Raw genomic sequence first — 115,343 nt, 5'->3', positions numbered from 1 at the left:
ATGTTAAAGCATCATTAATAATCAATATTGTTCTCCGGTCAGGTGCCAAGGTCATCAACTTTGCAAAACGGTGAAATAAATGCTGGCTTGCAAATAACGCCACTATCACGTCATCTATACTGCATTATTCTAGGACAAGGCGTCTATGATTTTAAGTTTTAATTCTTCAGAATAATCATCTTCATTTATAATTGAATCGATTATTTCGTGAAGAAAATTTTTGTCAATCAGATTGTCAGCTACGGAAACTGCGATATTTTCCATTTCGATCATGAACCTTGAAGCCAAAACATCGAGTCCGTTTACTTCTAAAAAAAATGCCCCAAGTGCTATGGAAGTCCGTTTATTGCCATCCTCAAAACAATGCCCTTTGTTCACAGCGAATACCAGGTGAGTAAGCTTATCGATATAACTGGGATAGTAGTCGTCATTAGTTATATGATACAATATACTTTCAAGAGCCCCCCGATTTTTGACCCCTTCAAAACCGCCGGAGATTTTTAAAATTTGATCGTGGGTAGTGATAGCATGATTTACATCAAAATATATAAACCCCATGCTACCTGTCTTTTAACCGGATGAAAATTTCTTTGTTTTCTACAATTCTTTCTTCAAGTGCTTTGCTTTTTTCACCTAAGAATTTGTCAATATCATCCAAGCTGACGGTGTCAATATAGTCCTTGAGCTTTTCATGAAGGGCATCCCGGAAAGCCATGTCCCTGGTTGCCATCAGGACGCGCGCCTTTTCTTTGAGGGGTTCATATAGCTGTTCCGTCAACTGTTCGAACTCGTGAAAAAGTAGGTTTGCCTCTGATAGCCGTATAGGGTTACTTTCGTTTTGTTCGAACTTCTTCTTTAAAAAATCTGCGAAACCATTTTCATAACTGGCAATTAAATCAAGTACCTCCGAATACATGGTTGCGCGCACACTTTCTTTGGCATTGAGGCAGAGAATTTTTCGGTATTCTTTTGATTGTTCTCGGAAGATGCTCCGGTAGATCTTATCGGTAAGTTGAGCGTATTTAAATTTATTAGCCTGAATGTACTTATCCAGTGCATCTGTAAAGACTTTCCGGTAATTGAATTCGCGCAGTGCGCTGGGTAAAAATTCTTCCTCACGTTGGTTGATGTATTTTGTGGATCCGCCAAGTCGTTTATTCATCACATCAATTACGATGTTGAGGATGGCTGATCTTACCTGCTTTGCCCTTTGCGAGCCGGTCAGTAGCATACCAATGTTCAAGACGGATTTGAAGGTAAAGATGCCAAGACTGGGGGCCTTGTTTGCAACTAGTTCATTTTCATATATTTGCGATATGTCTCCGACATCGATGTCGGAGACATGGCTTTGTTCAAGGTGTTGGAGAAATGCCAGTCGAAGGCCCCGAAGGCGGGCGCCTTTAAAGAGTTCGTACCCATTGTTTTGCATTTCCTGGCTATGATTCTCTAGTAGACGTTCAATAGTTCTTACGTCCACCTCATAAAAGCGGGCCACTTGTCCCTTTGTGAACCTGAAACGTCCTTCAAATCGTACCCCCTCAAAACCTAAGTTATCATATACCGCTTTTATAGCGTCGTTATCTTCAAGTATTTTTTTTCGATCTACTGGTGATGTTGTTAAGTCTCTTGCCATGTTATAACCTATTTGTAGTGATTGTCATTACAAATGACTTTAACCTTGAAGGTACGACATTGATAGGAGATCTGTACTTTGCTAAGTCTCCGAAGTGAGGCTAGGAACACCATTTAACACTCTCCGGCCTTCGCTTTTTTAGGTTTGTTACCTGATCGGATGCTTTACCGAAAAATCACAGTACCCAAACCGTTGGTCAGTTCTTTTTCCAGTTTTTTCAAATGCTGATGCAGGGTCATGCAAGCTATCTGTGCCTCTACTTCGGTGGCGCTTTGCATTTCTTCCTGGTTCTCATCGATCATCTTTTTGATCTTACGGAGAATGAGGTAATTGGTGGTGGAGATTGTGTCGCGCAGGTAGGCGTTATCGCCAAACACGGTCTTGATCTCGAACTTGTCTACCCAGTTGTGGCTCAGCTCTGCCTCTTTATCTTCCAGGATGAGGGTTACCTGTTTGGAAATATCGGGATCCTGGTGGTAGAGGAACCATTTTTTATCGGGTAAATTTCCGTCGTCGTAAAAGGTTTTGTATTCACGCAGAATACGTTTTACCATTTCCCCGTTGGCCAGCGATTCAAAATCGTAGGGGAGGTGAAAAATATAGTCCGCCACGGTAGGATGGTTTTCATCGTTGAACGTTTTATCTCCAAAGCGCAGCAGTATTTTCACCAGTTCCTTTTCGTGTTTATCGTCAGTATTAAAAAAATCTTCCGTGGCCGTGTCCATCTCGGCCCCTTCCATGGCAGCCATGGCGGCCAGCGCTTCCGGCGATAAGTCGTCATTGGCGGCAGGCTGTGTTTGGGTAAACTGTTGCTCCCGTTTTTGCAAACGCTCGCGGATGTATTTGTTCACCAGGTTTACCATGCCCTGCTCGTCTATCTTAAGCAACTGGCTGCACTGGCGGATGTAGTCCTGCTGTTTGGTAAAATCTTCCAGCTTGTCAATGCGGGCAATAGTTTCTGCAATATCGTTCACCAGTTGCGACTTGCGAACGGAGTCTGTTCCCGCGTCCTGCATAGACACCTGGAGCTTAAAAAGAATAAAGTCCTGCTTATTATTGGCCACAAACTCCCGGAAAGCGGCGGCCCCGATTTTCTGTACGTAACTGTCGGGATCTTCCTTATCCGGAATGAGTACCACTTTTACATTTAACCCTTCCTCAATGGCCATATCCAGCCCGCGCAGGGCGGCCTTAATGCCGGCGGCATCGCCGTCGTACAGGATGGTAAGGTTTTTCGTGTATTTTTTGATGAGGCGAAGCTGGTCCTGGGTCAGTGAGGTGCCGCTGGACGCCACTACGTTTTCAATGCCCGCCTGGTGCAGCGATACCACATCCGTATATCCTTCCACCAGCAAGCATTCATTGAGCTTGTCGATAGAGTGGCGGGCAAAGTAAGTGCCATACAGCACCTTGTGCTTTACATAAATATCGTTCTCCGGCGAGTTAATATACTTAGGCGCCTTGTCCGACTTTACCAGAATACGGGCACCAAACCCCAGCACCTTGCCCGACTGGTTATGGATGGGAAAAATTACCCGTCCACGGTAATTGTCTACCGGCTGCTCGTAGCGGATGGAGACAAGTCCCGTTTTTTGAAGATATTCCAGGTTATACCCCTTGGCCAGCGCTGCCTTGGCAAAGGTGTCCTTTTCATTGGCACAATAACCCAGTTGAAATTTGCGGATGGTTTCTTCGCTAAAACCACGTTCCTCAAAATAGCTAAGCCCTACGTTGCGGCCTTCCTCGGTTTCGAAAAGGGCCTTGGTAAAATACTCCCGCGCAAAATTGTTGATGATAAAAAGGCTGTCCGCAAGCTGCAATTGGGCGCGCACTTCTGCGCTCACCTCTTTTTCCTCAATTTCTACATTGTATTTCTGAGCCAGCCATTTCAGGGCTTCCACATAGGAGTATTTTTCATGCTCCATGAGGAAGGTAATGGTATTGCCACTTACGCCGCAGCCAAAACATTTGTAAATTTCCTTGCTCGGTGATACGGTAAACGAAGGACTTTTTTCATTATGAAACGGACAATTGCCCAAATAGTTGGCCCCCCGCTTTTTTAATTTCACGAAAGAACCCACAATCTCCACGATGTCGATGCGGCTGAGTATCTGCTGTATAGTCTGTTGTGAGATCAAAGTTGGAATGATGTAAGTAGCAAATATCGGGAAAATTCAGGTAAGGTGAACCGCTTGGAGGGTTCAAAACATATATAATAATTATGTTATATATTAATTAACAGCTGCACCAGGCAAAAGCCACCACAGGTGGTGAAACCTGTTTTGATTTAGCTGCAAAAGCCGCTTCCGGCAGCGGGGGCAGCGTTCTAACAGGCTTTTTGGGGGCTGCTGTAACCTTTGCTGTTCCTTGGACGCTTTAACGGCAATATTCCCGTTTCCCATTTGGAGCAAGGCCATCTTCCACAAACGATGGAAATGCTGAAGTTTACAAATCGCTTGTTGACTTTAACAACCCAACACTTTGTGCCGCTTTTTAGCTGTTTACCTCATAAAAAAATACCATGAAACAATTTTACCTGCTCTTACTGTTATGTAACAATTGTTTAGACCCTACTGCCTGGGCGCAAGACAGCACCCTGCTAAAGCCAGTTCGCCACCACCGGCCATTTCCACCCAGGCCCCACCGCGCCCCGCCGTTCCAGGGCGATGGCGTTACGGTAAAACCTTTTCATAATCTCAAGGAAATATACCATTATCAGCGCCCAGATTATCATATAGGGCTACTGCTGGGTACCGATGTGCTGTCGCTGGTGGAGCCGGATGGAGGGCCCAGCGTTGCCGCGGAATACCGGCTATTTAAATTTTTGAGCGTGGGCCTTACCACTACTTTCCTGCTGTATAGTACGGGAGGGGACGATAAGGCCCCGACTACGATTTCCGGCATACGCTTAACGCCTGATATTAAATTTTTCCTGCCCGGGAAAAAAGATGCTTACCACCTATTCTTTGGTGTGCAAGGCTTGTACAAGCAGGCTAAATACTGGGGACATATTAACAACAAAGACGAAAAATATCCCGATGGTAGTTTTGTTCCGGAGGGCAACTACCGGCGTAGCAAATATATCTGGGGAATAAGTCCCACCTTTGGCATACAACATTATCTGGGCAAAGCACAGCGCCTCCAGTTAGAGTTTACGGTAGGCTTTGGCTTGCGCTACCGGTATGAGAATTGGTATGGCGTGGGTACGCCTACCGATGGCAATAATAGGGGCAAATGGTTGAATTTTTTCAATCCCGACATTGGCGGCAATATCCATATCCCACTGAGCCTGCGTTTTGTGTACCGGCTGTAATAGCCGGTGATTCCCTATATTTGGGACATCCAAAACTAATCTTATTTTCATCGCATGAAAGAAGTTTTTATAGTAGCTGCCGTACGTACGCCCATTGGATCTTTCAATGGCGCACTGGCCGCAGTTACTGCTCCACGTTTAGGCGCCATTGTCATAAAGGCCGCCATTGAAAAAGCAGGTATTGCACCCGGCCAGGTACAGGAAGTGTATATGGGTAATGTACTGAGCGCTAATCTGGGCCAGGCCCCTGCCAACCAGGCCAGTATTTATGCAGGACTGCCCAACACCGTGCCCTGCACCACGGTGAATAAAGTATGCGCCTCCGGCATGAAGGCGATCATGCTGGCCGCACAAAGCATTCTCCTGGGCGATAACGACATCGTAGTAGCCGGTGGCATGGAAAGCATGAGCAATGTGCCCTACTACCTGGATAAGGCCCGCAATGGATACAAATACGGTCATGGCAACATTACAGACGGCATTGTGCGCGACGGCCTATGGGATCCGTATAACGATTACGCCATGGGCAATGCCGGCGATCTATGCGCCTCTACCTATAAAATTTCCCGAGAAGAACAGGACGCCTACGCCATCCAATCTTACAAACGCGCGGCGGCGGCCTCCGAAAAGGGATATTTTAAAAAAGAGATCATTCCCGTAGCAGTACACGGCAAGCAAACCACGCTCGTGGCCGAAGATGAAGATTACAAAAAAGTGAACTTTGAAAAAATACCATCCCTGAAACCAGTCTTCACCAAAGACGGTACGGTTACCGCAGCCAATGCTTCTAACCTCAACGATGGCGCCGCCGCCGTAGTGCTGGTAAGCGGGGAAAAATTAAAAGCGCTGGGATTGCAGCCGCTAGCCCGCATCGTTAGTTTTGCCGATGCCTCCCAGGCACCGGAATGGTTTACCACCACGCCGGTAAAAGCCATCAACAAAGCGTTGGCCAAGGCCAATCTTACCATGGCTGATATGGATTTTACAGAGATCAACGAAGCCTTTTCCTGCGTACCCCTGGCCAACCAGCGCGAGCTGGGCCTGGAAAATGATAAGCTCAATGTTTGGGGCGGGGCGGTGTCCCTGGGCCATCCCATTGGCTGTAGCGGGGCCCGCATTGTGGTGACGCTCTCCAGTATTTTACAGCAGGAGGGCGGCCGCTATGGCGTGGCCGGTATTTGCAACGGTGGCGGCGGCGCCAGCGCCATCATCATCGAAAAAGTAGAAGGGTAGCAGCTATTTGGTTAAAAGATATTTTGAAATTACCAGCTATCAAAAAAGGTATCGGCTTCCAATTACGTTGGGAGCCGATGCTCTTTAAATAGCAAAATGCATACGCGGTAAATATTATTCCACCACAATCACCGTATCAAGCTGCTGCTGATCTGTGTAAATGTGCAGTTGTATGCTGTCAGCATTTATCCGCTTGGTTTTAATGTCGCTGGGCATTAAATAAGGGGCAATTACATCGTCCGTCACTTTTTCGAAGAGCCAATACTTGCCTTGCACCAGGCTGTAGGTAGGGTAGCGGGCGTTAATGACCGCCGTGCTGCATGTTTGTAGTGTATAATCATTATCTATGGGATACCGTTTAAATTCCCCGTCTACCAGTAACCAAATGCTGGCTACCACGGTAAATAACCGTAAGGGGGGCAGCAGCAATCCGCCCAGCAGGATAAAGGGGATGCTGTAAAACATGGCCAGGTAAGCTTTGCGGGCAGTACCCTTTTCCGTGCTCAGGCTGTACAAGATCATCCCAGAGCCGGCGTATAGCGAAAGAAATACCCTGCCTGTATAAATGCCCCTGAGTACATAACCGTTAAAAAACAGGATCACACACAAGGCGGAGATAATGCCCAGGAACAGGTGTATATACCACAGCACCTCCGTGAGCGATCGGTCCTGGTAGTGCTTAATCTTCATCGATACAGCAGCGAGGAAGCAAAAGGAAAGGATGGTAATCGTGATCATAGAACGGGATTTTCCAGGAAGGGAAAGGTTTAAGACGAATTTACATATAAAATAAATATAATGTAATAATTCCTTGGCTGCCAAAAGCTGCTGGGATAGCAAATGTTTCCCTGCCAGCGGGGCCTCATTTTGGAAATCCTTTGCATTTTCGTCAACAAACGATATTTTTGCCCTGCCTTTTTCAATAGGGCCATTTCAATATTTCAAACTTTATTAACAATAGCATGCGTCAGATAGCTTTCAGACAAGCGTTAAGAGAAGCCCTGCAGGAAGAAATGCGCCGCGACAGCCGCGTGTTTCTCATGGGGGAGGAAGTAGCAGAATACAATGGTGCTTATAAAGTTAGCCAGGGTATGCTGGAAGAGTTCGGAGATAAAAGAGTGATCGATACCCCGATTGCCGAACTGGGTTTCGCCGCTATTGGTGTGGGAGCAGCCCAGAACGGTCTGCGCCCTGTGGTGGAATTTATGACGTGGAACTTTGCTGTACTGGCACTGGATCAGATACTCAATACCGCCTCCAAAATGCTCGCTATGAGCGGTGGGCAGTTAGGTTGCCCCATCGTGTTCCGTGGACCAAATGGCTCTGCTGGCCAGTTGGGCGCGCAGCATTCTACTGCTTTTGAAAGTTATTATGCCAATATCCCGGGCCTGAAGGTAGTGTCCGTGTCCAACCCATACGATGCCAAAGGCCTGTTAAAAGCCGCCATCCAGGATAATGATCCGGTAATTTTTATGGAAAGTGAAGTAATGTATGGAGAACTGGGTGACGTGCCGGAAGAAGAATACATTATACCCATCGGCAAAGCCGACATCAAACGCGCTGGCCGCGATGTAACCATCGTATCTTTCAACAAAATGATGAAAGTAGCGCTGGGCGCTGCGGAAGAACTGGCCAAAGAAGGGATTGAGGCCGAAGTAATCGATCTGCGCACCATCCGCCCGCTGGATTGGTTCACCATACTGGAATCGGTTAAAAAGACCAACCGCCTGGTGATTGTAGAAGAACAATGGCCATTCTCCAGCATCTCTTCCGAAATCTCTTACCGCATTCAAAAAGAGGGTTTCGACTACCTGGATGCCCCCATCCGCCGCATCACTGCCGCGGATGCACCCATGCACTACGCGCCTAACCTGGTAAAACTTTACCTGCCAGATATTGAACGTACCGTGAAGCTGGTAAAAGAAGTGATGTACACGAAAAAATAAACGTTCTTAAACAGAAAATAGGAAAGTCCTGCCGCAAGGCGGGACTTTTTGTTTGCTGAAAATCATCCGCGCCGCCACGCCCCTTATAGGGTTGTTAACTGTTCCGACCATTGTAACGGCGCCGGTAGCTGCTGCGCACTGTATTCAATATGCACCACGCGCCTGGGCCGCCCGTTCGTAGTACGGCTGGAGGCGTGCAGGAGCAGGGGGCGCATCACCATCATGCCACCCTGGGGTACCCCGCAAACGGTTTCCACTTCTTCCTGCCAATCTATATTTTCCGGACGATAAATGCCCTTGCGATGCGAGCCGGGAATAACCCGTAAAGCACCATTCTGCGCATCCGTATCGTCGAGGTGGATGCGGACGGTAAAATTATTTTCCAGAATGGCTAGTGGAGGCTGCACCGCATAGTATCCCTGCTTCAGTGTCCAGGGGCCAAAACCAGGTACGTTCATCTTCTTGTTTACGGAGATCGTTAAATCCTGATGATAGGAAACAAACCAATTGGAAGTGCCGGACTTGTCGAAATAAATAGATTTTACTACGAAAAAACCTTCCCCAAAAAGCGCCCGCAGGGTGTTTTGCAGCACCGGGGTGAATACCAGCCCTTGCAAGCCCGGTATTTCCCGGAGCAACTGCCGGATGGCAAACAGATCGTTCGTTTGACGGAAAGCAGGGCTGGCATTGTTGGCAATATTAATCGCATGTGCCACCACTTCGCATTGCGTGGGGGTGAGCATATTTTCGATGACAGTAAAGCCTTGCGTTGCAATGGCCTGCTGGTGCTGATCAATTGAAATCATGCCCTAAAAATACGGGACCAATACATCATTTACAACATCCGGGGCAATGTCTGGCGTAGGATAGGCATCCTGTTTTCTTGCTTGCAAAATATTGTTGATAGCCTGTTCTACAATAAGGCATAAATCTTTAAATAAGATGTCTTCCCGCTGATGCCCGGCCATTTGTAGAATGCCCGGAAGATTGGCCTGGAACTCTTCAAAATCCCGCCATAACACGGCAATACCCGGAATGCCCTGTTTGTCGGAAGATGATTTTAACCAATGCCGGATCTTAGCAATTACATACAAGGGGCTGTTGTAATGCGCTTTTACATCTACTCCCCGCAAGTCTGTAATAAACTCCAGATAAGTATATTTATCGCGTTCAAAAATGAGGGCATTTTTCTGTCGGTGTACCCCTTTCCCAAAATGTTTGGCCCCGAAAAACAGGCCCAGTTCAAACGGCATATTCAGCCGTGGTAGGCCATGGCCATTAGCCTCCACCCGCGAAAGGTCATGAATGCTATACTGGCAATGGCGGATGTATCGGATAATTTTGTCCAGGCGGTAATCGGTAGCATTGTCCTCGCCTAAGGCACACTGCGGCACAAATCCGCAACGGTAAATGGTAAACACCATGGCCTGCAATAATGGCTCGTATTCGGTATCAAAAGGGCAGTTTATGAAAATAGAAAGAGGATATGGGTGTACCTGCATTGGTCAATGGATATTTTGGATAAAAAAAGCAGGATAGGACAAAAGATGGGGGTTGGCAAATAATACACTACATACAAACTTTTGCCAATAGCGGAAGTTAATGTAGCAAACGTTTTTTATTGATTTGCTGGGCTTTTTTCTGGGCTGCACGCTCCGCATATACTTTTTCTACGGCGGCCTTCACGCGTTCTACACTGAGTGTGGGTGGGGCATCCACCATCCTAATATGAATGTGTTTCATTTTGTAGTTTTTTTATTGATTTACCCGAATTTACGTTGCTTTTTTGTGTTTTTTGCTAATTTTTTTAGGATAACATTACATTAACTTTTCGGGATAATGGCCCGCTAAAAATGAAAAAGGATGTACCAAACCGATACATCCATATCTCAAAAAGTGCAGGCAAATATCACCCAAATAAATCACTCGATAAGTAACGGTCTCCCCGGTCGCAAATAATGCACACGATCACACCCGCTGAAAGTTCCGCTGCCAGCTTCACGGCCGCCGATACGGCGCCGCCGCTGCTCATACCGCAAAAGATGGCCTCTTCCCGGGCCAGCCTACGCGTCATCTGCACCGCCTCTTCCTCGGATACTTCCATGATCCGGTCTACCCGCTGGCGTTCAAATATCTTGGGCAGGTAAGCCTCGGGCCATTTGCGGATGCCCGGAATCCGGGAGCCGTCTGATGGCTGGCAGCCTACGATCTGCACACCGGCATTTTGCTCTTTCAGGTAGCGCGATACGCCCATGATGGTACCCGTAGTACCCATGGCGGAAACAAAGTGGGTGATGCTGCCTTCGGTATCCCGCCATATCTCCGGACCCGTGCCGCGGTAATGGGAGTTATAATTATCGGGGTTGGCAAATTGGTTCAGCATCAGATAACCACCCTTGGCCACCTGCGCATTGGCATAATCAATAGCACCTTCCATAGTAGGGGTAAGCGTTACTTTGGCCCCAAAAGCCTCCATGCTCAGTACGCGCTCGCGCGTAGCATCTTCAGGCATCACCAGTTCTATGGGAACGCCAAACAGGCTAGACATCATCGCTAGCGCAATACCGGTATTGCCACTGGTGGCCTCCACCAGTGTTACGCCCGGTTGCAGTTCCCCACGGTCTATTGCGCCTTTGATCATGCTATAGGCCGCACGGTCTTTTACACTACCGCCGGGATTGTTCCCTTCCAGTTTGGCGTAGATGGTTACGTTCGGATTAGTGGGAATGCGCTGCAAGGCTACCATGGGGGTATTGCCCACCAGGTCCAGCAGTTTTAAGTTTTTATTGACAATCATACTTTCATGCTTTTGTTAAAGGTCAGCGCGCCACCATGGTGCCATCGGCGCGGTAATAAATGCGGGTGAAAGGGGCTACGCTTTTTATCAGCCACACGTTGCCGCCAATTACGCTGTGATGCCCGATTACCGTGTCGCCGCCCAGGATGGTGGCACCAGCATAGATCACCACATGGTCTTCTATGGTAGGATGACGCTTATTTTGCGCCATCTCTTTTTCAATACTTAATGCACCCAGCGTTACGCCCTGGTATATCTTCACATGCGTGCCGATATGGGTGGTTTCACCAATTACTACACCGGTGCCGTGGTCTATGCAGCAATAAGACCCTATCACAGCTGCCGGATGTATATCTATGCCGGTGGCTGCGTGCGCTAGTTCGGTGATGATACGGGGCAGCAAAGGTACCTTCAACTGAAAGAGCCGGTGGGCGATGCGGTAAAAAGCGATGGCATAAAACCCGGGATAGGCACGGATCACCTCGTACAGACAAGTGGCAGCAGGGTCGCCCAGCAATATGGCTTCCGCATCTTTATTCAGGTCTCCATATATCTGCGGCACCGCATCCATAAACGCCTGCGCTACCGCCGCGGCGGGCTGGGGGAGGGAGGTTTGCATGGGTTGCAGCAGGTGCTGCAACTGGCGTTCCAATAAAGTAGCATAGTCTGCCAACACGTCGTAAGCAGTGAAAACCCGGCCGGTATGCTCCGGGAATAACCAGTTCACCAGGTTCTGCGTAAAATCTTTGACCGCCGGGGTAGCAGGAAAAGCAGTTGCTGCCGCCGATTGATGCCGCTGGTGCAGTTCATCCAAAAAATCGTTCATGTAAGCAAAATTACAGGTAATTAGGTAGGTAAAGTTAAGCTAATCTATGGGATAACAGGATGAAAAATGAGCGCATCCGGCCTGTCTTTCTACCCGTTGGTTGAAAAAATCCCCTATTTTTGACCACTGATTTTTACAAATCCGGCGGCATAAAACCATCGTTGCTAAAGAGGGGATGACCCTGCACAACCGACTGCCCACGGAATTAAACCAGCACAACATAATTATGGCCAATATATTAATCATCGACGACGAAAAAGCGATCCGCAAAACCCTCTCCGAAATACTCGGCTACGAAGGCTACAAAATAGACGAAGCCGCCGATGGCGCGGAAGGTTTCAAAATGTTCCAGGCCAAAACCTACGATGCCGTGTTGTGCGATATCAAGATGCCCAAGATGGATGGCCTCGAATTCCTGGAAAAAAGCAAAGAGATAAACCCGGATATACCCGTTATCATTATCTCTGGCCATGGCAATATCGATACGGCGGTGGAAGCGGTGAAAAAAGGCGCCTATGATTATATTTCCAAACCGCCCGACCTGAACCGCTTGCTGATTACCCTGCGCAACGCGCTGGACAAGACTTCTTTGGTAAAAGAAACCCGTACCCTTCGCAAAAAGATTACGAAAACACAGGAGATGATCGGCAATTCTGCCCCCATCCTCAAAATAAAAGAAACGGTAGAAAAAGTAGCCGCCACAGACGCCCGGGTATTAGTAACGGGCGAAAATGGGGTGGGCAAGGAGTTGGTGGCCCGCTGGCTACACCAGCAAAGCCATCGCGCCGCAGGCCCGCTGGTGGAGGTAAACTGCGCCGCTATTCCAGGTGAACTGATAGAAAGCGAATTGTTTGGCCACGAAAAAGGATCGTTTACTTCCGCCGTGAAACAACGGATTGGAAAGTTTGAACAGGCCAGCGGCGGTACCCTCTTCCTGGATGAAATAGGGGATATGAGCATGAGTGCCCAGGCCAAGGTGCTGCGCGCCCTGCAGGAAGGACGCATTACCCGTGTGGGCGGCGACAAAGAAATTGCGGTAGACGTACGCGTGGTGGCCGCCACCAATAAAGACCTGCTGCGGGAAGTGGAAGATAAAAATTTCCGGCTGGACCTTTATCACCGCCTCAGCGTAATCCTTATTCATGTACCTTCCCTCAACGAGCGCCGCGATGATATTCCCCTGCTGGTAGATCATTTCCTGGACAATGTTTGTAAGGAATACGGCATTGCCAAAAAAGCCATTGATCCCGCCGCGCTGAAAGCCCTGCAGGAATATAACTGGACCGGCAATATCCGTGAACTGCGGAATGTAGTAGAACGCCTGGTGATCTTATCAGGCAAGGTGATCATGCCGGAAGATGTGGACGATTACGTGCTGCCCGCCCGTGACAAGAAAAGAGTGAATACCTGATACAACGGACATTGTACAATCTTTTGCTATGCCACAACACATTTATCTCATTAGCGGCATGGGCGCCGATGGAAGGCTGTTTCAAAAATTGCGTTTCCCCGAAAATTACGTAGTGCATCATTTGCCCTGGCTTACACCGGTATCGCCAGATGAAAGCATTGCTGCCTATGCTGCCCGCTTTGTGGAGCAGATAGCTTATCCAAACCCCGTGCTGATGGGCGTTTCATTTGGCGGCATCCTAAGTATGGAAATAGCCAAGCAAATACCCGTAAAAAAAGTGGTGTTGGTATCCAGCATTAAAAGCTCGGCAGAAAAACCGGCCTACTTCAATTGGGTGCGCCGTCTGGGACTTCTTCACCTGCCAGATCAACTTATTTTACAATCGCGCTACCCGGTGGTGAAATTTTACAATAACATAGAAACGCAGGAAGACGAACAATTGCTGAAATCCTTTCTCTCCAGGCAGGACAACGTGTACCTGCGTTGGGCCATCCGCACCATTATTCACTGGCAAAGCAATACCATACCCGCCCCGCTCTATCACATTCATGGTACCAAAGACCGGCCCTTCCCTTTTCGCAATGTAAAACCTACCCATGTTATTCAGGGCGGTGGACACTTTATGGTGCTGAACCGGCATCAGCAAATGAATGCCATCTTACAGGTATTACTGGACTAGCAAGGATGTTAATGATGTTGCAGGTAAGTTTCCAGCTCGCTGGTAGAAGAGAGGATGGTGATGCCTTCAAAGTGGCGAAGCTGCGCTGCAACTGGTCCAAGCACCAGCACTTGGGCCCCGCCACTCCTATTTTTTACCAGTGCTATGTAAGCGCTCAGGTCGGGCTGGGCAAGCTGGGTGATCAGGTAAGTAAGCAGGTGGGTAGGTTGCTTCTGTTGTACAAAGTAGGCAATATCTTCCATGGGTACATCCGGGCCCAGGTTGGTTACCAGCTTCCCGTTTTTTTTCAGGAGATAATTGATGTAAAGCAGGGGTATTTCGTGCAACTCACCTTCCGGCAGGAAAGTGAGGTAATGATTTGCTGCATGTAGTGGTGTATTCAGTCCATCGGTAGCCACGATCAGTTTACTGCGGATGAGGGTAGAGGCAAAGTGTTCCTGGGCGGGAATTACATGGTCTGTTAGCCACAATAGCCCAATGCGGTGCAGGAAGGGATAAATCACTTGCGTTATGCAGGTGTCAAAATCCATATGCACGAGCATGTTTTGGAAAGTGCGCTCAAAACGCAGTTGGTCAAAATCCAAAGTAGCTTCAATGAGTTGGTGTAGGTAGGCTATAAAAAAAGGGGCGCTCCCCAGGCTGGCCAGGGTGGCTGCCTTGATCTCCTCTTCACTCATGGCTGCAATATGAGAGATTTTCTTACCCCTATGGTACAGTTGAGCTACCCGGAGCAAGGCTTTAAGATCGTCGTTGTTGTAAGTCCGGTGATTGGTGTCTTTGCGTTTAGGTAACAACAAATGGTACCGCCGCTCCCAAATGCGCAGGGTATGAGCTTTTATGCCCGTGAGGTGTTCAATATCTTTAATACTAAAATTGTTCAAATTTATGGCTCCACTTATAAAACGAATGTAGGGCTTCACAGATAAAATTTAAGAAACTTTTATGCCTGAATATTAGGTGGCAATGACCAGAATATTATATTTGTTCTTTTAAAATATCTAAATCCGACTGCATGAACCTTGCATTTTGGCGCAGGAACAAGGATGGACAGAAGAAAAAGAAGTCGGCGGTAAGGGAATGGCTGGATGCAGCTATTTTTGCCATTATCGCTGCTACACTGATCCGAACGTTTATATTTGAAGCCTATACGATCCCAACCCCTTCTATGGAAAAAACATTGCTGGTGAACGATTTTCTGTTCGTTAGCAAAGTAAGTTACGGTCCACGCATTCCGATGACCCCCCTGGCCGTGCCATTCACCCATCACACCTTGCCTTTTACTAAATACACGAAAGCTTATTCCGAATCGGTGCAATGGAAATACCACCGCCTACCAGGCTTCTCCGATATTCACCGCAATGAGGTGGTAGTATTTAATTTCCCCGAGGGCGATACGGTAGCCCTTGAAATGCAGGACCAGAGCTATTATGGCCTGGTGCGCAATGCAGGTGGGGGAGACGCCGGCCGACAGGCAGTATGGACACAATTTCATGTAACCAGCCGCCCGGTAGACAAACGGGAGAATTACATTAAGCGCTGCGTAGCCGAGGCGGGCGATACCCTGCAAATTAAAGACGCAGTGGTATTTATAAACGGCCAGCAAGCCCCCATTCCGCCCGGTAGCCAAAACTACTACCAGGTAAAGACCAATGGAGATGAAATAAACCAGGATAGGCTGCAAGAACTGGATGTTACAGACCCTCCCTCCAGCGAAGGCCAGGGCCTTTTCCAGTATAATATGACCCATACTGCTGCCAACGCAGTGAAGGCATTCCCGATCGTGTCAGATATTCACCTGGACTTGCAAAACGATTACCTCAGCGTGTGGCCGCAAGATCCCAACCATTACAAATGGACACAGGATAATTTCGGCCCGCTATATATTCCTAAAAAAGGGGTAACCGTACACCTCGACAGTTCCAATATTGCGTTGTACCGCCGCATTATTCATGTGTATGAAAATAATACCCTGGAAGAAAATAACGGTCACTTCGTGATCAATGGCAAGCCAACTGACAGCTATACGTTTAAAATGAACTATTACTGGATGATGGGCGATAACCGTAACAATTCGCTGGACAGCCGCTACTGGGGCTTTGTACCGGAAGATCATGTAGTAGGCAAGGCCTGGATGATCTGGATGAGTTATGGCAACGGAAGCATCCGCTGGAGGCGCCTCTTTAGCCTGATAAAATAAAACCCAACGATCGGTTGCATTGGAATCCCGCCCACGTGGCGGGATTTTTTGTCTGTATTTGTTATTAACTTTCCACTATGCACCTTCATCAGCAATATTTTGAATATCAGGTCTACGACGACGTTTCCGAACTGGCACCTGCAGATGCCCACCTGTTGCAACGGGCGCGCGCGATAACGCAGCATGCTTATGCGCCTTACTCTCACTTTCGTGTGGGTGCAGCTGCTCTATTGGCCAACGGGCAGGTGGTAACTGGTACCAACCAGGAAAATGCTTCCTACCCCGTAGGCATTTGCGCAGAGCGCACTACCTTATCGGCCGTATCGTCTTTATTCCCCAATATGGCTATACAAACCCTGGCTGTGAGCTATTTTAATGAACAAGGCCTAAGCAACCGGCCCATTTCACCCTGCGGCATCTGCCGGCAGTCGCTCAGCGAATACGAAAACCGCACCGCCACCCCCATACGCCTGTTGCTGAGCGGCCAAACAGGTAAAATATTCGTAATCGAAAAGGCCAGCCAGTTGCTCCCATTCTCCTTTTCTAATGAAGATATGTTGTGAAAGGAGGGAAATGTAAGCGCTAGGAAATGAGATGCATTGGTCAAAATAGATTTTAATTTTATGTATATTAATTTATTTATATAACAATTAAAATTATATTTGTTTTGTCACCAATCGCTTATTTTTAGCATGAATCCTTACCGTTTCCTATGCCTTTTGATGTTTGGGTTTGTTAGTATGACAGGGGCATTTGCCACAGCTGGAACCCCTTCAACAAAAGCAAGGCAATTGTACAAGGAGGGCCTGGCTCTTCGCAGTAATGGCCAGTTGCCGGCTGCTATTTCCCGCTTTAGCGCTGCTATTTATCTTTACCAGCCTTTCACAGATGCTTACCTCCAACTGGGGGATATTTACCGTATTCAGCAACAACCGGAGAAAGCTGTTACCCAATACCAGGCTGTGCTGGAATGCCAGCCAGGTCACATTTACGCGCTACGGGGACTGGCGGCTGTTTATTATGATCAGCATGCCTACGAGCAAGCGCTTACTTATGCCCTGCAAGTGCGCGCGCAGGGTGTTTCCGGCGAAAGTTTACGCATAGGCCAATGTTATGCCGCCCTGCACGACAGCATGTCCGCACAAGATGCTTTAAAGATGGCCTGTGCAGAAATGCCGGGCAATAGTGAGCCGCCCTGCCTGCTGGCCAGGCTATATGCCTCAGGAGGAAACTTTGCGGCCAGCATTTACTACTTCCAACAGGCCATCCGGATAGATAGCACCCAATCTCAATTATATTACGAAGCGGGCAAGATATATTTTAACATCAACGACTATACGAAGGCTATTCAGTATTATGAACATGCAGCAGCCCTGGGACTGCCGCTCCATACAGCCTACCATTATAACCTGGCCATGGCCTGCCTTAAACTGGAACAAACTGCCAAGGGTATTAAAATGCTGGAGGTGGCGCTGAGTCTGCATCCTGAGGATATTCCCGCTATTTATTTGCTGGCCCATACCTATTACACCCGGCAGGAATTTAAAGAAGCGATTGTTCAATGGAATTTACTGTTATCTTTGCAACCCGAAAACGCATTTGCCTTGTTTATGCTGGGCAAATCTTATATAGGGGCGGGAAACGTTGATAAAGGAATCGCGCTTTGTGATAGGGCACTGTCTGCAAACAGCAGTGTGCCCGCCAGCATGTAACCCTAACAATAGCATAATACACGGGAACATGTTATGCCCGCAAAGCATGATTAAACAAGATTTCTAGAATCGGGAATACTCCACAGCCAATATGCACACAGTGCAGCCGGGGCCGGCAAGCTCCCTTCATGCACTGTGTTTAGCTGTGGCAAAGTAAAGGACCGAAATTATATAATGGGCAAGGCCGGTAACATTGGGTTACCGGCCTTGCTATTGTTATACCTCTTTTACATTTTACATTCTCTCTGGTACGCGAATGCCCAGCAGGCGCATGCTTTGGGCAATTGTATTGGCCGTTAGGATTATGATCTGCAAGCGCAACTTTTTCTTTTCTTCCGATTCGGCATCGAGAATGGAATAGGTGTATTTGCCATTAACTTTTTCGCCATAGAAAGAGTTGAATTGCTGGGCCAACTGAAAAGCATAGGATGCTATAACAGAAGGGCTGTATTCTGCGGCGGCCTGGTCTAAGATCACTTCAAATTGTTCGTTCAGCAGGATGAGGGCTTTTTCCAAAGGTTGTAACTCACCGGCGTAGCGGAAATGCTCCAGCCCTTGCTGTGCTTCGGCGCCTACTTCGCGCAAAATGGATTTGATACGGGCATGCGCGTACTGTACAAAGGTGGCCGTGAAGCCATGCAGGTCGATGGACTCTTCGGGATTGAAGACCATCCTTTTTTTAGGATCTACCCGCAGGAGGAAGAATTTCATAGCGCCCAGGCCAATCATTTCGTAGAGGGGTTGCAATTCGTCCTCGCTGAAATTTTTCAGTTTGCCAGACTCCCGGGTCTGGTTGCCGGCAGTGGTCACCATTTCGGTGATCATGTCGTCTGCATCTACCACGGTGCCTTCCCTGCTCTTCATGCGGCCATTGGGTAGCTCTACCATGCCGTAAGATAGATGTACAATACCCGGTGCGCTGGGTTCTCCCAATTTTTGGAGGATGAGCTGCAACACCTTGAAATGATAGTTTTGTTCATCTGCCACCACATACAGGCTTTTGTCCATTTTGTACTCCTCGTACTTCAGGCGGGCAGTACCGAGATCCTGGGTCATGTATACGGAGGTGCCGTCGCCCCGCAGCAGCAGCTTCTGGTCCAGCCCATCGGCTGTCAGGTCTATCCACACCGAGTTATCTTCCTTGCGAAACAAAATGCCTTTATCCAGGCCATTGGCCACCAGGTCCTTGCCCAGCAGGTAGGTTTCGCTTTCGTAATACATTTTATCGAAGTCTATACCCAGTGCTTTATAGGTAGCATCAAAGCCTTCATATACCCAGCCGTTCATCATTGCCCAGAGGCTGTGTACGGCCGGATCACCGGCTTCCCATTGCTGTAGCATGGTTTTGGCCTGCTGCATAATGAGGGTTTGGTTACGCGCCAGTTCTTTGATCTCGTCTTCTATTTTGCCTAGTTTTTCCTGATCGGCCTGTACGGCTGGCTTTTGCAGGGCTGCGCCCAGGGTGGTGATCTTTTGGAGGGTTTCGCCCTGGAAGTCGCTGTAGTCGCCGCTTTGCACACGATTTATGATAGGACTGGCTTGGTCTTTAAGGAGCTGCTCAAACAATACATAATAATCTCCTACCAGGTGATCGCCTTTTTTCCCACTGCTGGCAGGCGTTTCACCATTGCCCAGCAGTTGCCAGGCCAGCATGGACTTACAGATATGTATGCCGCGATCGTTTACCAGGTTGGCCTTTACTACTTCATAGCCATTGGCTTTAAGTATTTCCGAAACTGAATAGCCAAGGAAGTTATTCCTGAGATGGCCCAGGTGCAGGGGCTTATTGGTATTAGGGGAAGAGTATTCCACCATCACCTTTTTGCCATTAGGGGCCTGTAAGCCGTGGCGGGGATTGTTATATTGTGTTTGCAGGAAGCCTGTCCAGTAATCTGTTGCGATAGTGATATTGAGGAATCCTTTGACTACATTAAAGCGGGCTACCAGGGCGGGGAAATTAGCCACGAGATAGTCGCCCAGCCGTTGCCCGGTTTCCTGCGGTTGCTGGCGGCTGAATTTGGTAAAGGCAAAAGTTACGATGGTGTATTCTCCTTCAAATTCGGGTTTGGTGGTGTTAATGGAAATGTCTGCCGCGGTCAGTGATTGCTGATAGAGGGCGTTAATGCCCTGGGCGGCAGCTATTTTGATGGCTTGTATTACTTGCATCTTTTCTATTTTGTCCTTACCGGCGTGGATCGCCGGTGTTTTTTAAGTATTTGGTGGCGATATTCGCCGGGTGGATGACCTGGGTAGAGCTGGCTATAAATCTATCATCATCCACCGGTCGCAGCCAAAATGACCCGTATTGCCCAAAGGGCCTGGCAGGTCTCGGAAGCCGAGGTGAGCGTATACCTTAACGGCCTTCTCCAGTTCGGGAGCAGTTTCCAGGTAACACTGTGTATATCCATTGGTTTTGGCAAAGTGCAGGCAGTGCAGGATGAGCTTTTTACCCAGTCCTTGCCCACGGCTTTGGGGTGAAAGATACATTTTCTGCAACTCGCACACATCTCCTTCCAGCGGCCCTATGCCGGCGCCACCCACTACTTGCCCGTTGCCTTCTGCTACGAAGTAGGCCGATCGTTGCGCCTGGTACAGTTGGTACAGGTGGTCGGTGGTGGGGTCTGTGAAGACGGTACCGGGTCTGGCCATGTTGTGTTCCCGCAGTGCCATGCGTATAATATTGGCCAGCACAGCGTTATCCCCGGGGGTAATGTTCCTGATCGTAATGTCCATGCACTCAATACCCCTGTTTTTATACCTCCCCAGATTGTTGCAGCAGTGCCGCATGTTGTATAGGAGGTGTTTCACAGGGACTGCAAAAATAACAGCAGCCAGTGATGTTACAAAACACAACTGGCTGCTGTTATAAAAAAAGGTGCATATTATTGGGTACAATGAGCGATGCCAGGCCCGTTTGCGAACCTTTTGCACCGCTCCTATACTTACTTGCTACTAGTAGATGGTAAACTCAACGCGACGGTTGGCTTGACGGCCTTGGGGCGTTTTGTTGCTGGCAATGGGCTGGGTTTCGCCATAACCTACCGCTTCAATGCGGGTAGGGTTAGCTCCACGGCCTACCAGGTAAGCTTTTACAGCTTCTGCACGGTCTTTAGAAAGTATCATGTTCTTGCTATCGCTGCCTACGTTATCAGTGTGGCCAGCCAATTTCAGGCTAAAACCACGGGTAGTGAGCAGTTCTGCCACCTTATTCAGGGTTTCGTAAGAATGGGGCAGGATATTGGACTTGCCGGTAGCAAATTCCAGGTTCCGTACCGCTTCGCGTACTACGCGGTTGTCTTCCTCGGTTACTGTTACTTTCTCAATTACCTTAGGTGCTTCCGGAACGGGCAGGGGACATCCGCTGCCATCTACCTTGGTGCCGGCTGGTGTACCTGGGCATTTATCGAAGAAGTCAGATACGCCGTCGCCATCCTGATCGGCAGTGAGGCGGGCTACATTGGCAGACAGGGAATCGTTGGTTACCTGTTCAGCATTCAGGCGAGCCTGCACCTGATCGGTAGCAGCTTTTTGAGCTTCCAGCTTGTCATACAAGATCGCAGCAGGATTGCTGAAAGCCAGCTGGGGTTTGGAATGTTTGCCAAATACAAATTCCAAACCGGCATAACCGTACGAAAATTTGTCTTTCTGGCTACCATGCACATATCCGTCCAGGTTGTCGCCATCTGTGAAGTAGGTGGTGTAACCCAGATCCAAGTTTATCCCTTCACTCAGTTTAAATTTAAGGCCTGCACCCACGGGGATTACTAGTTCCTGGATATTTTTGCCACCAGCTTTATAATCTACTTCAGCGCCGCCCACCGGGGTAATCCGGGGACTGTAACCAGCTATACCGCCACCAGCAGATACATAGATCTGTACGAAATTCTTGCGGTGCAACCAGTTAATATTGGCCACCGTAGCCACCGCACTCAAAGTAGCGGTCCATTTCAGTTTGGTTTCAAATTCACTGTAAGGACTATTGGAAGTGGTACCATTGCCTAGTTTGTCATCGTTATTGCCTGTAAGCTTCCCTCCCAGATAATCGGCACGCAAGGCCAGGCTATGCAACAATTGCCATTTTACATAGGCACCGTAGCCAAAATCGGCTTTCCATTTCGTAAAGTCATTTGAGCCACCGGTGGGAGACACTGCGCCCAGGCCGCCACCATTTATACCAATTGAAAATGTCCGGTAATCCGCAGTGCCATCAAATATTGCAGGGCTACTGGTGGAGGTTCCTGTGGAGGGAGCGGTAGATTGGGCATGTACTGCCAAGGGCACAAAGAGGGCACAAATAGCCGTCGCCCATAGGAACTTGTTGTTGTTCATAAGGAAACAAATTTAAAGGGTGATGTAAATAAAAAATACGAGGTATGGATAGATAAGGACTGGGGAAAAGGGTCTTACTGATACAATTCCACTATGTAATTAACGCTTAGTAATGACAAACCCGCAGGATAAATTTCGTATTTCAGACGTACAGTCAATATAGCGCTGCCAGCTATGTCACTTACAATGGAAAATTCTACGTCAAATATAGGCTGTTTTACAACGCAACTGACATAATTGCATAAATATTTTGCTTGGCATAATCATTGACAAACTCACCCTGAATCTAACACTAACACAAAGACTTACAACGCAAAGAATATAATCACTATGGGAAAAATAATAGGCATTGACTTAGGCACTACCAACTCATGTGTGGCCGTTATGGAAGGTAACGAGCCGGTAGTGATCGCAAACGATGAAGGCAGAAGGACTACGCCTTCCGTTGTAGCATTTTTGAAAAACGGCGAAAGAAAAGTAGGTGACCCGGCAAAACGCCAGGCTATCACGAATCCCGTAAACACCATTATGTCCGTAAAACGTTTCATGGGCCGCAACTTCGAAGAAGTAGGCAATGAAATTGGACATTGGAGCTACAAAGTAGCAAGAGGAGAAAATAATACTACCCGTATCGACATTGACGGGCGCTTGTATACGCCGCAGGAAATTTCCGCGATGATTCTCCAGAAAATGAAGAAAACCGCAGAAGACTACCTCGGACAAGAAGTAAATGAAGCGGTAATTACCGTTCCAGCTTACTTTAATGATGCACAACGTCAGGCTACCAAAGAGGCTGGCGAAATTGCAGGACTGAATGTTCGTCGTATTATCAACGAACCTACCGCCGCTGCACTGGCGTACGGTATGGATAAAAAACATGCTGATAGCAAAATCGCCGTGTTTGACCTTGGTGGCGGTACCTTCGACGTTTCTATCCTGGAACTGGGTGATGGTGTATTTGAAGTAAAATCAACCAATGGTGATACCCATCTGGGTGGTGACGACTTCGATAAAGTGATCATGGACTGGCTGGCCGACGAATTCAAAAAAGAAGAAGCGGTAGACCTGCATAAAGATCCCATGTCATGGCAGCGCTTGAAAGAGGCGGCAGAAAAAGCCAAGATAGAATTGTCTTCTTCTCAGGAAACTGAAATTAATCTTCCTTATATCACCGCAGTGGATGGCGTTCCCAAACACCTGGTGAAAAAACTCACCCGCGCTAAATTTGAACAATTGAGCGACAGCCTGGTGGAAAGAACACTGGAACCTTGCCGCAAAGCACTGAAAGACGCAGGTTTGGCTACTTCCGATATAGACGAAGTGATACTGGTAGGTGGTTCTACCCGTATTCCGAAAATCCAGGAAGTAGTAGAAAAATTCTTCGGCAAACGGCCGAGCAAGGGTGTAAACCCGGATGAAGTAGTGGCCATTGGCGCTGCCATTCAGGGTGGTGTACTCTCTGGTGATGTGAAAGACGTATTGCTGCTCGACGTTACCCCACTTTCATTGGGTATAGAAACCATGGGCGGCGTGTTCACCAAACTGATTGAGTCTAACACGACCATCCCTACCAAAAAATCCGAAACGTTCTCTACCGCGGCAGATAGCCAACCCAGCGTAGAAATTCATGTGCTGCAGGGCGAACGTCCTTTAGCCAGCCAGAACCGCACCCTGGGCCGTTTTATCCTTTCTGATATTCCGCCTGCTCCCCGTGGCATTCCTAAGATCGAAGTGATTTTCGATATCGATGCTAACGGTATCCTGCATGTTACTGCCAAAGACCAGGGTACTGGTAAAACGCAGAACATCCGCATCGAAGCTGGTTCCGGATTGAGCAAGGAAGAAGTGGAAAAAATGAAGGCAGAAGCCAAGGCCAACGAAGCCACGGATAAAGAAGCCAAAGATAAAATTGAAAAGGTGAACCAGGCCGATAGCCTGATATTCCAAACCGAAAAACAACTGAAGGAATATGGCGACAAGATCCCAGCCGATAAAAAAGCCCCGATCGATGCAGCCCTTACCAAGTTGAAGGCCGCACACGCCAGCCAGGACATCGCCCAGATCGATGTAGCAGTGAACGAAATGAACACTGCCTGGACCGCCGCCAGCGAAGAGTTGTACAAAGCATCTCAAGGCGCGCCACAGGGGGAACCCGGTGCACAGCCCGGCGGTGGTACTGAAGGCGCCAGCGCAGCCGGCGAAGGCGTAACCGACGCAGAGTTTGAAGAAGTAAAATAGTTCATCACACGATGAATTAAGTTAACAGGTAAATGCCCCGGACTGGTTCCGGGGCATTTTTATTTCCAGTAGTGGCGCCGCTGTGGTAAAAACGTAATTTTGATATTATGCAGTTGCAACTCTATCCATTCGCCTTAAAGTTTAAACATACGTTCACTATTTCCCGTAAATCCAAAGACGTGCAGCCGCTGCTGGTGGCCCAGCTTGGCCAGGACGGCCACTACGGGCTAGGAGAAACCGCCGACAACGCTTACTACCACATGACCGTACCCATGCTGATGGAGGCCATCCAAGCCCATCGCCCCCTCATTGAAAACTACACCCTGGACACGCCCGAAGCGTTTTGGCAAACCATGTACCCGCGGTTGCAGCACAACCCCTTTGCCCTCTGCGCCCTGGACATGGCCGCACACGATCTATACGCTAAAATGCAGGGCAAAAAACTATACGAATGCTGGGGGCTGAACATTTCCCGGAATCCTATGACAGACTTTACCATTGGCATAGATAGCCTGGAAAACATGGTGGCCAAACTTAAGGAAGTACCCTGGCCCATTTACAAAATTAAACTAGGCACCCCCCACGATATTGGGATCATAAAAACGCTGCGGCAGCATACAGATGCCGTTTTTCGCGTGGATGCCAACTGTGCCTGGACCGTGGAGGAAACGTTGCGGAATGCCGATGCACTGGCCAGGCTGGGAGTGGAGTTTATTGAGCAGCCCATGCCCGCGGATCAATGGGAGGGCATGCGGGAGGTGTACGAAAAAAGTGCCTTGCCGCTGGTGGCCGATGAAAGTTGTATTGCCGAAAGCGATGTGGCCAGGTGTGCCGGCTTCTTTCACGGCATCAATATCAAACTCACCAAATGCGGTGGTATTACACCTGCCCGGCGTATGATCTTTGAAGCCAGGCAACTAGGCATGAAGGTAATGACCGGCAGCATGAACGAAAGTACGGTAGGTACCTCTGCGGTGGCCCATTTGCTGCCCTATCTTGATTACACCGATATGGATGGCCCCTTGCTCCTGGCGGAAGATATCGCCACCGGCATAAGGATGGAAAATGGTAAGATTATTTATGCCGACCGGCCAGGCACCGGCGCGCTGTTAATACATCCGCTGCACTAAACCGCTAATATCTTATTCCACTACCTTCCAACGCTTGGCAAAAAATATATAGTCATGGATATGTCCCTCTGCCTCAATGGTCTTGCCACATAAGGGTTCCAGGGGATTATGCATGAAGGGATTGCTGTTCAAGGGGCGGATCAGGTAGGCGGCGGCGGGCGTTACAATATACACGCCCCAATGCTCGCTTTTTGTGGTGCGGCCAAACACGCGCGGTTCCAGTTTACCCCGTATGGTAATTAGCGTATAGCCGTTTCCGTTATTATCTGTTTGCTGGTCTGACATCATTTTTTATTTGAAAATTAGCGGCGCACATATTCGCGGAAGCCAAGTATCTCGTTGTCTTTTTCTTTCACTACCAGTACCCTGGAGTCTTTGATGGGGCCATTTTTTGTTTTGGACGTGGCATATACGTGAAAGCGTATGGTGGTCTTGTAGGCACCCAGGCCGGGTTGATTGCTGGCTATGCTGGTTTTGTTGATGTAGGTTTGTTTGTCCGTTGCTTTTTTATTGTATTTATGTTCTTTCAGTAAACTATTTAATCCCTCCGCCACGTTGGATTTCAGCGGAGTAGCCCTGGTTTTTTGGGGTGGTACAATGAACCCATTCAGGAGCCGGCCCTTGGCGACCATATTATCGCGACGGTTTTGAACGCTATTCACCATGCCTTTGGAGCGGGTTTTGTCCGGTGCCGTGGCTGCATCTTTAACTGGTACTACAGAAGGATCGCCGAGCAGGTAAAACTGGGCCAGTGTTTTCAGCTCATAGGGGTCCAGCGTGGGGCCCATTTCTGTGAGGAAACGCTGCCTGGCTTCCAGTAGCGCACGGCCAGTAGAAGCGCCGCCCTTCAGTACATTCATCATAAAGTACTGTGTGAGCAGGTCTGCCAGTCCCTGTCCATCTGCCGGCCCGTAGGCAATGGTAGTACTGCCCATGAAGGCAATAGCTTTATTTACCAGGTAAGTACTGGCCACGCTCAGGGCGGAGGGTTCCAGCAGGGTAGGATTATAAAGCTGTGCGCCATAGCAGCATTCTGCCGCCACGATGGTGCCGGCGCTGAGCTTCTTATGCAGGGTGGTCGCTTCGAGGGAAGTAGGATAATTGGCCCCCTGCTGCCCGTAATAGTTGGGGTCTAGCGGAGCACCATGGCAATTATAAAAATGCGATTTGGCCCTGAGTTGCTTACCGGTATATGCCGGACCAGCGGAAGGGCTGATAAGCAGGTGGGTACTATTGCCAAAAATATGTGTTACGCTTTGTCGGGTACTCTTTTGCCATTCCTGCACGCTCACGGCAAAATAGTTCTTATAAGAGGCTGCTGTGGCGGGTTTGGCGGCAACTGCCTGTTGGGCTATCGTGTGAAAATAAGCGGCATCGGCCTTTCCGGGTATATCCGGTAGCCGGCCTACCACCCGGGTAGGAGCCACAAATTTTGTGACGTTGGTATCGAAAGCCACATCGCAAGCGTAGGGCAGGTCGCTAGGAATGGTACGATCTTCATCCGCTTCCCCAAACAGTTGGTTTTGCAATAGTTGAAAAGGAATAATATCCTGCGCGCCGGCCAGCAGGATATAGGCTGGGTTAAAATGCTTGTAAAGCGCGTCCACCGCGTTTTTGTTCTGCTGCAGGTTGTCCGCGTTTTTTACGGCTTTGGCCTTGAAGGCTTTTAGTTGGGAAGCGTCGTCCAGGAATATTATGGAGGTGGCAATGCCTTTGTGCTTATCTGCAACGCGAATGGCTTGCAGATCGGCCAGGATGGCCTTGTATTGCTGGCCATACTTTTTAACCAGGGCAGATTTATTGGTAAGAATAAGCTTAATGGTTGCCATAACCTTTTCCGGGTTTCCTGCAAAGGTAAGCCAAAAGTGGCAGGGGCTTTTCCCTAAAGCAAACCGCCTTACGGCTTGTGGTCCGTAAGGCGGGCGTTATATGCAAAAGAGGGGATTCCTGTGCTTAGGCTACCCGCACGCGTTGTACCTGTTCGCGGGCGGTGTACACCGCGCTCAGCAGGTCGCGGGTATCGGGCTTTTGCTGGAAGTAAGGATCTACTGCGGCAAAGCTGATTTGCTGGGCTGGAGAGATCACGTAGGTGGCCGGAATGGGTACGTCTGCATTGATGCCGGACACGCGGTCCCATATAGGATCTGTTTTTTCGTATATCCCTGCCAGTGAGGCAATGCCATGGTTACGGTCATGCAGGATCGGGAAAGTAAGCTGGTACTTTTCCACGAGTGGACGCAGTACTTGCTCGCCTTCGGCGGCGATTAGCAACAGGCGGCCACCCATTACCTTAATATCGTTATGCAATTCCTGTAAGTGTTGCAGCAGATCCAGGCCATACTGGTTCCAATGCACGGAAAAAAATGCCACCACCAGTGGGCGGTCCAGCAAAAGGCTCAGTGGCATAGAAATATCATGTGGCCAAAAGCTGGCCGGTGTTACCAATGCGTCTTTACGCAACAGGGCATCCGGAAAGCGGTCATTTTTGCGGAGTGGGTTTATTTTAACGCGCTGTACCCCGCGTGATTCAAAGCGATCAGGAAACTGAATATCGAGAATATCGGCGTATCTATGGAGAGTAGACATGTTATTGGAAGATTTGAGGGTGATGCTAAGTGATGTTGCAAAAATAAAAGAGCGGGAATCCGCTATGATAGGGCGTTTTCGAGATCAACATCGTACAGATGGGCGGTAGGTGTAATTGTGATAACTGAAAGGCATAAAACATATCTTTTTGATCGGTAAAACAAAGATAGGGTAATTCTACTAATAACCTACAGGTTTAGTAGACTAATAAAAAAATATTTTTCAAGTTGTTTGTATTCAATTAGTTAGAATATTAATCCCCTGGCATTGCCTCTTTTTTATAGTATTTTATGCAGGTATTTGCCACCGCCGCGCAGTGTTTCCCTTAGATTGCTTGGGTTTGACTTCCTTGCGAAGATGAAAGCGAAGGGGGCTACATGGATGCTAGGAGATGTTCTGAAAGTATAATCCAGCCTGGAGGAAAGGGATGCTTATAACGGTAATGTATACACGTAGTTTATTGTTGGTAACGGCGGCTATTAATATCGTTCGTGAAGTGCAGGGGAAGATCTGGGCTTACAATGTATTTATATTTTTCAGTTTCGATCACTACCAGGGAGTCGCGATTAGTGGCCCACATCTGGTAACGGCCTATACGGCTGGATTTGTAGCTGCCCATGTACCCAAAGAGGCCCCCGATGCCGAAACGGCGGTAGTTCACGCCTAGTTCGCCTCCCACGATGGGCCGCACATGGATAACGGTGTGCAGCGGAATGCGGATATTACGAAAAGGTCGCTGTATGATGATGCTGCGATCGCTCACAAAGTAGTACTGCGGGTGCAGGCCCCAGCTCACAAAAATGGCCAGCACCAAAATGCCCAACGAAAGCCAGCCGCCAGCGCCGGCAAACCGCGCAAAGGTTTGCAGGCCCAGTAAGCCCAGGGCAAGCAGTATGATAATATTGGTAAGGATCTTTACAACGGGATCGAAACTCAAATTATAACGCATGGAATAAAGAAAATGACTACTTCTAAGTTAGGCAAAAGGCGTTAGATCTTTCGTAGCTGAACAGATTGTACAAAGTGATCTTTTCCTTTTTCCAGTATAAGGCTGGAGCGGTACCTGGTGGGGCGTATATTTTCCACTAAGTTGGGTTTGTTAATGGTATTCCAGATCTTAATAGCCATTTGAATGGTTTCCTCGTCATTAAGGTTGGCATAGCGGTGAAAGAAAGATGCTTCGTTCTGGAAAGCAGTATGGCGCAGGCGTTGGAAGCGTTCAATATACCACTGTCGCAGGTCGTGTTCCTTGGCGTCTACGTAAATAGAGAAGTCGAAAAAGTCGGATACGAATACGGCATTTTCTTTTTCGGGACGTTGCTTTACCTGTAATACATTAATGCCTTCCACGATTACGATATCGGGCGATTCCACCCACTGGTACTGCCCGGGCAGGATGTCGTATTCCAGGTGGGAGTACATGGGTGCGGCCACGCGTTCCCGCCCGCTTTTTACCTCTCCCAGAAAGTGCATGAGGCCACGGATATCATAACTTTCGGGAAATCCCTTTCGGTTCATCAGTTGCCGTTGTTCCAGCACCCGGTTGGGGTAAAGGAAACCATCGGTGGTCACCAGGTCTACCTTAGGATGGTTGGGCCAGGCGCTGAGCAGGCGCTGTAACACGCGTGCGGTGGTACTTTTGCCCACGGCTACACTGCCGGCTATCCCAATAATATAGGGCACTTTGTGCACCTTGCTGCCCAGGAAATGACTGGTACGGGAGTATAATTCCTGCGCCGCCGCTACATAAAAATTAATGAGCCGGGACAGGGGCACATATACTTCAGTAATCTCGCCAATCGTGAGTGGTTCGTTCATACCTCGCAGGGCATCCATGTCTTTTTCAAAAACGTGGAGCATGGCATCATCGCTTCTGCTGGCCCAGTCCTCCCTGGCAATGGTGAGGTAGGGAGAATACCGAGCTGTTTTCTCAAAAGTCATAGCCTGATCTTGTTGCGGGCGTAAAGGTAGGGTTAAAATGAGTACAATGTACTAGGTACAAAACACATTGTACAGGCGGTTTTATGCCATTATACCCGGTGCATGGCCACCCTTCCTGCTTACTCCATATATACCGTCTTAATATTCAGGAATTCGTGCATTCCTTCCACAGAAAGCTCCCGGCCATACCCCGATTCCTTGATGCCGCCGAAGGGCAGGCGGGCGTCGGAGCGCATGAGGCTATTTACGAATACACTGCCGCTTTGTACCTGGGCAGCCAGGAGGCGGGCCTTTTCCAAATCCTGAGTCCACAGGGAGGCACCCAGGCCAAAGGAGGAGTCGTTGGCCAGCGCAATAGCTGCTGCTGCGGAAGCGGCGGGTATGATGGCGGCCAGGGGACCAAATGTTTCTTCAGCATAGGCGGTCATGCCGGGCTGTACGCCGGAGAGCAGGGCAGGGGTAAAATTGCAGCCCTGCACGCCTCCGCCCATTTCCAGGCGGGCGCCGGCGGCTACGCTTTGGACTAGCTGTTTGCTAAGTGCTTGCGCCAGATCCGGACGGGCCATAGGACCTATATCGGTGGCATCCTTGAAAGGGTCGCCCTGTATTTTGCTGGCGAGAATATTTTTTACTTTCTCCGTAAAAGCCTCCACTACCGGCGCCTCCACGATCCAGCGCTTGGCGGCGATGCAGCTTTGCCCGGCATTCTGCATGCGGCTAAGTACCGCCGTAGTGGCGGCTTTGTCCAGGTCTGCATCCCGCAGTACGATAAAGGGATCGCTGCCTCCCAGTTCCAATACACTTTTCTTTAAATACTTGCCTGCCAGTGCGCCCACGCTGCGGCCTGCCGGGGTGCTGCCGGTGAGGGTTACGCCCTGGATGCGGGCATCTGCTATGACGGGTTCTATGTGATCGGAGGAAATAAGCAGGGCCTGAAAGGCATATTCAGGGAAGCCACCTTCTCTGAATATGGCTTCCAGGGCCAGGGCGCAGCCACTTACATTGCTGGCATGTTTTAACAGGCCGGTATTGCCAGCCAGCAGGTTGGGTATGGCAAAACGGAACACCTGCCAAAAGGGGAAGTTCCATGGCATAATGGCCAGCACCGTACCTAGGGGTTGATAACTCACATAGCTGGCGCGGGCTTCGGTTTTAATAAGGCGATCTTCCAGCATGGCAGGTGCCTGGTCTGCGTAATACAGCGCCGAGTCGGCGCACTTATTCACTTCGGCGGTAGCTTCTTTAAGGGTTTTGCCCATTTCCCGGGTAATCAGGGCGCCATATTCGGCAGCCTTGTCTTTGAGATGTTGCGCGGTGGCCCGCATCCAGTCGCAGCGTTGCTGCAGCGTGGTGGCTTGCAAGGTGGTAAATGCACGCGCAGCATTAGCGATGATGGCAGTAACCTGTTCCGGTGTATGGGGCTGGTACTCGGCTACCTGCTCGCCGGTAAAAGGATATATACTTTTGAACATGGTGAATGCTATTTGTTGGTAGAAAAAAGGTCAATGATCGTGCCTTATAAAAGTACAATAGCTTAAGTTAAATATCATTAAAGTTAATAACGGCTGCTTTTTTCGAATGTGTACCTTTGTGTTGGTAAAAATACGGGAACTAATAATGGCACTTAAGAAATCGACTATCCTGATCATGGCAGTTTGCACGGGACTTATCGTGGCAAACATTTACTACAGTCAGCCGCTGCTAAGCCTTATCCAACGTGATTTTCATATTACAGAAAGTGAAGCCGGGCAGGTAACGTTTTTCACGCAGATGGGGTATGCGATGGGCCTTCTATTTTGTGTGCCGCTGGGGGATATGCTGGAACGCAAAAAACAGATCATCATCATGGGCATCTTTTCCACGCTGGCGTTGGCCGCGTCTGCGGTAGCGCCTAATCCTGATCTGCTCAAAACGGCAGGTTTTTTCATTGGTTTCACGTCCATCATTCCCCAGCTAATTATACCTATGGCAGCCCACCTGGCCGATGCCAAAGAACGTGGCGGGGTGATCGGCACCATCATGAGCGGGCTGCTGGTAGGTATTTTGTTATCTCGTACGCTGAGTGGTTTCGTGGGAAAATACTGGGGCTGGCAGGTGATGTTTGCCATTGCCGCAGGGATCACCCTGGCCATGGTAATTCTGATGGCGGTAACCTTTCCCTCCAGTAAACCATCTTATAACGGCAGTTATGGACAATTGATGAAATCCTTGCTGCACCTCATTAAAACGGAGCCGCTACTGCGGGAGGCCACTGCCATTAGCATGTGTAGTTTTGCGATGTTCGGCCTGTTCTGGACTACGCTTACCTTCCTTTTGTCTGCCCCGCCCTTTTCCTATAAGAGTGATGTAATTGGTTCCATGGGTTTGGCAGCCGCTGCTGGTGCGTTGTGCGCCCCGCTGATCGGTAAAATTGCGGATAATAAAAACCCGCGCATTGCAGTGGGATACGGCATAGGTTTCGTGTTCCTGGGGTTCTTCCTGTTTTATTTTTTCCGTACCCATATCTTCGCTATCCTGTTGGGCATAGTAGCTATAGACCTGGGCCAGCAGGGGATACACGTATCCAATCAAACCCGCATATACGCCCTCAATCCCGCCGCCCGTAACCGGCTAAATACGGTGTACATGACCTTCAGCTTTATTGGTACGGCCACCGGTTCCGCCATTGGCCTTTGGGTGTGGCCCATTGGCCACTGGCCAGGGGTGTGCCTGGCGGCGGTGTTGCTCATGTGCATTGCGTTGAGCATTTACTTGCTTACTTATAAAAAAGACGCCGCAATAGAAGATGCCGGCTTTAAGCGTGCATAACAAGGGTGCCGCTTATATAAAAACGCCGGAAGGCTTGCAGGGCAAGTATTCCGGCGTTTTATTTACTGCGATCAGCTGCAACAAAAAAGCGCCGCAACTATCATGCTGCGGCGCTGCTAAAAACAGTTTCAAATATTATTCTACCCGCGTAATCTTCAGCACATTCGTTGGCAAATGCTGCTCTACTGGTGTGGAGCCTGTGTTCACGGCCACATCTCCATGTTGCAGGAAGCCGCGTTGCTTCAGAATATCGAGCTGGTCGATGATGATTTGATCCAGGGCGGGTTCTTCGGCGTAGTAGAACGCACGTACGCCCCAGCTCAGGCTCAATTGATTTACGAGTGTTTTTTCCTTGGTAAAGATATACAACGGCGACTTAGGGCGGTAGCTGCTCAGCATGAAACCGGTGTAGCCACTTTGGGTCATACCGATCAGGGCTTCTGCATCCAGGTCTTCTGCAATTTTAGCGGCGTTGTACACCAGTGCATCGCTCAGAAAGGTAGGGGAGTGACGGTGGGGGATCAGGTTACGGTTGTAGATAATTTCTTCTTTTTCTACTTCCTTGATGATCTTCACCATTGTTTCAATCACCAGCGTGGGGTGTTGTCCCGTGGCGGTTTCGCCACTCAGCATTACGGCGTCGGCGCCTTCCAGCACGGCATTGGCTACGTCGGTAATTTCGCTGCGATTTGGCCGGCTACGGTCTATCATGCTTTCCATCATCTGGGTAGCTACGATCACCGGTTTGGCGCGGTGTATACATTTGCGGATAATGTCTTTCTGGATCATCGGGATCTGCTCTACCGGCAATTCCACGCCAAGATCGCCGCGGGCAATCATCACGCCATCGCTTTCCCAGATAATTTCTTTCAGGTTGCGGATGGCTTCCGGTTTCTCAATTTTAGAGATCACCTTGATTTTGGAATTGCGGGCTTTCAGGCGGGAGCGCAGCAACAGCAGGTCTTCCACTTCCCGCACAAACGACAGGGCTACCCAGTCGCATTCTTGGTCAATGATGAACTGGAGATCTACTTCATCCTTTTCCGTGAGAGCGGGCAAAGATACCTTGGTGTCTGGCAGGTTGAAGCCTTTTTTAGACGACAGGATGCCTCCCAGGCTTACTTCGGCCTTAATCAAACCATCTTTCGTAATTTCTTTCACAACGGTTTCTATCTTACCGTCGTCGATCAATATTTTCTGGCCGGGTCGCAGGTCTTTGTCCAGGTCGGGATACGACACATAGATCAAGTCTTTGGTACCGACTACTTTTTCTTTGGAAGTGAAGGTGAGGATATCGCCTTTGTGCAGTGGGAGGGCGTTGTTTTCGATTTCGCCTACCCGCAATTTAGGACCTTGCAGGTCTGCCAGGATAGACACATTGTAAGGCTGTGTTTCATTGATCTGGCGAATGTAACCGATAATACGTTTTTTATCTTCATGGGCGCCGTGGCTGAAGTTGAGGCGGAAAACATTTACACCTGCTACCACCAGTTCCAGCAATTTTTCGTAAGTATCGCAGGCGGGGCCTACTGTAGCAACAATCTTGGTTTTGTGAAAAGCATGTTCTCGGGCTGCTTCATTGTTCATCTCCTTGTGATAGTATTTCGACAAGTCTTTAGTGCTCATAGTTCAGGTATTTTAACTCGCAAGTATTTTAACAATCTTAAACCATTCGGGATCGATCTCTTGTTTGGCTTTTACGGCCTTATCAAGCGGTGTGTAGGCTACTTTATCATTAACGATGCCGATCATTACGTTGTGAATGCCTTCCAGGAGCGCATCTACTGCGGCATAGCCCATACGGCTGGCCAGTATACGATCCATGGTAGAAGGGGAGCCTCCGCGTTGGATATGACCCAGTATGCACACTTTGGTGTCTAGCTGAGGGCATTTTTCCTTTACCCGTTTGGCCAGCCCATTGGCACCGCCGGCTTCATGACCTTCGGCTACTACAATGAGGTTCACCATTTTTTTACGGCGTTCGTTGGCCTGCAGGTCGTTAATGATATCGTCTACCGTAGTGGTATGCTCGGGGATGAGGATATTTTCCGCACCCGTGGCAATGCCGCTGTGCAGGGCCAGGTAGCCCGCGTCGCGGCCCATTACTTCGATGATAAAAAGGCGGTCGTGCGCATCGGCCGTGTCGCGTATCTTATCGATAGCTTCCACGGCGGTGTTTACAGCCGTATCAAATCCGATGGTGAAATCGGTACCGGCAATATCTTTGTCGATAGTACCCGGTAAGCCGATGCAAGGTATGTCAAATTCCTGGCTGAACTTCATGGCGCCGTTGAAACTTCCGTCGCCCCCTATTACTACCAGCCCTTCAATATTTCTCTTTTTTAAATTTTCATATGCTTTCTGGCGTCCTTCAAACTCGTAAAATTCCAGGCAACGCGCCGTTTTCAGCACGGTGCCGCCACGCTGGATGATATTGGCTACGGACTTAGACTCCATGGGGAAAATGTCGTCGGTAAGCAGGCCGCGGTAGCCATACATCACGCCGTACACATTGAGATCGTGATAAATGCCTGTCCTTACCACCGCTCGCACCGCCGCATTCATGCCAGGCGCGTCGCCACCAGAGGTAAGCACCGCAATGTTGTTCACTTTTTTCATAGTAAATTGCTAAAAGAATATCACAAGAGCGCACAAAAATAGCATTTTGCAATTGTTTTCGTAATGTTATCTTATGAATTAGGCCATTTTTTAAATTAATTTAAAGAACCACCGAAATTTTTAAAAAATGCTGGTATGCTAAAAAATATTAATCCCATTTTATTCTTTTGCTTAACGATCAGTGTAATTATGACAGAAAAAGTAACCGCAGAGCAGCAGCCTACGATCCACTATCCGGAAACCCGGCGCACCGATACCATTGATCATTACCACGGTACCGACATAGCAGATCCGTACCGCTGGCTGGAAGACGATCATAGCGCCGAAACCCACGACTGGGTAGTGGCCCAAAATGAGCTTACCCAATCTTACTTACAGCGCATTCCCTTCCGTAGCAACATTCACCAGCGGCTAGAACAATTATGGAACTACCCTCGTTTGAGCGCTCCTTTCCGCCGTGGCAAATTTTATTATTTCTATAAAAATGATGGCCTGCAAAACCAGGCGGTATTGTATCGCCAGGAAGGTTTGCAGGGAACACCGGAGGTATTCATAGATCCTAATACGTTGTCTGCCAATGGTACCGTAGCCCTGGGTAGCATTAGCTTTTCAAAAGACCGCAAATATGTAGCGCTGCTTACAGCCGGCGCTGGTTCCGACTGGCAGGAGGGGCGTGTGATGGATGTGGCCACCAGGCAGCCGCTGCCCGACAAGCTGGAATGGATAAAATTCAGTGGCATATCCTGGCGGGGCAATGGTTTTTATTACAGCCGCTACGATGCGCCCACCGAAAAAAGCAAACTGTCGGGTAAGAACGAATTTCATAAGGTGTATTACCACCACCTGGGCGATCCGCAAAGTAAAGATGAATTAATATACGTGGATAAAGAACACCCGCTGCGCAATGCACATGCGGGCGTTACGGAAGACGAACGCTTTCTCATTATTGAAACCAGTGAGGGCACCAGCGGCGCGGAACTGTGGTTCAAGGACCTGCAAGATCCCCACCAACAGGAACTGAAATTATTGATCAAAGGATTTGATTACGAGCCTACCGTGATCGATAATGATGGCGATCAGTTGCTGGTGCGCACTAACCATGATGCACCCAATTACAAGGTGGTGTTGGTAGATCCTAAACATCCCGCACAAAGTAACTGGAGAACGGTCATCCCTGAAAAACCGCAGATATTGGAACAGGTGGGTACCGCTGGGGGTAAACTGTTTGCCAATTATTTAAAAGATGCCGCTTCGCAGGTAGTGCAATATGATTATAAAGGCAAGCTGGAACATACGGTGGCACTGCCAGGCATCGGTACGGTGGATGGTTTTTATGCCAGCCGGGATGACGATCAGTTGTTTTACACCTTTACAGCTTTTGTAACTCCTGCCAGTACCTATGCTTATGATATAAAAACAGGATCCTCCACGTTGTACCGTAGTTCGGAATTAAAGTTTAACCCGGGTGATTTTGAAACCAAACAGGTGTTTTTTACGAGTAAAGACGGTACCCAGGTACCCATTTTCCTTTCCGGTAAAAAAGGCCTTCAACCCAATGGTGCTGCGCCAGTGCTGCTGTATGGATATGGCGGCTTTAATATTCCCATGACGCCGGCCTTTAGCGTGTCTAACCTCTTTTTTATGGAGCAGGGGGGTATCTACGCCGTGGTAAACCTGCGCGGCGGCAGCGAGTATGGCGAGGCCTGGCATAAGGGCGGCATGTTGGAGAAAAAGCAAAACGTGTTCGATGATTTCATAGGCGCGGCGGAATTCCTGATCCGGGAGCGGTACACCAATTCGTCCAAAATAGCCATTCGGGGCGGTTCTAATGGAGGACTCCTGGTAGGTGCCTGTATGACGCAGCGGCCGGAACTTTTTAAAGTGGCCCTGCCCGCAGTAGGCGTAATGGATATGCTGCGCTTCCAGAAATTTACTATTGGATGGGCCTGGGCCACCGAATATGGTAGCAGCGATAATGCCGAACAATTTAAATACCTGCTGCGATACTCCCCATTGCACAACCTGAAAAAAGGTAGTAGCTACCCGGCCACGCTGGTAACTACGGCGGATCATGATGATCGTGTGGTGCCAGCTCACTCGTTTAAATTTGCCGCCACCTTGCAGGCAGATCAGGGCGGCCCCAACCCGGTGTTAATTCGCATTGAAACGCAGGCTGGACACGGGGCCGGCAAACCCACTTCCAAACAGATAGACGAGGCCACCGATGTAATGGCCTTCACCATGTGGAACCTGGGCATGCCTTTCAAAGAGTGAAAAAAACAAAAGATCCATCATGAAGGTGTTTATCACCGGTAGCAATGGCTTGCTGGGTCAATACCTGGTTCAAGCATTCCTGCAAGATCCGCGTTACCAGATCGTTGCCACGGGCCGAGGGGAAAACCGCCTGCGCCAACAGGCTGGCTACGTCTACGAACCGCTGGAGCTTACCCAACAGGCGGCGGTGCAGGCATGCCTAGAAAAGCATGCGCCAGCCATTATCATTCATGCTGGCGCTATGAGCCAGGTAGACGATTGCGAACGCGATAAAGCCGCCTGCTGGGCAGCCAATGTAGATGCTACCAGCTACCTGCTGCAAGCGGCCCTGCCACTACATGCCTTTTTTCTGCAACTTTCTACCGATTTTATTTTCGACGGGCTTGCAGGGCCTTACCGGGAGAACGATTTGCCCCATCCCATCAATAATTACGGTGCCAGCAAGGTGGCCGCAGAACGGCTGGTGATGCAGTCGGGGCTAGCCTGGGCCATTGTGCGAACAGTGCTGGTTTATGGGGTGGCGGACGACCTTCGCCGCAGCAATTTTATTACCTGGGTAAAACAAAATCTGGAACAGGGCAATCCTATAAAAGTAGTGAACGACCAGTGGCGTACGCCCACGCTGGTGCAGGATCTTGCACGGGGGTGCAAGCTGGTGGCAGATCAGCGTGCAAATGGCGTTTATAATATTTCGGGCAGCGAATTGCTCACGCCTTACCAGATGGCCCTAAAGGTAGCTGCCTTTTTAAAGCTGGATGCAGGGCTGCTGCAAGAGGTAACGGCCCAAACCTTCACCCAGGTGGGGGCACGCCCGGCCAGAACGGGATTTATCATAGAAAAGGCTAGGAAGGTGCTGGGATATCAACCGAAAAGTTTTGCGGAAGGGTTGGAAATTGTGGCCGGGCAACTACAGGCTTCGTCGCAGGCATAGCCCTGTATGCATAAGAAAAGCCGGTCTTTTTATTGGAATAGCCTTTTTTTATTAGCCAATAATTTTTAATGTTCTATGAAGACCTTGCCCCGCTGGTATTGCCGCATTACTTCCATATTGCTGGCCGTGTCTACGGCTACAGAAGGTAATGCTATGCGGTAAAATGTAGTATCAGGCGTTGGATAAATGATCACGTTGTTGAAAGCCACTTTCAGTTGCCTGAACTTTGCATATGCCCTGGCACTGTCTTTCAAAGCGTAGGTTTGGAAAACGATGCGATACGTTACATCGGGCATTTCGGCCATTAGGGTGTCTGGGGTAGGCTTCACGGTGGTATCCTGCATGGCGGCTGGTTGCGTGAGGCTGGAATCCAGCGCTGGCTTGGCCGGTGGAGGTGTTATGACTGGGGGCTGGCTGGAATACCACCAGATGCCGGCGGCGGTAAGGCCTGCAATGATCACCAGGGGAATGGCTATCCACCACAGGTTTTTGCGGCGTTCTGGACTAGTGTCCCAAACGTCGCCGCCCGTGTTGTCGGATGCAGAAAGAAACTCGTTTGCTTCGGCTTCCTCCAGTTCGGCTTCTCCTTGTTCCGGTTCCGGGAGGCGGATTTCGGGTTCTACCGGCACATAGCGGTTGTGTGGTGGCATGGTCAAGGTATCCATGTGGCCCGGTAGCACGTCGGGCTGGAAACTGATAGATCCATGTTCATCCTGCAACAAGCTGCCAATACCCTGCAGGTGTACTTTTTCCCCCGCAGCCAAAGGGCCTAGTATTTCATCCAGCCCTTTATTGAGACGGATTTCGGCGGCATAATCCAGCAGGTTTTCCTTCTGGGCTATCCAATGCAAACAAATGCCGTCGTCGTCCCATAAGGGGGAGAAGGCAATCACTTGCTGGGGGGGCGAAAGCGTACGGTCGGTGGCATTATAGCGGGCGGGAATACGTTGCAAGGTGAAGGTACCGATACGCGGTACCACGCACACCTGCTGGCCAAACAGCACTTCCTGTAGGTATTGTTGTATTATCAAAACGGGTGAATTATTTGCACAAGTTTACATTAAAATTTAAACATCACACCACCTAACACATTGGTTCCATAACTCTGGTAGCCATACCAGCGCTGGTAATGTGTATTAAAAATGTTATTGGCCGTGATCCATACCTGGAAGTGTTTACCAATGTCGTAACTCGCACCGGCATTGAGGTCTAGCGCACTTTTTGTTTTTCCGAAGTTATTGTTGGCCACGAAGTAATTGCTGCCGCTCAGGGAAAACAGGTCTGCATGTACCCGCAGTTTTTTCACAAAGGTGTATTCTGCAAACAGGTCGGCCTGAAAAGGTACCATACCCCAGGGTTTCGCCTCAGTTTCCTGCTTGCCATAGTTGAACCAGTCTACGCTGGCGCGGGCCTGGAATTTTTCTTCCTGCACATAGCCTACCTCTGCGTGTAGTTCAAAAGCTTTGAGCTGAGATTCGTTGCGGGTGCTGAATTTATAGGAAGTGGTGGTATCGCTTACAAACAGGGGCAGGTTGCTCCAGGTTACGGCACCAAACTTGGTGTTGTAATTAAAATGACTGCCCAGGGTTCCTTTGATGCCAGTATATTTTTCCTCGATGCGCGTATTGAGCATTCCATTGGGAAGGCCCGCCAGGAATGGGTTCCGGTTGGCCAGGTTGCGGTAGCTGTTTTTATCAAAATAAGAAATCCAGCCGCTGCTCAGGATCAGTTTTTTACGGATCAGGTGCGATTCATTCACGATGTCTGGCAGGAGATAAAACTTGGAGTTGGTCCAGGTGGGGTTTACACCGGCATGTAGCACAAATCCTGGCTTATCAATATCCACCGCAGGATGAATAGCCACCAGGTTATTGTTAATGCGGTCGCGGTTGTCTTCATTAAAAGTAGACAGGTCTACGATGCCTTCTGCACGGATATAAATATCCTCAAATATCTGCTGGCTCAGGGGTACATTCAGGATCACGGTGCTTTCATTGCGTTTAAAGTGATCGCCGAAAAAATAGAACTGCACATGAGGGGCATAGGAAAATGCCCAATCGTTGTTGGGACGGTTTTTCAGGCCTATGCTGGCGCTACCCTGGTTAAAAATCTGTTTTACATCGTTTTTGCCAAGACCCGGCAGGGCGGCATGATCGTATCCATAATAATGCACTATGTTTTGATCAAAGCCAATACCCGCCTTGATCTCAAACAAAGGAGACAGGTAGGTACCGGCTGCCCCTACATTGAGGTTGGAATAATCCTGGTATTTAATATCCTTGCCTTTGGAAGACTGGTAGTTGCCAAAAATGCCGTAGTTGAATTTTTGGTTCCGGTTGCTGCCAAAGCCTACTTGCACCAGCGGAGAACTTAGATTACCATAGCCCACCTTGATAAAATTGTTCTGCAAGGGTGGCAGCGAATCTTTGCCCAGTGCCAGCGGTTGCAGGTGAATGGGCTGGTAAAGGAAGTTCAGGTTTAGCGATGGCACATTGTACGTGAGCCGTGGCCGGGTAGTATCGCGGTCGGGCAGTGAGGCGGTAAGATTTAGCTTGGTAGCCTCCCGTAGTTTGGGCTGATAAGAAGAAATAATATCGATAGTTTCCTGCTTCAGCTTACTGTCTTTCTGCTGTGCATGTGTCGTGTTGGCCAGGCCCAGCGCCAGTACGGCGGGCAGCATATATTTCAGATGATGTTGCGTAGTATTCATGCGTAACAGGGCTGCTAAGGTTTTTTAATTTTTGATTCGGCCTTTTCCGTGGCTTCTACTTTGTTCAATTTTTCCCGGGCTTCCTGTTTCAGTTCAGGAATGGGGCAGTTGTCGGCCATACTCTGGTAAGTAGCTTTGGCATTGAAATAGTCCTTTTCAGCGGTATATACATCGCCTAATAAAATATAAGCTTTGGCCACCCACCGGTCGTAGGAGGGGGTATTCTTGATCACATCAAAACCGGCCTTTTCTGCATCGTCCAGTTTTTGCTGGGCCAGCAGGCATACGCCCATGTTATAACGGGCCTCTGCGCCAATTTCATTTTTCGTTAGTCCCGCTACAGTCTTATAAGATGCGATGGCATCGTCGTATTGGTTGGCCTGCTGCCGGGCCTTGCCCAAATAAAAGTGGCCCGTTACCTGGTCGTCTGGCGTAATGCCGGCAGTGGCGAGTAATATTTCGGCATAATTGCCTACCTCATCCCAATGTTGCAGTTGATAATTGCTACGCAGCAGGCCCCGGGTAGCAGTAAGGGTATTTTCTTTGCTGGTACTCAGGTCTTGCAATTGCAGGTAGTAGCTGCGGGCTTTGCTGTAATCCTTATTCTGGTAGAACTGTATATTGCCGGCCTGCAGTGCGGCACGCTCGGCGTATTGCGGCGCATTTTTGCTCAGCACAAATTCATAGGCGGGCAGCGCTGTCGTATAGTCTTTACTGTTATAGGCGCCTTCTGCCTTATAAAAGTTTGCCGGCACAATAAACTGGCCATTGGGGAACTGCTGGATGTAGGTATTGAAAGCGGCGATGGCACCGGGATAATCACCGGAGCTGAAACGGTTTTCCGCCGTGGCGTAGGTGATGGAGTCTGCCGTGCCGGTACTCACCGTTTTGCCGGTGCTTTTCAGGAAGGCCATGTAATCATCGGCCTTGCCCTGGCTTACATAAATGCTGCGGATGCTTTGCAGGGCTTCATTGGCCTCCGGTGCATCGGGAAACTTGGTCACCACCTGCTGGTAGTAGCTGAGGGCCTTGGCATCATTGTCTTTGTTGAAATAGGAGAGGCCTAGTTTCAGCAAGGCTTTGGGCGTATTAGGCCCGTTGGGTTGTTTGGTCACCACGTTTTCGAGGTAAGGAATGGCTTCTGTATACTTTTCCTGCGAGAGATAGGTATTGGCAATTTCCATATCTACATCGTTGCCGTAATCCGAGGTGGGATATTTGCTGCCCAGTTGTTTCAGCAGGTTCAGTTTGTCATTTTGTTTGCCCTGCAAGCCCAAGATCACGCTTTTCTGATAGAGGGCATAATCGGCGCCAGGCTGGTTGCTGCTGATCACTTTATCGTAAAGGGCGGTGGCTTTCGGGAAATCGCGCAGCATGTAGTAACAATCTGCGGTGCGCAGCACGGCGTCATTGCCAATGCGGCCCGCATTGGGACCACTGGCGCGTTGTGCAGCTTCGAAGTAAGGCAAGGCCCCGCTGTAATTCTCTTTTTTCAATAAACCATACCCCATGTCGTAACTGGCAGTTTGTACATTGGCCTCCCCGGAAATGGGCGGGGTGCCAGCCAGGTAAGCCTGTAAATGGGTAATGGCTGCATCCTGCTGCTGCTGGCGCAGGGCTATTTCGCCTTTCCAGAATTGGGCCAGTTGTTTCGTCTTTGGATCGTAGTTATTATTAATGGCTATGTCCAGCAGATGGTCGGCATCGTCCAGCTGCCCGTCGTTAATCAGCTCTGTAGCGCGGCCATAGGCCACTGTTTGGTAAGCTTTGAGTACGTTAGGCGATTTGTCTTGAATGCCTTCAATGGTAGACAGGGCTTCCTTGAAGTTGTTGGTATGAAGAAAAAGATTGGCTAGAATTTCCCGTGCTTCTTTGTTATTGGTTGAATTTGGGTAAGCTTTTACGAAGTTATTCAACTCGCTGAGCGCTGCATCAGAATATCCCAGTTCGTAAGATAGTTTGCCATAATTGAAGCGGGAAATTTCCTGCTGTTGCGGGTTAGAACTGTTGCGGGCACAGAAGGCAAATGCATTGCGGGCATTGGCTTTCTGCCCGGTACGCAGGTAGCAGTCGCCAAGCAGGTACATAGAATTCTGACCCAGGGAGTCTTTTTCGTCGCTCAGTTGTTTAAAACCGGTAATGGCTTTTTGCAAGTTGCCGGTTTGATAGTAGGCGTAGGACAGCTGGTACACGTCTTCTTTGGATACGGTATCGGCATTATCCTGGTATTGTTGCAGGTAAGGCAGGGATTTGTGGTAATCGCCTTTCTCGAAATAAGACCGTCCCAGCAAGGCTTTCAGCTCGGCATCGTAATAATTGTCGCCCTTTTCCACAAGGGGTGTTACGTAGGAGATCACCTTATCGCGGTTACCCTGGTAATAATAAATTTCGGCGATGTAGTAGGGTACCACCTTATGGTACTTAGGATCGTCTACCACGCGGGAAAAACTTTGTAAAGCGTCGTCATACTGGCGGTTGCCGTAGGCGATGAAGCCATAGTAGTAATTGGCCGGAATGTAATATTTGCCTTTTATTTCCTTGATCTGAACAAAAAGGGGCAAGGCTTTTTTGAAGTCCTGGGTATAGAAGTAGCAGTAGGCCAGTTCAAACTTTGCATCCGCAATCTCGTTGTTAGAGAGGTTGTCAATGCCTGCCTTTTCATAAAAGGGAATGGCCGCTTTCAGCTCGTTGCGGTGAAAATAATACCGCGCCAGGTTGTAGCTAACTAGTTGCTCCCGGGCGTTATTATTAAAAGTAGCGAGGTAATCGAGGGCCAGTTTTTCGGCATTGTTATTCTGTAACTTCAATGCACATACGGTATAGTAGTAGTGTGCATCGGCGTTCACCAGGCTTCTGCCGGTTTCCTGAAAATACCCGATCTCGTGGATTACTTCGTTGAACAACTGCATGGCCACGCCGTATTTTTCCTGCTGGAAAAGTTCCTGCGCGGTCTTAAAAGTATGGTCTGGATCTGTGTAAATGCGTGACTGTTGAGCCTTTGCAACGGTAGGGGCCAGTGCGGCACCACCCAGGGCCAAGGTGCATAAGTACAAACTGGTAGAAAAAAAATTCTTGAACAAGTGCATGCGTAACCTGGTTAAAACCTTGAATATGCGTTTAAAACGAATCGCGGGAAGAAATATTTCCTTCCCGGGCTAAATTCGCCTATCCTACAAATATAGTCGTAATAATGAATTGTATAATAAGTAATGAACATCCCTCTCCTTGCCAAAACAGTGCCGCGCTGAAAAAAAGGGCAGTAGGCTTCGTTGACGGGACTGCCTCTAACTTGCCACTTTTCTATTATCTTGCAAATCAAAACAATTCAATTCCTATGAGTAAGTTTTTCTCCTCCAAGCTGGCACCCAACTCGGTAAACACCGGCCTGTTGATCATCCGCGTGGTTTTTGGCATTATGCTGTGCGTGCATGGCTGGCAGAAACTGGCTAACTTTTCAGACATGGCTCCCAAGTTTTATGATCCCCTGCACGTAAGCCCCACGGTGTCACTGGCATTAACGGTTTTTGCGGAATTTTTCTGCAGTGCACTGGTGGTAATTGGGCTATTCACCCGCCTGTCTGCCGTACCAGTGGTATTCTTGATGGCCGTGATAACCTATGTGGTAAACCGCCATGAAGCGCTTACCGCGCCAGGTCATGAAATGGGCATCTTGTTCCTGGCCGCATTCCTGGGCATCCTGTTTGCCGGAGGGGGCCGTTTTTCCGTTGATGGACTGATCCGCAGAAAGTAAGGGTATTGTACATTATTAAGTGACTTTGGGCACTTAATAATGTACAATCAATTTAATTCAATCGCACAATACTAAGCATATGTTCACAAGCATTACCCAGATCCGCGTGCGATATGGGGAAACAGACCAGATGGGATATTTGTATTACGGCAATTATGCGCTGTATTACGAAGTAGGCCGTACAGACGCCATTCGCAGCCTGGGGCTTACTTACCGCGAGGTAGAAGCGTTGGGGGTGATGATGCCAGTGGCAGAGATGAATGTAAAATACATTCGCCCTGCCTACTACGACGACCTGATTACGATCCGGACTATTCTTAAAACCATGCCCGAATCTCATAAAATTATATTCCACTCAGAACTGTATAATGAAAAGGAAGAACTGTTGAATGTAGGCACTACCACACTGGCATTCGTTGATGCCCTTACCAAAAAACGCGCTTCTATGCCCGCGTCTATGCGGCAAAAGCTGCTCCCATTTTTTGCAGAAGAAGGCCATCATTAAATCCCGCTCCGCCACTGTGCTTGCAGGGGAGAAGTCAATATTCATCCACATGGAAAAAATATTAGCCAGCATCATAACGATCGGCGATGAGCTGCTGATCGGACAAACGATCGATACCAATTCTGCCTGGATTGCGCAGCAGCTCAACGCCATTGGCATTTGGGTACACCGCCGGGTGGCCGTGGGGGATACCCGCGAGGCCATCCTGCATGCCCTGGACGAAGAAGGTGCCGCCGCCAGCCTGGTATTGATTACCGGTGGACTAGGGCCTACCGCCGACGATATCACTAAACCGGTACTGTGCGATTATTTTGGCGGAACGCTGGTGCAGGATGATGACGCCCTCCAAAATGTGTTGCGCATCTTCGAAGGCCGGGGCCTGCCCACCCTGCAACGCAATCTGGACCAGGCACTGGTGCCGGATGTATGCACTGTTATCCCGAACAAAAGGGGAACCGCGCCCGGCATGTGGTTCGAACAAAATGGTAGAATTTATATTGCTATGCCCGGTGTACCATACGAAATGGAAGGCATGATGCTCGATTACATCCTGCCCCGCCTGCCCGAAATTTTCGACGCTCCATCCGTGCTGCATCACACGTTGCTGACTTCCGGCATGGGAGAATCGTTTGTGGCAGAGCGCATCGCAGATTTTGAAAAAGCATTGCCACCCGCTATTAAACTGGCCTACCTGCCTGGTTTTGGCTTGCTGAAACTACGCCTCACGGCCCTGGGCAAAGACAAACTTACCACGGCAGTAACTCTCGCCCAGCAATTTACCTTACTCAAATCTTTGCTCACCGACATCACGGTAGCCGATGAAGATATCTCCATGGGCGAAGTGCTGGGAAGGTTGCTGACCGCCCGCGGCAAAACCGTAGGAACAGCGGAAAGTTGTACTGGTGGATATATTGCACATTTACTCACCCTCGTTCCCGGCAGCTCTTCCTATTACAAGGGAAGCCTGGTAACATATGCCAATGACATGAAGCAACGCCTGCTGCATGTTCCCCCCACCGCATTAAACACCCAGGGTGCGGTGAGTGAAGCCACCGTATTGGCCATGGCTAAAGGGGCGTTGGAACAACTGCAAACAGATTACGTGATCGCAGTATCCGGTATCATGGGCCCCGACGGTGGAACGCCAGATAAACCAGTGGGTACGGTGTGGGTAGCAGTGGGTGATGCACAGCAACAAACTGCTATCAGATACCAGCTGCGCTACGATCGCAAGCACAATATTGAACTAACGGCAGCGTATGCCATCAATGAGCTGCGGAAATTTATAGTAACCAGCGGCCAGTAACTATTCTTAATATTCTTAAATCTATACCAAAACAAAGAAACGACCCAGATAAGCGCAGGATGTATGCCCTAACCGGATTTGGCGGTTATGCAGCAAATTCCCTTATTTTTGTCGCCGTATCAGTTAAAATAATCTTATGGCCATAGTTGAATTGGTAATGCCCAAGCTGGGTGAAAGTATCATGGAAGCAACCATCTTGCGATGGCACAAGAAGGTGGGAGACGCGGTAAATGCCGATGAAACGGTATTGGAGATCGCAACCGATAAAGTAGACACTGAAGTTCCTTCTATTGCTACCGGCGAAATGACCGAGATACTTTTTAAAGAGAACGATGTGGTGCCTGTAGGTGCCATCATCGCCCGCCTGCGTACTGCCGACGCAGCAGCCACCGCGCCAGTGCTGCCGGTTACAATTGCCCCTGAAGCTTCTGCCACACCAGTAGCTGCACTTGTAGCCAAGCCGGAAACCACGCCCCTGGAAAAACCCGCCGGTGGCGTACGTTTTTACTCTCCGCTGGTACTCACCATTGCGCAACAGGAGGGAATTAGTTTTAATGAACTGGAAAATATTCCTGGCTCTGGCAATGAAGGAAGGGTTACTAAAAAAGACCTGTTGGAATATGTTGCCCATAAACAACAGGGCGGCATAACCTATCCTGCAACACCTGCCCCCACACCACTTTCTCCCGCACCGCAGCCTGCCGCTCCTGTTACGATGGAGAGCAATAGTAATGGCAGCTCGCCCAAAACTGCCCCCTTGCCGGTATCATTTGCTACTGGCCATGTGGAGATTCAGGAAATGGACCGCATGCGTAAAATTATTGCCGATCACATGGTACGCAGCGTACATACCAGTCCGCACGTAACTAGTTTTGCCGAAGCCGACGTAACCCACCTGGTACGCTGGCGCGATGCGGTGAAAACTAAGTTTGAAAAAAGGGAAGGGGACAAGCTTACTTTTACGCCACTGTTTATCGAAGCAGTAGTGAAGTGTATTAAGAAATTCCCCCTGATCAATTCTTCGCTGGACGGGGATAAAATTCTCCTGAAAAAAGACATTAACATAGGCATGGCCGCCGCGCTGCCATCTGGCAACTTGATTGTGCCGGTGATCAAAAACGCCGACATGCTAAACCTGGTAGGCCTGAGTAAGCAGGTAAATTACCTGGCCAATGCCGCCCGTACCAACAAATTAAAACCGGAAGATACCCAGAACGGCACCTTCACGCTTACCAATGTGGGTACTTTTGGTAGTTTAACCGGCACGCCCATCATTAACCAGCCACAGGTAGCCATCCTAGCGGTAGGTGCTATTAAGAAACGCCCGGTGGTGGTAGAAACGGCGCAGGGAGATTCCATTGCTATCCGGCAAATGATGTACTTGTCGCTATCCTACGACCACCGTATCATTGATGGTGCACTGGGTGCTAGCTTCCTGAGCGCCGTAGCGCATGAGCTGGAAAATTTTGATCCGCAAAGAGAATTTTAGGACATATTTTTTGCATAAAAAGGCCTCCCGCTGTATAATAGCTGGGAGGCCTTTTTACTGGTGGTGGTATAACCGGGTACAAAAAAAGGCACTCCTTGCCGGGAGCGCCTTTTATAATTCGTTGAAACGACCGAATAAAATATGGGATCATGCTTAGTAACGACCGCGACCACCGCCGCCACCGTATCCACCGCCACCGCCACGGTTTCCACCGCCGCCGCCTCTGAAATTATTATTTGGTTGTTTAGGTCTTGCTTCGTTTACCATTAATTGTTTACCCTCGATAGTGTTGCCATTCAAACTCTCCATCGCTTTCGCGCCTTCTTCCTGATTAGGCATTTCCACAAAACCGAAGCCGCGGGAACGACCTGTCTCGTGATCTTTAATAACTTTAGCCGAGGTTACTTCGCCAAATTCACTAAAAATTTGATGCAGGTCCTCATCGTTCAACCTATAGTGCAGGTTGGCTACGTAAATGTTCATGATGGTGAAATTAATAAAATGAAATAATATAACTTGAAGATAGGGAAAATCCATCAATTATTTACCCGGCCCCGAAAATATTTAACTTTTACACCCGAAGCCTCCGAAATGCCCGGTTTTAGCCTTATTCAGCCTATTATTCCAACAACATCCCCCTAAAAAAATGCCCAGTGTGTGACTCGTATTTTTTTCGTAATTTATGCTTGTATACGCATTAAATTATTTACCTATGGGATCATTAAGCGAAACCTGGTTTGCGGAAGGATACATCGATTTTGAACAGAAAAAATATACGCTGTTGGCCTACCTCCAGGAAATAAACCGATTTTTTCACCAGAACATGCTTTACCCACAGCTTGCAGACGTTATCTTTCACTTCAACAACCTGCGGGCATTTAAAGAAAACAAAACCTTGCTCCAGCAGCAGTTTCCTAAACAACTCACGGCTGTTAACCTGGAAAAGCTGCAATTATTGTATGAACAGATCAGCGAAGATGATGAGCTGATGGAAGAATTGGAAAACATTCTGCGCTTTGCATTGCATTCGCTGGACGATACCATCCGGGATGGCACACAGATTTATGATTTCGTGGAAGAGCAACTCAGTATTTCTCCGGTAGGCCTGCTGCCCCTGGATACCCGCGAAGGTTATTTGCTGCTTTGCGATGGACGCTACCGCGAAACACTGGTGTACACTTACCGGCTAAGCATTTTTGAACGGCATGATGAAAAATACCGTGGCATCCACACCCACTTTTTGGATGCCTACGCCAAAAATGTGAGCAACACCAGCGAGCAAATTAAATTAATGCTTATCCGACAGTTCCGGCAACTGCCCAATCCTGCAGTATACCGTATTGAAACGGACCTCGTGTTCCCGGTAAATGAAACATTGCTGCCTGTGGCCAAACGAACGCTGGTAAAATACCTTTCCCAAAATGTTGCATAAAAAAAACGAGTGACAAGCCGTTCGCTTTTTTTTATAGCTGCATATTGCTTTAATTGAAATAACCAATATTGTCCAGCAATTGCAGGTAAAAAATTCGTGTCAACACCCGGAAGGTATACCGTAAATGTTTATTGGTTGATGAAAAACGGGAAAAATAAGTAAGCCGAAAATGCAAAACAAACCTACACGGTCAGGCAGATACCCGCGCCAGCGGAAGCAATTTTTCCATCGGTAATGTAAGTTTAGCGGGTTAAAAAAGTTAATCGAAAAATACAATAATCACCTAGTTTATGGTGCGTCCGTTTTATCCTTTTTGAAGGAAGAGTGCTGTCCTTATGGCAAGCCTGTTTTCCCCACGTCGTCTTCAAATTGTATGTCCAGGGTATGATCTTTTAAAAAAGGTTGATAATACCGGGTAAGGATCTTGCGGATTTTGTCTTTCGATTGTTGGAGATACACGCTGTTGTTCGCCAGTTGCTCGCGGGAGGTTATGTATAATTTCTTTTGCACAGCGGTATAAGTTTCGTCATCCTGAAACAGCAGGAAACCTTTTCTGTTGGCGGTTTCCATTTTGTCTACCTTTAGCTCGTAACTAAGCAGGGAGGGGGCAGGCAGCGACACGACAATGGTTTTTTGTTGCAGGGTAATCCGGAAGTGAGCGCTGTCTATATTCACCCCGTATTTGGCCAGGTAGGGTATGGTAATGAAAACGGTATTTTCTAAAAAGGCCTTTTTCAAATTATCGCTCCAGTCGTTGTGGTCGGCAATGTTGCTGGTTTTGATGGTGGCATTGCCCTGCACTTCCAGGCTGGCCAGTGCTGCGATCTCGCGCACGATCTGGCTATTGGATACTATTTCTTCCGTAACATGTTTGCTGCCAAATTGTTTACCCATCCAGAACACCGCAACGATCAGCACTAGCAGGCAAAGGGTATAAAAAAACCATTTCATAATTATCCGTTTATCAGGCGTAAGTAAGTTCAGCGATCAGGGTAGCGTGTTGAGGATAGGCTGCTTGCAGGGTGGCCCTGCTGGCCAGTTCAAAGTCGGCAAAGTCAAAACCCGGCGCCACTGTACAACCTACCAGGGCAAAGCCGCCGGAAGTTGCTGTACGCGAGGCAAACCAGTTGCCGGCAGGAATAACGAGCTGCAAATGTTCTCCGGCCTCCAGGTCGCGGCCCAAACGGTGATGCAGCAAAGTGCCCGCTGGGGTTATTTCGTATATGCTTAAGGGATAGCCATCATAAAAATGCCACATTTCATCTGCAGCAATGCGGTGAAAGGCTGAGTACTGCCCCGCTTCCAATAAAAAGTAGATGCCGGTAGCAGCCGCGCGCTGGCCCTGGAAGGCGTTTGGCAGGGCGGACTGTGGCAGCTGTAAGGCGCTGCGGTAAGTTTCGCGGAATGCGCCGCCTTCTACGTGGGGCGATAGTTTCAGGTGTTGCAGCCAATATGCGGCGGTATGTGCAGGTGTCATGCATCAGGATTTGGGGGAAAAGTCCGGTAATCGGTGACTAGTGTTTTTTTCATTACGCGGCCAGGCTGGGGATGTACTTCAAATCCAAAGGGAGCGTAAAGTGAATGCGCGTCGCGGGTAGACAGCCAAAAGCCCCGCAGGGTCTGTAACGAGGGATGTTCCAGGATAGTTTTTACCAGCCAGCGGGCTAGCCCCCGCCCCCGGTATTGTTCGAGTATATAAACATCGGCAAGGTAGGCAAAGGTAGACTGATCTGTAATTACGCGTGCAAAACCTATTTGTGCTTCCTGGTGATATACGCCATAGCAAAGGGAGTTTTCAATGGCTTTTTCCAGGATGTACAGGGGCAAATGCCTGGCCCAATAGGTTTGTGAAAGGAATGCATGGATGGCGGGCACATCGAGCCGCTGCTTGTCTGTAGAAATCGTAAAATCCGCTTGCCGTGTTTCCATAGTTGAAAGGTAAAAAAAAGTCCGGACGCAAGCTATCCGGACTTTTATATTGGGCAAAAGAAAATATACGTTATTAGGCTACTGCCACTTCCTGCTGCTGTTCCAGGAGCATGTTTACGATATTCTTCACCGGGGCGGTACTTTCGGTTTCGTAGGTAAAGTAATTCACCGGTTGCCCGTTAAAGGAAAGGAAGTCGCGTACAAAGGCGGCGGCATCGGGATAGCCATTTTGTTCCAGGGCAGTTTGCCATTGCAAATGATCCATTTGTTGCAGCGCTTTGATGGTTTGTTTAAAGCGTAGCATGCGGGCAAACAGCATGGGGGGCAGGCCAATTACTTCCATGAATTTGCGTTCCAGGGTGTGACGGCTTTGCTGAAACAATTCGGCCAATTTGCACATTGTTACGTTGCCGTTTTGTTTCATTATATAATCGGCCATCTGGTCTACTTCCTTCAGGGCGTGCTGCTGCTCCATGGCGGTGGTGAGGGCTGCGTTCATGCATGCGCAAAGTTGCTTGGGCATGGGCAGGTTTTCCAACTGGGTCTGCAGTTCGCTCCACAGCGGATTATCAAGTTTGGTAAGATCGCGGTAATAATTAGTGAGGGTGCCCATGTTCAATCCAAGCAGCTTGCGGCTGCCGTAAGCATTGAGCTGCACTGCTACCATCTTTACCGGTCCATTCGCATGCAGTTGATGGGCGCCGGAAAAATGGCCTAAAATCGTGGCCGGCGGTAACTGAAAAGTAGCGTGGCCGGCGGGTGTGCAGGAAAGACTGCCTTCCTGGATAAAGAGGAGGTATTGATCCCCCAGGGCAAACAGGTGATGAGGAACCTGCACAGGGCCTGAAACATTCTCCTGCCAGTAATAATAATGCTTTACAAAGGGATTTAAACTGGCAATGGGACGGTAAATATGAAAATTCATAGGGATTGGTTTAAGGATGTGAATTATACCGTTTGTTCTATGTAAATATAGTGAAATGTTGAGATGTGATGTAAATTTTTTATCTGTAATTAAGCAATTGATAAGGAGGATGTTGTGTAAGTCAACAAATTGGGGAATGCTGTATGGTGGCAGTTCTTGGTTTTTTTAAGATTTTATAAAAAGGCTATTGGGCTGGCAAATAGAGGGTTAGGAGGGGCGTAATAGCGAATCATTAAGAAAAGTAGTAGTTTGTTAAATAAAACATATATTTAAAAATTAAAATGTGTTAATGAAATGTAAATCGTAATGATTTTTTTTGGATTTGAAAATATACCTGTTACAATAAAAAAGCAGGCCAGTATGTTTCTTGTTGGCCTGCTTTATTGATTAAGTTGGTGGGTGGAATTATGTTATTGTTCCTTTTCATCAAATCCCCAGTTGCTGCCTTTCTCTGTAGCCGGTACGCCTTTCTCCAACCATTGCGGAGCTGGTGCGCCTTTCAAGAAATGATCGAAAAACTGCTGCTCCCTTCGCTGGATATCTTTGCGGTTCTGCCGTTGCACCAGGTTGTGGGCTTCTCCATTGTAGTTTAGCAGCCACACAGGCTTGCCCAGCCTGCGCAGGCCGGTAAAGAGTTCTATGCCCTGATACCAGGGTACAGCACCATCCGCATCGTTAGACATGATCATGAGGGGCGTGGTAACGGACGGCAAGTGAAACAGGGGAGAGTTTTCTAGGTACAATGCCGGGTTTTCCCATAAAGAAGCACCTATGCGGGTTTGCCCATGTTCATATTGAAACTGGCGGTTTACGCCACTTTCCCAGCGTATGCCCCCGTATGCACTGGTCATGTTGGCCACCGGCGCACCGGCCCATGCGCATTTAAATAGGGAAGTGGCCGTTACCAAGTAAGCTACCTGGTAGCCGCCCCAACTCTGGCCCTGGATGGCCATGTTGGTACTGTCTGTCCAACTGTGCTGCGCCAGCGAGCGCGCGCCGCTTACCACGTAATCGTATGCACTCTGGCCTGGATGGCCGGTTTGGTAGGTAATGTCTGGCGCAAAGACCAGGTATCCCCGGCTTACGAAAAACGATATATTTAGCCGGCTGGGGGTGGGAGCTGGTGGCTGGTAAGCATAAAGATTGTCGCTTAGCTTTTCGTAGAAGTAAATTATAACCGGGTAATGTTTGGTACTATCAAAATTTTCCGGTTTGTAAAGGATGCCTTCGGCTGGTTTTCCACTAAAGGTAGTCCACTTGTATAATTCTGCGGTACCCCAGTTGTATTGGGCCTGCTGTGGATTAATAGCGCTGATCTTCGTGGCAGTGGCGATCTCTTTACCTACATAAATATCTGGCGAGGCCACGTAACTGGCTTTCAGGTATACGTATACAGCTGCATCTTTTGCTTTGGCCAGTCCGGCATACGTGTTGGGCGAAAGCACTAGTGTTTCCGGGGCTTTCGGGGCATGCAGGCTTACGGTGGCGTAGCCATTTTCCTTCGTGGTTTCGTCGAAGGTTTCCAGGATAAGGGTTTGTTTGGGCTCAAAAAAACGTTCTTCCTCATCCAGCCGCAGGTTGCGGTAGCGCCGTTGCTGCGCACGGCCTGCACCATCGGTTAGCATGGTGGGGGCTTGCTTGCCGGAAGGGTCTACTTTCCAGATATCGTAACGGTCGTACACGTACCAGTAACGGTCTTCTTCGCTCCATCCTGCAAAACCGTAATCATTGGGTGCATCGGGATGATCGTCTGTTTCGTCGTATACTTTTGTTGGAATGTTAACCGTCATGTTGATGATTTCTCCTGTGGCAGTGTTATAGCTGAACCAGTTTTTTTCTTGTAGGCTATACCAAATCACGTAATGGCCGCCAGGTGAATAGGAGAACTGGCCATCCAGGTCTTTGCGGATTAGTTTGCGCTGGCCATTGTGTATGTTTTCGAGATAAGCCGTTTTCAACGTGCGGCCGGTCCACTGTGCAGCAATACGTTGGCCCGCATCCGTATAACCCAGGGCATACTCACCATTGCCTTCATCGGTGAGCAGGATGGTTTCTAAGGTTTTGTCGCCGAGTTGGGCAAAGCTTTGATTAGAAAGATGGTACACGGCAGCGTAATTACGCTTCAATTCCTGTGATAAATTTTTTAATTGTGTAGGTTGCAGGTAGTCGTCCCGGTAGTTCCAGATGTCTACCTTGGCTACCTCGAAATCCACAATGGTGGTGTCTTTCGGCGGTACAATAGGAGCAGTGCCAAAGTAAATACGCTGTCCGTTCTTGCTGAAAGTTACGTTGCCGTTTTCACTCACGTTCCAGTGGGCCGGCATATCTGCGGTATTCTTATTAACGATCACGGAGGCGCTATCTTCGCCCTTCTTAAAATAGTATAGGCTGAAAAAATGCTGTAGGGCTTTTAGGCTGTCGCGATCGGCCAGGTAGGCTATCTGTTCCCCTTTTTCATCGAAGGCCAATTGTTTGGCTGCGGTGATGTTACGGCTCAGGGTATCGGCATGGCGGGCGGCAGTATTCCACAGCAGCACCTGGCTATAGAGCGAATCTTTTTTCTCCCCTTTTTTAACGATCAGCAGGGCGTTGCCAGGTTTGCTGAAAGCATAATCCTGCACATTCATCAGGGTGTCTTGTTGGCTGGTGCGCAGGTTGCGGATTAACAGCGTGCCATTTTCGCTGCCAGCTTCCGCTGCCTTATCATCGTAGGCATCCAGGACCATGTCCTGCATAATCTTTTTATGTTTGTTGCGCAACAGGCTATCCAGTTTTTTGCTGGTATCGGTTTTGGCCTTATAGTCGGTGAGGATGGCCAAGAAGCCACTGCCTTTGGAGGGGGCCTTGAACGATTTTACGTTGGGTATACACACCATACCGGTATCACCCAGGGTAATGATGCCCAGGCTGTCTTTGGGCATATCGGCGGCCTTGGTTTTTTTAATACGGGCCTGGCGGGTGTCTTTGAAAGCTGGTTTAATCGTAAAGGCTACATAACGCGCATCCCATGTGATCAGGGCATTGGAGGCCCGTGGAATGTAGCGCTGCTGGCCGGTTTTGCGGTCATATATCACCAGGGTGGCGTCGCCCTCCTGTGGGTTGATGGTATACACCACCCACTGCCCGTTGTTGGAAATGGCTTTGGCGCCAATGCTTTGCCAGGCGTCGTACACGGAGTGGTCCAGCGGCTTTTTGGAAGGCGGCTGGGCATTGGAGAAAAACGGTAGCCCTATGACTATCGCAAGCAGTAATTGTTTCAAGGATTTAATTCTATTATCGGTACGATGCCAAAATACGCAGGTTTTGCTTTTTCACAAGATAAAAAGGGGATGAGCGGTTAATTGGCTGGTTTTAATCTACTCCGCCGGCTTTCTCCCGATACCCGCAGCATTTGCAATATCACGGAGAGGATAATGCAGCCCAGGCCCACATAAAAAGAATAATGGAGTACCTTATTTTCGTGAAAGAGTATAAAAGCCATGATGATGCTGTACACTGGCTCCAGGTTAAAGGTGAGGTTTACGGTGAAGGCGGAAATTTTGGTAAGGGCGTTCATGGATAGCAAATACATGCAAATAGTGCATGCCCAGGAAAGGATGAACAGGTATACCCAATCTATTTTTGCCGGCAGTACAGAGGCCACGGGAAATACATGCAGGTATAAGGGCATGGCCAGCGTAAACACGGCTGCCCCTACCGTGAGTTCGTACAGGATGATGGTTTTGGAATCGTAGGTACGGAGCTGGATTTTATTGAAAATGGTGAACAATGCACAAAAGGCGGCGGAAATAATACCCAGGATAATGCCGGTGCGGTATTGTACATCAAAATGAAAGATGAGCAGAATACCAACCAGGGTAAGTGCACTCAGTAACAGTTCTACCACGTCTGGCCGCCTGCGTAAAATGATGGGTTCTAAAATGGCTGTAAACATGCTGGTGAGCGAAAAGCACACTACGGCAATCGATACGTTGGCGTACTTAATGCTGCCATAAAAGAATAGCCAGTGCAGGGCCACTATCACACCGGTGCCGCCAATGGAGGCTATTTCCCGCCAGGTAAGTTTACGCAGTGCGCCCTGGAAATAAAATAATAACCACAACGATACCGCCGTAATAGCTAATCGGTACCCTACCAACAAGCCTTCATTAAGAGCAATGAGTTTGCCCAAAATGCCTGTAAAGCCGGCCAAAAAAACGGAGAGGTGAAGTTGCAGTAAAGCTTTTCTCATATTTCGCTGGCGAAGGTACGATGTGGAAAGGATTTTCAATGGGGCAGATTGCGCTGGGGCCGCACTGGCAATGGTTAGCTGCCTGGGGAGCAAGACCAGCCAGCGCCTGCGGGTAAAAAAAAATCCCCGCCTGCAAAACGCTGCGGGGATGTTTCTCCAAAATTATAATGAAAAACGATTACTTCGATACAGGTCTGCCTGGTTGCAGCGGTTGAGCCGCCACCCGGCGGTGATATTTTTTGAACAAACTTTGGAACTGAATTTTCAGTACGCCCAAAATACCCTCCTTCACAATTCCTTTGCTCATTTTGGAATACCCTTCCTTGCGATCTACGAAAGTAATGGGTACTTCCTTGATAGTAAAGCCCAGCTTCCAGGCAGTAAATTTCATTTCTATCTGAAAAGCGTAGCCTACGAACTGAATGGCATCCAGGTTAATGGCTTCCAGTACCCGGCGGTGATAACAAACAAAACCTGCCGTGGCGTCCCGCACGGGTATCCAGGTAACCAGGCCTACGTAAACAGATGCGCCGTAAGACAGCACTGCCCGGTCCCAGGGCCAGTTCTGGGTGTTGCCACCTTTTACGTAGCGGGAACCTACCGAAACATCCGCCCCATCTTCCGCACAGGCTTTAAACAGCCGGGGAAGGTCGTTTGGATTGTGGGAAAAATCGGCATCCATCTCAAAGATATATTCATAACCTTTGGCTAATGCCCATTTAAATCCGTGAATGTAAGCTGTACCCAATCCTTGTTTGCCGCTTCTTTCTTCCAGGAAGAGCTGTCCCGGATAAGTGTGCTGCAAAGATTGCACGATAGCGCCGGTGCCATCGGGCGACCCGTCGTCTACAATGAGTACGTGGAAATTCTCCTGCAAACCCATGACAGCCTCAATGATCCGTTGGATATTATCCTTTTCATTGTAGGTCGGTATAATTACCAGCTTTTCCAAATAACGAAATGAATTTTGTAGATGGCGAAAATAGCTAAAATATAGATGTTACAAAGTGTGGCGTCGCAAACATTAAATTTTTTTTAACACCATACTCCGGTAAATTTCTGTTAGTTTTTGTTTGGTGTTCAATGGGAAATCTGCTTTCATCATCCAGTCGTAATACTGGGGTTCTGCTTTGAGTACTTCCCGCACCGGGCGGCCCTTATATTTACCAAAATTAAACATTTCTACGTCGCCTTGCAGCACCATGCGGCGGGCAAAATCAATATATCCGTCTTCTTTAGTAAATTCTGCCAGGCTGTGCACATCTTTTTGCAGATTTTCGTAACGGTCCAGCTGGGCTTCCAGGATGTAATAGGTGGCCAGGGCATCTGCTTCGGCACTATGGGCGTTTTCCAGTTCTTTGTCGCAGTAAAATTTGTAAGCGGCGCCGAGTGTGCGCTTTTCCATAAGGTGGAAAATCTTTTGCACGTCTACGAACTTGCGGTCTGTGAGGTCCAGTTCCAGGTCGCAGCGCAGAAATTCCTCTACCAATACGGGAATGTCGAAGCGGTTAGAATTGTAGCCGGCTATATCGCAGTTTTCCAGGAATTGACGCAGTTCATTGGCCAGTTGTTTAAAGGTGGGCATATCCTTCACATCGTCGTCGCAGATGCCGTGAATGGCCGTGGTAGCGGCAGGAATAGGTATGCCGGGATGCACGCGCTTTACCTTTGTCTGGATGGTTTTATCGGGCATTACTTTAATGATCGCGATCTCTATAATGCGATCGGTGGCCACATTGGTGCCGGTGGTTTCCAGGTCTATGACCGCCAGTGGGCGTTGTAATGTTAGGGTGGGCATGCTAGTTTATTTTATGCCGTGGCTAAGACGGTAAACCACCGGCGTTTTGTGTATTGCTTTCAAAACGGCGGTGGTGCGCAGCATAATGGCCACGGGCCATTTTAATGCAATTTATTTTTCAGAGCTGCGATGTCCAGTCCATCATAGGTGCCGGAACTCATCAGTAGCAGGTTGGCGTTTTTGTAAGATTGTGCATCGAGGAAGGTTTGTAAGGCGGCTTTGTCGCTGATCACCACGAGGCGTTCGTTGTGGAAGCCGGCTTTAATGAGCGCTGGGTCCAGGTCGGGCAGGCGTTTTAATTCCAGGGCATGTTTACTAAAATATACCACCGGCACATCGGCTTTATCCATGGCGCCAGCATATTCACCCAAAAAATCTTTATTTAAACTGGAATAAGTATGCAGCTCCAGCACGGCAATGAGTTTGCGGTCGGGGAACTGGTGTTGGGTAGCCTGTATGGTAGCTTTCACCTTGGAGGGAGCGTGTGCGAAGTCGCGGTATATTACGGATTGTGCGGTTTTTTCCACCACCTCCAGTCGTTTGGCTGCCCCGGTAAAGCTGGCAATAGCGCCCAGGAAGGTTTCATCATTTATACCCAGTTCATTGCACACCAGTTTGGCGGCGTGCATGTTTAGCAAGTTATGTTCTCCAAACACTTGCAGGTCGGCATACCCTTCTTCAAAAAAGATGCGGGTTACGCCATCACGGATCATATGAATGGGCGTGTTGTAAGGCACCAGTTTCAGGTGCAGGCCTTCCACTTCCACCAGTTGGCGCAGGGTTTCGTCTGCGTTATTGTAAATTAAAGTGCCGCCGGCTTCCATGGTGCGGATGAAGATGGCAAATTGTTCTTTATAAATATCGAAGGTGGGAAATACGTTAATATGATCCCAGGCAATACCGGTGAGCACGGCCAACTGTGGGTGCAGGAAGTGAAACTTAGGCCTTTTTTCGAGGGTGGAGGCCGGGTATTCGTCGGCCTCGCACACGATCAGGGGGGCATCTGTAATATTTACGGATTGGGCAAAACCCTCCAGTCGCGCACCCACCAGGTAATCGAAAGCCTTGCCCACCTGGTGCAGCACATGCATGATCATGGCGGTGGTGGTGGTTTTACCATGGCTACCGCCAATGGCAATGCGGAGCTTGTTTTTACTTTCCTGGTAAATATATTCCGGGAAGGAATAGATTTTTAGCCCCAAAGCCTGTGCCTGCAACAGTTCCGGGTTATCGGCCCTGGCATGCATGCCCAGTATAATGGCATCTAGTTGCGGCGTAATGCGGTCGGGAAACCAGCCAATGGCGGGTGGTAAAATGCCTTCCTGTGCCAGATTGGAAGCGGCGGGCTCAAAAATTTCGTCGTCGCTGCCGGTAACCTGGTAGCCTTTTTTATGCAGGGCGATGGCCAACTGGTGCATGACGCTGCCCCCAATGGCGATAAAATGGACTTTGGTCATATTACTGGAACCTGGATGCACGCTGCAAAATTATTATCTCCTGCATACGCGACATAGGGTTGTTTTTTTTAATATAAACTTTATATTTGCAAAGTAACGTTACAATTGACGAATTAACAAGGCTGAAAACTGGAAGGGCCTGGTAGCGGGCTGCTGCTGCGCTATACGCCCGGTTTTCGGGGCCTTTGTTTTTGTATCTTTGTATGGAGCCACCAGCTTATTGATCATTTACCTGAACAATCAAAGCGGTAAACTACGCGTTCTTATCCGCAATTGGACCTATAAAACCATTTATAAAAAACAATTAAAAGCTCCATCATGAAGTCTTACGTAAAACTGCTCAGTTGTGTTATGTTGCTGGGTTTGCTTACTGCTGGTCTCTCTTCCTGTGCTTCCCAGGGAAAGTTGGGATGCCCGATGAAAATCAGTAAATTGCCTGCTGAAAAAAGTAATAAGTGTTAATGGAATGGATACCGCTTACTTCAGAAGAGCAACTAGCTGAGATCAATGAATTATCTACTCACCAACCGGTGGCTATTTTTAAGCATAGTACCCGCTGTTCTATCAGTGGGATGGTAAAATCGCGGTTAGCGCGCGAGACTTTACCGGCCAATGTGGTTTTTTATTACCTGGACCTGATCCAATACCGCAACTTATCAAATCGTATTGCCGAGGATTACCGGATAACGCATGAGTCGCCCCAGCTATTACTGATCCGGGATGGGAAATGCGTTTACCACGAAAGCCACACTGCCATCTCCCTGGCAAATATGGAAGAAAATTTAACTATCTAAAGCACAAAAATAATTTCGCAGTCCGTATCAATTTTGGTACGGCCTGCGTTATATAGGCATGGCGCCATTCCAATCAACAGGAAACCACTTATACCGAAGGTTAACAATGCGGTGTAAAAACTGCTTCTCTCCCCGAAAATTGGATCACGTTTTGTAAAGGAACTTAACACAACTGTACTTTCATCACTTATAAATAATAAACCCTCATGAAAAGAGTTCTGACTGCTGTGGCATTATTGTCTGCCCTAACCTTCTCCGCCTGTAAGAAAACGGAAGTAACACAGGTTGTAAATAATGCAACTACGGTACTTTCAAGTATTCAAGCTGGAACCTGGGATGCCTCCTCCGATAAAACGGAATATACAGCCTCGTTTACTGTACCTGAAATAGATGATGACGTTCTCCAGAATGGCGCAGTATTGGCGTATCTTTCACTGGACAATAATCATCAAACTTATGATCAAATACCGTTGACTTATGGCAATTATGTATTTGCAGTATATCATTCCGCAGGAACTGTTACCGTGGATGTGACGGCTTTGGCTGGTGGTACATTTGACCCCCCCAATTTTGATATCCCGGTGAAGATCGTAGTGGTACGAACTAACTAGAATACAAATTAATTTAGGATTGCTCACCATTATTTATATTAAATGGTGAGCATTATTTTTTGTTTAGTTATTTCCACGTTGTATCTTTATTAGGTATTTTATTGTTTTGTTTAAAACCTCATTATGAAAAATGTTGTGACCCTTGCAGCCCTGTTCGCCTGCTTTTTAATTTCCTTTACTGGATGTAGTAAAAAAGATGCAGCTCGTTCTAATTTTTCCGACCTTTTATCAGTTGCGAACTTATCAGATAGTTTGATGGTTACTCCCTTTGGCGTATTGCCAAAATCAAAAGTCCATAAAATCGACCAAGGTTATTCACTTTCCTACAGTGATAACAGGTTGCAAATGGTGGATGCCAAAACTAGGAAGCTATCGAAGGATTTTGGCGTACAAACTCCGGTTAAAGTAGATGCATCGATCAGCGCAGCCTTTTCAAAGAAAACAGGATCTGCTGAAAATGTTCAACGCGCAGTAACTTCTCCTGGATTGGGTTCTGGCTGGATCACTTACGCACAAAATGCTACTACTGTTCCGGTTAGATTTTTTGGTACAAATTTTATAGTGCCTAATAATCCTACCACTTATCACAATCAGTTATTGTATCTTTTCGAAGGATTACAGGACGGCATTACCGCTACGTCACATATCTTTCAGCCTGTATTGCAGTTTGGATCTAATGGCCGCTTCGGAGGTAACTACTGGACAATTGCGAGTTGGTATGCAAGCTGCCAAGGCTGCGATGCCTAATATGGGGAGGCTAATACCGTAACTCCCGGCATGTACCTTTAATCTTCTATATCGCAGCAACCGGGGACCATTGCGGGACTTTACAATGCAAACGCTGGTTTTACGTACCGGGGAACAAATGCTAATGGTGGTTCATTCGTAGGAAGATTCCCTGGTAATGGAATATTTGTTTATAATGTGCCATTACTTCAATACGTTTTTGAAACAATGGAGGCGTATTCTATGCAAGTGTCAACGGATTATCCTCCGGATAGAGTGTTCAAGATGGTGGAAGTCGGTGTTATTCCGTTTCAGACAGGGCCAATCGTAATGCCTCCACGGACCAGAGGTAATGCCCCACCACCGCCACCACCATTCCTCCTGTCATGGCTTCCTGTCAATGTTGTTACCGACATTGGCCAACATACGGTAGTGGTTGATCCAACAGAAGTAGATATTTATTTCCGGCCATAATCTTACTGTTCAATGCCTTCGCCCACCGCGAAGGCATTGCTGTTTTAGCCGAAGTCTCTACCTTTGCCGCATGAAACATCGAATTGTAGTGGCCATTACCGGCGCCAGCGGCGCCATTTATGCCCGCCAGCTTTTGCGCAAACTGGCCGCTGTGCCAGACCAGGTGGAGAAAGTGGCGGTTGTGATGAGCCAAAACGCCCGTACCGTTTGGCAAACGGAATTGGACGATACCAGTTATGAAAACCTTCCCTTTCCTGTATTTGGTCAACAAGATTTTATGGCACCCTTTGCCTCCGGTTCGGGACAATACAATACCATGATCATCTGTCCCTGTTCTATGGGTACGCTGGGCCGCATTGCCGGCGGGGTTTCTAACGACCTGGTGACCCGCGCTGCCGACGTGGTGCTGAAAGAGCGGCGCAAACTTATTTGCGTATTGCGCGAAGCGCCCTATAATTTGATTCATATCCGCAATATGGCGGCTGTAGTGGAAGCTGGCGGCATTATATGCCCTGCCACCCCTTCGTTTTACAGCAAGCCAAAAGATATAGAAGAAGTAGCCGGTACCGTGGTAGACCGGGTGCTGGACCTGGCAGGCATTGAACAGCCTACCTACCGCTGGGGCGGTGGGGTGTGAGTTTGTTGTAAATCATTTGTATTTTACCCGTTGCTTTCATCAATTTATTATTATGCGGATCGCCATTATTAATGGGCCAAACCTGAACTTGCTGGGCAAGCGGGAGCCGGGCATATACGGCAATGCTTCTTTTGAAGAATATTTTGAAACGCTGCGGCAGCAATTCCCGGACGTAACATTCTCCTATTTCCAGAGTAATGTGGAGGGAGAATTGATTAATCATCTGCATGCAGTGGGCTTTACGTACGATGGTATTTTGCTGAATGCCGGTGGTTATACCCATACATCCGTAGCGATCCGCGATGCGATTGCCGCCATTAAAACGCCGGTCATCGAATTGCATATCAGCAATGTGTATGCCCGCGAAGATTTCCGCCATACGTCGCTGATTGCGCCCAAATGTGTGGGTAGTATCTGCGGGTTGGGCATGAAGGGCTATGCGCTGGGGGTACAATATTTTTATAAGTAGCCTTTAAGGCATGCTAAGCAGGGGATAGGATGAAGTGTTTTTTCCTTGCAGGTTATATTTGAAAGACCTTTTCCGGACACCAGAAAAGGTCTTCGCTATTTAAGGGATGGCCACGGTGGCTACGATCACATTATCTTGTATGCAGATGCGGTAGCGATAATCCTTGTTTTTCAAAAAGGCCACCAGGGATTCCAGGGCGGGCCAGCCGTCTTGCCCGTTAAACCGGGCGGCATTGTTGATCAGGAAAATATGGCGGCCGGCGGCGGTGAAAAATATTTCCAATTGGTCAAAAATGGGGCAAATCTTTTCATGCAGGCTGCTGTAATGCCCATCCAGCCAGCATATCACGGGCTGCTGTAGGTGCTGGCTGAGCTGCTGTAATACTTTGCGGCTGGCACCCCAGCACTGCTCCACGGTAGCGCGGCTAAAGGGTTTTTTGTGGGATGCTGCATACAGGTTTTCACTGATTTCTGCCGCAATGAAGCGGTCGCCCGGCAGGTGGCCGGCAGTGTCTGCGCCAGGAAAGGTATTTATTTCCAGCAGGGTACGAATGTCGTTGTGTTGCAGGTGCTGTTGCAGCAGGTGTTGCTTTACGAGGTGGGGAAACGATTTTTCGGGTGGTGAAGTTTTATGCCTTAGCAGGCGAAGCCATTTTTTAATCATACTGTAGTGGATCTTCGTCAGGAAATATGGTTTACTTAAAAATAAAAGTCCCCGGGGCGGCATGCAAAACATGCAGTACAAGGGGATTTTGCTAATGTTGGAATAGGTAGGTTTCCTGCTGAACTAACAGGATACAGGCTAAACGAAGAAGCCCGGGACTTTATTGCCCGGGCTTTATGAGGAGTGGAGGTTTGCGGTATTAGTGGAGTTCCACCTGTAGCGCTTCGGCTTCGGTTTTGAAAGCCTCGCGGGGTTTCAGGCCCAGCAGTTCGAACATCATGTGATCTTCTTCGAAGGAGGGGTTGCTGGTGGTGAGCAATTTTTCGCCGGTGAAGATGGAGTTGGCACCTGCCATGAAGCAAAGGGCCTGGTCGGACATACTCATTTCAGAGCGGCCGGCGCTGAGGCGCACCATGGCTTTGGGCATGAGTATGCGGGTGGTGGCAATCATGCGTACCATGTCCCAGAACTCTACTTTGGGCATATTTTCCAGCGGAGTGCCTTTTACGCGGCTCAGTGCGTTGATGGGCACGGAATCGGGGTGGGCGGGCAGGTGGCTGAGGGTGTGCAGCATATTGATGCGGTCTTCGTGGGTTTCGCCCAGGCCGATGATACCGCCACAGCATACACTAACGCCCGCCTGTCGTACGTTTTCCAGGGTCTGGAGCCGGTCGTCGTAGGTGCGGGTGGTAATGATTTCGCTATAATGTTCTTTGGAAGTGTCTAGGTTATGGTTGTAGGCATACAGGCCGGCATCTGCCAGTTTGGTGGCCTGGTCGGCGGTAAGCATGCCCAGTGTGCAGCATACTTCCATGCCCAGTTCATTTACCCCTTTTACCATGTCCAGTACGCGGTCGAAGTCGCGGTTGTCGCGCACTTCGCGCCAGGCGGCTCCCATGCAGAAACGGGTGCTGCCGGCTGCTTTTGCTTTCTGTGCATAGGCCAGTACCTGGTCTTTCTGCATCAGGGCGTGGGTATTGATATCGGTATTATAACGGGCAGCCTGTGGGCAATAGGCGCAGTCTTCGGGACAGCCACCGGTTTTGATAGACAGGAGTGTACACACCTGTACCTCGGCGATATCCTGGTATTGACGGTGTACGGTGGCGGCGCGGTATACAAGCTCCAGTAAAGGCGTGTTGTAGATATCTTTTATCTCATCCAACGTCCAGTCGTGGCGAATCTCCACTTGTTGCATATGTTTAATGTTTTTAAAAGACAATTTCCAAAATAACAGTGCTAACTACAAAGGCGGATAAGCGGCTTACCGCTTTTGCCGGCTGTAAAGATGCAAAACCCAGGTTACAAATGCCAATTAAATTTATATGAGAAAATTTATTCCTTATTTCCAGGCATTGTGTAACAGCGGCTTTGCGTAGTAATATCCCTACAAATAGTTTAAGTTGATCTTTGGCGTGATATTCAGTAAGGTGTGATAAATGAGCTGGATGGTATTTTCAATATCGTCCTTTTTGATCATTTCCACGGTGGTGTGCATGTATCGCAGCGGGAGGCTGATGAGGGCCGAGGGCGTGCCGTCGTTAGAATAGGCGAAAGCATCGGTATCGGTGCCTGTACTGCGGCTCACGGCATGTCGCTGGAAAGGAATTTCTTCTTTTTCAGCTACCTCGATGATCAGGTCGCGGAGTATATTGTGTACGGCGGGTCCGTAGGTAATGCTGGGTCCTGCGCCGCATTTGATCTCTCCTTCCACATTTTTGTTGATCATGGGGGTGGTGCTATCATGGGTAACGTCGGTGATGATAGCGATATTCGGTTTTATGCGTTTGGCCACCATTTCTGCCCCGCGCAGGCCTACTTCTTCCTGTACGGCGTTTACGATATACAAACCGAAGGGCAGGGTTTTACCTTTTTCTTTCAGCAAGCGGGCCACTTCCGCAATCATGAAACCGCCAATGCGGTTGTCCATGGCGCGACAGATATAATAATCGTAATTCAGTTCCTCAAAATTATCATCGAAGGTAATTACATTGCCTACGTGGATGCCCAGGTCTTCCACTTCCTGCTTGTTGCGGGCACCGCAATCGATGAAAAGGTTGTCTACCTTGGGTTGCACTTCTTTACCATCGGCGCTACGCTGGCGGGTATGTATGGCCGGCCAGCCAAATACGCCTTTTACAATGCCTTTTTTGGTGTGAATATTTACCCGTTTGGAGGGGGCTATCTGCTGATCGGAGCCACCATTGCGGATCACATAAATCAGTCCTTCCGGAGAAATGTAATTTACAAACCAGGATATTTCGTCGGCATGCGCCTCTATCACCACTTTAAATGGAGCATCTGGATTGATCACCCCAATGGCGGAGCCGTAGGGGTCAATGATCTGGGTGTCGATATAGGGTTTCAGGTATTCTAACCACAACTTTTGTCCTTCCTTCTCAAAGCCGGTAGGAGAGGGATTGTTAAGATATTTTTTCAAAAACTTCAGCGAAGCATCTGTGAGTATTGATTTTTGCTTTTTGCTCATAGCCTTAAAAGATTTTGCCTTACAAGTGATCGTACAAAAGTAAGGGTTTGCGCAATACAAAACCCCTAGATCATCCTCCACAGCAAATGCAGCACAGGTCCCAACATGATCAGCCCGTCCAGCCCGAAATAATAGAGATAGTCGGAATGATTACGTTTGGCCGTACCGGTTAAAAACGTCAATGCCAGGATGGGTATAATGAGGATGGCCACCAGCGGTCCGGGAGCAAAAGGGTATAACATGGCCGCGCAACCGGCAGATACGATAAGGGCAGCGTAGTACACGTTGCTGCGGTTATGTTCAGACAAGTAGGTAATGATGCTGCGAACGCCTGCACGCTGGTCTGCTTCCAGATCCCGCTCGTCGAAAAGAATGCAACTGGCATAGGTAAAGCATACCCGGTGCAGGACAAACAGCCATACGTTGAGGTCTGCTTTGCGGCCTGCCATCCATACCGGCATCAGGGAGGTTACGTAAGTCCATACCAAAGCCAGGAAGAGTGTTTTGCCAATGGCAATTTTGCGCAGCCATACAAAAGGTGGGTGGGGGAGTTTGGGAGCGGTGTATAAAAAGGTGAGTAATACGGCTATGCTGATGGGTATCCAGTGGGTGCGCAACTGCCAGCCTAAGGCTGTGGAGAATGCCAGTCCAAGCAGGCCAAGGACTAATTGTAACTGGCGATGGCGTCCTCCCCACATGAGTCGGTGAGAGTGGTCGCCGGTATTAGGTGTAAGCCACCAGTGGAAATTATAACTGCAAATGGTGGAGGCAAACACAAAGCCCATGTAAGTACAGGAAGGGTAGTGCAGGCCCAGGAGGGTATTGGTATGCCAGATCACCATAACGGCGCAAATGGCTACGTAAATGGAACTGAATAAGAGGAAATTGAAAACAGATCTAAGCATGCCCGGGACCGACTAGGCTACAAAGGTATATTGCCGTGTTTTTTTCGCGGCATGTTTACCACTTTATTTTCCAGCATTTTATATCCTTTAATTAGTTTAGTGCGGGTATGTTCGGGCAGGATCACCTCATCGATGTAGCCTTTTTCGGCGGCTAGGTATGGGTTGGCGAATTGATCGGTGTATTCTGCCACCAGTTCGTTCATCCGGGCTTCGGGATCTTCCGCTGCATCGATCTCCTTCTTATAGATGATCTCTACCGCGCCCTTGGGGCCCATTACCGCGATTTCGGCGTTGGGGAAGGCAAAATTCAGGTCGGCACCAATGTGTTTGGAATTCATTACACAATAAGCGCCGCCATAGGCCTTGCGCGTGGTTACGGTGATCTTGGGTACCGTGGCTTCACAAAGGGCGTAGAGCAATTTGGCTCCGTTGCTGATAATACCGTTCCATTCCTGGTCTGTACCCGGCAGGAAGCCCGGCACATCTACCAGTACCAGCAGCGGCACATTAAAGGCATCGCAGAAGCGGGTGAAACGGGCGCCTTTTACGGAGGCATGTATGTCCAGCACTCCGGCCAGGATAGATGGCTGGTTGGCCACAATGCCAATACTGCGGCCAGCCATGCGGGCAAAGCCCACAATAATATTTTCTGCAAAGTCTTTATGTACTTCAAAGAAACTTTCTTCGTCTACGATGCTGGCTATTACTTCCTTCATATCATAGGGCTGGTTTGGATTGTCCGGCACCAGGGTATGAAGGTTGGGGCGGCGCTCGTCGCGGCTTTCGTAGGGGTATACAGGGGCTGTTTCTTCGCAGTTCTGCGGAATATAACTGAGCAGTTGTTGCAGGTTTTGAATGCATTCCACTTCATTAGCGCAGGCAAAGTGGGTAACGCCGCTTTTGGTGGCGTGGGTGGCAGCGCCGCCCAGTTCTTCAGCCGTTACATTTTCATGGGTCACCGTCTTTACCACGTTCGGTCCTGTAACGAACATATAGGAGGTATTTTCCACCATTAAAATAAAGTCGGTAATGGCGGGACTGTACACTGCGCCACCGGCACAGGGGCCCATGATGGCGGATAGTTGGGGGATAACGCCGGAGGCCCGGGTATTGCGGTAAAAGATATCGGCATAGCCGCCCAGGCTTACCACCCCTTCCTGTATGCGGGCACCTCCGCTGTCGTTCAGGCCAATGATGGGGGCCCCATTTTGCATGGCCAGGTCCATCACCTTACAGATCTTGCGCGCATGTGGTTCGGACAAACTGCCGCCATATACCGTAAAGTCCTGTGAAAATACGTAAACCAGTCTGCCATGAATGGTGCCGTATCCGCTTACTACGCCGTCGCCGGGAAACTGTTCCTGGGTGGTGTTGTCGCGGTTATGTACCAGCATATCCAGTTCTTCAAAAGAACCTTCATCCAGTAACAACTGCAATCTTTCGCGGGCGGTTAATTTACCTTTTTTGTGTTGGGAGGCAATACGGGTTTCGCCTCCACCCAGCATGGCTGCCGACATTTTCTCGTGCAACAGGGAGAGCTTATTCATGCGCGTAAATATGTTCTTGGCAGTGTGGTGAATGAAAACAGGATTCACAAAAGGAATCACTTGCCGGTGAAGGAAAATGTTTTACGGATTTTACTTAATGATTGGAATTTTTGGGGTCAGCACCGTATCGCTGTGATGGCCAGCGTTGTCTACCACGAAGGCGCTAAACCATATGCTATCTTTCAGAGAATTTTCGTTGATGTTGGTGAGGTCAATGGCACCCAGGGCTACGGTAACCTGTCCTTTAACGCTATGGCCCTTGTTAGACCCGATATCAGGCATCATGCGTACCAGCCATACGTTATCGTCGAAGCTTTTATAGTGCGCGCGAAGGGAGATGGTGTCTTCAATATCGCCATCGCTATCGGAAATATTGAAAGTAACGTTCAGGGCGGCAGTATTTACCGAATCGGCCATGAAGTAGGCATTAGGGTCATAACTGGCGAAGCTGATCACCGGTGCGGTGCCGGCTCCGTCTTTTTTACAAGCCACTCCTGCAACACAAATCATCGCGAGCAACAATAATTTCTTCATAATAACAAACCTACATTAATTTGATCAATATGCCAATACCGGTAATAGACATTGGCGGGTGGCCGGAGTTTAACGCAGGCCAGGCGCTTATCTAAAAACGGTATTCGCGGGAATTTGTTACGTTCCCGCTATAATTAATGCGCCGCCATGTACCTTTGCGGGATCAGGTTTTATCAGACATTTATGAGTAGAGTATTGATGGAGGAAGTTTTTTCCGTGACAGCCACTGGTTTTGAGGCCCTGGCGCTGCGCCTGTTCCGGCAGCAGTACCAGGAAAACAGCCTGTACCGGGCCTATGTCGACGCGCTGCACATCCACCCCGGGGCGGTACTATCCGTTTTACAAATACCTTTTTTGCCTATACAGTTTTTTAAGACCCACCCGGTAACCAGTGGGGAATTTACGCCAGCCTTGGTATTTGAAAGCAGTGGTACCACGCAAACGGTGAACAGCCGCCACCTGGTAAAAGAAGCTGCCTGGTATGAACGTAGTTTTATGCAAGGCTTTGAACACTTTTACGGCCCGGTGGAGGATTACGTAGTGTTGGGCCTGTTGCCTGCCTACCTGGAACGCAAACATTCTTCGCTGGTGCATATGGTGAATGCCATGATCGGGAAAAGCCGGCATCCCGAAAGCGGGTTTTATCTCTATGAACACCAGCAGCTTGCAGCGCGGCTGCAAGCCCTGGAAGCCCGCGGCCAAAAGGTGTTGCTGATAGGCGTTACCTTTGCACTGCTGGACTTTGCGGAGTTATACCCGCTTTCCCTCCAACACACCATTGTAATGGAGACAGGCGGGATGAAAGGCCGCCGGGAAGAATGGACGCGTGAGGAAGTACAGGGTTATTTAAAAATACGTTTAGGCGTTCCCGTTATACATGCAGAATATGGGATGACGGAGCTGTTGTCGCAGGCCTATTCCAAAGGGCAGGGCATTTTTGACACGCCGGCCTGGATGAAGGTGCTGCTGCGCGATGAAAGCGATCCTTTTCAACTGTATGACCATTCCGCCGCAGGCGTGATCAACGTGATAGACCTGGCCAACCGCTATTCCTGCGCCTTCATTGCTACGGATGATATTGGCAAGCTCCATGCTGATGGTCGCTTTGAGGTGCTGGGCCGCCTGGACAACTCCGCCCTGCGGGGATGTAGCCTGATGGTAAGTTAGTATTAAAATATTTACATATATTATTTACCTTGCATTGGTTCTATCCAATGTATCCATGAAAATAATTGTCCTATTCCTGGCTGGCTGTCTTACCGTAAGCGGCACCCATGCGCAATTCTTTAAAAAAGCAGGTAACAAGATCAAGTCTATTACCCATAAAAAAGACAGCGACTCTGCCAGTGTCTCCGAAGAAGGAGGGGAACCCACCATGCCATCGGACGAGGAGGAGCAGGCATTGAAGCGCAGCCCGCAGCGGGCCAATCCCGCCCTGGTTATTTCTGGCGATAGTGCTGTGGTGATTGATTCCAGCTTTGATTTCGACGTGTCTATTTACCAGGAAATGGAAGCCTACCAGGGGAATCAACTGGTGAAAGATGGGGGGCAGGAAATAGTGATCTATTACAGTACTATACGGCCATTGTTTGGCATACAGCTTTCCAGCCGCAGTACAGGAACCCGCAATCAATATTATGGCGATTTTGAAAAGTTGTCTTTGTTAAGCCTCACGGCCTACCAGCATGTAGGCACCGGCCAAAAGCAGCCCATGTCGCTGGAGGCGGTGGAGCCTGCCTATCCCGGTGATTTCGGCTATCTGGGCGTGCTACTGAAAACGGGGAACAAAAAAGTGATTGCCGGAGTGGCCTGCGAAGAATTCCTGGCGCGTAATGATAACCATGTTACCAATACCAACCGGGGCGGGGTAACGGCACATGTGTGGATACCCATGGACCCGCGTACATTGTTTCCGGGGTACGGTTATATTCCCAAACATTTCCAAGATGAGATAGAAACCCTGCGCACGCAGGGCGGATATGCACCGTTTATTTTTCCGCTGGAGATGTACCTTGAATATGGGAATGGCGATAAGGTATATACGTTTACTAACGATATTATGATAGGCGAACATCGCACGGTACAGGTTAGGGATATTGTGCGGTAATACGGGTAAAATTACTCAGGCAAAACCGAGTATAAGCTGTGTGCGGAGGGCGTGTGCTAAAAATGCCTGCGTGGCCTGCCGGATCGCTTCACTTTCCGGTATGCCCAAGGTGGTGCAGGCGTGGGCCAGGAGTTCGTTCATCGTGGCCGGGCCTTCGGCCAATGATTCGAGCATGCTTACAAAAGCAGGGGAGAGGTCGGTGAATTGCACTTCGCCGCTTTCGGGATGGCGGTGCAGGGCAAGAAAATAATGCGACTGGTCTTCCGCGATGATGGTGGCGGCTTGTTTCAGGTGAACGGGAAAGGCAAAATGTTCGAGATGATGTTCCGGGTTCAGTACCAGTTTATCCTGTTGTAAATCGCCCTGGTGGCGGTATTCGGTTGTTTTGTCTTCCATCATATACAACGCTACTTCCAGCCATTCGAACCAAAGTAATTCCAGTAGGAAAGGATAGCGGGTAAGCAGTGGATGGGTGGCGGCTATCATGTAGTCGTACAGTTCTTTAGGCATGTACCATAGCTGTGGACTTTGACAAGGGTGTTCGCTAAAGAAACGTTGTACCAGGTTATTCCATTCCTCTTCTTCCAGCAGGTGGTAAGTGAGGGGATAGGCAGATTGCAGGCTATCGTCTACCACGTTGTACACCAGGCGGCGGTAATGTTGCACATGATCGGTGTGTACGCCCCGGATGTGGGTGTATTCGCCGGTACGGCAGTAATGAGCCAGTGATTGCTGGTAGCCGGTGGTAGGGTTAGATGGCTGCATATGCCATGGGCTTTAAAGCATTATTCTTAATGTCTTGTAATCGGGTAAGTTCTTCCTGTAGCAATGGCAGTTCAGGAATGTTGAAATCTCTTTCTAGCAATACAGGCACATCGCGTTGCAATTTTTGCATAGCATAGGCAAAGAGGTGGTACACCGGGTCGATGATCGCTTCGCCATGTGTATCGATGAGGAGATCATCCGATACCTTTTCATGGCCAGCCATATGTATGTAAGATACCCTTTCCAGCGGTAACTGGTCCAGGAATTCATATGCGTCGTACTGGTGATTAAAACTGTTTACATAAATATTATTTACATCCAATAGCAGCTCGCAATCGGCTTCCGAAAGAATGTGGTTAATAAAATCTACTTCTAACATTTCCGGGGCCACAGGCGTATAGTAACTCACAATTTCTATAGCGATCTTTCTTTCTAATACTTCCTGCACGGTTTTAATGCGCTGCGACACGTGTTTCACCGCATCGGCGGTAAAGGGGATGGGCAGGAGGTCGTACAGGTGGGCGTTATTGCACTTGGAATAGCTGAGGTGTTCGGAATATACCTTTGCGTTGGTATCCTGGAGGAATTGCTTTACTTGTTGCAGGAATGGGAAGTCCAGGTCGTCGGGACTGCCAATAGACAGGGAGAGACCATGCGTATAGAAAGGATATTTTTCCAGCGCCTGCTGAAATAATTTCTTCCAATAACCGCCTACACCTATCCAATTTTCTGGTGCTGCTTCTATGAATGCAGGTTGCAGGGTATTGCTATCTAAAAATTCTTTTGCAAAATCTTTCCGGAATCCAATACCTACCATGATGCAAAATTTTTACGCTCCTTGAGTAAAAGAACCGGCAGGTGGTGTACCTGCCGGTCTATAAGGCTGGTTAAAAATTACTGACCGCCTTTCTTATCGGTCTTGGTCGTTTTTTTCTTGTCTCCGCATTTTCCCTCGCCGCATTTAGCGTCTTTGGATTTGCCTTTCTTCGCACCACATTTGCCATCCTTGGCCTTGGTGCTATCTGCGCCACATTTTAGTTCCAGTGCGCGGGCCGCAGCAGTATTGCCTTCCAACAAATTGCTTCTTACCGATGCGCCATTGCCAAGGTCATTGTAATGGAAGGAGGTTGCCTGTGCAGGGAAGGCGGATGCTGTGATGAGAGCACCTGCTACCAGGGTGCCGGCGAGTAAACTTTTCTTTTTGTTTTCCATGTTTGCTTGTGTTTTTGAGTTGTAACAAATAATGAGGTGGTGTTATCGCTACCCAATAAGCGGGACTGCGATGTATACGAAAAGGTAGGAAGTTTTGACTGCATTCTAGATAAGCTTGGGAAACCTTAACATTATACTAACTGTGATAAGGTGAACTACGTTTAGTGAGTGGGGTGCATAAAACAGCCCCGCCGGAAAGGCAGGGCTGAAGATGCATTAAGGAAACAAGTTGCGGTTAGCGCACCAGGCCTAATACCTTACTGGTGTAGGCCCTTACCTCATCGCTCAGGGCGGGGTTGGCGTTCAGGGATTGTCCGAAAGAAGGGATCATTTCTTTCAGTTTCTGCTGCCAGGCGGGGCTAGCGGCTTGTTGTTTAAAACATTTTTGAATGAGTTCTATCATGATAGACACAGAAGTGGAAGCACCGGGAGATGCGCCCAACAGAGCAGCAATGCTGCCGTCTGCGGCGCTCACTACTTCAGTACCAAATTCCAGTATGCCGCCGTGTGCCGCATCTTTCTTAATCACCTGCACTCGTTGGCCGGCAATTTCCAGTTCCCAGTCTTCCATGCGTGCTTCGGGGAAAAATTCGCGGAGCGCTTCCAGGCGGTCTTCCGGCGACTGGCGTACCTGGTTGATGAGGTACTTGGTGAGCGGAAGGTTGTCCATGCCTGCCGCCAGCATGGGGCGAATGTTGTTAATTTTAATAGACAAGGGCAGGTCCAGCAGGGAGCCGTTTTTCAGGAACTTAGTGCTAAATCCGGCGTAAGGACCGAAAAGCAACGCCTTGTTACCATTGATCATGCGAGTATCCAGATGAGGAACGGACATGGGGGGAGAACCTACAGATGCCTTGCCATATACCTTTGCCTTGTGGCGGGCTATGATGGCTTCGTTGGTGCATTTAAGCCACTGACCGCTTACGGGGAAGCCGCCAAATCCTTTGCCTTCGGGTATGTCTGATTTTAAAAGTAGGGGGAGGGAGCCACCGCCAGCGCCAATGAAAACGAATTTGGCTTTCAGGGAGCGTTTCTGCCGGGTTTGGAGGTCTTTTACTTCAATTTCCCAACCTCCATCGTCGGCCTGATCCAGCCCGCGTACATCATGATGCAGGTAGAATTCTACCCCGGGTTTGGATTTCAGGTAGCTGAACAGGTTGCGGGTGAGTGCGCCAAAATTCACGTCTGTACCCAGTTCTGTGTAGGTGGCGGCTACCGGTTGTTGTGGATCGCGGCCATCCATTACCAGCGGCATCCATTCGGTAAGCTGGGCAGGGTCTTCGGAATAACGCATGTTCTGGAACAGGTGGTGCTGTTGCAGGGCTTCATGGCGTTTTTTAAGATAGGTCACATTATCCTGACCCCATACGAAGCTCATGTGGGGAATGCTATTAATAAAGCTATGGGGATCTTCTTTGATCAATTTTTTCTCTACGAGGTAGGCCCAGAACTGGCGGGATACTTCGAATTGTTCGGCAATCTTCACGGCCTTGCTGCTTTCTATGGTACCGTCTGGTTTTTCGGGGGTGTAATTGAGTTCGCAGAGGGCGGAGTGGCCAGTGCCGGCATTGTTCCAGGCGTCGGAGCTTTCGCCAGCCACCACATCGAGGCGTTCAAACACCTGGATAGTCAGGTCTGGTTGTAATTCCTTGAGTAACACGCCCAGGGTGGCGCTCATGATGCCGGCGCCGATCAAAACCACATCAGGCGCTGGGTTGGGTGAAATATCTTGTTTCAGCATGACCTTGTTTCGAAAGCGCAAAGTTAAGCGGAAAAAATAGATTGTGCAGGCAATAATTCTGTAAACCGGGAAGGCGTTACGGGTTTGGAAAGGTATGAGGCTTATGTATCAGGAGATATTTGGGGAGAAGGATATTTTTTTTGGGGAATTCGGAAAAGAATTTACATTTGCACTCCTGAAACACAAATACAATGCCCAGATGGCGAAATTGGTAGACGCACTGTGTTCAGGTCGCAGCGCTCGCAAGGGTGTGCTGGTTCGAATCCAGTTCTGGGCACGTTAATGGAAAGGTCAGAGGAAACGCTGGCCTTTTTTGTTTTTAGGTCGTTGAGAACCGCGCTGGGCCTGCTTATTTGTGCTTTTTATAACATACAAAACAGATCGTTTTTCAACGTTTGTGACACACCAAATTTTTCCACACTCTCCGGTAGATAATATTTAGCCTTTTCTACACAAACATGCGATTATGCTACCAGCTACAATTTGAGAGCTAGTATGCCATTATCATTGAGCCAGGTCAATTACTTTCTTACTTCAATTCATCAATTCAAAAATGGGCTCAAAATTTCAAAAGGGAAATATGGTTTAATTTATTAATGAAACAACATTTTATTTATATGTCTTCCAAAGAAAGTATTATGAGATTCAGAAATTATTAACTTTATTTGTCTACTAAATAAATAGACTTTGTAGGCTATAAATTTATCTCCTAGTCATTATGGATCATAATCGAGATTTTTTGGAGCAACAATCAGATCATTTTCTTTTGCATCTGGTTAAGCATGATAATGAGCGGGCATTTATAGTAATATACGATAGGTATAAAGAGATTATTTTTAATGCGGTATTTTCTATCCTTAAAGAAAAATCTGCTGCATTAGATGTATTGCAGGATATATTTTGCTGGCTTTGGGAGCATAGAAAAGATATTGAGATTGATTCTCTTAAGCATTATCTGCTAGCTGCCGGGAGATTTAAAGCCCTTAATAACATTAAAAAAACCAAAGCCTATATCGATTATGCTTTACTCCAGGAAAATACTTGGGAAAACCTGAATACTTCCTATGAAAGCCCTGAAAAAGTTTTGCTCAATAAGGAACTGCTTGCTTTTATGAATGATGCCATTAATGTGTTACCCCCAAAGTGCAGGAGGATCTTCCTGTTAAGGAGAATGTATGGATTTTCCGTTAAACAGATCGCAGATGAACTCCAGTTATCCATTAAAACCGTCGAAAACCAGGTAACCGTAGCGCTAAGAAGGCTCAGGGAAACCTTTGGCGCATTTAAAATCTTTTTTTAATGCTTTTAGGGGTTTTGACCTGTTTCTTTGCCTTATGAGAAGTAGAATGATTTTTATGGGCATGCTACCTCAAAATATTAAGGCTATACTTGAAAAGATCGGTAGGGGAGAAGCCACAGCAAAGGAAATTGCTTTGCTCAACAGGTTTATTTCGGAAAATTTTTCTGATGCAGGAGTAGAGAATGCTTTTGAGAGCTATTATACTACGGCCGATGACATCCTAATAAAAGAAAGGCTGGACCTGATTATGAATTCCGGAAAACCGGTGCAGCGGAAAATCCCTGTGGTATTGCCCAGGGTTATTGCCGTGCTGTTCTTCTTAACAGGTATTATTTTATGTGCCCGGTATTTTAGGGGTGCAAGGGAAAAACCAATCTATGCTGTAGATATCCGGACATTGGAAAAGGAGAAAAAATCGATCATGCTCCCTGACTCTTCTTTTGTTTGGCTGAACGAATCCTCCCATATTCAGTACAGATCAAATCCCCAAATAAATAGACGGGAAGTTCTGCTAGAGGGGGAAGCTACTTTTGAAGTGAAACATAATGACCGTGTTCCCTTTGCCGTTATTACTGGCCGGCTTTCTACTGTAGATGTGGGCACGCGCTTTAATGTTTATGCATACAAAAAGGCAGAGCAGATAAGAATTGATGTGATGGAAGGCAGCGTTTATGTTTCCGATGGGGATCAAAAGATAAGCGCCAATCATAATGAATCAGTTTTTTATCTAAGAAAATCAGCATTGCTGCAGAAGAAAAAGGTATTGCTTCCGCATGACCCGGATTGGCATTCGCTGTCATTTGATTATAAAGATATTGCCATGCATGACCTAGTTGCGCAACTGCAACGCTATTATCAGATACAGTTGATTATTCCTTCAAAGATTTCAACCTGCCATGTATATGCCTGTTTAGGCGAAACGAGTATTGAACAATCGCTCAAGCTTATCGCAGAAAGTTTAAATGGTCAACTTTTAAGACATAACGAAAATACATTTGAAATAAGGGGCGGAACCTGTCGGTAATTAACCACCTGAGCATTTATACCTAAATATATTGAAATGAGACAGCTCAATGGAGAACGTTGTTGGCTGTGTTTATACTGTGGGTTTGAGAAATAATTTATAACATAATCCAACTATAGACAATCCTCCTTTTCTGACAAGGGAATCAATTATACATTAAACAGAACAGAGATGTTTCTGTGTGTTATGTTGCCAATATAGATATGCCCTTTAAAGGATCATTTATGTATACAAACCTAATCATTCCGAATATGGATTTTCCATGCCTTATTTTCCGGCGCAATATTTTATTTCCAATCTTATTACTGACGTTTATTAGTGCTCCGCATTTGGGAAGAGCACAGGCGATCAACCTAAAGCAGCAAGTAACTATTCACCTGAACAATGTACCCCTGTCAGAGGCAATATCCCAGATTTCTGCGAGCACAGGAATAAAGATTGTTTTTGGCGGAAGCGGGAAGGCCCTTAGCCAGATAGTCAGTGTTAATGCAGAACAGGAACCCCTGTCTAAAGTCCTAACCACCGTGGTGTCTCCCCAAAAGTTTACTTATACACAAATGGATAACGCTATTGTTATTAAATACAAAAAAGAGTTGTTGAAACAAAGTGAGGAATATCAGAGAGGTACGCTTTTCGGCATTGTGAAAGATGCTAGTTCCGGAGAATATCTGCCGGGAGCCAGTTTGTTAATATCTGACAGACAAGGTAAGACTACTCCCTCCGCAACCGACCGGGAAGGCCATTTCCGGATTGCCAATCTTGAATATGGTACTTATACTATAACGGTAACGAATATAGGATATGCCAGTTATTCCGTAGCAGTACAACTGGATAAAAATGAAGTTTACTTAACCATTACTTTGGCTCCATCTTCCTACTTTCTTAAAGATGTGGTAGTAAATACCCAGCGGTCAGGTCAGGCGAAAGCACTCAATAAGCAAAAGAATGCTATTAATATTATCAACGTGGTTTCGGAAGAGCAAATGCAGAAATTCCCGGACAGAAGCGCAGTAGATGCGCTACAACGTGTTCCGGGGGTGTATGTTTCCCGGACGTTTGGTGAAGGCCGCTATGTATATATAAGAGGAACCGATGCCAGGTTTACAACGGTTTCCATAAACGGATCCCGTGTAGCTACACCGGAACAAGGATCCCGCTATACTGGCCTGGACTACGTTTCCGCCACCCAGCTATCTTCAATAGAGGTTTCCAAAACGCCTACGCCCGACCTGGATGGCAATGCGATAGGCGGTACTGTTAATCTGGTAACCAGAAGTGCTTTCGATTATAATAAGAAAAACAATCTGAACTTGGTGCTCGGAAGCGGCTATAACCATTTTTCTCAAAAACCCGTTTACCAGGGATCTTTTACTTATTCAACACGGTTAGGGAAAAAGCAGCACTTCGGACTTACTTTCGGTGCAAATGTCCAGGAATCACAGCCTACCACCCAATCATTTGAATACAGATGGGATGATAGAACCGCTATAGATGGACACTCTATTCCATTGGCCCTTACGCAGATTGTAGCTAATAACTATATTATAAAACGTACCTATTACGGTGGTGATCTGAATCTGGAATATAAGTTGAATGAGAATAATAGATTTTATATAGGGGGTACATTCAATAAACGTAGAGAAGACCAGAGCCGGAGCGATGTCACCATCAAACTCAATAAAGGAAAATATGTGGATGATAGTACAGTAACCAAAGCTGCCATTATCCGCGATTTACAGGCCCGTGTGGAAAACGAACTTATTTCTACTTTAAACGCCGGCGGTGTTCATACTTTCCATAAGGTTAAGCTGGATTATAAATTCAATTATAGTTACGGTTCGCATCATAAAAACGCTCCTGAAGGACAGATACAGCCTGAATTTGATATGGATCAGAAAGCAAATCTGAGCATTGATTTTTCCAACCTGCGCAGCCCGAAATATAAGATCACCAACCTGGAGGATGGATATGAAAGAAATCCGGCTAATTTTTCCCTGGCCAATATAGACTGGCGCACGGAGCATGCTTCCGATAAAGAAGGAGTAGGGCTATTTAACCTTTCCATCCCTTATAGCTTGTTTAAATCTGCCGGATTTATAAAATTGGGTGGCAGTTACAGGTTCAGTGAGCTGAAAAGAAATGATCCACGTTATAAATATACCTGGAAAGGATCGCAAGATATTTTGTTGACTGATTTTACTAACAGCAAGAGCTCCGATTTTTTGGACGGGTATAATTTCGGCCCACTGATCGATGCAAACCAGGTCAGAAATTTTATGTATCAACAACGGGGCGGCGGCGACCTTGTAGAAGAAGAAAATTATGCGGAATCTTTAGGGAATACGTATAAAGCGCAGGAGAAGATCTATGGGTCTTATTTAATGACCAGGTATGATATCAGCCATCTCACGATCCTCGCCGGATTCAGGAATGAATATACCCGAAACGACTATCAGGGTAACCTGTTGAAGTTGGATGAGAACGGAAATTTTGTGAGCGACAGTGCGATAAACAATAGAAAAGGCTATAATAAATTATTCCCTAACCTTCAATTAAAATACACCATTAAGAACAACACCAATGTGCGGCTGGCATTTACTTCCGGTATCGCCAGACCCAATTATGCCGACCTGGTTCCCTATTTTATTGTAGATAATTCCTCACTGGAGATCAGTAAGGGCAATTCTTCGCTTAATGCGACTACCGCTTTAAACCTGGATGTTCTGGCAGAACATTATTTCTCTGGGATTGGTATTTTGTCAGGAGGTTTTTTTTACAAGGATCTCCATCACATTATATATAACCGGATTTATACTCAAACGGGAGGTAACTATGATGGGTATGAGGTAACGGAACCCGTAAACGGAGGCAATGCGAAGTTGCTCGGATTCGAAGTAAACTGGGAACAGCAGTTTTCTTTTTTACCCGGATTTTTAAAGGGCTTCGGCATTTTTGCAAATTACACGCATACAAAGGCCACGGATGTTAATTTATTATATGGAAGAAGCGGGGGCCATCTTCCTGGTCAGGCTTCTGATGCCGCTAATCTGGCATTGATATATGAAAAGGGAAAGGTTTCTGGAAGGGTTTCATGGAATTATAGCGGCGCTTTTATAAAGGAGGTAGGCGAATCTATAGACAGGGACAGGTGGACGGATCATTACGGTAAATGGGATCTTGCAGCCAGCTACAAGCTGTTTAATGGGTTTGAGATCTTTGCCAATATCAATAACTTCAGCAGCGCCCCTCATCTGGAATATTACGGTATCAGGGATAGGCCTTATGTGCATGAAGCTTTTTCCTGGTGGGCAAATGCTGGCATCAGGTGGAGACTCTGATCATTCAATATATCTGCCTGCTTTTTTGAATTATGATAGAAAACGGGCATCATAAATTCTATATCACACAGGGGATTTGCGGGTCATACATGATCGCTGCTGCAAGGAGAATGTGAAACGAATAATGTTAATGCAGGACAGGTTATTAAACAAGCTGCGAAGCGTATTCTTAGGAACTTATAAACGAGATAATTTAAAAAGACAAATATCACCGGATGAAACAAACTGCTTTGCTGAAATATTGTTATTGCTGTTTCTTTCTGCTGGCGGCAGCGAAAGGGATCAGGGCACAGACTATCGCCTTATGGGGTTTTGATGATGTAGCGGGTTCTTATCCAAGCACCGTTATACCGGATCTGTCGAGCAACGATTATCCGCTTGTGCTGGGGAAGGGCGGGTCTATTGTTCCGGGAGGACGCTTTGGAAATGCCTTTACTGCCAGGGAGCAGGAACATATTTCCTATCCTCAAGGCGAAGTGCTTTTTGGTCTTTCGCAACTTAAAACGCCCGCCGACCGGCACGAACCACCCATGTCTTGGATGAATGCAAATTTCGGAGCATTAATGAGTGCAGGTGAAAACCATCTTCGCAAGGAAGTAGGCTTTGTGAACCCAACGCAGACAAAATTAAACCTGGGCAATTTTGACTGGACGGTTGAATGCTGGCTTAAACCTAATTTTCTGCAACAGTCGGAACAGGTCATTTTTGAGATAGGCACTGGTCCGAGAGGTGAGAATGACCGCATTACCAAGTTATCTTTTAAAGGCCGTGAAGGGTTCAGGTTTTTAAATAACGGAATTGCTTATCTGTTACCGATGTCGAGAACATCCGGATTTAAGCGACAATTAAATGGAGACTGGCATCATTTTGTTTTGCTTTTCCAACATAAAAGCAAGACGCTTTCTTGGTATATTGACGGACGGTTGCAAGGCAATCGTCCTGATGCAAATATTGTTTCCTTGCCTTTGGGTGAAGAAGCCTATTTCAGTATTGGGCGTAACGGGCACTGGCAGGAGCCATTGCTGAGTGCCATTGATGAGCTCCGGTTTAGCGAGGGCTTTTTGTACAGTAGTAACTTCAAGCCGCCAATAGTAAGTTTTATTCAACCTTCTTCAACAGCTGCTGCTTTGCCGGAAAAAGTACTGGGACCTCCACTATTGTTTCCTCCCAAAGGTTCCAGGCATGATACTCTGAAGCTGGGCAACCGTAAATTTCTGTTTTTGGACAGCTCGATTATTGACACTTCATGGGGAAAAATTTCATTTCAGGTAAACCCTCCTTTGCAGGCAACTAAAGTTATTGAAGTAAAAGGCATTTTCAGAAAACATTTAAATGTGCTGGAGGATGAGAAGGGGCTTATCCGGATTTATTACGGCGTTAATGATGATAACCTTGCGGTGCAAACATCTGCAGACGGTTTGCATTTTACCGAGCCTGATCTTATAGACACCCCTTTCCATGGACATAAAAATATTGTAGTGGCGGAGGAAACGGGTATGGGAATGGTATTCATTGATCCCAATGCTCCGCCAGAACAAAAATGGAAATTCCTAAGCGATTTTCATCGACGGGGCATTTATCTGTATGTTTCAAATGATGGATGGAGGTTTAAAAGACTTAAACAGCCGGTATTGCCGTTCAGGTCCGGTTCACAGAGCAATATTTTTTACGATGACCAGCAACAGTTGTACCTCTCTTACCATAGAACAGATTTTGGCCGGGATAAAGAAGGTAATACCCAAAGAAATTATGTGTTGACAGCTACTGAAAAACTGGCTGGTCCCTGGCCGTATAAACCTTTGTCTTTACATGATCTGCTTTCCTCAACGGATACCTCCAAAGTTCATCGGCTAATTCCCTGGTATCTTGATAATGGCCCCTTAACACCGGGAGGTTTCGGAAAGGAATTTCCCTGGGTATTTACGCCTGCTGCAAACGATCCAGATAATGTGGATATCTATGTTCCCAAAGCTATCAAATATCCTTGGGCTCCCGATACCTATCTGGCTTTTCCCTGTGTGTATTTTCATTATGAATCCCCGGTAAATGGTCGTAATGCTTTATCCACCCCTGACCGTGACAGGGGCTCAGGTCCTATTGAAACACAGTTGGCGATTAGCCGTAATGGTTATGAGTGGAAAAGGTATCCGAGGCCGGTTTATCTCGCGCCTGGCACACATGACGGATGGCCGGTTCAGCAGATTTATATGGCTCAGGGGCTGATTCGCCGTGGAAATGAGATCTGGCAATATTTTTATGGCACAGAGGCATATCATTCCGGTTATTTAAAGCTTGATAAAGCTAAAACAGCCGTCTACCGCGTAGTGCAGCGTCTTGACGGGTTTGTGTCACTGGACGCATCTTATGATGAAAACTCCTGTATTAGAACATTGCCATTCACATTTGAGGGTGATAGACTTTTATTAAATGTCAATACAAGCGCAACAGGATATATGCAGGTGGGCATCCTGGATGGTGAAGGAAGGCCATTGCCAGGTTTCGGATTGGATGATTGCATCTACATTAACGGGGATTATATTGAAACGCCCGTTGAATGGTTAAAAAAGGGGGCTTCGCTCAAGTCATTGAATGGAAAAACAGTTCGATTAATATTCCGCATGAGAGGAAGCAAGTTGTATGCCATGCAGTTCAAATAATTATTTCATTAAAATGAGAGAATGATAAAGCGTTTTTTGATTATTATTTTTTGTGGCGGGATATTGAGCACACAGGCACAGGAAAAATCGTGGAAGATGCATGTAATTGACAACAGTCTTTTAGGTGCAGATGGGGTGAAATTGGCAGATGCCAACAACGATGGCTTTAAAGATATCGTAACAGGTTGGGAGCAGAGTGGCCTGGTGCGCATCTATTTTAATCCCGGTCCTGCCAGGTCTAAAGAAAAATGGAAGTATGTTACCGTAGGCAGGGCGCCTAGCGTGGAAGATGCGGTTCTTGTGGATCTTGATGGTGATGGGGCTAAGGATGTCATCAGCTGTTCGGAAGGCCATACGCTAAGCATCAATATTCACTGGGCCCCTCCTCCCGGTCAGGATTATACAGATTCCTCACTGTGGAGTACCGCATCTATTCCGGTAACCAAGAACCTTTGCCAGTGGATGTTTGCGGTTCCCATTCAGCTGGACAATAAAAACGGAATAGACCTGGTCATCGGTGGTAAAAAAGATAACGATTCATTTCCGCAGCCTTATATTGGCTGGCTTCAGTCGCCCAAAAATCCACGCAACTTGGCAGACTGGAAATGGATATCACTAGCGAAAGTATCATGGGTCATGTCTATCTTCACGAACGATATCAACAATGACGGTTTACCGGATATCGTTTATTCCGACCGTAAAGGGGATACAAAAGGTTGTTGGTGGCTGGAAAATCCAGGGGAGGAGCATATTGCCGAACACTGGCAAAAGCACAATATCGGTGGTGACACCACGCATACCGAATTTTTTATGGATTTAGGTGATCTAGATGGAGATCAGAGAACAGATGTGCTAGCTGCTACATTGGAAGACAGCATTCATTTTATCAGGAAAATGAGTGACGACGGATTGCAATGGAAGACATATAAGATTTCCTATCCTATGAAGGTTGGATCTGCAAAAGGCATCACTATTGCAGACCTGGATGGGGATGGAAAAAAGGAACTCGTATTATCCTTTGAACATGCCTACACGCCTAATTCAGGCATTGTCTATTTAAAAAGCAGCCGATCTGTTTACGATAAGGGATGGCTTAGAAATGAAATAAGCGGCCCAAATGGAATAAAATATGATTTAATTCCGGATATTGATCTGGATGGAGACGGTGATCCAGATATTATCTCTACCGAAGAAAATAATAACTCAGCGAATGGTAATGGAGGCCTGGGCATTATCTGGTATGAAAATCCAGGGAAGTAGTATAACCTTTCCAGTATTTAACCGAAAAATGCAGTACTTCTTCGACCTTTGCCATTTTGCATCTTCAATATCATAGGATTTAAATACATGTAAAAACAATAAATTTAATAAACCCAATCGTATTAAAATTATTTATATATTTATGACGTAATCATCCTATCTATGAAATATTTATTGTTATTGATCTCGCTGATCACTTTACGCGCAAGTGCTCAGAAATTAACGTTTATTGAATCTGACGCCAAAGAAAAAGATTGTGTCCATCAAATCTTTACAACATCGTCCGGGAAATATGTGGATCTTAAATATGGTTCTTTCATTAGGGCATTAAATTACAGTGTTGGGATAAATGCGGTCGTTGCTGTATACGATCACCAATTAAATCAACTTTTTTCTAAGCCACTGGATGCTACAGCCAGAAAAATGTTCATAGCTGGTTATACGATTGGCGATAAATTGATCTTATTCTTTTCAAATAGAGAAAATGCGGTACAGGTTTATGAACTAAATGTGGAAGACGGAACAGCCAGCCTGGTAGCGGATCTGGTAAAACCAACAGCGGAAGATGCAAGTCTGACGGTAGGGCCATCTTCCGACACCTCGCATTTCTATGTGGTATATAAGACCACCCATAAAAATGAGCCTAGTTCCTATGAAGGATTTATAATAGATAAGCAATTTAAAATTGTCACTAAATTTGTTGCTTCGAACGAGGAGCCCGATAAGAATATCGACCAAATAAAGTTTATAGTTTCTGACGATGGTATTTTTAACATCATTGCTGCTGTGAAAGGATCGGATACAAAAAAAGATTTCAACCCTTTTAATTATACCATCATACAGGTAAACGCATCCGGAAAAGTTAGCACGGGGCATCTAACAGGCATACCAGGAGGCTTATTCAAAAATATTGCATGGTATGCTGTGAAAAATGATGTACAATTTAAGGGGTTTTATGAAATGGAAAAAAGTCCAGACTTTACAACGGTAATAAGCGGAGTATATGACGGCTTACAAAGAAAAGTGACACAAATAAAGAAAACGGAACTTGCACAGAAGGTCAGTGTTACTGCCTCTTTGCTACACTACTACACTTTAAAAGATAACAGCACTGTTATTATGCTGGAACCATCAGGCGGAACTCATATTGATTATGTACCTAAGCCTAATCCGATTGGTAGTAGTTTTAGCATGCAACGTGAGCCAGCCACGGTGGGTGTCGGTAATCTGTACATGATTAAAATAACTGCAAACAATGAAATAGCCTGGGTGAAAACTATTTATAAAAATCAGTTGGAAATGAACTTTCACGCGTTTACCGGATCGGCTATATTACCAGACAATAACGATGGCTTTTATATCTTTTATCAAGATTGTTTAAAAAACACCGATGTGGATGATACTACACCTCGACGCGTAGTATTACCCGGCGGTAAAAGGGATGGTTTGGCAGTAGTACACATCAGTGCAGATGGTAAAATGACTAAAAAGTTTCAGGAACCTTCTTTTAATCACAAAAGGTATTCAGGTGTTCCATTTTCTCCTGTATTTATTGCTACAGAAGGAGGAAACAGGCTGATTTATGTATCTTTCAAGCATAAGAATATGGATCGGTCGCTTTATCATTTATCCGCCGTTACCGTTGAATAAAATGGTAAGCTACGCAAACGCGCTCTTATAATACTTATGGATATAAAAAGAAACACCCGTGTCGCTATTAGCAGCACGGGTGTTTCTTTTTATGTGTACAGGAATGCTTTAATTGCTGCCCATGCTCCAGGCAACGGCGGCATCGAAAAGTTTGAGACCATCTTTCGTCAGGAAAGGAAAGGTGGCATTGTTCAGGCAGAACATTACGCGTCTTGCAGGTGCCAGGAAATCGTAATCCATGGTGGCGCCTTTTTCATAGCCGTAAATAATGGCTTTGTCCGGTTGTCCGGGGAAGGTAGCGATAATGGAGGCGCCAAGTCCTGGTTTGCCCCAGCCTATAGGTTGGTCGCCTTCAAAAGCCACAGCTGTTCCGGCAGGAAGGCCAGCGCTCAAAGGATGTGGCGCATTTACTAACCAGATATAGTGATCTTTTTCTCCCTTGCCGAAATCTACCTCGCGGTGCTTGCCTGTGTAGCGCAGATCATCTTGCAGGTCGCTTTCCCACATCAGGATGGGGATCTTAACATCCTTGTATTTGTCGCCGATAGCCCGGGCGCTTACATTGGCGGAAATAATGACCAGGTCTGCACCATCGGCGGCTGATACGGGTTCTGCTGCATCCACAAATTTTACGGTATATCCCAGGGAATCCAAGTAGAACTTTATTCTTTCGTCTATATTTTTTTGCACATAGGCTGCACGGTACACATAGCTGATGCGGCCTTTAGATTTGGCTTTGGATTGGGCGTCTACTGGATTAGTCGTCCATAATATAGCAAATAATACTGCTGGTAAAAACACGCTTAAACTTCTCATGTCGAAAATTTTGTTTTTATTTATGTTGATTTTTGTCATTAAAATTTCAAGGCTACACTTCCCAGAAAGCGGGCAGGTGGCTGTGGGGTGAGACGGCTAGACCAGGCCTTCTCGCTGGTCAAGTTATCGACCTTTACGCTGATCCTGAATTTAGGCTGATCGTAAAATATGGTAGCGTCAAACATAGCGTAAGAGGGTATGATGGTTTTTGCTTTAATGGTATTAGTTTGGTATGACATGCTGCCGGTATTGCCACCAAAACCTACACCTAATCCTTTGAGGTCGCTATGTGTAAATTGATAGCTTACCCAGAAATTGAACATTTTTTCTGGACCAGAAAGTGCGGGCCGCAGGCCTAATACGGAGGAATCTGCTTTTGTAAATTTACTTTTGTTCAAGGCATAACCGGCGATAATGTTAAGGCCATCCACCGGATTGGCGGTAATATCTACTTCTAAGCCTCTGCTGTATTGGGTGCCATCTTGTATAGAATAGTTGGCATCGTCTGGGTCTGTACGCAGTACATCTTTTACATTAATATTGTAGTAACTCACTGTACCCACCAGGCGATGTTGCAGGACGTCTGCCTTTATGCCGTATTCATACTGGGTGCCCTGTTCTGGTTTAAAGGAAACGCCATTTTTATCGCTACCACTTACGTTAAAAAATCCGCTCATGTAATTGCCAAATACGGATAGTTTATTTTTAACTATTTCATACACAAGGCCCTCTTTATGGGATAGCGATGTTTGGCTGTAAGGCCCGGCTATAATGCCTCCAACGCCAATGCCACCCCCGGTTTGTCCGGTGATGATATTATATACGCCGTTGTATTTGTAATTATCCACGCGCAAACTGCCCATAACCAATAAACGGTCGGTAATATTCAGCACATCGGAGACATAAGCTGCATAAGTATTGTCGCTGTTTTTCTCCTTGCGTGGATTGCCAGAGGAGGTGAGTGAATCGAGTGTAAAGCGGGTAACCCGGTAGGTGCTTGGTGTATGGATGAAATTAACAGTAGGCCCGTTTACCGTTACCCTATCGAAATTGTTGTAATTGTTATAATAATCCAGTCCCACCACCATGCGGTTACGTAGTTGGAATATTTTAAAATCACCGATAAAGTTTTGTTGTAAATCTGTTGCGATGAAATTGGTGTTACCAATAATTACGTTGGCCCGGAGTGTACTGTCGGACCGGCCATTGAGCGCTGTTATATACCCGTCGATGGTGGAGCGAGCCCTGGAAAATACTGTTTGCGATGTCCAGGAGCCGGAGATTTTATAATTTATCTGGCCAAATATATTCATCATTTGGGTCGTGTAGTATACATCGTCCCCGAGGAAGGTTTTATTATAGGGATATTGGATGTCTTTAATAGATTGTACTTTTTTGCTGCCGGTATAAGGATCGAAACGCACTACAGAAGTGCCTTTTGCCCGGCCAAATTCTACATCCAGCAGTAACGATAGCCGATCGTTTACCTGGTAAGAAAAACTTGGAGCCAGGGATACACTATTGGTGTAGCCATTGTCCTGGAAACTCTTTTCGAAAGTGGTGGCGCCATTAATGCGAAATAGCGCGGTTTTGTCTGTATTCAGGGGGGTATTGTAATCCAGGGCTAAGCGGTTGTAGTTCCAACTACCGCCGGTATAGGCTACTTGCCCGCCCGTACCGTTAAAAGGCTTTTTGGTAACCCGGTTAAAGAGTCCACCATAGCCACTGGATACGCTGGTACCAAATAGGGTAGTGGAGGGGCCTTTAATGGCTTCCAGCCTTTCCAGGTTACAATTGTCGATAAATGAAAAAGCGGCACCGGCTACGCCATTTCTTGCATTGGGTTCCAGGGTGAAGCCTCTCGATAAAAATGTGGCACGGCCCTGGTTGGCAATTAACGGAATACCGGCTCCGGGTACGTCTTTGGCTACGCTGCCCAGGTCTACCGCCATTTGCTCCTGAATCAGGGCACTGGGTACAGTATTATATACTTGTGGGTTTTCCAGATTTTTAAGTGGAAGACGGCTGATAAAATTACTTTCTTTATTGGAATATTTATTTACCCGGCTAAGCACCCGCACTTCCTGTAAGGCCACAATATTTTCGCCAGATAACTGATAGTTCACCACACTTACCTGGTCGGCCTGTACGGTTGCTTTCAATTCTATTTTCCGTGCGCCCAGCATTTGAATGCGTAGCGTATAGGTGCCAGGGTGGATGTCTTCAATATTATAATTTCCGTTTTTATCGGTGAGTGTGTTTTTGTTCAGTTCCTTGATAGAAATGGAAACCAGTTCCAACGGAATACTGTCTACCGATATTAATTTCCCCGTGATAGAGCCTAATCCTTTCTGTGGCGCAGGGTTTTCATTTTGAGCCTGTGCACGGATAACCGCGCAAACTAATAGCCATATAATAATTGCGATTCGCCCTTTCCTCATCTTTAAATTTTTTGCAAAGAACGGATGTGATCGGCGAGATAACTTTCTTAATTGGGAAAACAGTTTACGCAATGCGGAATATTTTCGGGCATATTCAAATTTAATCGCCTCACGGTTTGCGGATATAAAGGGAAGAAAGGTAATGAATGCTGGATTAAGCACGGATAGACAAATTTATCTGTACTTTCCATCCTTTTTTTTATAGTTTTGCTCTCCTCCATGCATTTTTAGCCCTCCCTATTACAGATAAAGTTTCCTGTGGACAATACATAAAAAAAACAGGTAGATATTTAGGTATGAAAGTTAAAAAATATAATTTCCGGAAATTTTGTAACGATGTGCATCTCTGGTTAGGTATGGCCAGCAGTATCGTACTTTTCGTAATATGCCTCACCGGAACTATTTTTGTATTTCACACTGAAATAGAGAAGTTGCTGTACCCTAAATGGTTTAAAGCTCAAATGGATGATGGTAAAAAACGTAGTCCTGACGAGCTCATTGCCACGGTGGAAAACCACACCAAGGGAAAAGTAGTAATATTCACCATCCCGGCTTCGCCCGATGAAGTGTGGATGTTTTCCGTAAAGAATAAGCCTGCAAATGCGGGTATGCCGGTGCAGCAGGTCAGCCCAACACCTGCAATGGGAAATGCGGAAGATGCTGCCCAGGAAAAGAATAAAATATATTATGTAGATCCATACACAGGGGAGATAACAGGCGTAGACAAAAGCCCCGCCGGGGAGTTCTTTCGCACGGTGGAGGATATTCACCGTTGGTTTTTTGTAGGGAAGCCGGTTGGTAAAACGATTGGTGGTACTGCGGCAATCATATTTGTGTTGCTTATTATTTCAGGTATCGTTATCTGGTGGCCCCGTAAGATCAAACACTGGAAAGAAGGATTTAAAATTAAGTTTTCGGCCAGGTGGAAACGGGTTAATTATGATTTGCACCGGGCCTTAGGCATTTATGTGTTTCCGGTCATATTATTATCAGCCATCACCGGTCCTGCCTGGTCATTCGAGTGGTATAGATCAGGATTCAGCAAATTGCTGGGAAGTGAAGTGTTGAAAAAAAAGGAAGTAAAGACTAAGCATCCTGCTGCCAAAGCTGCGCCTGCCGAAACAATTACTTATGCGCGGGTGCTGGAGTTGGCAGATTCCTGTATTAAAGCACAAAGCATTACCGTCGTTACACTTCCAGCCGAAAAGGGGGCTGCCATTTCTATTGCTAAAACCCATGTTGGTTTTTTAAATTTGTCGGCTATCGATAAAATACAAATAGATCCCAGCACCGGCACTGTTTTAAAAACCATGCTTTTTTCTCATCTCACAATTAGTGCGAAAATTGCCACCTCCTTCCGCGCTATACATGTGGGTGAAATATTTGGTTCTTTATCTAAAATTATATACTTCATTGCCTGCCTGCTCGCCACCAGTCTCCCCATATCTGGCATACTGGTATGGTATAATAAGTGGAAAAAATAAAGCTTCGACATTTATTTTAGGCAGGTTCGCTTTCCCCTGCACGGAAACTGGGCATTAGTAAGCTTTATCCTTGGCGTGGCTTTAAGTTTAATACAGCAAGGTAGGTTAGCCTATGCCCACATATATAATTTATTAGTGCCATTATTACCTTGCTAGTGCGGTCTTCACAGCTGTGCCACCAGGCATAATTTATAAATTCAGGCATACAATTCCTGGAATTTAATAACTTTAATGAGCAAAGGTGCCGCTTGGCCCCATGATTCCACGTTCGATGAAGAAAATCTTATCAGGTTTTTTATTATTATGCTGTGCATTAATGCCTTGCTATGGGCAGTTGAGTAATTATGTGGTAAAGCAATTCAATAATACCGATGGCCTTTCCAGTAGTTATGTGAACCGTATTTTTCAGGATAGCGATGAGCTACTTTGGTTTGCAACCTGGGATGGGTTAAATGTGTATGATGGATCCGCTTTCCATGTGTTTAACTACAACCGCCAGGGTATGGGCAATACGCTGGGGAGCAATGTTATTTACCAGCTCACCGAAGACAGGTTGCATCATATTTGGCTGGGCACAGCAGAAGGTGTTTCCAAATATGAGAAAAGCACGGGGCGCATCAGCAACTACTTGTACGATCTGCCGCATTCGGCGGTGAATGGTTATTTCCTGGCACTGGATAGTGTGGGCACCATTTATGCGGCCCGTATAAACAGTGCATCGGTGAGTTATTACGACACCGCGACCGACAAATTTTATCCTTGCTCAGTGTCGGGGTTATCTGGCATGGGCGTGCGAAAAATGGCCTTCGACCGGCAAGGGCGTTTGTGGATATTCACAAATGAAGGCCTGCAGGTATATCATAAGGAGGGTCACCATTTTTATGCTATCAAAGCATTTCCGTTTGCCCGCCATGTAGACAACCTGCTATTTACCAACGGTCATATCTTTTATACCACTACACAGCAAGAACTTATCCGGGTAGACGACGATCTGCACATTCAAACAGTACTTTCGCTACAGCACCCTGTACGGTCCATGACCTTTTACCAGGACCATTACCTGCTGGCGTGGAATACCAAAGGAATAGGCGCGTATGGCCTGGATTTTAAACCAGATGACTTTTTATTGAACGAGGTGCCACTGTTGAAAAATACGCGGATCAATAATCTTTTTACTGGGGTGGAGAAAATGTTGTGGTGCGGTACGGATGGCGGCGGCATTGTTAAGATTGCAAAGCGGGAGAATTATTTCACCACCGTAAGTAGGGGTGGTAAGCCTTTAATAAATGCGCCGGTGCGAGCCTTCTGTAATGTGAATGGAAGGGTGTGGGCTGCTGCCAAGGGTAATGGAATTATAACTTTGCCGGAAGGGAATGGGTTGCCCATATTCACCCCGGAAGAAGCCGCGGATTACAATATTTATGCAATGGCCAGTGGCCACGATGGCCTGGTGTACATTGGGTCAGACGGGATGGGGCTTTCTGTTTACGATCCTTTCATGCGGAAAACCTGGCATTGGAAAACAATGGCGGGTACTAGTGGTATGGCGCTACCCGGTGCGGTGCGTACCATTTTATGTGCAGCCGATTCTAGTATTTGGATGGGCCTGAGCGCGGGTGGGCTGGTACATCTAAAATTAATGCGGGAAGGTAATGAACTGCACATTACGCAATGGCAGCGGTATCCATATAACGGTGGCAATACAGGCCCTGGCAATGACGTGATCAACGCACTGGCCCAAAGTGCCGATGGTTTATTATGGATAGGATGTCGCTTCGGTGGCTTAAGCGTATTAGATCCACGCAGCGGAAAGTTTACCACCTTCAGGGCGGGCGCTTATGCTGGCAGCCTTTCTAATAATGACGTGCTGTCGCTTTACTGCGACCGGCAGGATCGCATGTGGGTGGGTACCAGTTATGGACTGAACTGGATGTATACGAAAGATATTCATCAGGCTAACCCCAGGTTTAACACCTTGAACATAGAAGATGGGCTGCCCAACAGTACCTTTCACGCCATTGCCGAAGATGCGCAAGGAGGCATCTGGGTAAGCACCAATAACGGGTTAGCGCAGATAGATCCGCAGAATGGTAAAACGGTGCAATTCCGCATGGCGGATGGATTGCAAAGTGATGAATTTTGCGATAATGCTATCTGGAAAGATGATGCCGGGTACTTGTATTTTGGGAATGTAGCCGGGTTCAATTATTGTTTGCCTGCTAAGATGCATTTTTCCCACAGGCAATCGAACTTGCTACTCACCGATCTGCAATTGGGGGGACATGCGGAAAATGAAAACAGCATCCAGGTGGTCAATATGAAACACGCGCTTCCTGCTCCGCATTTTAGTTTGCCACGCCGTAATAATTTCCTGGAATTCCGGGTCAAAACGATCAATTTTTCCAACAAGCAAAAGTCGCAGTACGCTTATTACCTCGAAAAATATGATAAAGTATGGCACTACCTGGGGCCCGACCGGCGCATTGCTTACAGTAATATTCCGCCAGGCAACTATAAAATGATCATCAAATGGTCGAATGGAGAAGGTACCTGGAACAATGGAGTAACGGCCTTTTATCTCACCGTGCAGCAGTACTTCTGGCTTACCTGGCCAGCCTTCCTGGGATATTGCTGCCTGCTGGCCCTGGGGGTATACGCGGTACATATTTACCGGCGGAACAAGTTACAAATGCAGCACAAGCTCACCATGGAACATGTGCTGCGTGAAAAAGATGAAGCACTGCACCAAGAGCAATTAAATTTTTTTACAAACATCGCCCACGAACTGCAAACGCCGCTTACCCTCATTACCGGATCGCTGGAGCTATACCAGCAACCCGATAGTACCCCGCATTTTTTGTCTATCGTAAACCAACAAGCATCGCGGCTGAATTACCTGGTTTATCAGCTCCTGGAATTTCGAAAGGCCGAAGCGGGGCATTTAAAAAACCGTTATAGTTATTTAAATGTTTCGCAATTGCTCACCAATATTGCCGCCCTCTTTACGCCTTTGCAGGAGAGACACAATCAGCAATTTTTGGTAGATATTTTACCATTGCCCGACTGTTGGATGGATAAAGACAAATTTGAGAAGATCGCATTTAATTTATTATCGAATGCATTTAAGCATACACCATCCGGCTGCGAGATTCATTGTTCATTATGTGCCAAAGACGATTGCCTGGAATTGGTAGTTGCCAATGCAGGAAACACCTTGCCCCAGGCAGATATTGAAAAACTGTTCAATAAGTTTTTTGTTACTGGCAATACGGAGCCTACCCGGGTGAGTACCGGTCTGGGGCTTGCCCTTACCCGGCAGTTGGTAACTTTGCTCAATGGGCATATCCAGGTGGCTTGCGATCATAACTGGATTTATTTTACGGTAACCCTGCCTGCAAAGGTAGTCCCTGCCATGGAAGAGCGGCTGGCCGGCACGGTGGCGCCGACAGAACAGCCTTCTCATTTGCTGAAAACAATGACCGACGCGCCACCCAAGCCCGCGCCCGACAACCGGCAAGCTTTATTGGATGGGCTGGGGCAGGAGCAGAAAAAAAGTATCCTCGTGGTGGAAGATGATCCAGATATCCGGTATCTATTGAACGATCTGTTTAAGGAAGATTACATCGTATTTGAAGCGGGTAATGGGCGGGAAGCGCTGGACCTGATGAACACTGTAGTACCCAACCTGATCATTGCGGATATTATGATGCCCGACATGAGTGGTCTGGAACTGTGTAATACCTTAAAGCATATGGCCGCTACCTGTCACATTCCATTTGTAATGCTTTCTGCCCGCAGCACGATCGATCATCAAACAGAAGGGTACGAGGCCGGCGCCGATGCTTATATTCCTAAGCCTTTCCACACGGGCCATTTACAAGTGCGGGTGCGCAAGTTATTGGAATACCAGGAAAAGTTGCACACCCTGTTCCGCCAGGATCGCGTCATTAATCATTTGTCCAATACCGGGATGAAGGAGGAAGACAAGGCTTTCCTGGAACAAACCATCCGGTGTATTAACCAGCATATCGATAACGAAGCGCTGGATGCCGCCCTGCTGGAAAAGTCGCTGGCAATGAGCAAGGCCTATTTTTATCGCCGGGTAAAGGCGCTCTCCGGTATGACCCCGGGCGAATTGATCAAAACGATCCGGCTGCAACATGCCGCCCAGTTGCTGCAAACCACGGATATGACAGTGGCGGAGGTGTTTTATAGCTCCGGTTTTAGCAACCAAAGCCATTTTTTCCGGGAATTCAAGAAGAAATACCAGACCTCCCCCAGCGAGTACCGGGCAGGGTTCGTGAGCCGGTAATCAGGTAATAATGAACCACTTGTAGACTATAGTACTGTAACCGGAGACTGTGGTACAGTACCCCAACCCCTTTCATGCAGTATTCTTGTGGTATAAAATAAACCACGTTAGGCAGCCGCCTGCCGCAAGCTACTGTTATGAAACTGAACCTACCTTCTCTGGCTCTTTGTAGTCTCCTATTATTATGGAATGCCGTGGATGCTTTCGCGCAAAGCAATAATACTTATAGCACGAAAGGCTGGTTTGGCCCCCCGCCACCCCCATTTTCGCCCGTAGTGGCGCCAGACCGGCATATTACTTTCCGCCTGAAGGCCCCGCAGGCTAGTTCCGTGCAACTAGTGTTCGGTGAGTGGGACCTGCGCCCCCAGGCCATGCAGCGCGATACGGCGGGCACCTGGCAGCTTACTATTGACCCCGTGGCGCCGGGCATTTATGCTTACAATTTCCTGGTGAACGGGGTGCAAATGCCGGACATGAATAATCCCGAAACGAAGAGTGGCACCCAGTTATATGCCAGCATTGTGCAGGTGCCAGGCAACCGGCCCCGCTTCGACGAACGGCAGCAGGTGCCACACGGAATATTGCAAACGTTACATTATCAGTCTACCGCACTACAGCGCCTGCGCGGACTGCGGGTATACCTGCCCCCAGGTTATTTTGAGCAGCCAGCACGGCGTTATCCCGTGTTGTACCTCCGGCATGGTGGCGGGGATGATGAAAATAGTTGGACCCAGCCTGCCGGTAGTGCAGACGTGATCCTGGAAAATCTCATTGCCAGCAACAAGGCTGTTCCGATGATTATCGTTATGACCAATGGCTTAATCGACGGCACCTGGGCCGGGGGCAGCTCACCGGAAGGGGTGAAAGCCTTGCAGCAAGAGCTACTTACTGACGTTATTCCCCTGGTAGAAAAAACATATCATACCCTGCCCGGTCGCGATAACCGCGCCATTGCCGGCCTTTCTATGGGTGGTGGTCAATCCATGCTCATCGGCCTGCGCAACCTCGATCGGTTTGCATGGATTGGCGAGTTTAGCTCGGGCCTGCTAAGCGATAAAGATTTCAAAATAGACGAAGCATGGCCGGGAATTGTAAATAGTAGTCTCAATGAAAAATTGCACCTCTTGTGGATAGGCTGTGGTACTAAAGACCCACGGATACCGGGACACCAGGACCTGGTGCATGCTTTATCGCAGCGAGGCGTTCGCTACGAATACGTGACTGTAACGGGTGGGCATGAATGGTATGTGTGGCGCGTAGAGCTCAAAGGACTGCTGGAAAAATTATTTAAAACACCCGTAGTGTACGATCAAGCCGTGCAGCTACGCGACGAACAATAACGGATGAAAAAAATTATTTTTTGCTGTTTCTTATGGACACTGGGCGCCCACGCACAAACGCCGCGGGTGCTGGTATTCAGTAAAACGCTGCGCTACCATCATGTGTCTATTGCCGCAGGTAATGTGGCCATTCAGCGGCTGGGGCTGGAAAACGGCTTCCAGGTAGATACCACCACCAATGCCGCCTATTTTACAGAAGACAGCCTGCGCCATTATGCCGCCGTTATTTTTTTAAGTACCACCGGCAACGTACTGGACACGGCACAGCAGGCCGATTTAGAGCGGTACATACAGGCTGGTGGCGGCTATGTAGGTATTCATTCCGCATCGGCTACAGAAACCGACTGGCCCTGGTATGGGCACCTGGTAGGGGCTGTTTTCAACGGTCATCCGCCGCAACCGGTACCCGGTACTGTGGTGGTGGCAGCTGTAAATCACCCCGCCACGCTGGGTATGCCGCTGCGCTGGCAGCGTACGGACGAATGGTATAATTTCCGCAACCGCATCGACTCGTTACAGGTATTGTTACTGGCCGATGAAACTACATACGCCGGCGGTACCAATGGTACTTACCACCCGCTTGCTTGGTACCATAACTACGATGGCGGCCGGTCTTTCTATACGGCCCTTGGGCACTTGCCGGAGCATTACCAAGATTCGCTGTTCCTCCATCATGTGTTGGTAGGTATTCAATATGCTATCGGCCAAAATCATCTTGATTACGGTAAGGCATATACGAAACGTATTTTACAATAATTATCTATTATTTTTTACCAATATGCCCCTTGCACCCTGTAGGCGTGTATGGGTAGGGCTGCTCATTCTATATAGAAAATGAAATATTGTTTAGTGATGTTGTTGTTTATGACTAGCATGGCCAAGGCGGTTACCCCGCGGGTGCTAGTGTTTTCCAGGACCAAGGGCTGGCATCATGCGTCCATTCCCACTGCTATTGCGGCTATTCAAAAGATGGGTGCCAACAATGATTTTATAGTAGATACTACTACCGACGCCACGCGGTTTAATGACGATACACTCCGGCAGTATGCAGCGGTTATTTTTTGCAATACCACGGGTAACGTACTGAATGGCGTACAGCAGGCTGCTTTTGAGCGATACATACAGGCTGGTGGTGGGTATGCAGGTATTCACGCTGCTGCCGATACGGAGTACGATTGGCCCTGGTATGGAAAGCTGGTAGGTGCCTGGTTCGAAAGTCATCCGCTGAACCCTGGCGTACGCAGGGCCACAATCGATGTGAGCGACAAAACGCATCCTGCTTCGCAATCCTTACCCGATCGGTGGGAGCGCAGTGATGAATGGTATAATTTTAAATCGTGGTACCCGGGTATTAAGGTACTGGCCAGCCTGGATGAAAATTCTTACGACGGCGGCACTAACGGTAGCTATCACCCCATAAGCTGGTATCATACTTTTGATGGTGGACGTGCATTTTATACCGGTGGCGGTCATACCGAGGAAAGCTATAGCGAACCGCTTTTCCTGGCCCATTTACTGGGCGGCATACGGTATGCTATGGGCAATGGAGCTCCGCTGGATTATACAAAGGCTTATGCAAAAGTAACACCCGATCAAAATCGATTTCAGAAAACCATCCTGGCGGGAAATTTAAATTCGCCCATGGAACTGGCCATTGCAGCCGATGGACGGGTATTCTTTACCACTTTATTCGGCAATTTGTACTGTTACGAGCCACGTCAAAACCGCACCCGGTTGGTCTATAAATTCCCGGTAAGTAATGTGGGTGGTACAGGTCTTATCGGCATTGGCTTGGATCCGCAGTTTATGCGCAATGGTTTCCTGTATTTGTATTATGCCCCCGGCGGACAAACGCAGGAACCCATTTATTTCCGCCTCTCGCGTTTTTCGCTCGTGAACAATGCCATCAATGTGCGTAGTGAAAAAGTAATGCTCAAAGTACCGGTACAAAAAAACAGCGGCTCTCATCATGGAGGCTCTATCGCCTGGGATCGCGCGGGCAACCTGTACCTTTCTACCGGCGATGGTTCTAATCCCTTTCCCTCCGATGGCTATGCGCCGTTGGATGAACGTCCGGGACCCGCTCATTATAGTCTCGATTCGCAACGCGGCGCGGGCAATACCAACGATTTCAAAGGAAAAATACTCCGTATTCATCCCGAAGCAGATGGTACCTATACCATCCCGGCGGGCAATCTTTTTGCGAAAGGGACCGATAGTACAAAGCCGGAAATTTATATCATGGGTACACGCAATCCCTACCGCATAGCCCTTAATCCCAAAACAGATGTTCTTTATTGGGGTGATATAGGGCCCGATGCGGGGAAAGATAGCGAGCGGGGACCAAGGGGCTATGATGAATTTAACCAGGCACGTAAAGCAGGCAACTTTGGCTGGCCTTATTTTGTGGCTAACAACTACGCCTATGCAAAATGGGATTTTGCCAAAAACATAGCAGGCCCTAAGTTCGATGAAAAGGCTCCGGTAAACAGCTCTCCGAATAATACTGGTCTGCGTGTATTGCCGCCCGCTATGCCGGCCATGATCTGGTATCCCTATGCGGCTTCCCCAGAATGGCCGGAACTCGGTGTAGGGGGCCGTTGCGCGATAGTAGGTGCTTTCTATACGGATGATCCGCATAATCACCATCCAAACAAATTTCCCGATTATTACGATGGCAGTTTATTCGTGGCCGATTGGATGCGCAATTGGGTGATAGCGTTACGTTTTGACAGCCAGGAAAATTATGTGCGCAACGAGGCGTTTATGCCGGCCAACGGTGATTTTCGCCGGCCCATCGATATGGCTTTTGGTCCGGATGGTCAACTGTACATGCTGGAATACGGGTCGGTATATGGCGCGGCCAATGAAGATGCTCACCTGGTTCGCATTGCTTACAACCGGGGCAACCGACCGCCCATAGCCAAAGCGGGTATTGTAGACAGTGCTGCCATGGCACAAAACAATGCCCGTTCTTTTCTCACCACAGACCGCAAGCAAGTGCCCATGTTGCGAAGCATCAGCGGGCAGGCCCCCTTGCAGGTAGCTTTCAGTGCCCAGGGTAGCGCTGATTTCGATGACGATGATACTATTACTTATCATTGGAATTTTGGCGCAGACAGCGCCCGTGCTGTGTACACTTACACAAAGCCTGGTATTTATAAAGCGATACTCAAAGTGACCGACCAGCAAGGGCTTTCCGCTACTGATACGCTGCTGGTAAAAGTGGGCAATACCGCACCTCAGGTGAAAATTGTTGCCGACAATGTTTCTTTTTATAAACAGCCCTTCCATTATCATGTAAGTGTAACAGATGCTGAAGATAAACAGATTGCACCGTCGCGCATTAAAGTTACGTGTGAATACCGCGCCACACCAGGTGCAGCTTATAATGCAGGCGATCAGGCCCCTGCTCCGGTAAGTTTTCCCGGCAAAAGCCTGATGGCAGCCAGCGATTGCAAATCGTGCCACCTGTTAAACACCGCAGCCGTGGGACCAGATTTTATCGCCATTGCCAAGCGATATAAAACGCAAAAAGGGGCGGTGGAAAAACTGGGAGCAAAGATCATTCATGGCGGCGCAGGTGCATGGGGTACGGATCACGTGATGAGCGCACATCCCCAGTTATCCACGGCGGATGCGCAGGAAATCGTGAAATACATTTTTTCCTTAACCGACAAACCAGCCCAACGTGCGAAGACGATCCCAGCATCGGGTACGCTGGTGTTAAAATATAATGAAGCAGAGCCCCAGGGCCAGTATATCATTGCTGCCAGTTATACAGACAAGGGGGGGCGTGTGGTAGGTCCCCTCACTGGCAGCGACATAATTACGCTGCGCAACCAGGATGTAAAGGCGGTGTATGCCGATGCTTATGTAGGCTTTCCGCGCTTCCGTGACAAGCTTTCACAAGGTGGCCACAAAGCATACCTGCTGTTAAAACAAGTGGATCTTTCCCACATCAAACAGCTCACCTTGTCGTATGCTTCACAAGATGGAGGAGGGCAGGTGGTAGTACGCCTCGACTCGCAGGCTGGTCCTGTGTTGAACAGTACCTCGTTTCAGGCTACTGGTGGTTGGGATACTTATGCGCGTATAGCTGTTCCGCTTACACAGCCAGTAAGCGGAAAGCACGATGTATACATCTATGCGGTTAAAAATTCCCTACCTAATGATGCCATTCTTCGCTTTTCTGATGTAGTGTTCGAATAAAAAAAGTATTGCTTCATTTTATACTTCTTTAAAATACCAATTGCTGTTCCTGGATGTATGTTACTTTCAAAAAATTTCACGTTATGATTCAATTACCAATTTCCCGTATGCGGTACGGCTTATTGCTGCTGTGCTGTATGCTTTCATCGATGGCGATCGCACAACATGTCGTACAAGGCACTGTTACCGATGCTTCCCAACAACCCGTGATCGGGGCTTCTGTGCACGTTAAAGGAATGCATACCGGCACGCAAACAGATGTAGGGGGCGCTTTCAGCATCCAAGCCAACAAAGGCGATTTTTTAGAAATTAGCTTTATTGGCTTTAACACGCAAACCGTAGCGATCGGCGATTCCGCTAAACTTAAAGTTATACTACAGCCATCCAGTACCTCGCTGAATGAGGTGGTGGCTACCGGGTATTCTTCCCAGCGTAAAAAAGACATTACCGGCTCGGTATCGGTGGTGAACATCACTAATTTAAAATCGGTGCCCTCCGGTACCACCGAATCATTGTTGCAAGGACAAAGTTCGGGCGTTACGGTGATCAATTCGGGCAATCCTGGTGGTGGCAGCCAGGTGAACATTCGCGGCATCAGCACCATCGGCAACTCCAGCCCCCTGGTGATTGTAGATGGTGTGCCCGGAAGTTTGCACGACCTGAATGTAAATGATATCGAATCTATGCAGGTACTGAAAGATGCTGGTTCGGCTTCGATTTACGGGGTGCGCGGCTCTAACGGCGTTATTGTGGTGACGACGAAAAAAGGCAAGCAGGGCAAAACCCAAGTCAGCTACGACGGTTACTATGGTGTGCAAGTGCCTTTGTCAAAAGGATTCGGGCTGGCTGGTACGAAAACATACATGGACGCCATTTTTGCTATGCAACAAAATTCCGGGAATACACCTTCTCATCCTCAATTTGGTACGGGTACATTTTCTATTCCTGATTATATTTTACCCGCTGGTGCCAAAGCAGGAGATGCCGGTACAGATCCATCTACTTACAACATTAATACCCACCAGATCATGCCCGCCAATAAATCTGGAACCGATTGGTTTCATGAAATATTCAGGCACGCACCCATTCAAAGTCATAACATTACCGCCAGTGGCGGATCGGAAAAGAATAATTTCCTGGTGTCTTTAGGTTATTTCGATCAGCAGGGTACCCTCATTAATACCTATTTGAAAAGATATTCTGTAAGGGTAAACTCCAGCTTTACAACCGGGCATTTGCGTATTGGAGAAAATGTGTACCTCGTGTACAAAGACAATCCCAAGATTACCAACCAGAACGAAGGCAATGCTATTTCGTATGCTTACCGGGAACCACCAATTATACCGGTATACGATATCATGGGTAATTTTGCAGGCACCAAAGCACCCGGATTGGGTAATTCGCAAAATCCTGTGGCGGTACAAAAACGTACGGCAAATAACCGCGGCTACGACTGGCAGATCAACGGAAATATTTTTGCTGAATTGGATGTGTGGAAGCATCGAATTACACTACGCTCTAGTGTGGGAGGCAATCTTGATAACTATTATTTCTATGGATTTACTGCTACGCCTTATGAAGCGGCTGAGGGCAATACGGCTGCTAATAATTTCCAGGAAACCGGCGGTTTTTCTTATGGACGTACCTTTACAAATACTATTACTTATAATCAACAGTTTGGACACCACGATGTAAAAGTGCTAGCCGGTACAGAGGCTATCAAAAACTATGGCCGTGGCATGTTTGGTGGAAGGAATAGTTATACCCTCTCTACCGATCCGGATTACATTACGCTCAATACCGGGTTGCCCAGTTCTGCCACCAACGGCGTATATCAGCTTTATTCAAATACATTGTACTCGCAATTTGCACGGATAGATTATAACTACAACAGCAAATACTTACTAAGCGGCACACTGCGTAGAGATGGCTCCTCGTTCTTTGCACCAGGACATCAGTATGGCGTGTTCCCTTCTGTTACCGCAGGTTGGCGCCTTTCTCAGGAGCCATTTATGGCGGGCCTGCATTGGCTTAATGACCTGAAACTACGCGGCGGTTATGGCGAGCTTGGGTCACTGAGCGGGGTGAGCACCCAGCCCAATAATGCTTATTCCCTTTATGCCGCCGACCCTGCCAAATCTTATTACGACCTGGCAGGTACCGGGTTTAATCCTATGCAAGGAACTTACAACAGTCAGTTGGGCAATCTTATTACCACTTGGGAAAGCGATGCGATTGCCAACCTAGGATTCGATGCTACCTTGTTTAATAATCGACTCGATCTTTCTTTTGAAGTTTACAAGAAAAAAATCAGTGGCTTGCTGTTTCAACAGGCCTTACTGGCTACCGCCGGCGGCGCTTCCGCTCCTTATATCAATGGCGGAAATATTGAGAACAAAGGATTTGATTTTAATGCAACTTACCACGGCAACGTTCAGGACGCAAAGTTTGATATTGGTTTGAACTTAAGCCATTACACCAGCATGGTGGTAAGTTTACCCCATGAAAAATACCAGGACTTCTACAGTGCAGGATCTTCCCGTCTTGGTACTTTTGTGCGCTTGCAGCCGGGGCATGCCTTGGGTAGTTTCTTTGGCTACCAGGTAGAAGGCCTGTTCCGCGATGCCGAGGATGTGAGTAAATCCCCTAAGCAAACCGCGGCAGCGCCAGGTCGCTTTAAGTACCGCGATGAAACAAAAGATGGCATGATCACCGATGCCGACCGTACCTTCTTTGGCAATCCTAATCCAAAACTTACCGGTGGATTTAATTTGAGTGTGAGTTATCATCATTTCGATTTTAATATGTTCCTGTATGGTTCATATGGCAATAAAGTGGTGAACTATGTGCGCTACTGGACCGACTTTCCGCAAGTTTTCGGAGGGGCCGTAGCGGCTGATGTTATCAGCAATTCATGGCGTCCGGACAATCTGAACGCCAAAATCCCGGTACTAGAAACCAGCGCAAATTTCAGCAATACCGGTGCATTTAACTCTTTCTACCTGGAAGATGGTTCTTACCTGAAAATGAAATCCCTCACATTAGGTTACACCTTGCCGGATGAACTCATCAAACGCCTCCGTATCCAGCGCTTACGGGTATATGTGCTGGCCAGTAATTTATTCACCATCACTAAGTATTCCGGGTTGGATCCCGAGTTGCAGAACGCTAACCTAAACGACAATACGAGTTTTGGTATCGACTTTGGCGACTACCCTGCGAATCAGAAAAATTATAATATAGGCCTGAACGTTACATTTTAAAATGACCGTTATGAAAAATATATTTTTAAAAACGAACCTGTTGCTCACTGGCTTACTCCTGTGTAGTACCTGGGGGTGTAATAAAAGTTTTCTCGATCAGCAACCGCTGGGCGTGTTAAGTGCTACCGTATTGGCAAATAAACAAGGCGTGGAAAGCTTGCTGGTAGGAGCCTATTCTATGCTGGATGGATATGGTGGTAACAGTGGGGGCACGCGTTCGCCCGGCTCCAATTGGGTGATGAGCATGGCCGCTGGCGATGCGTACAAAGGTTCCTCTCCATCTGATGGTGCTGCAGACGTACAGCCGATACAGTTATTTAATATGACTACCAGTAACACGGCAGTGTCAGCAAAATGGTTGTTTGAGTTCGATGCTATTCAACGTTGCAACGATGTACTACGTACCATTCCGCTGGCCACCGATATCAGTGATGAAGATATAAAACGCATTACTGGCGAAACTCGATTCCTGCGTGGGTTTTATTATTTTGAGCTGAAAAAGATTTACAACCAGGTGCCTTATATCGATGAAAATACAAAAGATGTAAATCAGCCGAACGACAAAGACATATGGCCCAATATAGAAGCCGATTTTCAATATGCCGTCGATAACCTGCCACCTACCCAGGCATTGCGCGGACGGGCGAATAGCTGGGCTGCAATGGCCTATCTGGCTAAAGCGTATATGTTTCAACATAAATTTGATGCCGCGTTGCCCTTGCTCACAAAAGTGATTAATGAAGGTGTAACGGCAGGAGGACAGAAATATGTACTGGTTCCCTTCCAACAAAATTTTAGCCCGCAAGCAGCACAAAAGAATAGCGGTGAATCTGTATGGGCCTGCCAAACTTCAGTAAACGATGGTTCCAATGGCTCAAATGGTAACCGGCCGGACGATCTTAATTTCCCGTACAACGGGGGGCCGGGTGCCTGCTGTGGATACTTCCCGCCTTCACAATCATTGGCAAATTCTTTTAAAACCGATGCCAATGGATTGCCTTTATTCACCAGTTTTGATACGGGCAACGATGTAAGTGACCCAACGACGCCCTACACGGGTACGTTAGACCCGCGTATAGATCTTACGATGGGACGGCCAAACATTCCTTACCTGGATTGGGGCTACCCGCAACCTAGCTGGATCCGTGATCCTACCAACGGTCGTTTTACGCCCCGCAAAAATGTGTATTCACAAAGTGAGCGCGCCACCAACGTGAGTAACGAAAGCTACTGGGGATCACCAGAAATTACGACCAATAACATTAACCTGATGCGTTTCTCAGACGTAATCCTCATGGCTGCGGAAGCAGAGATAGAAGCTAGCGCCGGCAACGCCGATCGCGCCCTTGCTTATGTGAACCAGATAAGGGCCCGCGCAGCCGATGCTTCGGGTTGGGTGTATAAAAATGCTACCTATGATGCCGGAACTTCACAATACACGCCACAAACAACGCCGGCGGATAAGTATCTTATTAAACCATATCCGGCAGGTGCTTTTAATGATAAATCCTACGCACGTACAGCTATTCATTTTGAACGAAAGATAGAGCTGGCCATGGAAGGTCACCGCTTTTTCGATCTGCAACGATGGGACTTGGGTACCGGCTCCATGGCTAATGAAATCAATGCTTTTCTGCAGTATGATGTGAAGATTAATACTACGCTGAAAGGTGGATTTTTTACCAAGGGCCGTAATGAATACCTGCCCATTCCGCAGCAACAAATTGATTTGTCGGCGGCAGCTACGGGTGTACCGCTGTTAGTACAAAATCCTGGTTATGTGAATTAGGAGGCGAGGTTGCTGGTATATTAGTTGCGCAGGTACAAGATTTTTTTTAGACAAAACACCTATGGAATAAAAGGCCATAGGTGTTTTTGTATAAAATGATACTGTATTTAAAAAGATAGGGATAGTGATACATCACTTATTTTTCTTTGCAGGGTTCATAGTTTGAATGGCGGCTCTTGTAATCGCGTAACTACTGAAGCTGCCTGATTGATTCGCATAGTCTCGTTCAATTTTATAACTAAAAACACCGCCCATGTTTTGGCTAGTTGCCCAGGCAGCATATGCTGGCATTTGATTCGAAGCAAAGCCGGTTTCGTCTTCAAAATCTACTCCTGCTAGAAATTTGCTTTGAGGAATATAGTTTTTGAAAGTGTTATAGGTATTAGTAAGACTATTTGCATTTCTCCAATAAGCTTGTAGGTAAACCAGGTCGTAATTTTTATACGTCTTAGTATAAGGCGCGAAGTTGCCATCCATATTTGTGTCCCAGATAAACATAAGCTTTGCATTCGATAACGTGGGTGGGGTAGAAGTGGGCCCGAAATATTTAGCCAATTCCGTCATGATGGCCACCAGCGAATCGTTACTCTCTGGTATAATGCCTGGTTCTATGTCGAAGTCAATACCATCCAATTTCCACTTAATCACCGAATCGCGAAGGGCTGTCACACCGGTTCGCCAATTTTTGTTGTTCACAGCGCCACTGGCATCTTTGGGGCCAAACCTGGAATTGAGATCATCTAACCAACCAGTAACAATAAATTTCATTCCTTTATTTTTTTGCAAATCATGAATAATTTGTAGCTCCTGCTCCCAATCCGCGCTATTTTCCTGTCTGCCCCAAATGTTTATGATATCTACACTGTCGGGTATTAAATTTAGTATACCGGCAGTATCGCCCGTTTCCCGCGAAAAATATCCGCCCATTAAACGGTGATCACTATTTTTGTATTCGATCAGTTTAACGTTGGCTGATATACCAGGATTATTTCCAGCTGAATTGCCCAACTCATCTAATATTTTTTTGCAACTTGGCATAGTCATGAGTGATGCCACACCTAGCACCACTAAAAAATTTGAAACTTTTTTCATACACGAGGTTTTGTTGGTTATTAACAAGATTGAATTATACATGGGTTAAAAGAAACACATTTATAAAAACTACAGTTGGCCGATAAAATTCAATACATAAATAGGGCCTAAACTATTTGGGTGAGTTTATAACGGATCATGCTTGTATTTGCTTGGGTGGTTAGAGGATACCTGGGGTATATTTGCCTCAAATATGGGGGGAGGATGAGGAAGTCGACTGTAGTAAATGGGGTTCTTTTTAGGGTTTGATTGTAAACGGTAATAAAATTCCCCATTTACCGGATATGCCGTTTCTTTGTAGCATGCAACAAATTCAGGACCTTATCCAGGCAGGACAAATTGAAACGGCGATCCGGGAAACGGAAACGATGCTTAGCCAACTGCCATCTTCCGGCTTTCATTACGTAATAGGCAAAGACCTACTGCACCTACAGCGGCCATTAACGGCATATTTGAATTATTCTTATAACGTCATGAAAGAAGATGAGGAGCTAGACATTAAGGCTTTATACCTGGAAATGAACAGTTTTACCACACAATACGACCAGTGGTTCCTCCATTTACTGGCATACGAATCGCTTGTTAACCGCGACAATCTCGATTGGCTGGCGGATTTCAGTGGAGAATCCGAAAAAACATTTACGATCACAGGCTTTGAAGCCCTGCAGGAAACCAACAAAACATACATGCAAACAGAAGGTTACCGTAACGATCAGTTGCGGCAGGCCTGTGAACTTCAGGAATATCTCATCCTACTCCGGGTGCAGGAACTCGTGAAACAAACCATCCAGGATAATAAAGGGAAAGCCCCCTGGGCAGATATTCCTGTGTTAGTGGGAGCGCATGATTATGAGGATCTGATCGCTATGATCTAATAAAAGCGCCCTTGTTGCCGTCTAGGACCGTCAATCAAAAACTTTTTGTTTGCTGGCAGCCGGCAACATTTATTCTGAAAATTTAAATGACAACAGCGTGTTGGGCATTGACGATAAAAAAGAAACAACTACCTGTTTGCCAATACTGTTTTCCGTAGGCATGTTTTGCCCTGCACTAAATAACTGTAGTATTTTTAATGGTGCTAAAGAAAAAGAAACACTTTCACTTTCGTCTTGAATAGTGAAGTTTGTATGAATGTTCGTATAACGGGCGGATATGCTGGTATCTTCCTTATAACATTTTGTAAGAACGCCTTCAAAGAATATTTTTTTATTCTTCGTGGTGAGTTCGCTTTTATAAGTCAGATAATTGGAATATTTATAAATAAAAACAATTATTAACACGAAGAGAAGCACAGCATTTGTGATCAGCAAATATCCTCCTCCTGAAAAAAGAGAAACAACAAAAGTAGCAGGGATAGTAACTATCTCAAAAACGATCTTGAACTTTTCTGATTTTAATCCCCACCAAATAGGTATAACAATTGTTAGCAATGAACCCAAAAGCATAACAACCATAAATAAAAAAAAGGAAGCTTTCTTGTTCAACAAGAAAGAAGTGCCTATAATATCCATTACAGTCATTAATAAGCAAACCATCGATACTATAAATAAACCCGTTCGCAAACTAAATGTCTGTGTGCTGATATATGACTTTAAAAAGATTTTAATATCTTCTTCTGTTAAAGACTCTTCGGAAATCATGATCATATTTTTAATGATGCAACACGTTCTTTATAACAGCTACTTTCCCTTCCATTGTTTTCACCACCGCACAACCATTGTGAAAGTCAGTTGCCTCATCAAATTGCGGCGCAATTGCAAATTTTCCTTTTTTATCTATATATCCCCATGCATTGTTTATCTTAACGGCCATTAGCCCTTCGTGAAACCTTTGGTTGCTATCGTACATGGTACCATATTGGTTAGTGAAAGAAATTTTTGATATAGTATTTCCCATAGTGTCTATGACTAAGAAATATCCGTTTTTATTGCCGTCTCCTTGGTTGTCGTCCACTTGTACAATTGTTACTCCATCAGAAAAAGGAAGGCATTCATTTTCATATTGCGGCGGAATGATAATTTTACCGTTTTTACTCATTACGCCGTTTTTGTAGCTGTCAACAGAAAAGGAAATATTTCCTTCAGAGAAATATTGATTCAAATCTGGCGTTTCCTCTTCTTTAAATTTGTATAGCACTTTGCCGGTAGTATCAATCACTGTCCATTTATATTTTGTAGGGCCCGAAGGCAAGCTGTTGTACAAACGCTCTAAGTTACCTTTTCCTTTGTAAAGCAGGCTTCCATTCACGGTATCCATTGCAACGACGGCTGTACCGCCAGAAAAATCAAATGCTTTATAGTAAGTTAATGGCAATACAATTTTTCCTTGTGTATCTACATATCCATATTTACCGTCTTGGCATACAAGCATTCGGCCATTGTGGAAAGCGGGCGGCGCTATATCTTCGTCCTCACTGGTGTGTGCGATAGCATTAATAATTTGTCTTTTGGTAATGAGCAGGTGGTCATTCATTACTATTTTCCCGCTTACATCAATTATTTGCCAAGTGCTGCCTGTGTTTACCGCCGTTAGGTTGCCCGAAAAATTTTCTACTTTGTCATAAATGCAGGGAATAACTTCCTTTCCATTTTTGTCGATAAAACCATATTTAGAATCATCGTTTACTTTTTTACTGATATAAGCTAATCCACAATGGAAGTTGCCTGCATCATCCAAAATTTTTTCGAATAATATTTTTCCTGTAGTATCTATATAGCCAATGGATGACCACATACTATCATTATCCGCAATAGTGCTATCGTGGGAAATTTCCACTTTTGCTACACCTTCTGAAAAGTTACTGATATTTGAAAAATTGTTATTGGAGGTTACTACAAACAGCGTGTCTTTTATTTGTGCATGAACAGAGCAAAAGAAAAATATACAACACCATAACAATATAAAAATCCTCTTCATTTTTATAAATTAAAATCGTTTAATAGGCTATAATCTTATTATGCGTTTTGCTATTAAACGACAATTTTGAATTGCGGTAATAAATATTTGTAGTTACCTGAAATAAAAAATGTTTTGCAATCGTATATGTAACTAATCAAACATGTCTAAACGATCATGCCCATCACGCGGGCGAATTTCATGAAATTCAAGGGATTTGCAAACAGTTATTAGCGCCATCATGTTTAAATGTCCCGGGGAGAGACTTAGAAAACTTATTAGATAAAGCCGCCTTAAAAATAGATTAACTATTTCCATATATGATTTGCAAATCCTGGATGATCCCGATCCGGATCACGCATGCATTTACTTTTAGGAACCCAGGAACTGCGTAGGTGATATTATTAATTTGTGGTAGGCAGCCGTATGTGCTGCATATCCATTTGGGAGTTGGCTTATCAAACTGGATGCTATCGCTAAGCCTCCTGCATCCTGGAAAAAATATCCTTTAAAATAGATACCAGGTCGCTAATGCGGGAAGGTTTGCTTACAAAGGCTGAAGCGCCGGCTGCCATGGCCTGTGAGGAGAAATGATGCTCCGATGAGGTGGAGTACATAACCACAGGAATGGTCTGGGTGGCAGGTAGCCGCTTTAATTCTACCAGGCATTGCAATCCATTTATCCGGGGCATATTCAGGTCCAGGAAAATGTAATCGGGCGCAGGGGAATTTGTTTGCAATTGTTGCAAGGCATCCGTTGCATTACTGGCAAAAGAGCATTGATAGTCTGGTCCTACTTCGGCCAGGGCCAGGGCAAAAATTTCCTGGTCGTCTGGGTCATCGTCAATAATCAAGCAAGTTGTATGCTGCATGTAGCAAAAATGATTTTAAATAGCGTTCGTGCAGGTTTGCTGTAGGAGAAGTAATGAAGGTAAAATTTATCCTGCATTGATAAATGCGCTTTATCGTTATATTGATGTTATAATTACACTAATCTACCCCCTTTTGTTCAGTGGTCGTTGTTATTGTTTGCACAGAACGCCTGCTTATCCCATTTCCCCCCTGGCCTGGGCAAAAAAAGCCTCCACCCCAAACGCCTTGAAGGAGGCTGTAGGGCAGGATGCGGCAGGATGCGGCTTTATGCCACCTGGGTTACTTTTATCTTAACTGATCGTACAAAATAAATTCCATGCAGGCAATCCTGGGCGTAGTATTCCACTTTATAGGCGGTTTCGCCTCCGGTAGTTTTTATCTTCCCTACAAAAAAGTAAAAGGCTGGTCCTGGGAAAGCTACTGGCTGGCCGGTGGCCTTTTTTCCTGGCTCATCGTTCCACTACTAGCCGCCTGGCTTACGGTCCCGGATTTTATGGATATTATTCGTGCCGCACCACCTTCCGTTATTGGCTGGACTTTCCTCCTGGGATTGCTGTGGGGAGTGGGAGGGTTAACCTTTGGGCTGTCTATGCGCTACTTAGGCATGTCGCTGGGTATGTCTGTAGCCCTGGGTTTTACCTCGGCTTTTGGTTCACTGGTGCCGCCCATTTACCGCGACCTGTTTGCGCCGGAAAGCGGGGTTACCTTTACCCAGATGTTGCACAGCAGGGGAGGGGTTATTGTATTGATTGGGGTGCTGGTATGCCTGGTGGGCATAGCCATCTGCGGCCGGGCAGGCATGTTAAAGGAAAAAGTGCTTACGCCGGAGCAGCAGAAAGAGGGGGTGAAGGAATTTAATCTTACCAAAGGGCTTACGGTGGCCACGGTATCGGGCATATTGAGTGCATGCTTTAACTTTGGAATAGAAGCCGGCAGGTCTATGGCAGCCGCAGCCGAGGCACATGGTGCTAACCCACTGTTCCGGAATAACGTGACCTTTGTGGTAATCCTCTGGGGTGGATTAGTTACCAATATACTCTGGTGTATTTACCTTAATATTAAGAATAAAAGTTATAAAGATTATAACAATACCGCCACTCCTTTGGCTGCCAACTATTTATTTGCCGCAGTGGCCGGTGCCACCTGGTTTTTGCAATTCTTCTTCTACGGCATGGGAGAAAGCCGCTTGGGTAATGGATCTAGCTCCTGGATACTTCACATGGCTTTTATTATCCTGGTGTCTAACTGCTGGGGTATTGCACTGCATGAGTGGAAGGGAGTGAACATACGCACCTGGCGTACCGTGTTCCTGGGCATTGCCACCATCATTCTATCCGTGTTGCTGGTGGGATATGGCAATAGTATTTAAAATGGAGGATGGAAAGAATATAAACAAAGCCTTCAAAATTTGTATCATGGTACATGATATATGTAGGAAAATATAATATGTATATACTTTTTAAAACAATATATTTTTATGTTGACAACTGAATTTAAGCATGTGAGTTATCTATGGGATGAGCAGAAGGCGGCAGCATTGGCTGGGGATGAGGTAGGATTGTTGATCTATCGCTCTAATTTGCTGGGTGCCGATCTGCGGCTTACAAATTATGGTGGGGGCAATACCTCCTGCAAGGCGTTGGCAAAAGATCCGCTCACGGGAAAAGATACAGAAGTAATGTGGGTAAAGGGCAGTGGTGGCGACATCGGCACGCTGAAACGGAACGGATTGGCAGCATTGTACGTAGATAAGCTGCGCGCACTGGAGGGCATTTACCGGGGCATAGACCAGGAAGATGAAATGGTGAAGCTGTTTAATTACTGCCTGTTTGACCTGGATTCCAAGGCACCTTCCATCGATACACCTTTACACGGATTTTTACCCTTCAAACATATTGATCACCTCCACCCCGATGCGGCTATTGCCATTGCAGCGGCCAAAGACGGCAAGCAGATTACGCAAAATTTATTTGGGGGTACCCTGGGTTGGGTAGATTGGCAAAGACCGGGTTTTGACCTGGGTTTACAATTAAGGCAGTGCCTGCACGAGCATCCTGGCATTCGTGGTATTATGCTGGGATCGCATGGGTTATTTACCTGGGGCAATACCGCTTACGAAAGTTATGTGAACACCCTCGAAGTGGTGGAAAAATGCGCCGCTTACCTGGAACAAAATTATAACAAGAAACGTCCCGTGTTTGGCGGCGTAAAAATAAAGGCCTTACCGCCCGAAAAACGCCTGCAACAAGCCACGGCGCTGGCCCCCGTGCTGCGTGGTTTTTGCTCCGAACACCAGCACATGATCGGTCACTTTACCGACGATGCACGGGTACTGGAGTTCATTAATGCTAACGACCTGGCCCGCCTGGCCCCCCTGGGTACTTCTTGTCCCGACCACTTCCTGCGCACCAAAATTGCGCCCTTGGTACTGGAATTGGAAGCCGGCGAAGACCTGCACGATGTGAAAGCCTTACAAGCACGGTTGGCACCGGCATTTGCCGCCTACCGGAAAGATTATACCGCTTACTATGAAACCTGCAAACATCCCAACAGCCCGGCTATCCGCGATGCCAATCCTGTGGTGATCCTGTACCCGGGCGTGGGCATGTTTACCTTCGCCAAAGACAAACAAACCGCGCGGGTGGCAGCGGAATTTTATATCAATGCTATCAATGTGATGAAGGGGGCGGAAGCTATTTCCGAATACACCTCCCTGCCACGGCAGGAAGCCTTCGATATTGAATATTGGTTGCTGGAAGAAGCCAAATTGCAACGCATGCCCAAGCCCAAAGCGCTGAGTGGCCGCATTGCCCTGGTTACCGGCAGTGCCGGCGGCATAGGGCGTGCCATCGCAAAGAAATTTGTTGAAGAAGGTGCCGTAGTGGTGATCAATGATAACGATGCCGAAAGACTGGCCACCGCAAAGGCTGCTTTTGAACAACAAGCCGGCAAAGATGCCTTCACTACCGCGCTGCTGGACGTAACCAATCCCGACCAGATCAACGCCGCATTTGACACGGCCTGCCTGGCTTTTGGGGGGGTAGATATTGTGGTAAATTGTGCCGGCCTCTCTATTTCCAAACCGCTGGAAGACCATACCAGCGCAGATTGGGACCTGCTGTACAATGTACTGGTAAAAGGCCAGTTCCTGGTAACCCAGGCCGGCGTAGCCATTCTGCGCAAGCAAGGTCGCGGGGGCGATGTGATCAATATCGTGAGCAAAAACGCCCTGGTATCCGGTCCGAATAATGCTGGTTATGGCAGCGCCAAAGCCGCCCAGTTGCACCTGAGCCGCCTGAATGCCGCAGAATTGGGCCCTGATCACATCCGCGTAAACGTGGTAAATCCTGACGCCGTGATTGCCGACAGCAAAATATGGGAAGGTGCCTGGGCTGAGGGCCGCGCCAAAGCATATGGTGTAAAAATCGAAGAGCTGCCAGCCTTCTACGCCAAGCGCACCCTTCTCAACGAGATCATCCTACCCGAAGACATCGCCAACGCCTGCTTCGCCTTCACCGGCGGCCTCCTGAACAAAAGCACCGGCAACGTGCTAAACGTAGACGGTGGCGTAGCAATGGCCTTCGTAAGATAACAGGAACAATGTACTATGTAAAATACCATGGAAGGGAAAAAACGCCCACCATAGTCCCAGGACATAGTACATTGCCCCATCCCCCCACCACAAAAAAATTCATAATTCATAATTCATAATTCATAATTCATAATTCATAATTCATAATTCATAATTCATAATTCATAATTCATAATTCATAATTCATAATTCATAA

At 47.4% G+C, this 115,343-nt stretch carries 91 protein-coding genes and 1 tRNA gene; 42 read left to right on the top strand and 50 right to left on the bottom strand.

The window, feature by feature from the left end:
* Positions 1-129 precede the first annotated feature (129 nt).
* The 3 genes from GA0116948_RS18735 to dnaG form a co-directional block, all read right to left on the bottom strand.
* Positions 130-558, bottom strand: coding sequence for a type II toxin-antitoxin system death-on-curing family toxin (locus tag GA0116948_RS18735; protein ID WP_089715049.1), 429 nt, complete (start codon positions 556-558; stop codon positions 130-132).
* 1 nt (position 559) lies between these two features.
* A complete protein-coding gene (locus GA0116948_RS18730) occupies positions 560-1,633 on the bottom strand; it encodes a DNA-binding protein (protein ID WP_089715047.1) in 1,074 nt (357 codons plus the stop codon).
* 164 nt (positions 1,634-1,797) lie between these two features.
* Positions 1,798-3,771 (bottom strand): DNA primase, encoded by a 1,974-nt coding sequence (dnaG, locus tag GA0116948_RS18725; RefSeq protein ID WP_089715045.1) that lies wholly within the window; start codon positions 3,769-3,771, stop codon positions 1,798-1,800.
* A gap of 383 nt (positions 3,772-4,154) precedes the next feature.
* Here dnaG and GA0116948_RS18715 point away from each other — a divergent pair, with 383 nt between their 5' ends.
* Both GA0116948_RS18715 and GA0116948_RS18710 read left to right on the top strand, forming a co-directional pair.
* Positions 4,155-4,946, top strand: coding sequence for a DUF3575 domain-containing protein (locus tag GA0116948_RS18715; RefSeq protein ID WP_089715040.1), 792 nt, complete (start codon positions 4,155-4,157; stop codon positions 4,944-4,946).
* A 54-nt stretch (positions 4,947-5,000) separates the two neighbouring features.
* On the top strand, positions 5,001-6,179 hold the full coding sequence (locus GA0116948_RS18710) for an acetyl-CoA C-acyltransferase (protein WP_089715038.1): 1,179 nt from the start codon (positions 5,001-5,003) through the stop codon (positions 6,177-6,179).
* Positions 6,180-6,293: 114 nt separating this feature from the next.
* On the opposite strand, the gene GA0116948_RS18705 is transcribed toward GA0116948_RS18710, so the two are convergent.
* Positions 6,294-6,917 carry a hypothetical protein gene (locus tag GA0116948_RS18705; protein ID WP_123891737.1) on the bottom strand — a complete coding sequence of 208 codons (624 nt, stop codon included), beginning with the start codon at positions 6,915-6,917 and terminating at the stop codon, positions 6,294-6,296.
* A gap of 224 nt (positions 6,918-7,141) precedes the next feature.
* On the opposite strand from GA0116948_RS18705, the gene GA0116948_RS18700 reads away from it, so the two are divergent.
* A complete protein-coding gene (locus GA0116948_RS18700; RefSeq protein WP_089715035.1) occupies positions 7,142-8,125 on the top strand; it encodes a pyruvate dehydrogenase complex E1 component subunit beta in 984 nt (327 codons plus the stop codon).
* An 83-nt stretch (positions 8,126-8,208) separates the two neighbouring features.
* Here the strand turns inward: GA0116948_RS18700 and GA0116948_RS18695 are convergent, their stop codons facing one another.
* The 5 genes from GA0116948_RS18695 to GA0116948_RS18680 all read right to left on the bottom strand — a co-directional run bounded on the left by GA0116948_RS18695 (position 8,209) and on the right by GA0116948_RS18680 (position 11,748).
* Positions 8,209-8,931, bottom strand: a complete 723-nt coding sequence (locus GA0116948_RS18695) for a phytanoyl-CoA dioxygenase family protein (RefSeq protein WP_089715034.1) — start codon at positions 8,929-8,931, stop codon at positions 8,209-8,211.
* 3 nt (positions 8,932-8,934) lie between these two features.
* Positions 8,935-9,627, bottom strand: coding sequence for a hypothetical protein (locus GA0116948_RS18690; RefSeq protein ID WP_089715032.1), 693 nt, complete (start codon positions 9,625-9,627; stop codon positions 8,935-8,937).
* A gap of 97 nt (positions 9,628-9,724) precedes the next feature.
* Positions 9,725-9,868 carry a hypothetical protein gene (locus GA0116948_RS21320; protein WP_165798384.1) on the bottom strand — a complete coding sequence of 48 codons (144 nt, stop codon included), beginning with the start codon at positions 9,866-9,868 and terminating at the stop codon, positions 9,725-9,727.
* A gap of 166 nt (positions 9,869-10,034) precedes the next feature.
* Entirely contained in the window at positions 10,035-10,922 is an 888-nt protein-coding gene (gene cysM, locus GA0116948_RS18685; RefSeq protein WP_089715030.1) for a cysteine synthase CysM, read from the bottom strand.
* Between the two features lie 22 nt (positions 10,923-10,944).
* The gene (locus GA0116948_RS18680) at positions 10,945-11,748 is read right to left on the bottom strand and encodes a serine O-acetyltransferase (RefSeq protein WP_089715027.1); all 804 of its coding nucleotides are present in this window, start codon (positions 11,746-11,748) and stop codon (positions 10,945-10,947) included.
* A gap of 226 nt (positions 11,749-11,974) precedes the next feature.
* Between GA0116948_RS18680 and GA0116948_RS18675 the strand changes: the two genes are divergently transcribed.
* Both GA0116948_RS18675 and GA0116948_RS18670 read left to right on the top strand, forming a co-directional pair.
* Entirely contained in the window at positions 11,975-13,159 is a 1,185-nt protein-coding gene (locus GA0116948_RS18675; protein WP_089715077.1) for a sigma-54-dependent transcriptional regulator, read from the top strand.
* Positions 13,160-13,187: 28 nt separating this feature from the next.
* Positions 13,188-13,838, top strand: a complete 651-nt coding sequence (locus GA0116948_RS18670; RefSeq protein WP_089715025.1) for an alpha/beta fold hydrolase — start codon at positions 13,188-13,190, stop codon at positions 13,836-13,838.
* A gap of 8 nt (positions 13,839-13,846) precedes the next feature.
* Here the strand turns inward: GA0116948_RS18670 and GA0116948_RS18665 are convergent, their stop codons facing one another.
* Complete coding sequence (locus GA0116948_RS18665; protein ID WP_123891736.1) at positions 13,847-14,719, bottom strand: MerR family transcriptional regulator; 873 nt, start codon at positions 14,717-14,719, stop codon at positions 13,847-13,849.
* A 131-nt stretch (positions 14,720-14,850) separates the two neighbouring features.
* Here GA0116948_RS18665 and lepB point away from each other — a divergent pair, with 131 nt between their 5' ends.
* The 3 genes from lepB (at position 14,851) to GA0116948_RS18650 (ending at position 17,747) form a co-directional block, all read left to right on the top strand.
* The gene (gene lepB / locus GA0116948_RS18660; RefSeq protein ID WP_089715021.1) at positions 14,851-16,035 is read left to right on the top strand and encodes a signal peptidase I; all 1,185 of its coding nucleotides are present in this window, start codon (positions 14,851-14,853) and stop codon (positions 16,033-16,035) included.
* 77 nt (positions 16,036-16,112) lie between these two features.
* Positions 16,113-16,598, top strand: a complete 486-nt coding sequence (locus tag GA0116948_RS18655; protein ID WP_089715019.1) for a cytidine deaminase — start codon at positions 16,113-16,115, stop codon at positions 16,596-16,598.
* Positions 16,599-16,826: 228 nt separating this feature from the next.
* Complete coding sequence (locus GA0116948_RS18650) at positions 16,827-17,747, top strand: tetratricopeptide repeat protein (RefSeq protein WP_165798383.1); 921 nt, start codon at positions 16,827-16,829, stop codon at positions 17,745-17,747.
* 234 nt (positions 17,748-17,981) lie between these two features.
* Here the strand turns inward: GA0116948_RS18650 and argS are convergent, their stop codons facing one another.
* The 3 genes from argS to GA0116948_RS18635 all read right to left on the bottom strand — a co-directional run bounded on the left by argS (position 17,982) and on the right by GA0116948_RS18635 (position 22,076).
* Positions 17,982-19,913 carry an arginine--tRNA ligase gene (gene argS, locus GA0116948_RS18645; protein ID WP_089715015.1) on the bottom strand — a complete coding sequence of 644 codons (1,932 nt, stop codon included), beginning with the start codon at positions 19,911-19,913 and terminating at the stop codon, positions 17,982-17,984.
* A 93-nt stretch (positions 19,914-20,006) separates the two neighbouring features.
* Positions 20,007-20,480 (bottom strand): GNAT family N-acetyltransferase, encoded by a 474-nt coding sequence (locus GA0116948_RS18640; RefSeq protein WP_089715013.1) that lies wholly within the window; start codon positions 20,478-20,480, stop codon positions 20,007-20,009.
* A gap of 219 nt (positions 20,481-20,699) precedes the next feature.
* Positions 20,700-22,076, bottom strand: coding sequence for an OmpA family protein (locus GA0116948_RS18635; RefSeq protein ID WP_089715011.1), 1,377 nt, complete (start codon positions 22,074-22,076; stop codon positions 20,700-20,702).
* Between the two features lie 330 nt (positions 22,077-22,406).
* Between GA0116948_RS18635 and dnaK the strand changes: the two genes are divergently transcribed.
* Together dnaK and GA0116948_RS18625 are read left to right on the top strand one after the other, a co-directional pair.
* Positions 22,407-24,314: a molecular chaperone DnaK gene (gene dnaK / locus GA0116948_RS18630; protein WP_089715009.1), complete on the top strand. Its 1,908-nt coding sequence runs from the start codon at positions 22,407-22,409 to the stop codon at positions 24,312-24,314.
* A 107-nt stretch (positions 24,315-24,421) separates the two neighbouring features.
* Positions 24,422-25,444, top strand: coding sequence for a dipeptide epimerase (locus tag GA0116948_RS18625; protein ID WP_089715007.1), 1,023 nt, complete (start codon positions 24,422-24,424; stop codon positions 25,442-25,444).
* 12 nt (positions 25,445-25,456) lie between these two features.
* Here the strand turns inward: GA0116948_RS18625 and GA0116948_RS18620 are convergent, their stop codons facing one another.
* The 6 genes from GA0116948_RS18620 to GA0116948_RS18595 all read right to left on the bottom strand — a co-directional run bounded on the left by GA0116948_RS18620 (position 25,457) and on the right by GA0116948_RS18595 (position 31,443).
* The gene (locus GA0116948_RS18620) at positions 25,457-25,732 is read right to left on the bottom strand and encodes a hypothetical protein (RefSeq protein WP_123891735.1); all 276 of its coding nucleotides are present in this window, start codon (positions 25,730-25,732) and stop codon (positions 25,457-25,459) included.
* A 14-nt stretch (positions 25,733-25,746) separates the two neighbouring features.
* Positions 25,747-27,273 (bottom strand): hypothetical protein, encoded by a 1,527-nt coding sequence (locus GA0116948_RS18615; protein WP_089715003.1) that lies wholly within the window; start codon positions 27,271-27,273, stop codon positions 25,747-25,749.
* Positions 27,274-27,397: 124 nt separating this feature from the next.
* Positions 27,398-28,030 (bottom strand): redoxin domain-containing protein, encoded by a 633-nt coding sequence (locus tag GA0116948_RS18610; RefSeq protein ID WP_089715001.1) that lies wholly within the window; start codon positions 28,028-28,030, stop codon positions 27,398-27,400.
* Between the two features lie 457 nt (positions 28,031-28,487).
* Complete coding sequence (locus GA0116948_RS18605) at positions 28,488-28,979, bottom strand: PH domain-containing protein (RefSeq protein WP_089714999.1); 492 nt, start codon at positions 28,977-28,979, stop codon at positions 28,488-28,490.
* Between the two features lie 41 nt (positions 28,980-29,020).
* On the bottom strand, positions 29,021-29,971 hold the full coding sequence (gene coaA, locus GA0116948_RS18600; protein ID WP_089714997.1) for a type I pantothenate kinase: 951 nt from the start codon (positions 29,969-29,971) through the stop codon (positions 29,021-29,023).
* A 119-nt stretch (positions 29,972-30,090) separates the two neighbouring features.
* Positions 30,091-31,443, bottom strand: a complete 1,353-nt coding sequence (locus GA0116948_RS18595) for an NAD-dependent succinate-semialdehyde dehydrogenase (RefSeq protein WP_089714995.1) — start codon at positions 31,441-31,443, stop codon at positions 30,091-30,093.
* 145 nt (positions 31,444-31,588) lie between these two features.
* On the opposite strand from GA0116948_RS18595, the gene GA0116948_RS18590 reads away from it, so the two are divergent.
* Positions 31,589-32,779, top strand: coding sequence for an MFS transporter (locus tag GA0116948_RS18590; RefSeq protein ID WP_089715075.1), 1,191 nt, complete (start codon positions 31,589-31,591; stop codon positions 32,777-32,779).
* A gap of 135 nt (positions 32,780-32,914) precedes the next feature.
* On the opposite strand, the gene pyk is transcribed toward GA0116948_RS18590, so the two are convergent.
* Together pyk and pfkA are read right to left on the bottom strand one after the other, a co-directional pair.
* Positions 32,915-34,405 carry a pyruvate kinase gene (gene pyk / locus GA0116948_RS18585; RefSeq protein ID WP_089714993.1) on the bottom strand — a complete coding sequence of 497 codons (1,491 nt, stop codon included), beginning with the start codon at positions 34,403-34,405 and terminating at the stop codon, positions 32,915-32,917.
* 12 nt (positions 34,406-34,417) lie between these two features.
* The gene (gene pfkA / locus GA0116948_RS18580) at positions 34,418-35,398 is read right to left on the bottom strand and encodes a 6-phosphofructokinase (RefSeq protein ID WP_089714991.1); all 981 of its coding nucleotides are present in this window, start codon (positions 35,396-35,398) and stop codon (positions 34,418-34,420) included.
* Between the two features lie 135 nt (positions 35,399-35,533).
* On the opposite strand from pfkA, the gene GA0116948_RS18575 reads away from it, so the two are divergent.
* Complete coding sequence (locus tag GA0116948_RS18575; protein WP_089714989.1) at positions 35,534-37,672, top strand: prolyl oligopeptidase family serine peptidase; 2,139 nt, start codon at positions 35,534-35,536, stop codon at positions 37,670-37,672.
* A 19-nt stretch (positions 37,673-37,691) separates the two neighbouring features.
* Positions 37,692-38,603: an SDR family oxidoreductase gene (locus tag GA0116948_RS18570; protein ID WP_089714987.1), complete on the top strand. Its 912-nt coding sequence runs from the start codon at positions 37,692-37,694 to the stop codon at positions 38,601-38,603.
* 65 nt (positions 38,604-38,668) lie between these two features.
* Here GA0116948_RS18570 and GA0116948_RS18565 read toward each other — a convergent pair whose 3' ends face one another.
* Genes GA0116948_RS18565 through GA0116948_RS18555 form a run of 3 tightly spaced genes read right to left on the bottom strand, consistent with a single transcriptional unit; the run spans position 38,669 to position 44,399 of the window.
* The gene (locus tag GA0116948_RS18565; protein WP_089714986.1) at positions 38,669-39,634 is read right to left on the bottom strand and encodes an HU domain-containing protein; all 966 of its coding nucleotides are present in this window, start codon (positions 39,632-39,634) and stop codon (positions 38,669-38,671) included.
* A gap of 29 nt (positions 39,635-39,663) precedes the next feature.
* Positions 39,664-41,313, bottom strand: a complete 1,650-nt coding sequence (locus GA0116948_RS18560) for a TonB-dependent receptor (protein WP_089714983.1) — start codon at positions 41,311-41,313, stop codon at positions 39,664-39,666.
* Positions 41,314-41,327: 14 nt separating this feature from the next.
* Positions 41,328-44,399, bottom strand: coding sequence for a tetratricopeptide repeat protein (locus GA0116948_RS18555; RefSeq protein ID WP_089714981.1), 3,072 nt, complete (start codon positions 44,397-44,399; stop codon positions 41,328-41,330).
* Positions 44,400-44,647: 248 nt separating this feature from the next.
* Here GA0116948_RS18555 and GA0116948_RS18550 point away from each other — a divergent pair, with 248 nt between their 5' ends.
* From GA0116948_RS18550 to GA0116948_RS18535, 4 genes are all read left to right on the top strand, one after another.
* Positions 44,648-45,064: a DoxX family protein gene (locus GA0116948_RS18550; protein WP_089714979.1), complete on the top strand. Its 417-nt coding sequence runs from the start codon at positions 44,648-44,650 to the stop codon at positions 45,062-45,064.
* A gap of 79 nt (positions 45,065-45,143) precedes the next feature.
* On the top strand, positions 45,144-45,569 hold the full coding sequence (locus GA0116948_RS18545) for an acyl-CoA thioesterase (protein WP_089714977.1): 426 nt from the start codon (positions 45,144-45,146) through the stop codon (positions 45,567-45,569).
* A 49-nt stretch (positions 45,570-45,618) separates the two neighbouring features.
* Positions 45,619-46,875: a CinA family nicotinamide mononucleotide deamidase-related protein gene (locus GA0116948_RS18540; RefSeq protein WP_165798382.1), complete on the top strand. Its 1,257-nt coding sequence runs from the start codon at positions 45,619-45,621 to the stop codon at positions 46,873-46,875.
* Positions 46,876-47,011: 136 nt separating this feature from the next.
* On the top strand, positions 47,012-48,364 hold the full coding sequence (locus GA0116948_RS18535; RefSeq protein ID WP_089714975.1) for a dihydrolipoamide acetyltransferase family protein: 1,353 nt from the start codon (positions 47,012-47,014) through the stop codon (positions 48,362-48,364).
* Positions 48,365-48,517: 153 nt separating this feature from the next.
* Here GA0116948_RS18535 and GA0116948_RS18530 read toward each other — a convergent pair whose 3' ends face one another.
* Positions 48,518-48,847, bottom strand: a complete 330-nt coding sequence (locus tag GA0116948_RS18530) for an RNA recognition motif domain-containing protein (RefSeq protein WP_089715072.1) — start codon at positions 48,845-48,847, stop codon at positions 48,518-48,520.
* Positions 48,848-49,076: 229 nt separating this feature from the next.
* Here GA0116948_RS18530 and GA0116948_RS18525 point away from each other — a divergent pair, with 229 nt between their 5' ends.
* Complete coding sequence (locus tag GA0116948_RS18525) at positions 49,077-49,796, top strand: hypothetical protein (RefSeq protein ID WP_089715070.1); 720 nt, start codon at positions 49,077-49,079, stop codon at positions 49,794-49,796.
* 333 nt (positions 49,797-50,129) lie between these two features.
* Here the strand turns inward: GA0116948_RS18525 and GA0116948_RS18520 are convergent, their stop codons facing one another.
* The 9 genes from GA0116948_RS18520 to GA0116948_RS18480 form a co-directional block, all read right to left on the bottom strand.
* Positions 50,130-50,747, bottom strand: a complete 618-nt coding sequence (locus GA0116948_RS18520) for a DUF4230 domain-containing protein (protein ID WP_089714973.1) — start codon at positions 50,745-50,747, stop codon at positions 50,130-50,132.
* 13 nt (positions 50,748-50,760) lie between these two features.
* A complete protein-coding gene (locus tag GA0116948_RS18515) occupies positions 50,761-51,273 on the bottom strand; it encodes a cupin domain-containing protein (protein ID WP_089714971.1) in 513 nt (170 codons plus the stop codon).
* Positions 51,270-51,725: a GNAT family N-acetyltransferase gene (locus GA0116948_RS18510; RefSeq protein ID WP_089714970.1), complete on the bottom strand. Its 456-nt coding sequence runs from the start codon at positions 51,723-51,725 to the stop codon at positions 51,270-51,272. The genes GA0116948_RS18515 and GA0116948_RS18510 overlap by 4 nt, the downstream gene beginning before the upstream one ends.
* A gap of 73 nt (positions 51,726-51,798) precedes the next feature.
* Complete coding sequence (locus GA0116948_RS18505) at positions 51,799-52,650, bottom strand: helix-turn-helix domain-containing protein (RefSeq protein ID WP_089714968.1); 852 nt, start codon at positions 52,648-52,650, stop codon at positions 51,799-51,801.
* A 410-nt stretch (positions 52,651-53,060) separates the two neighbouring features.
* Positions 53,061-55,910, bottom strand: a complete 2,850-nt coding sequence (locus GA0116948_RS18500) for an alpha/beta hydrolase family protein (protein ID WP_089714966.1) — start codon at positions 55,908-55,910, stop codon at positions 53,061-53,063.
* A 77-nt stretch (positions 55,911-55,987) separates the two neighbouring features.
* Positions 55,988-56,881 (bottom strand): DMT family transporter, encoded by an 894-nt coding sequence (locus GA0116948_RS18495; protein WP_089714965.1) that lies wholly within the window; start codon positions 56,879-56,881, stop codon positions 55,988-55,990.
* A 178-nt stretch (positions 56,882-57,059) separates the two neighbouring features.
* Positions 57,060-57,833 (bottom strand): polyprenol monophosphomannose synthase, encoded by a 774-nt coding sequence (locus GA0116948_RS18490; RefSeq protein WP_089714963.1) that lies wholly within the window; start codon positions 57,831-57,833, stop codon positions 57,060-57,062.
* Between the two features lie 72 nt (positions 57,834-57,905).
* Entirely contained in the window at positions 57,906-58,679 is a 774-nt protein-coding gene (locus GA0116948_RS18485) for a 3'-5' exonuclease (RefSeq protein WP_089714962.1), read from the bottom strand.
* Between the two features lie 101 nt (positions 58,680-58,780).
* Positions 58,781-60,157, bottom strand: coding sequence for a UDP-N-acetylmuramate--L-alanine ligase (locus tag GA0116948_RS18480; RefSeq protein ID WP_240619166.1), 1,377 nt, complete (start codon positions 60,155-60,157; stop codon positions 58,781-58,783).
* A gap of 440 nt (positions 60,158-60,597) precedes the next feature.
* On the opposite strand from GA0116948_RS18480, the gene ytxJ reads away from it, so the two are divergent.
* The 5 genes from ytxJ (at position 60,598) to aroQ (ending at position 63,847) form a co-directional block, all read left to right on the top strand.
* Positions 60,598-60,930: a bacillithiol system redox-active protein YtxJ gene (ytxJ, locus tag GA0116948_RS18475; protein WP_089714959.1), complete on the top strand. Its 333-nt coding sequence runs from the start codon at positions 60,598-60,600 to the stop codon at positions 60,928-60,930.
* 206 nt (positions 60,931-61,136) lie between these two features.
* Positions 61,137-61,541 carry a hypothetical protein gene (locus tag GA0116948_RS18470; RefSeq protein WP_089714957.1) on the top strand — a complete coding sequence of 135 codons (405 nt, stop codon included), beginning with the start codon at positions 61,137-61,139 and terminating at the stop codon, positions 61,539-61,541.
* A 123-nt stretch (positions 61,542-61,664) separates the two neighbouring features.
* Complete coding sequence (locus GA0116948_RS18465) at positions 61,665-62,288, top strand: hypothetical protein (protein WP_089714955.1); 624 nt, start codon at positions 61,665-61,667, stop codon at positions 62,286-62,288.
* A 523-nt stretch (positions 62,289-62,811) separates the two neighbouring features.
* Complete coding sequence (locus GA0116948_RS18460) at positions 62,812-63,378, top strand: UbiX family flavin prenyltransferase (protein ID WP_089714954.1); 567 nt, start codon at positions 62,812-62,814, stop codon at positions 63,376-63,378.
* A 52-nt stretch (positions 63,379-63,430) separates the two neighbouring features.
* Complete coding sequence (gene aroQ, locus GA0116948_RS18455; RefSeq protein ID WP_089714952.1) at positions 63,431-63,847, top strand: type II 3-dehydroquinate dehydratase; 417 nt, start codon at positions 63,431-63,433, stop codon at positions 63,845-63,847.
* Positions 63,848-63,946: 99 nt separating this feature from the next.
* Here aroQ and GA0116948_RS18450 read toward each other — a convergent pair whose 3' ends face one another.
* The 6 genes from GA0116948_RS18450 to GA0116948_RS18425 form a co-directional block, all read right to left on the bottom strand.
* Positions 63,947-64,510 (bottom strand): hypothetical protein, encoded by a 564-nt coding sequence (locus tag GA0116948_RS18450; RefSeq protein WP_089714950.1) that lies wholly within the window; start codon positions 64,508-64,510, stop codon positions 63,947-63,949.
* A 199-nt stretch (positions 64,511-64,709) separates the two neighbouring features.
* On the bottom strand, positions 64,710-65,708 hold the full coding sequence (gene bioB, locus GA0116948_RS18445) for a biotin synthase BioB (RefSeq protein WP_089715068.1): 999 nt from the start codon (positions 65,706-65,708) through the stop codon (positions 64,710-64,712).
* 189 nt (positions 65,709-65,897) lie between these two features.
* Positions 65,898-66,998 (bottom strand): M42 family metallopeptidase, encoded by a 1,101-nt coding sequence (locus tag GA0116948_RS18440; RefSeq protein ID WP_089714948.1) that lies wholly within the window; start codon positions 66,996-66,998, stop codon positions 65,898-65,900.
* 65 nt (positions 66,999-67,063) lie between these two features.
* Positions 67,064-67,903 carry a UbiA family prenyltransferase gene (locus tag GA0116948_RS18435; RefSeq protein WP_089714946.1) on the bottom strand — a complete coding sequence of 280 codons (840 nt, stop codon included), beginning with the start codon at positions 67,901-67,903 and terminating at the stop codon, positions 67,064-67,066.
* A 17-nt stretch (positions 67,904-67,920) separates the two neighbouring features.
* Positions 67,921-69,450, bottom strand: a complete 1,530-nt coding sequence (locus GA0116948_RS18430) for an acyl-CoA carboxylase subunit beta (protein ID WP_089715067.1) — start codon at positions 69,448-69,450, stop codon at positions 67,921-67,923.
* Positions 69,451-69,540: 90 nt separating this feature from the next.
* The gene (locus tag GA0116948_RS18425) at positions 69,541-69,984 is read right to left on the bottom strand and encodes a hypothetical protein (protein ID WP_123891734.1); all 444 of its coding nucleotides are present in this window, start codon (positions 69,982-69,984) and stop codon (positions 69,541-69,543) included.
* A gap of 183 nt (positions 69,985-70,167) precedes the next feature.
* Between GA0116948_RS18425 and GA0116948_RS18420 the strand changes: the two genes are divergently transcribed.
* A complete protein-coding gene (locus GA0116948_RS18420; protein WP_089714942.1) occupies positions 70,168-71,151 on the top strand; it encodes a LuxE/PaaK family acyltransferase in 984 nt (327 codons plus the stop codon).
* Positions 71,152-71,206: 55 nt separating this feature from the next.
* Positions 71,207-72,091: a hypothetical protein gene (locus GA0116948_RS18415; protein ID WP_089714940.1), complete on the top strand. Its 885-nt coding sequence runs from the start codon at positions 71,207-71,209 to the stop codon at positions 72,089-72,091.
* A 15-nt stretch (positions 72,092-72,106) separates the two neighbouring features.
* On the opposite strand, the gene GA0116948_RS18410 is transcribed toward GA0116948_RS18415, so the two are convergent.
* The 4 genes from GA0116948_RS18410 to GA0116948_RS18395 form a co-directional block, all read right to left on the bottom strand.
* A complete protein-coding gene (locus GA0116948_RS18410) occupies positions 72,107-72,856 on the bottom strand; it encodes an HvfC family RiPP maturation protein (RefSeq protein WP_089714938.1) in 750 nt (249 codons plus the stop codon).
* Complete coding sequence (locus tag GA0116948_RS18405) at positions 72,843-73,673, bottom strand: HvfB family MNIO-type RiPP peptide maturase (protein WP_089714935.1); 831 nt, start codon at positions 73,671-73,673, stop codon at positions 72,843-72,845. Before GA0116948_RS18405 ends, GA0116948_RS18410 begins: the two co-directional genes overlap by 14 nt.
* A 77-nt stretch (positions 73,674-73,750) precedes the next feature.
* Positions 73,751-74,068 (bottom strand): HvfA family oxazolone/thioamide-modified RiPP metallophore, encoded by a 318-nt coding sequence (locus GA0116948_RS18400; RefSeq protein WP_089714933.1) that lies wholly within the window; start codon positions 74,066-74,068, stop codon positions 73,751-73,753.
* Between the two features lie 235 nt (positions 74,069-74,303).
* Entirely contained in the window at positions 74,304-75,809 is a 1,506-nt protein-coding gene (locus tag GA0116948_RS18395) for a malate:quinone oxidoreductase (RefSeq protein WP_089714931.1), read from the bottom strand.
* A gap of 193 nt (positions 75,810-76,002) precedes the next feature.
* On the opposite strand from GA0116948_RS18395, the gene GA0116948_RS18390 reads away from it, so the two are divergent.
* The 7 genes from GA0116948_RS18390 (at position 76,003) to GA0116948_RS18360 (ending at position 87,038) form a co-directional block, all read left to right on the top strand.
* A tRNA-Leu gene (locus tag GA0116948_RS18390) sits at positions 76,003-76,086 on the top strand.
* 441 nt (positions 76,087-76,527) lie between these two features.
* The gene (locus tag GA0116948_RS18385; protein WP_089714930.1) at positions 76,528-77,109 is read left to right on the top strand and encodes an RNA polymerase sigma factor; all 582 of its coding nucleotides are present in this window, start codon (positions 76,528-76,530) and stop codon (positions 77,107-77,109) included.
* Between the two features lie 34 nt (positions 77,110-77,143).
* A complete protein-coding gene (locus GA0116948_RS18380) occupies positions 77,144-78,133 on the top strand; it encodes a FecR family protein (protein WP_089714928.1) in 990 nt (329 codons plus the stop codon).
* Between the two features lie 329 nt (positions 78,134-78,462).
* Positions 78,463-81,471, top strand: coding sequence for a TonB-dependent receptor (locus GA0116948_RS18375; RefSeq protein ID WP_165798381.1), 3,009 nt, complete (start codon positions 78,463-78,465; stop codon positions 81,469-81,471).
* Between the two features lie 215 nt (positions 81,472-81,686).
* The gene (locus tag GA0116948_RS18370; protein WP_089714925.1) at positions 81,687-84,128 is read left to right on the top strand and encodes a LamG-like jellyroll fold domain-containing protein; all 2,442 of its coding nucleotides are present in this window, start codon (positions 81,687-81,689) and stop codon (positions 84,126-84,128) included.
* Between the two features lie 21 nt (positions 84,129-84,149).
* Positions 84,150-85,388 carry an FG-GAP repeat domain-containing protein gene (locus GA0116948_RS18365; RefSeq protein WP_089714923.1) on the top strand — a complete coding sequence of 413 codons (1,239 nt, stop codon included), beginning with the start codon at positions 84,150-84,152 and terminating at the stop codon, positions 85,386-85,388.
* A gap of 162 nt (positions 85,389-85,550) precedes the next feature.
* Entirely contained in the window at positions 85,551-87,038 is a 1,488-nt protein-coding gene (locus GA0116948_RS18360; protein WP_123891732.1) for a hypothetical protein, read from the top strand.
* Positions 87,039-87,146: 108 nt separating this feature from the next.
* On the opposite strand, the gene GA0116948_RS18355 is transcribed toward GA0116948_RS18360, so the two are convergent.
* On the bottom strand, positions 87,147-87,854 hold the full coding sequence (locus tag GA0116948_RS18355; protein WP_089715064.1) for a hypothetical protein: 708 nt from the start codon (positions 87,852-87,854) through the stop codon (positions 87,147-87,149).
* Positions 87,855-87,892: 38 nt separating this feature from the next.
* On the bottom strand, positions 87,893-90,295 hold the full coding sequence (locus GA0116948_RS18350) for a TonB-dependent receptor (protein ID WP_089714919.1): 2,403 nt from the start codon (positions 90,293-90,295) through the stop codon (positions 87,893-87,895).
* A gap of 296 nt (positions 90,296-90,591) precedes the next feature.
* Between GA0116948_RS18350 and GA0116948_RS18345 the strand changes: the two genes are divergently transcribed.
* The 7 genes from GA0116948_RS18345 (at position 90,592) to GA0116948_RS18315 (ending at position 106,695) form a co-directional block, all read left to right on the top strand.
* Positions 90,592-91,779 carry a PepSY-associated TM helix domain-containing protein gene (locus GA0116948_RS18345; RefSeq protein ID WP_089714917.1) on the top strand — a complete coding sequence of 396 codons (1,188 nt, stop codon included), beginning with the start codon at positions 90,592-90,594 and terminating at the stop codon, positions 91,777-91,779.
* Positions 91,780-92,125: 346 nt separating this feature from the next.
* Entirely contained in the window at positions 92,126-96,091 is a 3,966-nt protein-coding gene (locus tag GA0116948_RS18340) for a hybrid sensor histidine kinase/response regulator transcription factor (protein ID WP_165798380.1), read from the top strand.
* Between the two features lie 137 nt (positions 96,092-96,228).
* Positions 96,229-97,431 carry an esterase gene (locus GA0116948_RS18335; protein WP_089714911.1) on the top strand — a complete coding sequence of 401 codons (1,203 nt, stop codon included), beginning with the start codon at positions 96,229-96,231 and terminating at the stop codon, positions 97,429-97,431.
* Between the two features lie 3 nt (positions 97,432-97,434).
* Positions 97,435-98,187, top strand: coding sequence for a ThuA domain-containing protein (locus tag GA0116948_RS18330; protein ID WP_089714909.1), 753 nt, complete (start codon positions 97,435-97,437; stop codon positions 98,185-98,187).
* A 78-nt stretch (positions 98,188-98,265) separates the two neighbouring features.
* Positions 98,266-101,643, top strand: coding sequence for a ThuA domain-containing protein (locus GA0116948_RS18325; protein ID WP_089714907.1), 3,378 nt, complete (start codon positions 98,266-98,268; stop codon positions 101,641-101,643).
* 83 nt (positions 101,644-101,726) lie between these two features.
* Positions 101,727-104,906 (top strand): SusC/RagA family TonB-linked outer membrane protein, encoded by a 3,180-nt coding sequence (locus GA0116948_RS18320; protein WP_089715062.1) that lies wholly within the window; start codon positions 101,727-101,729, stop codon positions 104,904-104,906.
* Positions 104,907-104,916: 10 nt separating this feature from the next.
* On the top strand, positions 104,917-106,695 hold the full coding sequence (locus GA0116948_RS18315) for a RagB/SusD family nutrient uptake outer membrane protein (protein ID WP_089715060.1): 1,779 nt from the start codon (positions 104,917-104,919) through the stop codon (positions 106,693-106,695).
* Positions 106,696-106,827: 132 nt separating this feature from the next.
* Here GA0116948_RS18315 and GA0116948_RS18310 read toward each other — a convergent pair whose 3' ends face one another.
* On the bottom strand, positions 106,828-107,787 hold the full coding sequence (locus GA0116948_RS18310; RefSeq protein ID WP_165798379.1) for a glycoside hydrolase family 18: 960 nt from the start codon (positions 107,785-107,787) through the stop codon (positions 106,828-106,830).
* A gap of 302 nt (positions 107,788-108,089) precedes the next feature.
* Here GA0116948_RS18310 and GA0116948_RS18305 point away from each other — a divergent pair, with 302 nt between their 5' ends.
* Positions 108,090-108,662 (top strand): hypothetical protein, encoded by a 573-nt coding sequence (locus GA0116948_RS18305; RefSeq protein WP_089714904.1) that lies wholly within the window; start codon positions 108,090-108,092, stop codon positions 108,660-108,662.
* Positions 108,663-108,731: 69 nt separating this feature from the next.
* Here the strand turns inward: GA0116948_RS18305 and GA0116948_RS18300 are convergent, their stop codons facing one another.
* The 3 genes from GA0116948_RS18300 to GA0116948_RS18290 all read right to left on the bottom strand — a co-directional run bounded on the left by GA0116948_RS18300 (position 108,732) and on the right by GA0116948_RS18290 (position 111,554).
* Positions 108,732-109,427, bottom strand: coding sequence for a hypothetical protein (locus GA0116948_RS18300; protein WP_123891731.1), 696 nt, complete (start codon positions 109,425-109,427; stop codon positions 108,732-108,734).
* A gap of 10 nt (positions 109,428-109,437) precedes the next feature.
* Positions 109,438-110,703 (bottom strand): WG repeat-containing protein, encoded by a 1,266-nt coding sequence (locus GA0116948_RS18295; RefSeq protein WP_089714901.1) that lies wholly within the window; start codon positions 110,701-110,703, stop codon positions 109,438-109,440.
* A 455-nt stretch (positions 110,704-111,158) separates the two neighbouring features.
* A complete protein-coding gene (locus GA0116948_RS18290) occupies positions 111,159-111,554 on the bottom strand; it encodes a response regulator (RefSeq protein ID WP_089714899.1) in 396 nt (131 codons plus the stop codon).
* 317 nt (positions 111,555-111,871) lie between these two features.
* On the opposite strand from GA0116948_RS18290, the gene rhaT reads away from it, so the two are divergent.
* Both rhaT and GA0116948_RS18280 read left to right on the top strand, forming a co-directional pair.
* Positions 111,872-112,924 (top strand): L-rhamnose/proton symporter RhaT, encoded by a 1,053-nt coding sequence (rhaT, locus tag GA0116948_RS18285; protein WP_089714897.1) that lies wholly within the window; start codon positions 111,872-111,874, stop codon positions 112,922-112,924.
* A 108-nt stretch (positions 112,925-113,032) separates the two neighbouring features.
* Positions 113,033-115,147: a bifunctional aldolase/short-chain dehydrogenase gene (locus GA0116948_RS18280; protein WP_089714895.1), complete on the top strand. Its 2,115-nt coding sequence runs from the start codon at positions 113,033-113,035 to the stop codon at positions 115,145-115,147.
* Positions 115,148-115,343 lie beyond the last annotated feature (196 nt).

The sequence above is a fragment of the Chitinophaga costaii genome (assembly GCF_900094705.1).
In the GTDB taxonomy this organism is placed as follows: domain Bacteria; phylum Bacteroidota; class Bacteroidia; order Chitinophagales; family Chitinophagaceae; genus Chitinophaga; species Chitinophaga costaii.
This window is presented reverse-complemented; position numbering and strand designations above follow the sequence as displayed.

Excerpts from the sequence above, each read along its gene's own strand:
- GA0116948_RS18735 (WP_089715049.1), bottom strand. The coding sequence starts at position 558 with ATGGGGTTTATATATTTTGATGTAAATCATGCTATCACTACCCACGAT.
- GA0116948_RS18730 (WP_089715047.1), bottom strand. The coding sequence starts at position 1,633 with ATGGCAAGAGACTTAACAACATCACCAGTAGATCGAAAAAAAATACTT.
- GA0116948_RS18715 (WP_089715040.1), top strand. The coding sequence starts at position 4,155 with ATGAAACAATTTTACCTGCTCTTACTGTTATGTAACAATTGTTTAGAC.
- GA0116948_RS18710 (WP_089715038.1), top strand. The coding sequence starts at position 5,001 with ATGAAAGAAGTTTTTATAGTAGCTGCCGTACGTACGCCCATTGGATCT.
- GA0116948_RS18705 (WP_123891737.1), bottom strand. The coding sequence starts at position 6,917 with ATGATCACGATTACCATCCTTTCCTTTTGCTTCCTCGCTGCTGTATCG.
- GA0116948_RS18700 (WP_089715035.1), top strand. The coding sequence starts at position 7,142 with ATGCGTCAGATAGCTTTCAGACAAGCGTTAAGAGAAGCCCTGCAGGAA.
- GA0116948_RS18695 (WP_089715034.1), bottom strand. The coding sequence starts at position 8,931 with ATGATTTCAATTGATCAGCACCAGCAGGCCATTGCAACGCAAGGCTTT.
- GA0116948_RS18690 (WP_089715032.1), bottom strand. The coding sequence starts at position 9,627 with ATGCAGGTACACCCATATCCTCTTTCTATTTTCATAAACTGCCCTTTT.
- GA0116948_RS21320 (WP_165798384.1), bottom strand. The coding sequence starts at position 9,868 with ATGAAACACATTCATATTAGGATGGTGGATGCCCCACCCACACTCAGT.
- cysM (WP_089715030.1), bottom strand. The coding sequence starts at position 10,922 with ATGATTGTCAATAAAAACTTAAAACTGCTGGACCTGGTGGGCAATACC.
- GA0116948_RS18680 (WP_089715027.1), bottom strand. The coding sequence starts at position 11,748 with ATGAACGATTTTTTGGATGAACTGCACCAGCGGCATCAATCGGCGGCA.
- GA0116948_RS18675 (WP_089715077.1), top strand. The coding sequence starts at position 11,975 with ATGGCCAATATATTAATCATCGACGACGAAAAAGCGATCCGCAAAACC.
- GA0116948_RS18670 (WP_089715025.1), top strand. The coding sequence starts at position 13,188 with ATGCCACAACACATTTATCTCATTAGCGGCATGGGCGCCGATGGAAGG.
- lepB (WP_089715021.1), top strand. The coding sequence starts at position 14,851 with ATGAACCTTGCATTTTGGCGCAGGAACAAGGATGGACAGAAGAAAAAG.
- GA0116948_RS18655 (WP_089715019.1), top strand. The coding sequence starts at position 16,113 with ATGCACCTTCATCAGCAATATTTTGAATATCAGGTCTACGACGACGTT.
- argS (WP_089715015.1), bottom strand. The coding sequence starts at position 19,913 with ATGCAAGTAATACAAGCCATCAAAATAGCTGCCGCCCAGGGCATTAAC.
- GA0116948_RS18640 (WP_089715013.1), bottom strand. The coding sequence starts at position 20,480 with ATGGACATTACGATCAGGAACATTACCCCCGGGGATAACGCTGTGCTG.
- GA0116948_RS18635 (WP_089715011.1), bottom strand. The coding sequence starts at position 22,076 with ATGAACAACAACAAGTTCCTATGGGCGACGGCTATTTGTGCCCTCTTT.
- dnaK (WP_089715009.1), top strand. The coding sequence starts at position 22,407 with ATGGGAAAAATAATAGGCATTGACTTAGGCACTACCAACTCATGTGTG.
- GA0116948_RS18625 (WP_089715007.1), top strand. The coding sequence starts at position 24,422 with ATGCAGTTGCAACTCTATCCATTCGCCTTAAAGTTTAAACATACGTTC.
- GA0116948_RS18620 (WP_123891735.1), bottom strand. The coding sequence starts at position 25,732 with ATGATGTCAGACCAGCAAACAGATAATAACGGAAACGGCTATACGCTA.
- GA0116948_RS18615 (WP_089715003.1), bottom strand. The coding sequence starts at position 27,273 with ATGGCAACCATTAAGCTTATTCTTACCAATAAATCTGCCCTGGTTAAA.
- GA0116948_RS18610 (WP_089715001.1), bottom strand. The coding sequence starts at position 28,030 with ATGTCTACTCTCCATAGATACGCCGATATTCTCGATATTCAGTTTCCT.
- GA0116948_RS18605 (WP_089714999.1), bottom strand. The coding sequence starts at position 28,979 with ATGCGTTATAATTTGAGTTTCGATCCCGTTGTAAAGATCCTTACCAAT.
- coaA (WP_089714997.1), bottom strand. The coding sequence starts at position 29,971 with ATGACTTTTGAGAAAACAGCTCGGTATTCTCCCTACCTCACCATTGCC.
- GA0116948_RS18595 (WP_089714995.1), bottom strand. The coding sequence starts at position 31,443 with ATGTTCAAAAGTATATATCCTTTTACCGGCGAGCAGGTAGCCGAGTAC.
- GA0116948_RS18590 (WP_089715075.1), top strand. The coding sequence starts at position 31,589 with ATGGCACTTAAGAAATCGACTATCCTGATCATGGCAGTTTGCACGGGA.
- pyk (WP_089714993.1), bottom strand. The coding sequence starts at position 34,405 with ATGAGCACTAAAGACTTGTCGAAATACTATCACAAGGAGATGAACAAT.
- pfkA (WP_089714991.1), bottom strand. The coding sequence starts at position 35,398 with ATGAAAAAAGTGAACAACATTGCGGTGCTTACCTCTGGTGGCGACGCG.
- GA0116948_RS18575 (WP_089714989.1), top strand. The coding sequence starts at position 35,534 with ATGCTAAAAAATATTAATCCCATTTTATTCTTTTGCTTAACGATCAGT.
- GA0116948_RS18570 (WP_089714987.1), top strand. The coding sequence starts at position 37,692 with ATGAAGGTGTTTATCACCGGTAGCAATGGCTTGCTGGGTCAATACCTG.
- GA0116948_RS18560 (WP_089714983.1), bottom strand. The coding sequence starts at position 41,313 with ATGAATACTACGCAACATCATCTGAAATATATGCTGCCCGCCGTACTG.
- GA0116948_RS18555 (WP_089714981.1), bottom strand. The coding sequence starts at position 44,399 with ATGCACTTGTTCAAGAATTTTTTTTCTACCAGTTTGTACTTATGCACC.
- GA0116948_RS18550 (WP_089714979.1), top strand. The coding sequence starts at position 44,648 with ATGAGTAAGTTTTTCTCCTCCAAGCTGGCACCCAACTCGGTAAACACC.
- GA0116948_RS18545 (WP_089714977.1), top strand. The coding sequence starts at position 45,144 with ATGTTCACAAGCATTACCCAGATCCGCGTGCGATATGGGGAAACAGAC.
- GA0116948_RS18540 (WP_165798382.1), top strand. The coding sequence starts at position 45,619 with ATGGAAAAAATATTAGCCAGCATCATAACGATCGGCGATGAGCTGCTG.
- GA0116948_RS18535 (WP_089714975.1), top strand. The coding sequence starts at position 47,012 with ATGGCCATAGTTGAATTGGTAATGCCCAAGCTGGGTGAAAGTATCATG.
- GA0116948_RS18530 (WP_089715072.1), bottom strand. The coding sequence starts at position 48,847 with ATGAACATTTACGTAGCCAACCTGCACTATAGGTTGAACGATGAGGAC.
- GA0116948_RS18525 (WP_089715070.1), top strand. The coding sequence starts at position 49,077 with ATGGGATCATTAAGCGAAACCTGGTTTGCGGAAGGATACATCGATTTT.
- GA0116948_RS18520 (WP_089714973.1), bottom strand. The coding sequence starts at position 50,747 with ATGAAATGGTTTTTTTATACCCTTTGCCTGCTAGTGCTGATCGTTGCG.
- GA0116948_RS18515 (WP_089714971.1), bottom strand. The coding sequence starts at position 51,273 with ATGACACCTGCACATACCGCCGCATATTGGCTGCAACACCTGAAACTA.
- GA0116948_RS18510 (WP_089714970.1), bottom strand. The coding sequence starts at position 51,725 with ATGGAAACACGGCAAGCGGATTTTACGATTTCTACAGACAAGCAGCGG.
- GA0116948_RS18505 (WP_089714968.1), bottom strand. The coding sequence starts at position 52,650 with ATGAATTTTCATATTTACCGTCCCATTGCCAGTTTAAATCCCTTTGTA.
- GA0116948_RS18495 (WP_089714965.1), bottom strand. The coding sequence starts at position 56,881 with ATGAGAAAAGCTTTACTGCAACTTCACCTCTCCGTTTTTTTGGCCGGC.
- GA0116948_RS18485 (WP_089714962.1), bottom strand. The coding sequence starts at position 58,679 with ATGCCCACCCTAACATTACAACGCCCACTGGCGGTCATAGACCTGGAA.
- ytxJ (WP_089714959.1), top strand. The coding sequence starts at position 60,598 with ATGGAATGGATACCGCTTACTTCAGAAGAGCAACTAGCTGAGATCAAT.
- GA0116948_RS18470 (WP_089714957.1), top strand. The coding sequence starts at position 61,137 with ATGAAAAGAGTTCTGACTGCTGTGGCATTATTGTCTGCCCTAACCTTC.
- GA0116948_RS18465 (WP_089714955.1), top strand. The coding sequence starts at position 61,665 with ATGAAAAATGTTGTGACCCTTGCAGCCCTGTTCGCCTGCTTTTTAATT.
- GA0116948_RS18460 (WP_089714954.1), top strand. The coding sequence starts at position 62,812 with ATGAAACATCGAATTGTAGTGGCCATTACCGGCGCCAGCGGCGCCATT.
- aroQ (WP_089714952.1), top strand. The coding sequence starts at position 63,431 with ATGCGGATCGCCATTATTAATGGGCCAAACCTGAACTTGCTGGGCAAG.
- GA0116948_RS18450 (WP_089714950.1), bottom strand. The coding sequence starts at position 64,510 with ATGATTAAAAAATGGCTTCGCCTGCTAAGGCATAAAACTTCACCACCC.
- bioB (WP_089715068.1), bottom strand. The coding sequence starts at position 65,708 with ATGCAACAAGTGGAGATTCGCCACGACTGGACGTTGGATGAGATAAAA.
- GA0116948_RS18440 (WP_089714948.1), bottom strand. The coding sequence starts at position 66,998 with ATGAGCAAAAAGCAAAAATCAATACTCACAGATGCTTCGCTGAAGTTT.
- GA0116948_RS18435 (WP_089714946.1), bottom strand. The coding sequence starts at position 67,903 with ATGCTTAGATCTGTTTTCAATTTCCTCTTATTCAGTTCCATTTACGTA.
- GA0116948_RS18430 (WP_089715067.1), bottom strand. The coding sequence starts at position 69,450 with ATGAATAAGCTCTCCCTGTTGCACGAGAAAATGTCGGCAGCCATGCTG.
- GA0116948_RS18425 (WP_123891734.1), bottom strand. The coding sequence starts at position 69,984 with ATGAAGAAATTATTGTTGCTCGCGATGATTTGTGTTGCAGGAGTGGCT.
- GA0116948_RS18420 (WP_089714942.1), top strand. The coding sequence starts at position 70,168 with ATGAGTAGAGTATTGATGGAGGAAGTTTTTTCCGTGACAGCCACTGGT.
- GA0116948_RS18415 (WP_089714940.1), top strand. The coding sequence starts at position 71,207 with ATGAAAATAATTGTCCTATTCCTGGCTGGCTGTCTTACCGTAAGCGGC.
- GA0116948_RS18410 (WP_089714938.1), bottom strand. The coding sequence starts at position 72,856 with ATGCAGCCATCTAACCCTACCACCGGCTACCAGCAATCACTGGCTCAT.
- GA0116948_RS18405 (WP_089714935.1), bottom strand. The coding sequence starts at position 73,673 with ATGGTAGGTATTGGATTCCGGAAAGATTTTGCAAAAGAATTTTTAGAT.
- GA0116948_RS18400 (WP_089714933.1), bottom strand. The coding sequence starts at position 74,068 with ATGGAAAACAAAAAGAAAAGTTTACTCGCCGGCACCCTGGTAGCAGGT.
- GA0116948_RS18395 (WP_089714931.1), bottom strand. The coding sequence starts at position 75,809 with ATGCTGAAACAAGATATTTCACCCAACCCAGCGCCTGATGTGGTTTTG.
- GA0116948_RS18385 (WP_089714930.1), top strand. The coding sequence starts at position 76,528 with ATGGATCATAATCGAGATTTTTTGGAGCAACAATCAGATCATTTTCTT.
- GA0116948_RS18380 (WP_089714928.1), top strand. The coding sequence starts at position 77,144 with ATGAGAAGTAGAATGATTTTTATGGGCATGCTACCTCAAAATATTAAG.
- GA0116948_RS18370 (WP_089714925.1), top strand. The coding sequence starts at position 81,687 with ATGAAACAAACTGCTTTGCTGAAATATTGTTATTGCTGTTTCTTTCTG.
- GA0116948_RS18365 (WP_089714923.1), top strand. The coding sequence starts at position 84,150 with ATGATAAAGCGTTTTTTGATTATTATTTTTTGTGGCGGGATATTGAGC.
- GA0116948_RS18360 (WP_123891732.1), top strand. The coding sequence starts at position 85,551 with ATGAAATATTTATTGTTATTGATCTCGCTGATCACTTTACGCGCAAGT.
- GA0116948_RS18355 (WP_089715064.1), bottom strand. The coding sequence starts at position 87,854 with ATGAGAAGTTTAAGCGTGTTTTTACCAGCAGTATTATTTGCTATATTA.
- GA0116948_RS18350 (WP_089714919.1), bottom strand. The coding sequence starts at position 90,295 with ATGAGGAAAGGGCGAATCGCAATTATTATATGGCTATTAGTTTGCGCG.
- GA0116948_RS18345 (WP_089714917.1), top strand. The coding sequence starts at position 90,592 with ATGAAAGTTAAAAAATATAATTTCCGGAAATTTTGTAACGATGTGCAT.
- GA0116948_RS18335 (WP_089714911.1), top strand. The coding sequence starts at position 96,229 with ATGAAACTGAACCTACCTTCTCTGGCTCTTTGTAGTCTCCTATTATTA.
- GA0116948_RS18330 (WP_089714909.1), top strand. The coding sequence starts at position 97,435 with ATGAAAAAAATTATTTTTTGCTGTTTCTTATGGACACTGGGCGCCCAC.
- GA0116948_RS18325 (WP_089714907.1), top strand. The coding sequence starts at position 98,266 with ATGAAATATTGTTTAGTGATGTTGTTGTTTATGACTAGCATGGCCAAG.
- GA0116948_RS18320 (WP_089715062.1), top strand. The coding sequence starts at position 101,727 with ATGATTCAATTACCAATTTCCCGTATGCGGTACGGCTTATTGCTGCTG.
- GA0116948_RS18315 (WP_089715060.1), top strand. The coding sequence starts at position 104,917 with ATGAAAAATATATTTTTAAAAACGAACCTGTTGCTCACTGGCTTACTC.
- GA0116948_RS18310 (WP_165798379.1), bottom strand. The coding sequence starts at position 107,787 with ATGAAAAAAGTTTCAAATTTTTTAGTGGTGCTAGGTGTGGCATCACTC.
- GA0116948_RS18305 (WP_089714904.1), top strand. The coding sequence starts at position 108,090 with ATGCAACAAATTCAGGACCTTATCCAGGCAGGACAAATTGAAACGGCG.
- GA0116948_RS18300 (WP_123891731.1), bottom strand. The coding sequence starts at position 109,427 with ATGATTTCCGAAGAGTCTTTAACAGAAGAAGATATTAAAATCTTTTTA.
- GA0116948_RS18295 (WP_089714901.1), bottom strand. The coding sequence starts at position 110,703 with ATGAAGAGGATTTTTATATTGTTATGGTGTTGTATATTTTTCTTTTGC.
- GA0116948_RS18290 (WP_089714899.1), bottom strand. The coding sequence starts at position 111,554 with ATGCAGCATACAACTTGCTTGATTATTGACGATGACCCAGACGACCAG.
- rhaT (WP_089714897.1), top strand. The coding sequence starts at position 111,872 with ATGCAGGCAATCCTGGGCGTAGTATTCCACTTTATAGGCGGTTTCGCC.
- GA0116948_RS18280 (WP_089714895.1), top strand. The coding sequence starts at position 113,033 with ATGTTGACAACTGAATTTAAGCATGTGAGTTATCTATGGGATGAGCAG.